At 60.4% G+C, this 112,813-nt stretch carries 108 protein-coding genes, 1 other RNA gene and 2 pseudogenes (2 of these 111 only partly in view); 63 read left to right on the top strand and 48 right to left on the bottom strand.

The annotated features are described in order from the left end of the window. Window positions 1-800, bottom strand: the 5' portion of a protein-coding gene (locus tag GQ39_RS24270; RefSeq protein ID WP_047535111.1) for a YicC/YloC family endoribonuclease. Its footprint begins 64 nt before the window's first position; 800 of the gene's 864 nt are visible here — the first part of the coding sequence; the start codon lies at window positions 798-800; its stop codon lies beyond the left edge, outside the window. A gap of 266 nt (window positions 801-1,066) precedes the next feature. Here GQ39_RS24270 and rph point away from each other — a divergent pair, with 266 nt between their 5' ends. From rph to gltS, 3 genes are all read left to right on the top strand, one after another. After that, a complete protein-coding gene (rph, locus tag GQ39_RS24265; protein WP_047535109.1) occupies window positions 1,067-1,789 on the top strand; it encodes a ribonuclease PH in 723 nt (240 codons plus the stop codon). 29 nt (window positions 1,790-1,818) lie between these two features. Beyond that, the gene (locus GQ39_RS24260; RefSeq protein ID WP_047535107.1) at window positions 1,819-2,187 is read left to right on the top strand and encodes a DUF4870 domain-containing protein; all 369 of its coding nucleotides are present in this window, start codon (window positions 1,819-1,821) and stop codon (window positions 2,185-2,187) included. 429 nt (window positions 2,188-2,616) lie between these two features. Then, window positions 2,617-3,822, top strand: coding sequence for a sodium/glutamate symporter (gene gltS / locus GQ39_RS24255; RefSeq protein WP_047535103.1), 1,206 nt, complete (start codon window positions 2,617-2,619; stop codon window positions 3,820-3,822). Between the two features lie 76 nt (window positions 3,823-3,898). Here the strand turns inward: gltS and GQ39_RS24250 are convergent, their stop codons facing one another. Beyond that, a complete protein-coding gene (locus GQ39_RS24250; protein WP_003176915.1) occupies window positions 3,899-4,678 on the bottom strand; it encodes an exodeoxyribonuclease III in 780 nt (259 codons plus the stop codon). A gap of 81 nt (window positions 4,679-4,759) precedes the next feature. Here GQ39_RS24250 and pyrE point away from each other — a divergent pair, with 81 nt between their 5' ends. Continuing rightward, entirely contained in the window at window positions 4,760-5,404 is a 645-nt protein-coding gene (gene pyrE / locus GQ39_RS24245) for an orotate phosphoribosyltransferase (RefSeq protein WP_047535097.1), read from the top strand. A gap of 179 nt (window positions 5,405-5,583) precedes the next feature. Here pyrE and argB read toward each other — a convergent pair whose 3' ends face one another. The 4 genes and pseudogenes from argB to coaBC form a co-directional block, all read right to left on the bottom strand. Continuing rightward, window positions 5,584-6,489 carry an acetylglutamate kinase gene (argB, locus tag GQ39_RS24240; protein ID WP_047535093.1) on the bottom strand — a complete coding sequence of 302 codons (906 nt, stop codon included), beginning with the start codon at window positions 6,487-6,489 and terminating at the stop codon, window positions 5,584-5,586. A gap of 24 nt (window positions 6,490-6,513) precedes the next feature. After that, window positions 6,514-7,917: pseudogene (locus GQ39_RS24235) on the bottom strand (phosphomannomutase/phosphoglucomutase); the annotation flags it as partial. Between the two features lie 231 nt (window positions 7,918-8,148). Next, a complete protein-coding gene (gene dut, locus GQ39_RS24230; protein ID WP_047535088.1) occupies window positions 8,149-8,604 on the bottom strand; it encodes a dUTP diphosphatase in 456 nt (151 codons plus the stop codon). 5 nt (window positions 8,605-8,609) lie between these two features. Then, complete coding sequence (coaBC, locus tag GQ39_RS24225) at window positions 8,610-9,818, bottom strand: bifunctional phosphopantothenoylcysteine decarboxylase/phosphopantothenate--cysteine ligase CoaBC (RefSeq protein ID WP_047535086.1); 1,209 nt, start codon at window positions 9,816-9,818, stop codon at window positions 8,610-8,612. Window positions 9,819-9,953: 135 nt separating this feature from the next. Here coaBC and radC point away from each other — a divergent pair, with 135 nt between their 5' ends. Continuing rightward, window positions 9,954-10,628 (top strand): RadC family protein, encoded by a 675-nt coding sequence (gene radC / locus GQ39_RS24220; protein WP_047535082.1) that lies wholly within the window; start codon window positions 9,954-9,956, stop codon window positions 10,626-10,628. Between the two features lie 107 nt (window positions 10,629-10,735). Here radC and GQ39_RS24215 read toward each other — a convergent pair whose 3' ends face one another. Then, on the bottom strand, window positions 10,736-12,319 hold the full coding sequence (locus tag GQ39_RS24215; RefSeq protein ID WP_047535079.1) for an ABC transporter substrate-binding protein: 1,584 nt from the start codon (window positions 12,317-12,319) through the stop codon (window positions 10,736-10,738). A 447-nt stretch (window positions 12,320-12,766) separates the two neighbouring features. Here GQ39_RS24215 and rpmB point away from each other — a divergent pair, with 447 nt between their 5' ends. Together rpmB and rpmG are read left to right on the top strand one after the other, a co-directional pair. After that, window positions 12,767-13,000, top strand: coding sequence for a 50S ribosomal protein L28 (gene rpmB, locus GQ39_RS24210; protein ID WP_034147715.1), 234 nt, complete (start codon window positions 12,767-12,769; stop codon window positions 12,998-13,000). An 11-nt stretch (window positions 13,001-13,011) separates the two neighbouring features. Further along, window positions 13,012-13,167, top strand: a complete 156-nt coding sequence (gene rpmG, locus GQ39_RS24205) for a 50S ribosomal protein L33 (RefSeq protein ID WP_007894709.1) — start codon at window positions 13,012-13,014, stop codon at window positions 13,165-13,167. Between the two features lie 201 nt (window positions 13,168-13,368). Here the strand turns inward: rpmG and GQ39_RS24200 are convergent, their stop codons facing one another. Further along, on the bottom strand, window positions 13,369-13,731 hold the full coding sequence (locus GQ39_RS24200) for a cupin domain-containing protein (protein WP_047535073.1): 363 nt from the start codon (window positions 13,729-13,731) through the stop codon (window positions 13,369-13,371). 222 nt (window positions 13,732-13,953) lie between these two features. Between GQ39_RS24200 and GQ39_RS24195 the strand changes: the two genes are divergently transcribed. Next, on the top strand, window positions 13,954-15,447 hold the full coding sequence (locus GQ39_RS24195) for an aldehyde dehydrogenase (RefSeq protein WP_047535070.1): 1,494 nt from the start codon (window positions 13,954-13,956) through the stop codon (window positions 15,445-15,447). 186 nt (window positions 15,448-15,633) lie between these two features. Continuing rightward, complete coding sequence (locus GQ39_RS24190) at window positions 15,634-16,779, top strand: MFS transporter (protein ID WP_047535068.1); 1,146 nt, start codon at window positions 15,634-15,636, stop codon at window positions 16,777-16,779. Between the two features lie 27 nt (window positions 16,780-16,806). On the opposite strand, the gene GQ39_RS24185 is transcribed toward GQ39_RS24190, so the two are convergent. Both GQ39_RS24185 and GQ39_RS24180 read right to left on the bottom strand, forming a co-directional pair. Beyond that, window positions 16,807-18,375 carry a phospholipase D family protein gene (locus GQ39_RS24185; protein ID WP_047535066.1) on the bottom strand — a complete coding sequence of 523 codons (1,569 nt, stop codon included), beginning with the start codon at window positions 18,373-18,375 and terminating at the stop codon, window positions 16,807-16,809. A 60-nt stretch (window positions 18,376-18,435) separates the two neighbouring features. After that, the gene (locus tag GQ39_RS24180; RefSeq protein ID WP_047535063.1) at window positions 18,436-19,869 is read right to left on the bottom strand and encodes an aminotransferase-like domain-containing protein; all 1,434 of its coding nucleotides are present in this window, start codon (window positions 19,867-19,869) and stop codon (window positions 18,436-18,438) included. 179 nt (window positions 19,870-20,048) lie between these two features. On the opposite strand from GQ39_RS24180, the gene GQ39_RS24175 reads away from it, so the two are divergent. Then, window positions 20,049-20,294 carry a DUF1127 domain-containing protein gene (locus GQ39_RS24175; RefSeq protein WP_047535061.1) on the top strand — a complete coding sequence of 82 codons (246 nt, stop codon included), beginning with the start codon at window positions 20,049-20,051 and terminating at the stop codon, window positions 20,292-20,294. Between the two features lie 101 nt (window positions 20,295-20,395). Here the strand turns inward: GQ39_RS24175 and GQ39_RS24170 are convergent, their stop codons facing one another. Beyond that, window positions 20,396-21,709 (bottom strand): NAD(P)/FAD-dependent oxidoreductase, encoded by a 1,314-nt coding sequence (locus tag GQ39_RS24170; RefSeq protein ID WP_047535060.1) that lies wholly within the window; start codon window positions 21,707-21,709, stop codon window positions 20,396-20,398. 147 nt (window positions 21,710-21,856) lie between these two features. Here GQ39_RS24170 and GQ39_RS24165 point away from each other — a divergent pair, with 147 nt between their 5' ends. Further along, window positions 21,857-22,210, top strand: a complete 354-nt coding sequence (locus GQ39_RS24165) for a YkgJ family cysteine cluster protein (protein ID WP_047535059.1) — start codon at window positions 21,857-21,859, stop codon at window positions 22,208-22,210. Window positions 22,211-22,350: 140 nt separating this feature from the next. Here GQ39_RS24165 and GQ39_RS24160 read toward each other — a convergent pair whose 3' ends face one another. After that, window positions 22,351-22,839 (bottom strand): Lrp/AsnC ligand binding domain-containing protein, encoded by a 489-nt coding sequence (locus GQ39_RS24160; protein WP_047535058.1) that lies wholly within the window; start codon window positions 22,837-22,839, stop codon window positions 22,351-22,353. Between the two features lie 156 nt (window positions 22,840-22,995). On the opposite strand from GQ39_RS24160, the gene dadA reads away from it, so the two are divergent. The 6 genes from dadA (at window position 22,996) to GQ39_RS24130 (ending at window position 29,157) form a co-directional block, all read left to right on the top strand. After that, window positions 22,996-24,300: a D-amino acid dehydrogenase gene (gene dadA, locus GQ39_RS24155; protein WP_047539144.1), complete on the top strand. Its 1,305-nt coding sequence runs from the start codon at window positions 22,996-22,998 to the stop codon at window positions 24,298-24,300. Next, window positions 24,272-24,625 carry a RidA family protein gene (locus GQ39_RS24150; protein ID WP_047535056.1) on the top strand — a complete coding sequence of 118 codons (354 nt, stop codon included), beginning with the start codon at window positions 24,272-24,274 and terminating at the stop codon, window positions 24,623-24,625. The genes dadA and GQ39_RS24150 overlap by 29 nt, the downstream gene beginning before the upstream one ends. Before the next feature lie 97 nt (window positions 24,626-24,722). Then, entirely contained in the window at window positions 24,723-25,796 is a 1,074-nt protein-coding gene (gene alr, locus GQ39_RS24145; protein ID WP_047535055.1) for an alanine racemase, read from the top strand. Between the two features lie 128 nt (window positions 25,797-25,924). After that, complete coding sequence (locus tag GQ39_RS24140) at window positions 25,925-26,473, top strand: cupin domain-containing protein (RefSeq protein ID WP_047535054.1); 549 nt, start codon at window positions 25,925-25,927, stop codon at window positions 26,471-26,473. 182 nt (window positions 26,474-26,655) lie between these two features. Further along, window positions 26,656-27,072 carry a c-type cytochrome gene (locus GQ39_RS24135; RefSeq protein WP_047535053.1) on the top strand — a complete coding sequence of 139 codons (417 nt, stop codon included), beginning with the start codon at window positions 26,656-26,658 and terminating at the stop codon, window positions 27,070-27,072. 162 nt (window positions 27,073-27,234) lie between these two features. Beyond that, window positions 27,235-29,157, top strand: a complete 1,923-nt coding sequence (locus GQ39_RS24130) for an acetyl-CoA hydrolase/transferase C-terminal domain-containing protein (RefSeq protein ID WP_047535052.1) — start codon at window positions 27,235-27,237, stop codon at window positions 29,155-29,157. A gap of 128 nt (window positions 29,158-29,285) precedes the next feature. On the opposite strand, the gene GQ39_RS24125 is transcribed toward GQ39_RS24130, so the two are convergent. Beyond that, window positions 29,286-29,858: a xanthine phosphoribosyltransferase gene (locus GQ39_RS24125; protein ID WP_047535050.1), complete on the bottom strand. Its 573-nt coding sequence runs from the start codon at window positions 29,856-29,858 to the stop codon at window positions 29,286-29,288. A 56-nt stretch (window positions 29,859-29,914) separates the two neighbouring features. Further along, window positions 29,915-31,924 carry a DNA helicase Rep gene (rep, locus tag GQ39_RS24120; protein ID WP_047535049.1) on the bottom strand — a complete coding sequence of 670 codons (2,010 nt, stop codon included), beginning with the start codon at window positions 31,922-31,924 and terminating at the stop codon, window positions 29,915-29,917. A gap of 264 nt (window positions 31,925-32,188) precedes the next feature. Between rep and GQ39_RS24115 the strand changes: the two genes are divergently transcribed. Beyond that, window positions 32,189-33,862 carry a putative bifunctional diguanylate cyclase/phosphodiesterase gene (locus GQ39_RS24115; protein WP_047535048.1) on the top strand — a complete coding sequence of 558 codons (1,674 nt, stop codon included), beginning with the start codon at window positions 32,189-32,191 and terminating at the stop codon, window positions 33,860-33,862. Between the two features lie 135 nt (window positions 33,863-33,997). Here GQ39_RS24115 and GQ39_RS24110 read toward each other — a convergent pair whose 3' ends face one another. Beyond that, window positions 33,998-35,395 (bottom strand): NorM family multidrug efflux MATE transporter, encoded by a 1,398-nt coding sequence (locus tag GQ39_RS24110; RefSeq protein ID WP_047539141.1) that lies wholly within the window; start codon window positions 35,393-35,395, stop codon window positions 33,998-34,000. Window positions 35,396-35,553: 158 nt separating this feature from the next. On the opposite strand from GQ39_RS24110, the gene GQ39_RS24105 reads away from it, so the two are divergent. Further along, window positions 35,554-36,474, top strand: a complete 921-nt coding sequence (locus tag GQ39_RS24105) for a LysR substrate-binding domain-containing protein (protein WP_047535047.1) — start codon at window positions 35,554-35,556, stop codon at window positions 36,472-36,474. A 185-nt stretch (window positions 36,475-36,659) separates the two neighbouring features. Next, entirely contained in the window at window positions 36,660-38,636 is a 1,977-nt protein-coding gene (locus GQ39_RS24100; RefSeq protein WP_047535045.1) for a methyl-accepting chemotaxis protein, read from the top strand. A 34-nt stretch (window positions 38,637-38,670) separates the two neighbouring features. Here GQ39_RS24100 and GQ39_RS24095 read toward each other — a convergent pair whose 3' ends face one another. From GQ39_RS24095 to GQ39_RS24085, 3 genes are all read right to left on the bottom strand, one after another. Then, complete coding sequence (locus GQ39_RS24095; RefSeq protein WP_047535043.1) at window positions 38,671-40,164, bottom strand: YifB family Mg chelatase-like AAA ATPase; 1,494 nt, start codon at window positions 40,162-40,164, stop codon at window positions 38,671-38,673. Between the two features lie 204 nt (window positions 40,165-40,368). After that, a complete protein-coding gene (locus tag GQ39_RS24090; RefSeq protein ID WP_047535040.1) occupies window positions 40,369-40,896 on the bottom strand; it encodes a BRO-N domain-containing protein in 528 nt (175 codons plus the stop codon). Between the two features lie 449 nt (window positions 40,897-41,345). Further along, window positions 41,346-41,606 (bottom strand): accessory factor UbiK family protein, encoded by a 261-nt coding sequence (locus GQ39_RS24085; RefSeq protein ID WP_047535037.1) that lies wholly within the window; start codon window positions 41,604-41,606, stop codon window positions 41,346-41,348. A 418-nt stretch (window positions 41,607-42,024) separates the two neighbouring features. Between GQ39_RS24085 and glnK the strand changes: the two genes are divergently transcribed. The 4 genes from glnK to sutA all read left to right on the top strand — a co-directional run bounded on the left by glnK (window position 42,025) and on the right by sutA (window position 44,802). Further along, entirely contained in the window at window positions 42,025-42,363 is a 339-nt protein-coding gene (glnK, locus tag GQ39_RS24080; protein WP_002555808.1) for a P-II family nitrogen regulator, read from the top strand. 35 nt (window positions 42,364-42,398) lie between these two features. After that, a complete protein-coding gene (locus GQ39_RS24075; RefSeq protein WP_047534956.1) occupies window positions 42,399-43,736 on the top strand; it encodes an ammonium transporter in 1,338 nt (445 codons plus the stop codon). Window positions 43,737-43,951: 215 nt separating this feature from the next. Further along, the gene (locus tag GQ39_RS24070; protein ID WP_047534955.1) at window positions 43,952-44,377 is read left to right on the top strand and encodes a secondary thiamine-phosphate synthase enzyme YjbQ; all 426 of its coding nucleotides are present in this window, start codon (window positions 43,952-43,954) and stop codon (window positions 44,375-44,377) included. 101 nt (window positions 44,378-44,478) lie between these two features. Then, window positions 44,479-44,802, top strand: coding sequence for a transcriptional regulator SutA (gene sutA, locus GQ39_RS24065; protein ID WP_007980816.1), 324 nt, complete (start codon window positions 44,479-44,481; stop codon window positions 44,800-44,802). Between the two features lie 179 nt (window positions 44,803-44,981). Here the strand turns inward: sutA and GQ39_RS24060 are convergent, their stop codons facing one another. From GQ39_RS24060 to lptM, 6 genes are read right to left on the bottom strand one after another with little or no spacing between them, the layout of a single operon-like run. Continuing rightward, window positions 44,982-45,689, bottom strand: coding sequence for an HAD family hydrolase (locus GQ39_RS24060; RefSeq protein ID WP_047534954.1), 708 nt, complete (start codon window positions 45,687-45,689; stop codon window positions 44,982-44,984). Further along, entirely contained in the window at window positions 45,686-46,585 is a 900-nt protein-coding gene (xerC, locus tag GQ39_RS24055; protein ID WP_047534953.1) for a tyrosine recombinase XerC, read from the bottom strand. Before xerC ends, GQ39_RS24060 begins: the two co-directional genes overlap by 4 nt. A 2-nt stretch (window positions 46,586-46,587) precedes the next feature. Beyond that, on the bottom strand, window positions 46,588-47,313 hold the full coding sequence (locus tag GQ39_RS24050; protein WP_047534951.1) for a DUF484 family protein: 726 nt from the start codon (window positions 47,311-47,313) through the stop codon (window positions 46,588-46,590). 13 nt (window positions 47,314-47,326) lie between these two features. Further along, window positions 47,327-48,157, bottom strand: coding sequence for a diaminopimelate epimerase (gene dapF / locus GQ39_RS24045; protein ID WP_047534948.1), 831 nt, complete (start codon window positions 48,155-48,157; stop codon window positions 47,327-47,329). A 4-nt stretch (window positions 48,158-48,161) separates the two neighbouring features. Next, window positions 48,162-49,409 (bottom strand): diaminopimelate decarboxylase, encoded by a 1,248-nt coding sequence (lysA, locus tag GQ39_RS24040; protein ID WP_047534945.1) that lies wholly within the window; start codon window positions 49,407-49,409, stop codon window positions 48,162-48,164. 9 nt (window positions 49,410-49,418) lie between these two features. Beyond that, entirely contained in the window at window positions 49,419-49,592 is a 174-nt protein-coding gene (lptM, locus tag GQ39_RS31825) for an LPS translocon maturation chaperone LptM (protein ID WP_047534942.1), read from the bottom strand. 301 nt (window positions 49,593-49,893) lie between these two features. Between lptM and cyaY the strand changes: the two genes are divergently transcribed. The 3 genes from cyaY to rnk all read left to right on the top strand — a co-directional run bounded on the left by cyaY (window position 49,894) and on the right by rnk (window position 51,074). Continuing rightward, the gene (cyaY, locus tag GQ39_RS24030; protein ID WP_047534939.1) at window positions 49,894-50,226 is read left to right on the top strand and encodes an iron donor protein CyaY; all 333 of its coding nucleotides are present in this window, start codon (window positions 49,894-49,896) and stop codon (window positions 50,224-50,226) included. A 4-nt stretch (window positions 50,227-50,230) separates the two neighbouring features. Then, a complete protein-coding gene (locus GQ39_RS31815) occupies window positions 50,231-50,446 on the top strand; it encodes a DUF1289 domain-containing protein (RefSeq protein ID WP_081997964.1) in 216 nt (71 codons plus the stop codon). Window positions 50,447-50,663: 217 nt separating this feature from the next. Then, entirely contained in the window at window positions 50,664-51,074 is a 411-nt protein-coding gene (rnk, locus tag GQ39_RS24025) for a nucleoside diphosphate kinase regulator (protein ID WP_047534936.1), read from the top strand. Window positions 51,075-51,081: 7 nt separating this feature from the next. On the opposite strand, the gene GQ39_RS24020 is transcribed toward rnk, so the two are convergent. The 3 genes from GQ39_RS24020 to GQ39_RS24010 form a co-directional block, all read right to left on the bottom strand. After that, window positions 51,082-53,928 (bottom strand): class I adenylate cyclase, encoded by a 2,847-nt coding sequence (locus GQ39_RS24020; RefSeq protein ID WP_047534933.1) that lies wholly within the window; start codon window positions 53,926-53,928, stop codon window positions 51,082-51,084. 192 nt (window positions 53,929-54,120) lie between these two features. Beyond that, window positions 54,121-54,366, bottom strand: coding sequence for a TIGR02647 family protein (locus GQ39_RS24015; RefSeq protein WP_047534928.1), 246 nt, complete (start codon window positions 54,364-54,366; stop codon window positions 54,121-54,123). A 244-nt stretch (window positions 54,367-54,610) separates the two neighbouring features. After that, window positions 54,611-54,895 (bottom strand): hypothetical protein, encoded by a 285-nt coding sequence (locus GQ39_RS24010; protein WP_047534926.1) that lies wholly within the window; start codon window positions 54,893-54,895, stop codon window positions 54,611-54,613. A 124-nt stretch (window positions 54,896-55,019) separates the two neighbouring features. On the opposite strand from GQ39_RS24010, the gene GQ39_RS24005 reads away from it, so the two are divergent. Continuing rightward, a complete protein-coding gene (locus GQ39_RS24005; RefSeq protein WP_047534923.1) occupies window positions 55,020-55,679 on the top strand; it encodes a glutathione S-transferase family protein in 660 nt (219 codons plus the stop codon). Window positions 55,680-55,806: 127 nt separating this feature from the next. Here GQ39_RS24005 and argH read toward each other — a convergent pair whose 3' ends face one another. Further along, window positions 55,807-57,201, bottom strand: coding sequence for an argininosuccinate lyase (argH, locus tag GQ39_RS24000; RefSeq protein WP_047534921.1), 1,395 nt, complete (start codon window positions 57,199-57,201; stop codon window positions 55,807-55,809). 343 nt (window positions 57,202-57,544) lie between these two features. On the opposite strand from argH, the pseudogene GQ39_RS33860 reads away from it, so the two are divergent. The 8 genes and pseudogenes from GQ39_RS33860 to GQ39_RS23965 form a co-directional block, all read left to right on the top strand. Further along, window positions 57,545-57,661 (top strand): annotated as a pseudogene (locus tag GQ39_RS33860) (sensor histidine kinase); the annotation flags it as partial. Beyond that, complete coding sequence (locus GQ39_RS23995) at window positions 57,658-58,404, top strand: LytR/AlgR family response regulator transcription factor (RefSeq protein WP_047534918.1); 747 nt, start codon at window positions 57,658-57,660, stop codon at window positions 58,402-58,404. The pseudogene GQ39_RS33860 and the gene GQ39_RS23995, both read left to right, overlap by 4 nt. Window positions 58,405-58,543: 139 nt before the next feature. Next, the gene (gene hemC / locus GQ39_RS23990; RefSeq protein WP_047534915.1) at window positions 58,544-59,485 is read left to right on the top strand and encodes a hydroxymethylbilane synthase; all 942 of its coding nucleotides are present in this window, start codon (window positions 58,544-58,546) and stop codon (window positions 59,483-59,485) included. Then, window positions 59,482-60,249: a uroporphyrinogen-III synthase gene (locus GQ39_RS23985; protein WP_047534913.1), complete on the top strand. Its 768-nt coding sequence runs from the start codon at window positions 59,482-59,484 to the stop codon at window positions 60,247-60,249. Before hemC ends, GQ39_RS23985 begins: the two co-directional genes overlap by 4 nt. Before the next feature lie 16 nt (window positions 60,250-60,265). Continuing rightward, window positions 60,266-61,408: a uroporphyrinogen-III C-methyltransferase gene (locus GQ39_RS23980; protein ID WP_047534911.1), complete on the top strand. Its 1,143-nt coding sequence runs from the start codon at window positions 60,266-60,268 to the stop codon at window positions 61,406-61,408. Then, window positions 61,405-62,643 carry a heme biosynthesis protein HemY gene (locus GQ39_RS23975; protein ID WP_047534908.1) on the top strand — a complete coding sequence of 413 codons (1,239 nt, stop codon included), beginning with the start codon at window positions 61,405-61,407 and terminating at the stop codon, window positions 62,641-62,643. The genes GQ39_RS23980 and GQ39_RS23975 overlap by 4 nt, the downstream gene beginning before the upstream one ends. Before the next feature lie 227 nt (window positions 62,644-62,870). Then, entirely contained in the window at window positions 62,871-63,422 is a 552-nt protein-coding gene (locus GQ39_RS23970) for a disulfide bond formation protein B (RefSeq protein ID WP_047534906.1), read from the top strand. 177 nt (window positions 63,423-63,599) lie between these two features. Next, the gene (locus tag GQ39_RS23965) at window positions 63,600-64,058 is read left to right on the top strand and encodes an Rsd/AlgQ family anti-sigma factor (protein ID WP_047534903.1); all 459 of its coding nucleotides are present in this window, start codon (window positions 63,600-63,602) and stop codon (window positions 64,056-64,058) included. A 60-nt stretch (window positions 64,059-64,118) separates the two neighbouring features. Here the strand turns inward: GQ39_RS23965 and GQ39_RS23960 are convergent, their stop codons facing one another. After that, window positions 64,119-64,784, bottom strand: coding sequence for an FKBP-type peptidyl-prolyl cis-trans isomerase (locus GQ39_RS23960; RefSeq protein WP_047534901.1), 666 nt, complete (start codon window positions 64,782-64,784; stop codon window positions 64,119-64,121). Between the two features lie 192 nt (window positions 64,785-64,976). Between GQ39_RS23960 and GQ39_RS23955 the strand changes: the two genes are divergently transcribed. Beyond that, window positions 64,977-66,071, top strand: a complete 1,095-nt coding sequence (locus tag GQ39_RS23955; protein ID WP_047534899.1) for an AlgP family protein — start codon at window positions 64,977-64,979, stop codon at window positions 66,069-66,071. Here the strand turns inward: GQ39_RS23955 and GQ39_RS23950 are convergent. Next, window positions 66,068-66,532 (bottom strand): TIGR02444 family protein, encoded by a 465-nt coding sequence (locus GQ39_RS23950; protein WP_047534897.1) that lies wholly within the window; start codon window positions 66,530-66,532, stop codon window positions 66,068-66,070. The two genes, GQ39_RS23955 and GQ39_RS23950, sit on opposite strands and share 4 nt — an antisense overlap. A gap of 50 nt (window positions 66,533-66,582) precedes the next feature. On the opposite strand from GQ39_RS23950, the gene GQ39_RS23945 reads away from it, so the two are divergent. The 5 genes from GQ39_RS23945 to GQ39_RS23925 all read left to right on the top strand — a co-directional run bounded on the left by GQ39_RS23945 (window position 66,583) and on the right by GQ39_RS23925 (window position 72,512). Further along, a complete protein-coding gene (locus GQ39_RS23945) occupies window positions 66,583-68,493 on the top strand; it encodes an ATP-binding cassette domain-containing protein (RefSeq protein WP_047534894.1) in 1,911 nt (636 codons plus the stop codon). After that, window positions 68,493-69,074 carry a mechanosensitive ion channel family protein gene (locus tag GQ39_RS23940; RefSeq protein WP_047534892.1) on the top strand — a complete coding sequence of 194 codons (582 nt, stop codon included), beginning with the start codon at window positions 68,493-68,495 and terminating at the stop codon, window positions 69,072-69,074. The genes GQ39_RS23945 and GQ39_RS23940 overlap by 1 nt, the downstream gene beginning before the upstream one ends. Window positions 69,075-69,189: 115 nt before the next feature. Continuing rightward, on the top strand, window positions 69,190-69,822 hold the full coding sequence (rhtB, locus tag GQ39_RS23935) for a homoserine/homoserine lactone efflux protein (protein WP_047534889.1): 633 nt from the start codon (window positions 69,190-69,192) through the stop codon (window positions 69,820-69,822). Between the two features lie 229 nt (window positions 69,823-70,051). Continuing rightward, window positions 70,052-71,950, top strand: a complete 1,899-nt coding sequence (locus GQ39_RS23930) for an FTR1 family protein (RefSeq protein ID WP_047534887.1) — start codon at window positions 70,052-70,054, stop codon at window positions 71,948-71,950. 106 nt (window positions 71,951-72,056) lie between these two features. Then, window positions 72,057-72,512, top strand: a complete 456-nt coding sequence (locus GQ39_RS23925; RefSeq protein ID WP_047534885.1) for a YaiI/YqxD family protein — start codon at window positions 72,057-72,059, stop codon at window positions 72,510-72,512. A gap of 51 nt (window positions 72,513-72,563) precedes the next feature. Here GQ39_RS23925 and elbB read toward each other — a convergent pair whose 3' ends face one another. Continuing rightward, on the bottom strand, window positions 72,564-73,232 hold the full coding sequence (gene elbB / locus GQ39_RS23920) for an isoprenoid biosynthesis glyoxalase ElbB (protein WP_047534882.1): 669 nt from the start codon (window positions 73,230-73,232) through the stop codon (window positions 72,564-72,566). A gap of 115 nt (window positions 73,233-73,347) precedes the next feature. On the opposite strand from elbB, the gene GQ39_RS23915 reads away from it, so the two are divergent. After that, window positions 73,348-74,583, top strand: coding sequence for a sterol desaturase family protein (locus GQ39_RS23915; protein WP_047534879.1), 1,236 nt, complete (start codon window positions 73,348-73,350; stop codon window positions 74,581-74,583). On the opposite strand, the gene GQ39_RS23910 is transcribed toward GQ39_RS23915, so the two are convergent. Beyond that, window positions 74,564-75,196 (bottom strand): DedA family protein, encoded by a 633-nt coding sequence (locus tag GQ39_RS23910; protein ID WP_047534876.1) that lies wholly within the window; start codon window positions 75,194-75,196, stop codon window positions 74,564-74,566. The genes GQ39_RS23915 and GQ39_RS23910 overlap by 20 nt on opposite strands. Before the next feature lie 205 nt (window positions 75,197-75,401). Between GQ39_RS23910 and hemB the strand changes: the two genes are divergently transcribed. Further along, a complete protein-coding gene (gene hemB, locus GQ39_RS23905) occupies window positions 75,402-76,415 on the top strand; it encodes a porphobilinogen synthase (RefSeq protein ID WP_047534874.1) in 1,014 nt (337 codons plus the stop codon). Between the two features lie 18 nt (window positions 76,416-76,433). Then, a complete protein-coding gene (ppk1, locus tag GQ39_RS23900; RefSeq protein WP_047534872.1) occupies window positions 76,434-78,656 on the top strand; it encodes a polyphosphate kinase 1 in 2,223 nt (740 codons plus the stop codon). A 136-nt stretch (window positions 78,657-78,792) separates the two neighbouring features. Here ppk1 and ppx read toward each other — a convergent pair whose 3' ends face one another. The 5 genes from ppx to GQ39_RS23875 form a co-directional block, all read right to left on the bottom strand. Beyond that, the gene (gene ppx, locus GQ39_RS23895) at window positions 78,793-80,295 is read right to left on the bottom strand and encodes an exopolyphosphatase (protein ID WP_047539137.1); all 1,503 of its coding nucleotides are present in this window, start codon (window positions 80,293-80,295) and stop codon (window positions 78,793-78,795) included. Between the two features lie 128 nt (window positions 80,296-80,423). Further along, entirely contained in the window at window positions 80,424-81,161 is a 738-nt protein-coding gene (locus GQ39_RS23890) for an amino acid ABC transporter ATP-binding protein (RefSeq protein ID WP_047534868.1), read from the bottom strand. Beyond that, window positions 81,148-81,798 (bottom strand): amino acid ABC transporter permease, encoded by a 651-nt coding sequence (locus GQ39_RS23885; protein WP_047534865.1) that lies wholly within the window; start codon window positions 81,796-81,798, stop codon window positions 81,148-81,150. Before GQ39_RS23885 ends, GQ39_RS23890 begins: the two co-directional genes overlap by 14 nt. Beyond that, on the bottom strand, window positions 81,795-82,475 hold the full coding sequence (locus GQ39_RS23880) for an amino acid ABC transporter permease (protein ID WP_047534862.1): 681 nt from the start codon (window positions 82,473-82,475) through the stop codon (window positions 81,795-81,797). The genes GQ39_RS23885 and GQ39_RS23880 overlap by 4 nt, the downstream gene beginning before the upstream one ends. 22 nt (window positions 82,476-82,497) lie before the next feature. Then, window positions 82,498-83,283, bottom strand: coding sequence for a transporter substrate-binding domain-containing protein (locus GQ39_RS23875; RefSeq protein WP_047534861.1), 786 nt, complete (start codon window positions 83,281-83,283; stop codon window positions 82,498-82,500). 256 nt (window positions 83,284-83,539) lie between these two features. Here GQ39_RS23875 and GQ39_RS23870 point away from each other — a divergent pair, with 256 nt between their 5' ends. From GQ39_RS23870 to GQ39_RS23850, 5 genes are all read left to right on the top strand, one after another. Further along, window positions 83,540-84,247 carry a FadR/GntR family transcriptional regulator gene (locus GQ39_RS23870; RefSeq protein WP_047534860.1) on the top strand — a complete coding sequence of 236 codons (708 nt, stop codon included), beginning with the start codon at window positions 83,540-83,542 and terminating at the stop codon, window positions 84,245-84,247. Between the two features lie 119 nt (window positions 84,248-84,366). Continuing rightward, on the top strand, window positions 84,367-84,696 hold the full coding sequence (gene trxA / locus GQ39_RS23865) for a thioredoxin TrxA (protein ID WP_003206727.1): 330 nt from the start codon (window positions 84,367-84,369) through the stop codon (window positions 84,694-84,696). Window positions 84,697-84,944: 248 nt separating this feature from the next. After that, on the top strand, window positions 84,945-86,204 hold the full coding sequence (gene rho / locus GQ39_RS23860; RefSeq protein ID WP_017845130.1) for a transcription termination factor Rho: 1,260 nt from the start codon (window positions 84,945-84,947) through the stop codon (window positions 86,202-86,204). Window positions 86,205-86,346: 142 nt separating this feature from the next. Then, window positions 86,347-87,813 (top strand): 4-hydroxy-3-polyprenylbenzoate decarboxylase, encoded by a 1,467-nt coding sequence (gene ubiD, locus GQ39_RS23855; RefSeq protein ID WP_047534836.1) that lies wholly within the window; start codon window positions 86,347-86,349, stop codon window positions 87,811-87,813. Continuing rightward, window positions 87,813-88,781, top strand: a complete 969-nt coding sequence (locus tag GQ39_RS23850; protein WP_047534833.1) for a CDP-6-deoxy-delta-3,4-glucoseen reductase — start codon at window positions 87,813-87,815, stop codon at window positions 88,779-88,781. Before ubiD ends, GQ39_RS23850 begins: the two co-directional genes overlap by 1 nt. Before the next feature lie 60 nt (window positions 88,782-88,841). Here the strand turns inward: GQ39_RS23850 and GQ39_RS23845 are convergent, their stop codons facing one another. Next, entirely contained in the window at window positions 88,842-89,318 is a 477-nt protein-coding gene (locus tag GQ39_RS23845; RefSeq protein ID WP_047534831.1) for a hypothetical protein, read from the bottom strand. A 350-nt stretch (window positions 89,319-89,668) separates the two neighbouring features. Between GQ39_RS23845 and GQ39_RS23840 the strand changes: the two genes are divergently transcribed. After that, a complete protein-coding gene (locus GQ39_RS23840; RefSeq protein ID WP_047534829.1) occupies window positions 89,669-90,337 on the top strand; it encodes a gamma-glutamylcyclotransferase in 669 nt (222 codons plus the stop codon). A gap of 112 nt (window positions 90,338-90,449) precedes the next feature. On the opposite strand, the gene GQ39_RS23835 is transcribed toward GQ39_RS23840, so the two are convergent. Continuing rightward, a complete protein-coding gene (locus GQ39_RS23835) occupies window positions 90,450-91,427 on the bottom strand; it encodes an NADPH:quinone oxidoreductase family protein (RefSeq protein WP_047534826.1) in 978 nt (325 codons plus the stop codon). 150 nt (window positions 91,428-91,577) lie between these two features. Here GQ39_RS23835 and GQ39_RS23830 point away from each other — a divergent pair, with 150 nt between their 5' ends. Continuing rightward, entirely contained in the window at window positions 91,578-91,985 is a 408-nt protein-coding gene (locus GQ39_RS23830) for a flagellar basal body-associated protein FliL (RefSeq protein WP_047534823.1), read from the top strand. Between the two features lie 88 nt (window positions 91,986-92,073). Here the strand turns inward: GQ39_RS23830 and GQ39_RS23825 are convergent, their stop codons facing one another. From GQ39_RS23825 to GQ39_RS23810, 4 genes are all read right to left on the bottom strand, one after another. Beyond that, on the bottom strand, window positions 92,074-93,192 hold the full coding sequence (locus GQ39_RS23825; RefSeq protein WP_047534820.1) for an ABC transporter permease: 1,119 nt from the start codon (window positions 93,190-93,192) through the stop codon (window positions 92,074-92,076). After that, the gene (gene rbbA, locus GQ39_RS23820; RefSeq protein ID WP_047534815.1) at window positions 93,192-95,915 is read right to left on the bottom strand and encodes a ribosome-associated ATPase/putative transporter RbbA; all 2,724 of its coding nucleotides are present in this window, start codon (window positions 95,913-95,915) and stop codon (window positions 93,192-93,194) included. Before rbbA ends, GQ39_RS23825 begins: the two co-directional genes overlap by 1 nt. Next, entirely contained in the window at window positions 95,912-96,877 is a 966-nt protein-coding gene (locus GQ39_RS23815) for an HlyD family secretion protein (RefSeq protein ID WP_047534812.1), read from the bottom strand. The genes rbbA and GQ39_RS23815 overlap by 4 nt, the downstream gene beginning before the upstream one ends. Before the next feature lie 133 nt (window positions 96,878-97,010). Next, entirely contained in the window at window positions 97,011-97,460 is a 450-nt protein-coding gene (locus GQ39_RS23810) for an EVE domain-containing protein (RefSeq protein WP_047534809.1), read from the bottom strand. A gap of 196 nt (window positions 97,461-97,656) precedes the next feature. Here GQ39_RS23810 and GQ39_RS33065 point away from each other — a divergent pair, with 196 nt between their 5' ends. After that, on the top strand, window positions 97,657-97,812 hold the full coding sequence (locus GQ39_RS33065; protein WP_090466451.1) for a hypothetical protein: 156 nt from the start codon (window positions 97,657-97,659) through the stop codon (window positions 97,810-97,812). Window positions 97,813-97,846: 34 nt separating this feature from the next. Here GQ39_RS33065 and GQ39_RS23805 read toward each other — a convergent pair whose 3' ends face one another. The 4 genes from GQ39_RS23805 to GQ39_RS23795 form a co-directional block, all read right to left on the bottom strand. Beyond that, window positions 97,847-98,452 carry a 5-formyltetrahydrofolate cyclo-ligase gene (locus tag GQ39_RS23805; protein WP_047539134.1) on the bottom strand — a complete coding sequence of 202 codons (606 nt, stop codon included), beginning with the start codon at window positions 98,450-98,452 and terminating at the stop codon, window positions 97,847-97,849. 86 nt (window positions 98,453-98,538) lie between these two features. Next, window positions 98,539-98,717: non-coding RNA, 6S RNA (ssrS, locus tag GQ39_RS31805), on the bottom strand. 30 nt (window positions 98,718-98,747) lie between these two features. Next, a complete protein-coding gene (locus tag GQ39_RS23800) occupies window positions 98,748-99,065 on the bottom strand; it encodes a cell division protein ZapA (RefSeq protein ID WP_007899404.1) in 318 nt (105 codons plus the stop codon). Then, on the bottom strand, window positions 99,062-99,271 hold the full coding sequence (locus tag GQ39_RS23795; protein WP_007982902.1) for a TIGR02449 family protein: 210 nt from the start codon (window positions 99,269-99,271) through the stop codon (window positions 99,062-99,064). The genes GQ39_RS23800 and GQ39_RS23795 overlap by 4 nt, the downstream gene beginning before the upstream one ends. Window positions 99,272-99,465: 194 nt before the next feature. Between GQ39_RS23795 and GQ39_RS23790 the strand changes: the two genes are divergently transcribed. From GQ39_RS23790 to gcvH, 9 genes are all read left to right on the top strand, one after another. Continuing rightward, window positions 99,466-100,026, top strand: coding sequence for a YecA/YgfB family protein (locus GQ39_RS23790; RefSeq protein ID WP_047534790.1), 561 nt, complete (start codon window positions 99,466-99,468; stop codon window positions 100,024-100,026). A gap of 26 nt (window positions 100,027-100,052) precedes the next feature. Continuing rightward, window positions 100,053-101,387, top strand: coding sequence for a Xaa-Pro aminopeptidase (gene pepP, locus GQ39_RS23785; protein WP_047534788.1), 1,335 nt, complete (start codon window positions 100,053-100,055; stop codon window positions 101,385-101,387). Continuing rightward, window positions 101,384-102,571 (top strand): 2-octaprenyl-6-methoxyphenyl hydroxylase, encoded by a 1,188-nt coding sequence (ubiH, locus tag GQ39_RS23780; RefSeq protein WP_047534786.1) that lies wholly within the window; start codon window positions 101,384-101,386, stop codon window positions 102,569-102,571. Before pepP ends, ubiH begins: the two co-directional genes overlap by 4 nt. Further along, on the top strand, window positions 102,564-103,049 hold the full coding sequence (locus GQ39_RS23775) for a DUF4442 domain-containing protein (protein ID WP_047534783.1): 486 nt from the start codon (window positions 102,564-102,566) through the stop codon (window positions 103,047-103,049). The genes ubiH and GQ39_RS23775 overlap by 8 nt, the downstream gene beginning before the upstream one ends. Window positions 103,050-103,058: 9 nt before the next feature. Then, the gene (locus tag GQ39_RS23770) at window positions 103,059-104,276 is read left to right on the top strand and encodes a 2-octaprenyl-3-methyl-6-methoxy-1,4-benzoquinol hydroxylase (RefSeq protein ID WP_177329367.1); all 1,218 of its coding nucleotides are present in this window, start codon (window positions 103,059-103,061) and stop codon (window positions 104,274-104,276) included. Window positions 104,277-104,452: 176 nt separating this feature from the next. Beyond that, the gene (locus GQ39_RS23765; protein ID WP_047534780.1) at window positions 104,453-105,457 is read left to right on the top strand and encodes an extracellular solute-binding protein; all 1,005 of its coding nucleotides are present in this window, start codon (window positions 104,453-104,455) and stop codon (window positions 105,455-105,457) included. Between the two features lie 196 nt (window positions 105,458-105,653). Next, window positions 105,654-107,270 (top strand): ABC transporter permease, encoded by a 1,617-nt coding sequence (locus GQ39_RS23760; protein ID WP_047534779.1) that lies wholly within the window; start codon window positions 105,654-105,656, stop codon window positions 107,268-107,270. Window positions 107,271-107,426: 156 nt separating this feature from the next. Beyond that, on the top strand, window positions 107,427-108,509 hold the full coding sequence (gene gcvT, locus GQ39_RS23755) for a glycine cleavage system aminomethyltransferase GcvT (RefSeq protein WP_047534777.1): 1,083 nt from the start codon (window positions 107,427-107,429) through the stop codon (window positions 108,507-108,509). Between the two features lie 47 nt (window positions 108,510-108,556). After that, on the top strand, window positions 108,557-108,940 hold the full coding sequence (gene gcvH, locus GQ39_RS23750) for a glycine cleavage system protein GcvH (RefSeq protein WP_047534776.1): 384 nt from the start codon (window positions 108,557-108,559) through the stop codon (window positions 108,938-108,940). A 46-nt stretch (window positions 108,941-108,986) separates the two neighbouring features. Here gcvH and GQ39_RS23745 read toward each other — a convergent pair whose 3' ends face one another. Continuing rightward, entirely contained in the window at window positions 108,987-110,126 is a 1,140-nt protein-coding gene (locus GQ39_RS23745; protein WP_047534775.1) for a DegT/DnrJ/EryC1/StrS family aminotransferase, read from the bottom strand. A gap of 154 nt (window positions 110,127-110,280) precedes the next feature. On the opposite strand from GQ39_RS23745, the gene gcvP reads away from it, so the two are divergent. Beyond that, a protein-coding gene (gcvP, locus tag GQ39_RS23740) for an aminomethyl-transferring glycine dehydrogenase (protein WP_047534774.1) crosses the window boundary here: on the top strand, window positions 110,281-112,813 show its 5' portion. The gene runs 341 nt beyond the window's last position; only the first 2,533 of its 2,874 coding nucleotides appear in the window; it begins with the start codon at window positions 110,281-110,283; its stop codon lies beyond the right edge, outside the window.

The following is a 112,813-nucleotide window of genomic DNA, read 5'->3' as shown; positions in this document are numbered from 1 at the left end:
TGGGTGCTGCGCGGGTCGAAGGCTTTGGAGCCCAGTGTGTTGGCTTCGCGGTTGAGTTCCTGCATCAGGAAATCCAGGCGCCGCCCGGCAGCGCCACCGGACTTGAGTACCCGGCGAACTTCGATGATGTGAGTGCTCAGGCGATCCAGTTCTTCGGCGACGTCGCTTTTTTGCGCGAGCATGACCATTTCCTGCTCCAGGCGCTGCGGGTCCATCTCGGCTTTCATGTCGGCGAAGCGGTCGAGGACTTTCTGGCGCTGGGTGGCGAGCATCTGCGGGACCAGTTCGCGCAAGGTCACCACGTCTTCTTCAATGGAGGTCAGGCGCTCGTTGATCAACCGCGCCAGCTCTGCGCCTTCGCGCTCGCGACCGGCCTTGAGTTCTTTCAGGCCCTGGTTGAACAGTGCGAGTGCTTCGGCGTTCAGCGCTTGCGGGTCGGTGGCATCGCCTACCAGTACGCCGGGCCAGGCCAGGACTTCGAGGGGGTTCAGCGCTGCCGGATTTTTGATCAGGCTGGCGATCGTCTCGGCGGCGGCGACCAATTGCGCGGCGCGCGCCTGATCGACTTGCAGCGGTTTGCCCGTGTTTTCTTCGGTGAAGCGCAGGGTGCATTCGAGCTTGCCTCGGGACACGCCCTGGCGCAGCGCTTCGCGAACGGCGCCTTCGAGGTCACGAAAAGACTCGGGCAGACGCAAATGGGGTTCCAGGTAGCGGCTGTTGACCGAGCGCAGTTCCCAGCTCAGGGTGCCCTGAACGCTGGCTTTCTCGACGCGGGCGAAGGCGGTCATGCTGTGCACCATGGAGGTACCTCGCAATGCAGATCGGCCGGAACAGCGATTCCGGTCATCCGATATCAATGAATTTAAGCCGACTGGCAGCAAAGGCGCAGGATTGTAGCGCAGTGGCGCGGATGCGCCCAAACACAGGCTGTCACAAATGGCTGCAACGCTCCGGCGATGGGCTGTTCAGAGCCTTCGGTCGTCGGAGGATTTTTTTAGAAGTGCCCAGCGGTGGCCGTCGGCTCTATAATGCTCCGCAGTTTTCCGTCCCCGTACAGGTATCCCTTATGAAACGTCCAAGTGGTCGCGCTGCCGATCAGCTCCGCTCGATCCGCATTACCCGCAACTACACCAAACACGCCGAGGGATCTGTACTGGTCGAGTTCGGTGATACCAAAGTCATCTGCACCGTCAGCGTGGAAAACGGCGTGCCGCGTTTTCTCAAAGGTCAGGGCCAAGGCTGGTTGACCGCCGAATACGGCATGCTGCCGCGTGCCACCGGCGAGCGTAACCAGCGTGAAGCGAGTCGCGGCAAGCAAGGCGGCCGTACCCTGGAAATCCAGCGCCTGATCGGTCGCTCCCTGCGTGCCGCGCTGGACATGTCCAAGCTGGGTGACGTCACCCTGTACGTCGACTGCGACGTGATCCAGGCCGACGGCGGCACCCGCACCGCGTCCATCACCGGCGCCATGGTTGCGCTGGTCGATGCCTTGAAAGTGATCAAGAAGCGCGGCGGCCTCAAAGGCGGCGACCCGCTCAAGCAAATGATCGGTGCCGTTTCGGTGGGTATGTATCAGGGCGAGCCAGTGCTTGACCTCGATTACCTGGAAGACTCGGCTGCCGAGACCGACCTGAACGTGGTGATGACCAGTACCGGTGGCTTCATCGAAGTCCAGGGCACTGCCGAAGGCGCGCCGTTCCAGCCTGAAGAGCTGAACGCCATGCTCGAGCTGGCGAAGAAAGGCATGAACGAAATCTTCGACCTGCAAAAGGCTGCGCTGGCCGACTAACCGGAATGATCCAAGGCAAGGAGGACGCCATGAGTGACGAACAGCAACTGCTTCCCACCCCGAGCAAAGAGGCTCGGCAGTGGGCGATGTTTTGTCACTTGTCCGCCTTGCTGGGGATCTGGATTCCGTTCGGTACGCTGATCGGGCCGTTGATTCTCTGGCAGATGAAGCGAGAGATGGACCCGTTTGTCGATGCGCAGGGAAAGGAAGCGCTGAATTTTCAGCTTACCGTTGCTATTGCATCCGCCATTTGCTTTCTGCTGATGGTAGTCATCATCGGGTTCTTCCTGTTTGGTCTGATCGCGATCGGTGCATTAGTGCTGACGATCATTGCTGGCGTGAAGGCCAATGAAGGGGTGCCTTATCGGTATCCGTTCACCTGGCGCCTGATCAAATAAGCAACCCGCCCCCTGCAGGCGCAAGTTGTTCTCCAGAAAAGTCGACTTTACTCGGTCGTCTTTCCCGATTTAAGTCAATGCACCAACTTCGGGGTCTTGGCTTTTCTAAATACAGCTGAATGTTTCAAGTTGTGTAACAGTTGCCATTACGGAATTCAGGCGCTGCAGACATTTTCTCACACACTTGTATGGATTCGTCTTACACGTTTAGTCACAACTGCAAGGCCTTAGCACGACCTGTCTGCTTGGCAATGGGGCTGCGTGGTTGATAAGGTTGCGCCAAGTAATATTCATCAAGAAATATTTCGATATATTCAAACCATTGACGGTACTTGAATCTCAATCAATCAGTGTTGATATATCAACCTGTTCAAGAGGCGAGTCCAGGTAAAAAGTTCGCCCCTGAATATATGTAAATGAATTATCACAATGCTTCAGCTCGATTTTTACGGAACACTCGTGGCTGCCTCCCTGGTGCTGTTACTGGGGCGCGGACTTGTCACGCGCGTTGGTTTTTTACGGACCTACAACATCCCTGAGCCTGTAGCAGGCGGTCTGCTGGTTGCTCTGGTTCTTCTGGCCTTGCGAAGCCTGGACATTGAAGTTCGATTTGATACCTCGCTGCAAACACCCTTGATGTTGGCGTTTTTTGCGACCATTGGCTTGAGTGCAGACTTCGCCAGCTTGAAGAAAGGCGGGCGCGTAGTGGGGGTTTTTCTACTGGCGGTCATCGGGCTTCTGGTGGTTCAGAATGCCATGGGCATCGGTCTCGCAACGGCGTTGGGGCTCGATCCGTTGATGGGCCTGTTGACAGGCTCCGTTACGCTGGCGGGTGGGCACGGTACAGGCGCTGCGTGGAGCGCGACGTTCAGTGAGAAGTATGGTCTGGCTTCTGCTTCCGAGCTTGCGATGGCTTCTGCAACGTTTGGCCTGGTGTTGGGCGGATTGATTGGTGGGCCGGTCGCTCGCCTGCTCATCAACCGTGTCCAGGTACCCGGTCTCGAGCAAGCGAAGCCAGGGATGCCAAAGGGCTTCGAGCAGCCGAACAAAGAGCGCTCGATCACGCCATTTTCGTTTATCGAGACGCTCGCCCTGATCGCGGTCAGCTTGCTGGTGGGTTCACTCCTGAACAGCCTGCTGAAAGACACGGCCTTCGAGCTGCCAACGTTCGTTTGTGTCTTGTTCGTGGGTGTGGTTTTACGCAACGGGCTTTCAGCGCTTGGCTTGTATCAGGTGTTTGAGCGTGAAGTTTCCGTGCTGGGTAATGTCAGCTTGTCGCTGTTTCTGGCGATTGCGCTGATGTCACTCAAGCTGTGGGACCTGGCCGCACTGGCTTTGCCCATTTTCATTATCCTGGCTGCGCAAACGCTGGTTATGGCGCTGTTTGCGATGTTCGTGACCTTCAGGGTCATGGGCGGCAATTACGATGCGGCAGTGCTGGCAGCAGGACACTGCGGGTTCGGGCTGGGCGCCACGCCAACGGCGATCGCTAACATGCAAGCGGTGACTCAGCGTTACGGTCCTTCGCAGATAGCATTTCTAGTGGTGCCGATGGTGGGAGCTTTCTTCATCGACATCATTAATGTGATCGTGATCAAGTCATACCTCGCGTTGCCGATCTTCGCCGCTGCCTGAAGAGCCGAACACCGCCGATGATCAAAAAAAATGCCCGTATCTTGCGATACGGGCATTTTTTCATTCGGTACAACGCTTAGATGGTCAGCGTCCAGTCGTAGTCCACGATCAGCGGCGCATGTTGCGAGAAGCGCGGTTGGCGCGGCAAGCGTGCACTGCGTACGAAGCGACGCAGGCCCGGGGTCAGCAGCTGATAGTCGAAACGCCAACCGAGGTTGAGCATTTCGGCTTGTTCGTTATCCGGCCACCAGCTGTACTGATCGCCTTCACGGCTGACTTCGCGCAGGGCATCGACATAGCCCATGTTGCCGACAATCTCGTCCATCCAGGCACGTTCAGGTGCCAGGAAGCCCGGGGATTGCTGGCTGTCGCGCCAGTTCTTGATATCCAGCTTCTGTTGCGCTACGTACAACGAGCCACAATAAATGTACTCGCGACGTTTGCGTCGCTGTTTATCGAGATAACGGGCGAAGTCGTCCATTAGCTTGAACTTTTGGTTCAAGTCTTCATCGCCGTTCTGCCCTGAAGGGAGCAGCAAGGTCGCGATGCTGACCTTGTCGAAATCGGCTTGCAGGTAGCGCCCGTAGCGGTCGGCCGTCTCGAAACCAAGACCGCTGATGACAGCCTTCGGTTGCAGCCGCGAATACAAAGCCACGCCACCTTGGGCGGGGACTTCGGCATCGCAGGCATAAAGGAAGTATCCATCCAGTTGGAAGGCTGGATCGTCCAGTTCAAAGGCGGAGGCGCGGGTGTCCTGCAGGCAGATGACGTCGGCATTCTGTGCTTGCAGCCAACTGAGCAAACCACGCTCGACTGCTGCCTGAATACCATTGACGTTCACACTGATGATCCGCATAAATGGCCCCAAAAATCGCGTGCGTGTATGATACACGGCGTCAAGCTAATTAGCTAAATCCGTGGTATTTGGGGTTTTTCCATGCAAGCGTATCAACGCGATTTCATTCGTTTTGCCATCGATCGCGGCGTTTTGCGCTTCGGTGAGTTCACCCTGAAGTCCGGGCGTACCAGTCCCTACTTCTTCAATGCGGGCCTGTTCAATACGGGTGCTGCCCTGGCGCAGCTGGGGCGTTTCTACGCCGCGGCCATCGCCGAGAGCGGTATTTCCTTCGACGTGCTGTTCGGTCCGGCCTACAAAGGCATCCCGTTGGCGGCGACCACCGCCGTGGCGTTGGCCGAGCACCACAACCGTGACCTGCCCTGGTGCTTCAACCGCAAGGAAGCCAAGGCCCACGGCGAAGGCGGCAGCCTGGTCGGCGCGCCATTGACCGGTAACGTACTGATCATTGACGACGTGATCACCGCTGGCACCGCCATCCGTGAAGTGATGCAGATCATCGCGTCTCAGGAAGGCGCCAAGGCCGCTGGCGTGTTGATTGCCCTGAACCGTCAGGAGCGTGGCAACGGCGAGCTGTCGGCGATTCAGGAAGTGGAGCGCGACTTCGGCATTCCGGTGATCAGCATCGTTTCGCTGAATCAGGTATTGGAATTCCTGGCCGACGATCCACAGCTCAAGCAGCACTTGCCGGCGGTAGAGGCTTACCGCGCCCAGTTCGGCGTTTAACTGCAATGCCCCTGTAGGAGCGAGCTTGCTCGCGATGCCCTTCAGGGCGCCGCTTTTCGCCAGACACCCCGCGTTATCGTTGACGTCTTTCGCGAGCAAGCTCGCTCCTACAGGGATTGTGGAATAAAAAAGACCCCGCTCAGCCAGGCTGAGCAGGGTCTTTTTATTTGCGCTATCGCTTAGTGACGCTTGCGATTGCTGATCAAGGTGCCCACACCGGTATCGGTGAAGATTTCCAGCAGGATCGCATTCGGCACGCGACCGTCGATGATCAGCGAGCTGCCGACGCCGCCCTGAACCGCTTCCAGTGCGCAACGGATCTTCGGCAACATGCCGCCGTAGATAGTGCCATCGGCGATCAGGTCGTCGACTTGCTGAGTGCTCAGGCCGGTCAGGACCTTACCCGACTTGTCCATCAGGCCGGCAATGTTGGTCAGCAGCATCAGTTTCTCGGCTTTCAGCGCTTCGGCGACTTTACCGGCCACCAGGTCAGCGTTGATGTTGTAAGACTCGCCGTTCTCACCGACGCCGATAGGCGCGATCACCGGAATGAAGTTGCCTTTGACCAGCAGGTTCAGTAGTTCGGTGTTGATCCCGACCACTTCGCCCACCTGGCCGATGTCGATGATTTCCGGTTGGGTCATCTCTGGCGTCTGGCGAGTGACGGTGAGCTTCTTCGCGCGGATCAGCCCGGCGTCTTTACCGGTCAGGCCGATGGCGCTGCCGCCATGGCGGTTGATCAGGTTGACGATGTCCTTGTTGACCTGGCCACCGAGAACCATTTCCACAACGTCCATGGTCGCAGCGTCGGTGACGCGCATGCCATCGACGAAATGGCTTTCGATCGACAGGCGCTTGAGCAAATCACCGATTTGCGGACCGCCGCCGTGAACGACCACCGGGTTGATGCCCACGGCTTTCATCAGCACGATGTCGCGGGCGAAGCCGGTTTTCAGCTCCTCGCTTTCCATCGCGTTGCCGCCGTATTTGATCACCAGCGTCTTGCCGACATAACGGCGAATGTAGGGCAGTGCTTCGGACAGGACCTTGGCGGTGTTGGCGGCGGCTTCGCGTTCGAGGGTCATTCAGGGCTCCGGTGCTTCAATAAATCAAAACGGTAGTTGGAGATCAGGTGCAACACGCTTCAGTTGGACTTTGAAGACGTCCTTGATGCGCTGCAATTCAGCCTCGTCATCGGCCTCGAAACGCAGCACCAGCACCGGTGTGGTGTTGGATGCGCGAACCAGGCCCCAGCCTTTGGCATAGTCGACTCGCACGCCGTCAATGGTGGTCAGGTCGGCGCCTGCGCCCCATTGCGCGTCGTGCAGTGCATCAATGATGCTGAATTTGCTCTCTTCGGTCACATGGATATTGATTTCCGGCGTAGAAATATCATTCGGGAAGGTCGCGAACAGCTCTTCGGCCGATGATTTTTCCTTGCTGAGGATCTCCAGTAGCCGTGCGGCGCTGTAAATGCCGTCGTCGAAACCGAACCAGCGCTCCTTGAAGAAGATGTGCCCGCTCATTTCGCCAGCCAGCAGGGCACCGGATTGTTTCATTTTCTTTTTGATCAGCGAGTGACCGGTCTTCCACATCAGCGGACGGCCGCCGTACTCCTTGATCAGCGGGATCAGGCGACGGGTGCATTTGACGTCGAAGATGATTTCCGCGTCCGGGTTGCGTGCCACTACGTCGCGGGCGAACAGCATCAGCAGGCGGTCCGGATAGACGATGCTGCCCGTGTTGGTCACGACGCCGACGCGATCGCCATCGCCGTCGAAGGCCAGGCCGATATCCGCGTTGGTTTCCTTGACCTTGGCGATCAGGTCAACGAGGTTTTCAGGTTTGCCCGGATCCGGGTGGTGGTTCGGGAAGTTGCCGTCGACTTCGCAGAACAACGGAATGACTTCGCAGTTCAACGCTTCGATCAATTGCGGAGCGATCACACCGGCCGCGCCATTGCCGCAGTCCACGACCACTTTCAGGCGACGGGCCAGTTTGACGTCCTGGACGATTTCGGTGGTGTAACGGTCGAGGATCTCGACTTTGGTGATGCTGCCCTTGCCGCTGCTCAGGTCGTTGTTTTTGAGGCGGTCGTGCAGGGCCTGGATCTGTTCGTTGGCCAAGGTATCGCCGGCGATGACAATCTTGAAACCGTTGTAGTTCGAAGGGTTGTGGCTGCCGGTAAGCATCACGCCGGATTTGCCGGCCAGGATATTGGCGGCGTAGTACAGCGCTGGCGTTGGCACCAGGCCGACATCGCTGACGTGGCAACCGCTTTCGGCCAGGCCTTGAATCAATTTTTCCACCAGCTCCGGGCCGGACAGGCGACCGTCACGGCCAACGGATACGTTGGGTTCGCCCTGCGCGAGGCTCTGTGCACCGATGGCGCGACCGAGCCAGTAGGCCGTTTCTGCGTTCAGAAATTCCGGGACGGTGCCGCGAATGTCATAGGCGCGGAAGATGCTGTCTGGGAACTTGGGGGCAATTTGGGCCGGGGTGCTCATCTGGGGAAACTCCATCTCGAATGTGGTTGGACCTGCCTGCGAGTGACTCGGCAGACTCAAACTGAAGGGTATGACGGCGTTTTCCACAGAGAGTTCGTGGTGCGAAAAGGCCATCTTGCCGAAGTCAGCGGCTAACGGGTTGGCCAATGCCTTGATTTTGGGCGGACAACCTTACTGTTGGGGCCGTTCGAAATCCGTGGCGAGAGCGCTTCCTCGCCACAGAGATCCTCTATCGGATCAATGGCTACCGGAATGACCGAAACCGCCAGTGCCGCGCTGGGTCTCGACGAACTCTTCGACCATCTCGAAATGTGCCTGCACCACCGGTACCAGCACCAGTTGCGCCAGACGCTCGCCCACCGCCATGGTGAAGTCGGTCTGGCCACGGTTCCAGCAAGAAACCATCAGCGGGCCCTGGTAATCAGAGTCGATCAGACCCACCAGGTTGCCCAGCACGATACCGTGCTTATGGCCCAGGCCGGAGCGCGGCAGGATCAGCGCGGCGAGGTTCGGATCGCCGATGTACACCGACAGGCCGGTAGGGATCAGCACGGTTTCACCCGGTTTGATCACGATGTCCTGTTCCAGCATGGCGCGCAGGTCGAGGCCGGCGGAGCCCGGTGTGGCGTATTGCGGCAACGGAAATTCGGTACCGATGCGGGGGTCGAGGATCTTGGCTTGCAAAGCGTGCATGTAAATTAAACCTGGTTCAGACGTTCGGCGATAAAAGTGATCAGCTGACGAGCAATCTTGCCCTTGCTGGTCTGGGCGAAAAGTGTGGCGTGAAGCTCGCGGTCGATCACACTGCAGGCGTTTTCTTCGCTGTTGAAGCCAATGCTCGGGTTGGCGACGTCGTTGGCGACGATCAAATCGAGGTTCTTGTCTTTCAACTTGCGGGCAGCGTAATCGAGCAGGTGTTCGGTTTCAGCGGCGAAACCGACACTGAACGGACGGTCGGGGCGTGTCGCGATGCTGGCCAGGATGTCCGGGTTGCGCACCATTTGCAGCAACAAGCCGTCGCCGTTCGTAGGATCTTTCTTAAGTTTTTGTGGCGCGACTACTTCCGGGCGGTAGTCCGCAACTGCGGCAGAGGCGATGAACAGGTCGCAGGGGATCGCAGCTTCGCAGGCGGCAAGCATGTCGCGGGCACTGACCACGTCGATGCGTGTGACACGGTCCGGGGTCGGCAAATGCACGGGGCCGGTGATCAGCGTCACCCGAGCGCCGGCTTCAACAGCTGCTTCAGCGAGGGCGAAACCCATTTTCCCGGAGCTGTGGTTGGTGATGTAGCGCACCGGGTCGATGTTTTCCTGGGTCGGGCCAGCGGTGATCAGCACGTGCTTGCCGGTCAGCGCCTGGCGCTGGAAGCAGTCGGCGGCGCACTGGGCCAGATCGGTGGCTTCGAGCATGCGGCCCAGGCCGACGTCGCCGCAGGCCTGGCTGCCAGAGGCTGGGCCAAAGACTTTCAGGTCGCGACTTTCGAGGGTTTGCAGGTTGGCCTGGGTCGCCGGATCGCGCCACATGGCCTGGTTCATCGCCGGGGCGACGGCGACGACCGCGTCGGTGGCCAGCACCAGCGTGGTCAGCAAGTCATCGGCAATGCCTTGGGCAAGACGAGCGATCAGGTCGGCGGTGGCCGGCGCGATCAACACCAGATCGGCCCATTTCGCCAGTTCGATGTGACCCATGGCGGCTTCGGCTGCCGGGTCCAGCAGATCCAGGTGAACCGGGTGCCCGGACAGGGCCTGCATGGTCAGCGGGGTGATGAACTCGGCGCCGCCACGGGTCATGACTACGCGCACTTCGGCGCCCTGGTCCATCAGGCGGCGAACCAGATCGGCGCTTTTATAGGCAGCGATACCGCCGCCGACGCCCAGAACGATGCGTTTCCGATACAGCCGCTGCATAGGTCTGCCTTTCAATTCGTTGGTGGCTGCTTGGCGATACCCCCTCCCCAGGGATGAATTCGCCAGCAAAAAAGATGGGCTACGATATCACAGCGACCGCTACGGAACAGCGGCGCCCACAGACAGGGAGGTGCTATGAGTATTCGCAATTGGCCGGCGGCGGAGCGGCCGCGGGAGAGATTACTGACACTGGGAGCCGCGAGTCTTTCAGACGCCGAGTTACTGGCGATATTTTTACGAACCGGCGTATCCGGCAAAAGCGCGGTGGATCTGGCGCGGCATCTGCTGGGCCAGTTTGGCAGTCTGCGCGCACTGCTCGAGGCCGATCAGGTCATGTTCAGCATGCATTTGGGGCTGGGCCCGGCAAAATTCGCTCAATTGCAGGCAGCCCAGGAAATGAGCCGGCGGCATTTGGCTGAACGGGCGCGCCAGAAACCGGCACTGGAAAACCCTCACGTGGTCCGTGAATACCTGAAATCGATGCTGCGTCACGAACCGCATGAAGTGTTCGGTTGCCTGTTTCTGGACTCAAAACATCAGGTACTGAGCTTCGAAACGCTGTTTCGCGGGTCCATCGACAATACGAGTGTGCATCCGCGGGAGGTGGTCAAGCGTGCGCTGGCTAACAATGCAGCAGCCTTGATCCTCTGCCACAACCACCCGTCAGGGAACTCCGACCCCAGTCAGGCTGATCGGGTGTTGACCAAGCGTTTGCAAAAGGCGCTGGAGTTGATCGATGTGCGGGTGCTGGATCATTTCATCATCGGCGACGGCGATCCGTTGTCCATGGCCGAGTATGGGTGGATGTGAGTAGTGCATCACGGCAGGAACGAACTTGCTCGCGATGAGCCCGTGAACGCCAGGGGGTATCAGGTTTCCCGCCTTATCGTTGACGATCATCGCGAGCAGGCTTGCTCCTACAGTTTGACCTTCGAATAGTCCTGACGCCCAAACGGGCTGACTGAATAACCCTCGACATTTTTGCGCGTCAGGGCGAAAGCCGTCGGATGAGCCAGCGGTAGCCATAGCGCCTGTTGCTGGATCTGCGCTTGCGCTTGTTCATAAAGCTTGGTGCGAACGCCTTGCTCGCCGGTGGTTTTGCCGGCACTGATCAGCTTGTCCAGATCCGCATTGCAATAACGTGCGAAGTTGGTGCCGGATTTGACTGCCGCGCAGGAAAACTGCGGCGTGAGGAAGTTGTCCGGGTCACCATTGTCGCCAGCCCATCCCATGAACAGCAGGTCATGCTCACCGGCCTTGGCGCGGCGGATCAGTTCGCCCCATTCGATCACGCGGATCTCGGCCTGAATGCCGATTTCCGCGAGGTCAGATTGCAGCAGCTGCGCGCCGAGGCTCGGGTTGGGGTTCAGCAGGCTGCCGGAAGGGCGGGTCCAGATGGTGGTCTGGAAGCCGTCCTTGAGCCCGGCCTTGGCCATCAAGGCCTTGGCTTTCTCGATGTCATGGGGGTAGCCCGGCAGGTTTTTCGCGTAGCTCCAGGTATTGGGTGGGTACGGGCCGTTGGCCGCTTCGGCGGTGTCCTCGAACACGGCTTTGATGTAGTTGGCCTTATCGAAGGCGAGGTTGATCGCCTGTCGCACTTCGGGCTTGTCCAGCGGTGGATGTTGGCTGTTGATGCCGACGAATGCGGTCATGAAGGCGTCAGTCTTTTCCACTTTCAGGGTCGGCTCTTTTAGCGCGGCCTGTACGTCCAGAGGTTTGGGCGACAGGGCGATCTGGCACTCGTTGCGGCGCAACTTCTGCAAGCGCACGTTCGCGTCCGGGGTGATGGCGAAGATCAGCGGGTCCACGGACGGTTTGCCGCCAAAGTAGTCCGGGTTGGCTTTGTAGCGAACCGAGGCATCCTTCTGGAAACGCGTGAAAACAAACGGGCCGGTGCCGATTGGCTGGCTGTTGAGCTTGTCCGTGGTGCCGGCCTTCAACAATTTGTCCGCGTATTCAGCCGAGTAGATCGAGGCGAAACCCATGCTCAGGGTCGCGAGGAAGGTCGAGTCCGGGTGGTCGAGGGTGAAGCGCACGGTCAGTGGGTCAAGGGCGTCGATTTTCTTGATCAGCGCTGGCAATTGCATCGATTGCGCATGGGGAAAACCGGTCTGGGCAACCTGGTGCCACGGGTTGGCGGGGTCAAGCATGCGGTCGAAGCTGAATTTGACGTCTTCGGCGGTCAACTCGCGCGTCGGGCTGAAATACTCGGTGCGATGGAATTTCACCTGCGGTCGCAGTTTGAAGACGTAGATCAGGCCATCGGGGCTGACTTCCCAGCTGTCCGCCAGGCTGGCGATCACTTTGCCGCTGGCGGTGTCGAAGTCCACCAGCCGATTCATCAGTACGTCGGCCGAGGCGTTGGTGGTGGTCAGCGAATTGTACTGCACCACGTCAAAGCCTTCCGGGCTGGCCTCGGTGCAGACGCTCAGGGCGGCGGCGAAGGCCTGTGGGCTCAGCAAAAACGGGGCGAGCAACAACGGTAGGGCAGCGAGGCGCATGGTCGGGTTCCTTTACAGATCGAAGGCCCATCTGCAAGTGCAGTCTGGAAAAGGCTTACCCTAGTGGGCTCGATTGCAAATGACTATCCCCTTTTTGATTTTGAGGAGACTATAGGCGACTGATTTTGCTGTGTGCCGGTTGGAAAAAACGCTGGGACGGCGTGTCGAGCGATTCTCTGCGACGAGCGGTCGAAGTCGACGATAGCCTTTATCCAAAGCGCCTGACGCTCGAAAAACAGGGTTTTTATCAACTCAATGTACAGCGAATGTTGTTGCTCTCTAGTCTTTCTGGTATAAAGCAGCGCTCTTTTCTAGGGGCCCGGTTCCTTCGTTTGTAGGTGTAGCCGGTAAGACCCTTAAAGAAACGCGGCGCCTGGCGCCAAATGACTGAGAGATTAAGCGGCCAACCCATGCCGGGTTGGGCATGTGGTTTTAGAGGGCTGAGGCATGTCTAGAGTCTGTCAAGTTACCGGTAAGGGTCCGGTGACTGGGAATAACATTTCCCACGCAAACAACAAAACCCGTCGTCGTTTCCTGCCGAACCTGCAGCATCACCGCTTCTGGGTTGAAGAAGAGAAACGTTTCGTGCGTCTGCGCGTATCTGCCAAAGGCATGCGTATCATCGACAAGCGTGGCATCACTGCCGTGCTGGCCGAAATCCGCAAAGCCGGCAAGATCTAAGGGAGCTAATCATGCGTGAATTGATTCGTTTGATTTCGAGCGCCGGTACTGGTCACTTCTACACTACCGACAAGAACAAGCGTACTACTCCGGACAAAATCGAGATCAAGAAATTTGATCCGGTTGTTCGCAAGCACGTGATCTACAAAGAAGGCAAAATCAAGTAATTGATTTTTCCCTCTTACGAAAAAGGCCCGTATCGCGAGATACGGGCCTTTTTTGTTGCTTGAGCTTTGTGATGTTTGTCAGGGCCTCATCGGCGTAGATTCGCCCGGAGCCAGCCCGCTTCCAGAGGTTTCGCAAACGACGCAGATCTCTATGGGAGCGTGGCTTGCCCGCGATGAGGGTGGTCCAGGCAATGAAAGTCTTCAGGCCTTCTGCTCAAACGCCACATAAATCTTGCGGCAAGGCTCCAGCACTTCCCAGGTGCCCCGGAAACCGGCCGGGATGACGAAGCGATCACCTGCGCGCACGGTTTTGCTGTTGCCATCGTTGTCGCGCAGGACGGAAACGCCCTGAACGATTTCGCAATATTCATGCTCGGTGAAGTTCACCAGCCACTGGCCGACTGCGCCTTCCCACACGCCGGCATTCAATTGGCCGCAAGGGCTGTTGTAGTGGTTGTAGACCACTTGCTCAGGATCACCCTTGAGCACCTTTGCCGGGTCTGGTCGATAGCGCTCGGGCTCGGTGGTGGCCTGGCCGAAGTCGACGATGTTCTGGATGCTCATTGTTGTATTCCTCCGTTATTGTTGGTATCGCCAAAGTCTATGTTTATTAAAATGAACATCGCAAGGTCGTTTACCGGCCTTGTGTCAAATATATTGAAACTTCCCCTGCCGCTGGTTTAGGGTGGCAGTTGCCTTGGGCCGAAAGCAGGCTGACCGGGCAGAATTCCTGACAGCGCCCGCGAAGAACGCGGGTGTCGTATTCAATAAGAGGAGGACACTCGTATGACCACCCTGACTCGTGCCGACTGGGAACAACGGGCTCGCGATCTGAAGATCGAAGGCCGCGCCTACATCAATGGCGAATACACCGATGCTGTCTCCGGCGAGACCTTCGAGTGCATCAGCCCGGTCGATGGCCGTCTGTTGGGCAAAGTCGCCAGCTGCGATGCCGCCGACGCCCAGCGCGCTGTTGAAAACGCCCGTGCCACCTTCAATTCCGGTGTCTGGTCGCGCCTGGCGCCGACCAAACGCAAAGCCACCATGATTCGTTTTGCCGGCCTGCTCAAACAGCACGCCGAAGAGCTGGCCCTGCTTGAAACCCTGGACATGGGCAAGCCGATCAGCGATTCCCTGTACATCGACGTTCCCGGCGCAGCGCAAGCCCTGAGCTGGAGCGGCGAAGCCATCGACAAGATCTACGACGAAGTCGCAGCTACCCCGCACGATCAACTGGGTCTGGTGACGCGCGAACCGGTCGGCGTTGTCAGCGCCATCGTGCCGTGGAACTTCCCATTGATGATGGCGTGCTGGAAGCTCGGCCCAGCGCTGTCCACCGGTAACTCGGTGATCCTCAAGCCATCGGAAAAATCGCCGCTGACCGCCATCCGCATCGCTGCTCTGGCAGTCGAAGCCGGGATTCCGAAAGGCGTGCTGAACGTCCTGCCGGGTTACGGTCATACCGTTGGCAAGGCCCTGGCCCTGCATAACGACGTCGACACCCTGGTGTTCACCGGTTCGACCAAGATCGCCAAGCAACTGCTGATCTACTCCGGCGAATCGAACATGAAGCGCGTCTGGCTCGAAGCCGGCGGCAAGAGCCCGAACATCGTGTTCGCCGACGCACCGAACCTGCAGGAGGCCGCTGAAGCTGCTGCGGGTGCTATCGCCTTCAACCAGGGCGAAGTCTGCACCGCCGGTTCGCGCCTGCTGGTGGAGCGTTCGATCAAGGACAAATTCCTGCCACTGGTGATCGAAGCCCTGAAAACCTGGAAGCCGGGCAACCCGCTGGATCCGGCGACCAACGTCGGCGCGCTGGTGGATACCCAGCAGATGAACACCGTGCTGTCCTACATCGAGTCCGGTCACACCGACGGCGCCAAACTGGTAGCCGGTGGTAAACGCATCCTCCAGGAAACCGGTGGCACCTACGTTGAACCGACGATTTTCGACGGCGTGAGCAACGCGATGAAAATTGCCCAGGAAGAAATCTTCGGGCCAGTGTTGTCGGTCATCACCTTCGACAGCGCCGAAGAAGCCGTCGCGATCGCCAACGACACCCCGTACGGTCTGGCCGCTGCAGTGTGGACTTCCGATATCTCCAAGGCGCACCTGACCGCCCGTGCACTGCGTGCCGGTAGCGTGTGGGTCAACCAGTACGATGGCGGCGACATGACTGCACCGTTCGGTGGCTTCAAGCAGTCCGGCAACGGTCGCGACAAGTCGCTGCACGCGTTCGACAAGTACACCGAGCTGAAGGCGACCTGGATCAAGTTGTAAGTCAGTAGGGGAGCCTGATCCAGGTCAGGCTTCCCAAACGACACAGATCCCTTGTGGGAGCGAGCCTGCTCGCGATAGCGGTGTGACAGTCGACGAACAAGTTGAATGTTGCTCCGTTAATCGCGAGCAAGCTCGCTCCCACAATGTTTTGTGCGGACCATAAAAATATCCACAGGAGCGTGGAACATGCGTTGGGCGACGTATTTCGCCGTGTTGGCGTCTGTCTTGAGTGTCGGCCTGGCCCTGGGTGTCAGCATGCCGCTGGTGTCGTTTCGCCTGGAAAGCTGGGGTTACGGCTCGTTCGCCATCGGTGTGATGGCGGCGATGCCGGCCATTGGCGTATTGGTCGGGGCGAAAATTTCCAGTCGTCTGGCGGCGCGCCTTGGTACGGCCAATTTGATGCGTCTATGCCTGTGGGCCGGAGCGGTTTCCATCGGCTTGCTGGCGCTGTTGCCGAGCTACCCGATCTGGCTGGCACTGCGGCTGATGATCGGGGTGATCCTGACGCTTGTATTCATCCTCGGTGAAAGCTGGATCAACCAACTGGTGGTCGAGCAATGGCGCGGGCGGTTGGTCGCGCTGTATGGCAGCAGTTATGCGCTGAGTCAGCTGGCCGGACCGGTGTTGCTGGGCTTTCTTGGCACCGAGCACGATTATGGTTTTTGGGTGGGTGTCAGCTTGCTGATGGCGGCACCGTTTCTATTGCTCGGTCGCAGCGGTGCGCCGAGCAGTGAGGCCGGTAGCGTGACCTTGAGAGATTTGCTTGAGTTCTGCAGGGGGCTGCCGGCGATTGCCTGGGCGGTGTCGCTGTTCGCTGCGTTCGAAGCGATGATCCTGACGCTGCTGCCGGTCTACTGCTTGCGCCAGGGGTTCACCACGGAAATCGCTCTGGCGATGGTCAGTACGGTGGTGGTGGGTGATGCCGTGCTGCAATTACCGATTGGCGCGTTGGCCGATCGCTTGTCGCGGCGCACCTTGTTTACCGGGTGCGCGGTGGTGCTGCTGGGGTCGAGTCTGGCCATTCCGTTGCTGATCGACACGCTGCTGATCTGGCCGTTGTGGGTGTTGTTTGGTGCCAGCGCGGGTGGGTTGTTCACCTTGTCGCTGATTCTGATCGGCGAACGTTATCGCGACGATGCGCTGGTCAGGGCCAATGCGCACATCGCGCAATTATGGGGCATCGGTTGCCTGATCGGGCCTTTGCTGGCCGGTGCCGGCAGCCAGTGGATCAGCGGGCACGCCTTGCCGTTGCTGATGGCGGCGGGGGCGTTGGGTGTGCTGATCGTGGTGTCGCGGCAAGGGGCATTTGGCTCGGTTGCCGAACCGGCCTGACACCTGTGGGAACGTGCTCCCACAGGGTCATAACATCCGTTCCAGGCCAACCGTATTACTGAACCAGGCATTGAAGTGCCGCCACCAACTGCCTGGCTCGCTGGTCAGGGTGTGCAGTTTGCCGTTGTCTTCGGTGACCCAGACGATCTGGCTTTTTTCCAGTTCCACTTTGTAGCTCAGGGGCGGTGCCATGCCTTGCAGCGCCAGTTCACGCGCGTGTGCCGCAAGCTCCGGGCTGTCCACCAGTACTCCGACTTCGGTGTTCCACAGCACCGAGCGCGGATCGAAATTGAACGAGCCGATGAAGGCTTTCTGCTGGTCGAAGATGATCGCCTTGCTATGCAGGCTGGAATCGGAGCCGCGATAGGATCGGCTGTTGAACAGGTTAGGGCCGCTGCCGCCGCCTTCGCCAGGCTGGCGGCGTAACTCGAACAGTTGCACGCCATGTTCCAGCAGCGCCTTGCGATACGGTGCATAACCGCCATGCACCGCCGGTACGTCCGTGGCCTCCAGGGAGTTGGTCAGCAGCCGCACTGAGACCCCGGCGTCGGCGCGCCCGGTCAGGTACACCAGCCCCGGCTGGCCCGGCACGAAATAGGCCGAGACCATGATCAACTCCTTGCTGACGCCATTGAGTTCGGGCGCCAATTGCGTGGTCAAGAGCAACTGAGGGTCTGGCTCGCCATCGGCCAGCACCTTGCTTGGCGCATCCCACAGCGCCTGGTTCCAGGCCCAGATCAGCTCTTTGCGCCAAATGTCCAGGCGCGGTTTGGTAGCGTACGTCATCAGGTGTTTGTAGAGCGCGTGGTTCTCTTTGCGTGTTTCCTCCAGGGATTCTTCGAGCCGGGTCCGGGTATTTTCCAGGTCCTTGGCGGTCGGTTTGCTGTATAGAAACCCATCGATCGGTTTGCTCAGGGCGCTGTTCCAGTACTGGTCGAAACTGTGTCCCAGCTGCTCGGCAACCGGGCCTGCGCCAAGCATGTCGATGTCGGTAAAGTTCAGGTTGGGCTCGGCATCGAAATACTCGTCCCCCAAATTGCGTCCACCAACGATGGCCATGCTGTTGTCGGCCAGCCACAGTTTGTTGTGCATGCGCCGGTGTTGCCGCGACAGGTTGAACAAGCGGCCCATGGCCCGCGTCACGCCGGTGCTGCGGCCCAGATTCAGCGGATTGAACACGCGAATCTGGATCTGCGGATGCGCCGCCATCGTGGCGATGATGAAGTCCAGGCCGTCGCTGGTGGTGTCGTCGATCAGGATGCGCACGCGCACGCCACGGTCAGCGGCCTTGAGCAGTTCATTCGCCAGCATTCGCGTACTGATGCCGTCGTGAATGATGTAGTACTGCAAATCGAGGCTGCGTTGCGCATTGCGGATCAGCTCGGCGCGCGCAGTGAAGGCCTCGGTACTGTCCGAGAGCAGGCGAAAACCGGACTGCCCTTGATGGGGCGTTGCCTGGGCCTGGACCGAGCGACCGAATGCCGAATCATTGGCTGGCAGCGCCTGGCTCGGTTCGCGCTGCGCGTCGAGACTGGCGCAGCCGCCGAGGAACGAGGCCAGTAACACAAGAGCAAGCAGAGGCTTTGTGACTCTCACGTGGGATCGTTCCGGTTGGCGGCGGGTATTGGCATATGGACGTTGGTATCCGCAGAAAGGTCAGTCGTTGAGCTCGCGGGTTTCGGCCAGCAACTGAATGGCCGCAGCGCCGACCTTGCGCACCGCGTCTTCGATCTGTGCTGTTGGTTTGGCAGCGTAGTTCATCCGCAGGCAATTGCGGTACTTGCCCGAGGCGGAAAAGATGCTGCCGACGGCAATCTGTACGCCCTGGTCGTGCAAGGCCCGATTCAGTTTCAGGGTGTCGAATCCTTCCGGCAATTCAACCCACAGCATGAAGCTGCCTTGTGGGCGACTGGCGCGCGTGCCCGCCGGGAAGTAGCGGGTGACCCAGTCGATCATGGCGTCGCGATTGCGCTGGTATTGCGTACGCATCCGCCGCAAATGGGGTTCGAAATGTCCACCTTTGAGGAATTCGGCAATGGCAATCTGTGGTTGTGGCGCGGTAGAGCCGGTGCTGATGTATTTCATGTGCAGCACCCGCTCCAGATAACGACCGGGCGCCACCCAGCCGATGCGCAGGCCGGGGGCCAGCGTTTTGGAAAATGAGCTGCACAGTAAGACACGGCCGTCCTCGTCGAAGGATTTGATCGTGCGAGGGCGCGGGTAGGTGTAGGAAAGTTCGCCATACACATCGTCCTCGATGATCGCCACGTCGAAACGCTGTGCGAGCGTCAAAAGCGCGCGTTTGCGCGACTCCGGCATGATGTAGCCCAGCGGGTTGTTGCAGTTGGGGGTCAACTGTATGGCCTTGATCGGCCATTGTTCCAATGCCAGTTCCAGCGCTTCCAGGCTGATGCCGGTAAGCGGGTCCGTGGGGATTTCCAGGGCTTTCATGCCCAGGCCCTTGAGGGTCTGCATGGCACCGTGAAAGCTCGGTGAGTCGACCGCCACGATGTCGCCCGGCTCGCAGATCGCCCGAATGCTGGTGGACAGCGCTTCATGGCATCCGGTGGTCACCACCAGGTCGCCGGGGCCCAGTTGGCAGCCGGAATCGAGCATCAGGCGTGCAATCTGTTCGCGCAGGCCGAGATTGCCGTGGATGTTGTCGTAATACAGGCCGGGCATGTCCTGCCGGCGGCTCAACTGCGCCAGGCCGCGCAATAGCGGTTTGAGGGTGGGCGTGGTGATGTCCGGCATGCCGCGACCCAGTTGCACCACATCCTTGCGCGGTACCGCGCGGATCAGCTCCAGCACCTGATCCCATTGCGAAATGTCCACAGGGCGTTGGGCCGGGCGACCGATCGCCGGCAGTTCCGGTAGCTCGCGACCGACTGGCACGAAGTACCCGGATTTGGGTTTTGGCGTGGCCAGCCCGCTGTCTTCCAGCATGCGATAGGCCTGCTGCACCGTGCTCAGGCTGACCCCATGTTCAACGCTCAGCGCCCGTACCGACGGCAGGCGGTCACCCGGGCGATAGAAGCCCTGTTCGATACGCGTGCCGAGTAATTCGGCGAGGTTCACATAAAGGGTCATGGCACTGCCTCGGTGCAGGGGATTCGGTCAACCAGTACAGATGTGGCAGAAATCGACAATTCAGTGCTTCGAACAGCAAATCTGTATGGGGATAATACATGGCTGTTGAATCTGTAATGGTTTTGCTTGCCCGCGCATCATGGAATCTCTGGCTACCCAAGTAAACAGGAGCGATGAAAATGAACGGCTTGAGCGATGTGCGGCTGACGTTACACAGTCAGGAACTGGTGGCAGGGCAGGGCAACGGTGCGCAGAGATCCGTCATGCGCAACGCACCGTCCGGCCTGAGTCGCTGGGATCTGTTCTGGCACCGTCTGCACACGCGCAAGGCGTTGCTGAGGCTGACGCCCGAGCAGCTCAAGGATATCGGGCTGACCCGTGAACAGGCGCGGGAGGAGGGGCTCAAGCCTTTCTGGCGGATCTGAGTGGCGGACCAATCGCGAGCAAGCTCGCTCCCACAGGGATGAGATGGACCCGTGGGGGCAAGCTTGCTCGCGATGTAGCAGGTAAGAGCGAAACCAATCCTTCAAACCCACTCTTTCAGTCGATGCCACAACATCCCCAGCGCCAACAATGGCGAGCGCAGATGCTTGCCGCCGGGGAAGGTGATGTGTGGCACCTTGGCGAACAGATCGAACCCACCGCTGTGCTGGCCACTGATGGCCTCGGCCAGTAACCTGCCCGCCAGGTGCGTGGCATTCACACCATGGCCGGAATAGGCCTGAGCGTAATACACGTTCGGCTGGTCGTTGAGTCGACCGATCTGAGGCAAGCGGTTGGCGCCGATGCCGATCATGCCTCCCCATTGATAATCGATCTTCACGCCGGCCAACTGCGGGAACACGTCCAGCATTTTTGGCCGCATATAGGCGGCGATGTCTTTCGGGTCGCGACCTGAGTAATGGCAGGCGCCGCCGAACAGCAAGCGTCGATCCGCCGAGAGCCGGTAATAATCCAGTGCCACCCGCTGATCACAGACCGCCATGTTTTGCGGCAGCAAAGCGTGTGCCTGTTCCTCGCTCAATGGTTCGGTGGCGATGATGTAACTGCCGGCGGGCAACACCTTGCCGCTGAGCTGCGGGTTGAGTTGATTGAGGTAAGCATTGCAGCCCAGTACCAGGGTCTTGGCGCGGACCGAGCCTTGGGCGGTATGAACCTTGATCTCGGGGCCGTAATCGATTCGGGTAACGGCGGACTGTTCGAATAGTTTGACGCCCAATCGTTGTGCGGCAGCCGCTTCGCCCAGTGCCAGGTTCAGCGGGTGCAGGTGCCCGGAACCCATGTCGACAAGACCGCCGACGTAGCGCTCGGAGCCCACCACCGTGTGCATCTCATGGGGTTGCAGCAGGCGGGTTTCGTAGCGATAACCGAGGCTGCGCAGTTCTTCGGCGTCTTCGGCGAAACCTTCGAGGTCGCGGGGCTTGTTGGCCAGGTCGCAGTAGCCCCAGGTCAAGTCGCAGGGGATCTGAAATCGCTCGATGCGCTGTCGGACGATTTCCACCGCTTCCAGGCCCATGAGTTTCATCTGACGCACACCGTCCGCACCGATCACGTTGGCGAACTGATCGAGGCCGTGCCCGACACCGCGAATCAACTGCCCGCCATTGCGTCCGCTGGCGCCCCAACCGATCTTGTGCGCTTCGAGCAACACCACGCTGAGGCCGCGTTCGGCCAGTTCAAGTGCCGTGTTCAATCCCGAGAACCCGCCGCCGACCACGCACACGTCGGCCAGCACTTCGCCCTTGAGCACCGGAAGCTGCGGCTGCGGCAAGCTGCTGGCCGCGTAGTAGGAGGCCGTATGCGGGTGGTTCGAGACAGGTTGCCGAGCACGAGCAGTCATCTGCGTGATCCTGATTCTTGTGTTTATAAAATTTGACGGAGCATAAGCCGGACCTTCGCAGACGGGCAACATTGGTCGGTTGCTGCTGTCTGGAAAAGGGCTTTTGCGTCAGAATCACGCTCTATTCCGATATCGGTCACCGCTTCGATGAGCTGCAACAGTCAGAAAATCCGCACGCTTCGCCAGCAGATTCCCTCGTTCGAGTGCGTCCCCGGCTGCCATGACTGCTGTGGTCCGGTGACGACCTCGCCGGAAGAAATGTCGCGCCTGCCGCGCAAGACCCGGGCCGAGCAGGACGCGGCGATGGAGGCACTCAACTGTGTGCACCTGGGACCGAACGGTTGCACGGTGTATGAAGAGCGGCCGCTGATCTGCCGGTTGTTCGGCACGACCAAGAGCTTGCCGTGCCCTAATGGCCGGGGACCGGTGGAGCTGATTCATCCGCGGGTGGAGAAGCAGGTGTTCGAGTACATGGCTTCGAATCGGCAGGTCCTCGTCTAAGGCAAGACCGAGTCGCCTGTAATCGCTAGCGGGCTAGCTCCCACACTGGATCTGTGTCATGCACAGAATGTGTGTCCGCTGAAGATCAATTGTGGGAGCTAGCCTGCTAGCGATGGGGCCAGACCGGACAACGCAGCGCTTCAATCCGCAATCGGCAAATTCAAGCTCTCTTTCACCTCTTCCATCACGATGTAACTCTTGGATTCGCGCACATGGGGCAGCTTGAGCAGGATGTCGCCCAGCAGCTTGCGGTACGAGGCCATTTCGGAGATCCGTGCCTTCACCAGATAGTCGAAATCCCCTGACACCAAATGGCACTCCAGCACGTGTGGCAGCTTCAGCACCGCGCGTCGGAACTCTTCGAAAGTGTCGCCGGATTTGTAGTCGAGACTGATTTCCACGAACACCAGAAGGCTGCCCTTGAGGTGCTGCGGATTGAGCCGCGCGTAGTAACCCATGATGATCCCTTCGCGTTCCAGGCGCCGCACCCGCTCTGTGCAGGGCGTGGTCGAGAGTCCGACCTTCTCCCCCAGCTCGGTGAAGGAGATACGCCCGTCCGCTTGCAGGATCCGCAGGATGTTGCGGTCGATCTTGTCCAGCTCTCGTTTGGTTTGAGTGTTGGTACGCATAGGGGATGCGCCTCCGTGAAAAGGGTTTTTGCCGAGAATTGTCGCCAAATATAAGCGCTTATATAGTGAAAATCACTGGCTATTCTTTTTTACACTGCGCCTATCTAAAGCTCTGAACAACAAACGTCAGCGGTTAGCCGCATGAGGGATATGAAAATGCGCGTCATGGTCTTGGGTAGCGGCGTCATCGGTACCACCAGTGCTTACTATCTGGCGCGTGCCGGGTTTGAAGTGGTGGTCGTCGACCGGCAGCCGGCTGCCGCGATGGAGACCAGTTTCGCCAACGCCGGCCAGGTTTCGCCGGGTTATGCCTCGCCGTGGGCCGCACCGGGCGTGCCGCTCAAAGCCATCAAGTGGCTGTTGCAGCGTCACGCGCCGCTGGCGATCAAGGCCACTGGCGACATCGACCAATACCTGTGGATGGCGCAGATGCTGCGCAACTGCACCGCCAGCCGTTACGCGGTGAACAAGGAGCGCATGGTCCGTCTGTCCGAGTACAGCCGTGACTGCCTCGACGAATTGCGCGCCGAAACCGGCATTGCCTACGAAGGCCGCAGCCTCGGCACGACTCAACTGTTCCGTACCCAGGCCCAGCTCGACGGCGCCGCGAAAGACATCGCTGTGTTGAAAGAATCCGGCGTGCCGTTCGAACTGCTCGATCGCGAAGGCATTGCCCGCGTCGAACCGGCCCTGGCCAGCGTCACCGATATCCTCGCCGGTGCCCTGCGCCTGCCGAACGACCAGACTGGCGACTGCCAGATGTTCACCACCAAGCTGGCCGAGATGGCCGCGAACCTCGGTGTGCAATTCCGTTTCGGTCAGGACATTCAGCGCCTCGACTTCGCCGGCGATCGCATCAACGGTGTATGGATCGACGGCAAACTGGAAACCGCGGACCGCTACGTCCTGGCACTCGGCAGCTACTCGCCGCAACTGCTCAAGCCATTGGGCATCAAGGCCCCGGTGTATCCGCTCAAGGGTTACTCCCTGACCGTGCCGATCACCAACCCGGCAATGGCCCCGACCTCGACCATTCTCGACGAGACCTACAAGGTCGCAATCACCCGTTTCGACAACCGCATCCGCGTCGGCGGCATGGCTGAAATCGCCGGTTTTGACCTGTCGCTGAACCCGCGTCGGCGCGAAACCCTGGAGATGATCGTCAACGACCTTTATCCTCAGGGCGGTAATCTGGCCGAGGCCAGCTTCTGGACCGGCCTGCGTCCGACCACTCCGGACGGCACGCCGATCGTTGGCGCCACACCGTTCAAGAATCTGTTCCTGAACACCGGTCACGGCACCTTGGGCTGGACCATGGCTTGTGGTTCCGGCCGCTTGCTGGCTGATCTGATGGCCAAGAAGAAGCCGCAGATCAGCGCCGAAGGCCTCGATATTTCCCGTTATGGCAACAAAACCCAGGAGTCCGCAAAGCATGTCAATCCAGCGCCAGCTCACCAATGAGCGCATGAGTCAGATCGTCACCCACAACGGCACGGTTTATCTGGCCGGGCAGGTTGGCGACGACATGAACGCCGGGATTGAACAGCAGACTCGTGAAGCCCTCGCCAACATCGAGCGTTTGCTCGATCTGGCCGGGACCGACAAAAACCGTCTGCTGTCGGTGACGATTTACCTGAAAGACATTGATGCACACTTCGAAGGCATGAACTCGGTCTGGGACCAGTGGTTGCCCAAAGGCGCCACACCGGCCCGTGCTACCGTCGAAGCGAAACTGTGCGAACCGGAAATCCTGGTGGAGCTGTCGGTTGTAGCCGCTCTGCCATAAGCAAGTCTGAAAGATCCCTCTCCCGGCGCTGCTGGCGGCTAATGTCATCAGCCAGCGCCGGTTTTTCTTCCAAACGACCGACCAGAAGTCTGCCGCCATGCGCCCTGCCCGTGCCCTGATCGACCTTCAAGCCCTGCGTCATAACTACCAAATCGCCCGTGAAGTTTCGGGTGCCAAGGCCCTCGCGGTCATCAAGGCCGACGCTTATGGCCATGGCGCGGTGCGTTGCGCCCAGGCGCTGGAAGCCGAGGCCGACGGTTTTGCCGTGGCCTGCATCGAAGAAGCCCTGGAACTGCGGGCCGCGGGCATTCGTGCGCCGGTGCTGTTGCTGGAAGGTTTTTTCGAAGCCGATGAACTGTCGCTGATCGTCGAGCATGACTTCTGGTGCGTGGTGCATTCGCTGTGGCAGCTCGAAGCGATCGAGAAGGCTGCATTGAGCAAACCGATTGTGGTCTGGCTCAAACTCGATTCGGGCATGCACCGGGTGGGCCTGCATCCGAAGGATTACCAGGCGGCCTATCAACGTCTGCTGGCCAGTGGCAAGGTCGCGAAGATCGTACTGATGAGCCACTTCGCCCGTGCAGATGAGTTGCACAGTCAAGCGAGCGCCGAGCAGGTCGCGGTGTTTGAAGCGGCGCGTCAGGGGTTGTCGGCCGAGGTCAGCCTGCGCAACTCGCCGGCGGTGCTCGGTTGGCCGCAGGTACCGAGCGATTGGGTGCGCCCGGGCATCATGCTCTACGGCGCCACGCCATTCGAAGAAGCCAATGCCCTGGCTGCACGCCTGCAACCGGTGATGACCCTCGAATCGAAAGTGATCTGCGTGCGTGAACTGCCGGCCGGCGAGCCGATTGGTTATGGCGCCAAATTCATCACCCAGAAACCGATGCGCGTTGGCGTGGTGGCCATGGGTTACGCCGATGGCTACCCGCGCCAGGCGCCGACCGGCACGCCAGTGTTGGTTGCCGGGCAACGTAGCCAGTTGATCGGTCGCGTGTCGATGGACATGCTGTGCATCGACCTGACCGATGTGCCGCAAGCGGGCCTGGGTTCTACCGTGGAGCTGTGGGGCAAGAACATTCTGGCCAGCGACGTGGCCATTGCGGCCGGGACAATTCCTTACCAGATCTTCTGTAACCTGCGCCGGGTGCCACTGCTCTATTCCGGGGCCTGAGGCCAGACAGGCCGGACCGGAAGTTGTCTCGCCGAACAGGATTCAGGTCAAAGTGTTGTAAATACTGAACGCTGTCGCCATGATAACGCTCATTATTCCAACAACCTGAATTCCTGGAGGCTCCAGCATTGGACGTCGGTGAGCGACTGCAATCAATCCGTAAGCTCAAAGGTCTTTCCCAGCGTGAGCTCGCCAAGCGCGCGGGCGTCACCAACAGCACCATTTCGATGATCGAGAAGAACAGCGTCAGCCCCTCGATCAGCTCGCTGCGCAAAGTGTTGGGCGGGATTCCCATGTCCATGGTCGAGTTCTTCTCGGAAGAAATCCTGCAGGAAAAACCGGCTCAGATCGTCTACAAAGCCAACGAGCTGATCGATATTTCCGATGGCGCAGTGACCATGAAACTGGTTGGCCGGGCACACCCGAGTCGGGCGATCACGTTCCTCACTGAAATCTACCCGCCAGGCGCCGATACCGGTGAAGAGATGCTCACCCATGAGGGCGAGGAAACCGGCATTTTGGTCGAGGGACGGCTGGAACTGGTAGTGGGACTCGAAACATTTGTGCTCGAGGCGGGCGATAGCTACTACTTTGAAAGTACCAAGCCGCATCGTTTCCGTAATCCGTTCGATACGCCGGCGCGACTAATCAGCGCAGCTACACCGGCGAACTTTTAAGGAAAGAGGCGCCCTGCCAGCATGGCCGAGGCCCCCGGGCGGTTTTACCGTTACGCAACAAGACCCCTTCGACTTTGGGGTTGTTTCAGTGTCGCGGGCTTACCGCTATACTTGCGCCCGCCTGCGAACCGTGGCCGTAGGCGTGACTAGCCACCATTGAGGGTGAACGCGTGAATCTAATTATGAAAATGCTGGCTGCACCAGCAACCGTATTGGCCCTCTGGGCTGTCAGCGCTCAAGCTGCGACCAACGACGATATTGCCAAGCGCCTTGAGCCAGTCGGCCAAGTGTGTGTTCAGGGTAAAGAGTGCAAAGGCATGGAAGTCGCCGCCTCTGCCGGCGGCGGTGGCGGTGCCAAGACGCCTGACGAAGTGATTGCAAAACATTGCAACGCTTGCCACGGCTCCGGCCTGCTGGGCGCACCGAAAATCGGTGATGCCGCTGCCTGGAAAGATCGTGCCGATCACCAGGGCGGCCTGGACGGCATCCTGGCCAAAGCCATTACCGGTATCAACTCGATGCCGCCTAAAGGCACTTGCGCCGATTGCTCCGACGCCGAGCTCAAAGGCGCGATCCAGAAGATGTCCGGCCTGAAGTAAGGCGCTGCATCTTTCGCAAAAAACCGTCTCCGGACGGTTTTTTTGTGCCCGCGGATCGCCGCTCGCTCCTACAGGGTTTTGTGTTGCTTGCAGGCTGTTCATTGCAACCAAGACCCGGCAAGCTCAGTCCAACCCCGCATCATGGAATGTCAGGAGGTTTGGATGGTTCAGCTGTGTTCTATCGAGCAAGCGGTTGATGACGTGTTGGCACGGTTGCCGGCGCATATTCACATGGGCCTGCCTTTGGGCCTGGGCAAGCCCAATCACTTCGTCAACGCGTTGTATCAACGTATCGCGCAATTGCCGCAGCGACGGCTGACGATCTACACCGCGCTGTGCCTGGGGCGCCCCGCGCTGGGTGACGGGTTGCAAAAGCGTTTCCTCGAACCCTTCACCGAACGGGTTTTCGGCGATTACCCGGAACTGGATTTCCTTGCCGACCTGCGTCGCGACAGCTTGCCGCGCAACATCCATATCCAGCAGTTTTTCATGCAGCCCGGCAGTCTGCTGCACAGTGAATCGGCCCAGCAGGATTACATCAGCAGCAACTACAGCCATGCCGCGCGGGATATCAACGCCGCCGGGTTGAACCTGGTTGCGCAGTTGGTGGCCAGTCATGCCGAGCATCCAGACCGCTTGAGCCTGAGCTGCAACCCGGACATCACCCTCGACCTGTTGCCAATGATCGCCAGGCGCCGGGCCGCCGGGGAGACGATCCTGATGCTTGGCCAGGTGCACAACGATTTGCCCTACATGCCCGGTGATGCCGAGGTCGGCATCGATACGTTTGATCTGCTGATCGACGAAAAGGACAACACCACGCTGTTCTCCACGCCGAACATGCCGGTGGGGTTCCAGGATCACTTCATCGGATTGCACGCCAGCACGCTGGTGCGCGATGGCGGCACCTTGCAGATCGGCATCGGCGCCATGGGCGATGCGCTGACTGCCGCGTTGCTGGCACGGCAGGCCGATAACAGCGGCTACAAGACCTTGTTGGCGGATCTGAATCTGAGCCAGTGGGCTCAATTGATCGACCGCGAAGGCGGCACCGAGCCGTTCGCCAAAGGTCTTTACGGTTGCAGCGAAATGTTCGTCAACGGCCTGCTGGTGCTGGCGGATGCCGGGATCGTACGGCGCAAGGTCTACCCGGATGTGCCGACCCAGCAACAGGCGAATGCCGGTACCCTGGACGAAGCGGCACAGACTGACGGCATTTCGGTGCATGGCGGCTTCTTTCTCGGGCCGCGCAGTTTCTATGAGCGCTTGCGCGAATGGCCGCAAGGCAAGCGGCTCGAATTCAACATGACCCGTATCAGCTACATCAACGAACTCTATGGCCAGGAAGAGTTGAAGCGCTTGCAGCGCCTCGATGCACGGTTCATCAACACCGCATTCACCATGACCTTGCTCGGCGCGGGCGTGGCGGATCAGCTTGAGGACGGACGCGTGCTCAGCGGGGTGGGCGGGCAGTACAACTTCGTAGCCCAGGGCCATGCGTTGCAGGGCGCACGCTCGGTGCTACTGCTGCGCAGCTGGCGCGAGTCGGGCGGCGACGTCAGTTCCAATATGGTTTGGGAGTATGGTCACTGCACGATACCGCGGCATTTGCGCGACATCGTGGTCACCGAGTACGGCATCGCCGATCTGCGGGGCAAGACCGATGCGGCAGTGATTGAGGCGTTGTTGAATATCAGCGACTCACGTTTCCAGCCGGGGCTGATCGAGCAGGCGCAGAAGGTCGGCAAATTGCCGAAGGATTTCCGTCTCGATCCGCGTTTCACCGACAACAGCCCGCAACGTCTGCAGGCGATTCAGGCGCGGCACCCGCACTTGTTTCCGGAGTATCCGTTGGGCTGCGATTTTACGGAAGTGGAGCGGGACTTGTTGCGGGCGCTGAATTGGCTCAAGAGCAAATTCAAGCTGAGCGAGATTCTGGAGTTGGGCAAGGCTGCGCTGGATGCGCCGGAGCCCGATGCGTTTCCTGAACACTTGGAACGCATGCAGCTGACCAACCCGGAAGGATTGAAAGAGGATTTGTATCAGCGATTGTTGCTCGCGGGCCTTAAGGCCACCGCACAATAACGCCCACCGCAAAACCGACTGTGGGAGCCAGCCTGCTGGCGATTGCTATCTGTCAGTCATGAAGGTTTCGACTCACACGGCGCCATCGCCAGCAGGCTGGCTCCCACAGGTATTGCAGTGTTCGGGCGTTACTCGATGAAGGTCACGACGCCGCCGGCCAGCGACTGCACGCGAGCCAGGGACTCGACGCGATAGCCCTGCGCATCCAGCTCCGCACGACCGCCCTGGAACGACTTCTCGATCACGATCCCCAAACCAGCCACGGTGGCGCCGGCCTGCTTGATGATCGAAATCAGTGCCTGGGACGCCTTACCGTTGGCCAGGAAGTCGTCGATGATCAGTACGCGGTCGCTGCTGGTCAGGTGGCGCGGGGAGATCGCGACGGTGCTCTCGGTCTGCTTGGTGAACGAGTAGACGGTCGCCGACAGCAGGTTTTCGGTCAGGGTCAGGGACTGGTGCTTGCGGGCGAAAATCACCGGTACGCCAAGGTTCAGGCCCGTCATGATCGCCGGGGCGATGCCCGAGGCTTCGATGGTGACGATCTTGGTGATGCCCGAGTCCTTGAACAGCAAGGCGAACTCGTCGCCGATCAGCTTCATCAGGGCAGGGTCGATCTGGTGGTTCAGAAAGGCATCGACCTTCAGGACCTGGTCGGAAAGCACGATGCCTTGTTCGCGAATTTTCTGGTGCAGTGCTTCCATGAAGCTGTCCTCTTTTGGCGTCTTTTGCGCCGAAGGTCTAGTAAAAGTGGTCAATTCTAGCGCTTTAACATCGCGCGTATATCCGCCAATGCGCTATTGCCGCGAACGGCTTTGACTTCGGTCGGGGTGTCGTCGTTGCCTTCCCAGGCCAGGTCGTCCGGCGGCAGTTCATCGAGGAAGCGACTCGGTGCGCAGTCGATGATCTCGCCGTATTGCTTGCGCTTGGCGGCAAAGGTGAAGGCCAGGGTCTGACGCGCGCGGGTGATCCCGACGTAGGCAAGTCGGCGTTCTTCTTCGATGGTGTCGGCTTCGATGCTGGAGCGGTGCGGGAGGATTTCCTCTTCCATGCCCATGATGAACACGTAAGGGAATTCCAGGCCCTTGGAGGCGTGCAGGGTCATCATCTGCACACCTTCGGCACCGTCTTCCTCTTCCTGTTGACGCTCCAGCATGTCGCGCAGCACCAGTTTGCCGATGGCGTCTTCGACGGTCATTTCGCCGTCTTCGTCTTTTTCCAGGGTGTTCTTCAGTGCCTCGATGAGGAACCAGACGTTACCCATGCGGTAGTCGGCGGCCTTGTCGCTGGAGCTGTTGGTACGCAGCCAGTTCTCGTAGTCGATGTCCATGACCATGCTGCGCAGGGCCGAGATCGGGTCTTCGCCGGCGCATTGTTCGCGCACCTTGTCCATGAAGCGCTTGAAGCGCGACAGGCGATCGGTGAAGCGTGAATCCAGGTGCTCGCCCAGGCCGATTTCGTCGGTGGCGGCGTACATCGAGATTTTTCGCTCGGTGGCGTAGTTGCCCAGCTTCTCCAGCGTCGTCGAACCGATTTCACGGCGCGGGACGTTGATCACCCGCAGGAAGGCGTTGTCGTCGTCCGGGTTCACGATCAGGCGGAAGTAGGCCATCAGGTCTTTCACTTCCTGGCGTCCGAAAAAGCTGTTGCCGCCGGACAGGCGATACGGCACCTGGTGGTGCTGCAATTTCAGCTCGATCAGCTTGGCCTGGTAGTTACCGCGATACAGGATGGCGAAATCGCTGTAAGGGCGATCGGTGCGCAAGTGCAGGCTGAGGATTTCCACGGCCACGCGCTCGGCTTCGGCGTCTTCGTTGCGGCAGCGGATCACGCGGATCTCGTCGCCGTGGCCCATTTCACTCCACAGCTGCTTTTCGAATTCGTGGGGGTTGTTCGAAATCAGCACGTTGGCGCAGCGCAGGATGCGGCTGGTGGAGCGATAGTTCTGCTCCAGCATCACCACTTTCAACGACGGGTAGTCGTCCTTGAGCAGCATCAGGTTTTCCGGGCGCGCGCCGCGCCAGGCATAGATCGACTGGTCGTCGTCGCCCACCACGGTGAACTGGTTACGTTTGCCGATGAGCATTTTCACCAGCAGGTACTGGCTGGCGTTGGTGTCCTGGTATTCGTCCACCAGCAGGTAGCGCACCTTGTTCTGCCACTTTTCCAGGATGTCGGCGTGTTCTTCGAACAGCTTCACCGGCAGCAGGATCAAGTCGTCGAAGTCCACCGCGTTGAACGCCTTGAGCGTGCGCTGGTAGTGGGTGTAGACGATGGCAGCCGTCTGTTCCTTGGGGTTGCGTGCGTTTTCCAGGGCCTGGGGCGGCAGGATCAGGTCGTTCTTCCAGGCGCCGATCATGTTCTTGATCTCGTCGACGCCGTCGTCGCCCGAGTATTCCTTCTGCATGATGTCGGTCATCAGGGCCTTGACGTCGGCCTCGTCGAAAATCGAGAAGCCCGGCTTATAGCCCAGCCGCGCGTGCTCCTTGCGGATGATGTTCAGGCCCAGGTTGTGGAAGGTACAGACCGTCAAGCCGCGGCCTTCACCGGCGCGCAGCAGCGTGCCGACCCGTTCCTTCATCTCGCGCGCCGCCTTGTTGGTAAAGGTCATGGCGACGATGTACTGGGCGCGGATGCCACAGTTCTGGATCAAATGTGCGATCTTGCGCGTGATCACGCTGGTCTTGCCGGAGCCAGCGCCGGCGAGCACCAAAAGAGGGCCGCCGACGTAGCTCACGGCTTCTTGCTGCCGGGGATTGAGTCGGGACATACGTAAATTCAGGAGTCAGTACGAAATGGGCCGGCATTTTAACAGGCTCAGCGATTTGTGCTGCTCTGTCCGACTTGTGACGTACAACGCGATCTCTATTTGCCGGTTTTGTTACTTTCACGCAGGATGCGCGACCAAATTGCGTCTACTGTTCGTAATTCCGGATACAAAGGCTTCGTTTTGATAACTGATGTCATTGGTCATTGGTTATCGGCACGGCATAATGCCCACCGCCTACATATTTGCAGAGTCTAGGGAGCTAGCTTGTCTACGCCTGTCGAACCCTTGCGTTTGCTGCTACTGGCCGAAGAGCCAGCGTGGGCAGCGTTGTTGCGCGAGTGTCTGGCTCCGATGGGGAGCTCGGCCGTGCTCATCAGCGCGCCGAGTTGGGAGTCGGTCAGCAGTCTGTTCGATGACAACCGCAGTGCGGTGTTGTTGACCGTCCCGGCTCTTCAGCCGGCGCCTGGCCGTTGCTGTCTGCCGACGGTGTTGCTGCTTGAACATGAACCGCTGACTCCACCCGACGGTGTGAGTGACTGGCTGGTACGCGAGCATCTCGACCCGAGCATGCTGCGCCGGTGCCTGCGGCATGTGCGTGAGCGTGGCGTGCTGGAAACCACCCTGCAACGACTCGCCGAGCAAGACCCGCTCACCGGCATTGCCAATCGCCAGGGCTTCCAGACCTTGCTGACGGCGCGATTGGCCGAAAACGAGGGGCGAGGCCTGGCGCTGGGTCACCTGGACCTCGATAACTTCCGTCATGCCAACGACGCCCTCGGCCATCAGGCCGGTGACCGGTTGATCCTGCAAGTGGTCGCGCGGCTCAAAAGCCAGCTTGAGGCCGGCGATCAACTGGCACGGCTGGGCAGCGATGAATTCGCGTTGCTGATCGACACCCGCCGCGCGCCTCAACGCGCGGAATGGATGGCCGAGCGCATCACCGAAGCGCTGGCCGAGCCGTATTGGGTCGATGGTGAGAGCCTGCTGATCGGTTCCAGCCTGGGCATTGCCCACGCCCGGGCCCAGGCCGGTGCCGATCCGTTGATGTGGCATGCGCACATCGCCATGCAACAGGCCAAGAGCACTCAGGGCTGTACCTTCCATATCTTCAACGAACGCATCAACCGCAATGCCCGCAGCATCGCCGATCTCGAAAGCGAACTGCGCCGGGCATTGCGCCGCGATGAGCTGGAACTGCATTACCAGCCACGCCTGAACCTTGAGGACGGGCAAATCGTCGGACTCGAGGCGTTGGTGCGCTGGCGCCACGGCGAGCGTGGCTTGCTGCCACCGAGCGAGTTCGTGCCGCTGGCCGAGCAAAGCGGTCTGATCGTGCCGCTGGGGTACTGGGTCATTTCCCGGGCCTTGCGCGACATGCAGGCATTGCTCGAGCTCGGGATACCGCCATTACACATGGCGATCAACCTGTCATTCCGACAGTTTCAAGACAGTCAGTTGCTCTCGACCCTGAGCCGGCTGATTGCTGAACGTGGCGTCGAGGCGCAATGGCTGGAGTTCGAATTGACCGAAACCGCGGTCATGCGCCGCAGCGATCTGGTGAAGCAGACCATGGATGCCCTCGGGCGCCTTGGGGTGCGCTTCTCCCTCGACGACTTCGGCACCGGGTTTTCCTCGTTCGTACACCTCAATAGCCTGCCGATCACCTTGCTGAAGATCGACAAGAGTTTTGTCGGCGGCATGGAGCAACGGGAAGAGAATCGCAAACTGGTCCACGCGATGATCAACCTGGCGCACAACCTCAACCTCGAAGTCGTCGCCGAAGGGGTGGAGACGTCGGAGCAACTGGACTTGTTGCGCGGGTTTGAGTGCGATCAGGTACAGGGTTATCTGATCAGCAAGCCCTTGGCCTTGGCGGATTTGGTGGAGTACCTGACGTTTGACTCCAGTCAGAAGGCGCCGCTGGAAATCGTCAGCTGACCGCGAATAATCGGCTGCCACGGAGCCCTGTAGGAGCGAGCTTGCTCGCGATGATCGACAACGATAACGCTGGTTCGCAGGTGCACCGCGGCGTTCTCAGGTTTATCGCGAGCAAGCTCGCTCCTACAAGGGATCTCAGTCGGTCTGAGCAACCCCGAAGCGCTGCTCTGATGGTGTGTCCCGCCGAATCATGCGCTTCATCTTCCACTCGAACGCCAGTGTCAGGCTCACCGCCGAACACGCCAGGCCCAGCGCCAGGCCCCACCAGACGCCCGTCGGCCCCCATTGCAAGTCGAACGCCATCCACCAGGCGGCTGGCGCGCCGATTAGCCAATAGCAAGCCAGACCAACCAGGAACGTGGTCTTGGCGTCCTTGAGGCCACGAATGCAGCCCATGGCGATGGTTTGCGTCCCGTCGAACAGCTCGAACCACGCCGCCACCGCCAACAGGCTCACCGCCAGGTGGATGACGTCGCGAAACGCCGGGTCGTTGTGGTCAAGAAACAGCCCCACCAACTGGTTCGGCAACAGCCAGAACACCATCGCAAAACACAGCATCGCCGCGGCACCGAAAGCGAGGCCGACCCGGCCAGCCAGTCGTGCATCGGGCAGTTGCCCGGCGCCGTAGTGCTGGCCGATGCGCATGGTGATCGCGTAGGAAATCCCCGCCGGCACCATGAACGCCACCGAAACGATCTGCAGTGCGATCTGGTGTGCTGCCAATGGCGTGCTGCCCATGGTGCCCATGCACAGCGCCGCGAAGGCAAACAACCCGACCTCCACTGCGTAGGTGCCGCCAATCGGCAGGCCCAGACGCCACAGCTCTTTCAGGTACGGCCGGTTGAGCCGCAGCAGGCCATGACGTAGCGGATAGGCGTCGTAAGCCGGATGCCGACGAATGTGCAGCGCCAATGCCAGGGCCATGAGGTTGGCGACAATCGCCGTGACCAGGCCAATACCCATCAGCCCCAGTTTCGGCAGGCCGAACATGCCGGTAATCAGGGCGTAGTTGAGCAGGAAGTTCGCCACCGTACCGCCCAGGCTGATCACCATCACTGGCGTGGCCCGGCCGATGGCGCTGGTGAAACCACGCAGGGCCATGAAGCTCAGGTAGCCGGGCAGGGCGAATGGCAGAAAGATCAGAAACTGACCCGCCGACTGGACGTTGATCTCAGCCTGGCCGAACAGCAGCAGCACCGGTTTCAGATTCCACAGCAGCAAACCGGCGACCAGCGCCATCAGCCACGCCAGCCACAATCCGGCCTGGGTCAACCGGGTCGCGCCGAGGATATCGCCGGCACCCTGACGGATCGCCACCAGGGTGCCGACCGCAGCAATGACGCCGATGCAAAAAATCGACACGAACGAATAGGTCGCCGCGCCGAGTCCACCACCGGCCAATGCCTCGGGACTCAGGCGCGCCATCATCAAGGTGTCGGTGAGGACCATCAACATGTGCGCCAACTGCGAGGCAATCAACGGCCCCGCCAGCCGCAGGATGGCCCAGAGTTCAATACGCGCTGGATGCTGCATGGTCATCACGCTCGTTTATCAAAGAGGACAGGAAAGCGTCGATTCTCGACGCTCTGCACGGATTACACAAAGGGATAAAAAGGATGGGTGGCATGATTAAAACTCATGCTGGAGAGTTTCTGCTAGGGTGGCCTAATCCCGCTGTAGGAGCTTTCCCAATGTCACGTCGCCTTCCTCCCTTGTATGCCTTGCGCGCATTCGAAGCTGCGGCGCGGCACAGTTCGTTCACGCGAGCGGCTGAAGAACTGTCGATCACCCAGAGTGCGGTCAGCCGGCACATTCGTACGCTCGAAGAGCACTTTGCCTGCCGCCTGTTTCATCGCAGTGGTCGCCATCTGCAACTGACCGAATCGGCTCGCTTGCTGTTGCCGGGCATCCGCGAGGGGTTCACCGCACTGGAGCGTGCCTGTAACACCCTGCGCGCCGAGGACGACATCCTGCGCATGAAAGCCCCGTCGACCCTGACCATGCGCTGGTTGCTGGCGCGCCTGAGTCGCTTCCGCCATTTGCAACCGGGCAACGAGGTGCAATTGACCAGCGCCTGGATGGATATCGATTCGGTGGATTTCAACGACGAGCCATTCGACTGTGCCGTGTTGCTGAGCAACGGGCACTTCCCGCCGGATTGGGAGGCGAGTGACCTGTTTCCCGAGGAACTGATCCCGGTGGGCGCGCCCAACCTGCCGAGCGATCAGCCCTGGGACGCGGTGCGCCTGGCGAACACCGAGTTGCTGCACCCGACACCGGACCGGCGCGACTGGCGTAACTGGCTGGAGCGCATGGGCCTGGCCGATCAAGTGTCACTCAAGGGGGGGCAGGTGTTCGATACGCTGGAACTGGGCATGATCGCGGCCGCCCGCGGCTACGGCGTGTCCATGGGGGATCTGCTGATGGTGGCGGAGGATGTGGCGCAGGGACGCTTGAGCCTGCCATGGCCGACGGCGGTCGCCAGCGGCGAGCGTTATTACCTGGTCTGGCCGAAAACCCGTCCCGGTGGCGAGCGCATGCGTCGGCTCAGCGATTTCCTGCAAAGTGAAGTCCGGGCCATGGAATTGCCGGAAGTCGAGCACTTGAGCTGAAACGATAGAGCCGCCGCAATGGCGGCCTTAAGCAATATCCCGGTTTTTTACTCAAGTATTCCCTCCCTCCGCCGAAAATCTGCAAGTGGGACCTTCGTGCAGGTTCGACGCTTTCCCCATTATCAGAAATTTTGCTGAGTGTGCGTTGCGATCAGGATGATCCGGGCGCTCGGCCAGGAGCCGTCATGCCTCAACCTCGTGCCCGGATCGCCTCGCAGTTGGGTCTTGCGCTCGCTGTGATTCTGGTGACTGTCATCAGCGCAAGTACCTTGTTCGCCCTGCGTTCGCTGAACACCGCCAACCTGGCCACCCGCGAAGAGCATCTGGCGAGCGAAGCCCGGTTATTGGCCGATCAGTTGAGCACCTTCCACGGTACATTGCGTGAAAGCACCCAGCGCCTGGCGGGCCTGTTCGAAAAGCGTTTCAGTGCTGGCTTGAGCGTGCACCCTGATGAGCCGGTAACGGTTGCGGGCACGCAGACCCCGGGGCTGCATCTGGGCAGCGAAGTGCTGAACAACAACTTCAAGGAAGTGGATGAGTTCAAGCAGATGACCGCTGGCGTGGCGACAGTGTTCGTGCGCAGCGGCGAAGACTTTATCCGGGTCAGTACATCCCTGAGCAAACAGGACGGCAGCCGGGCCATCGGCACCCTGCTTGATCATGCTCACCCGGCCTACGCACGCCTGATCGCGGGGCAGGGCTATGTCGGGCGTGCGTTGCTGTTCGATCGCTCCTACATGACGCAATACACCCCGGTACGGGACAGCACGGGCAAGGTGATTGCCGTGCTGTTCGTGGGCTTCGATTACACCGACGCGCAGAACGCGCAGTTCGAAAACCTCAAGCGTTTCCGCATCGGCCAGACCGGTTCACTGGCACTGTTGGACGAGCAGAACAAATGGCTGGTACCGATTGCCGGTGTGCAAGCGCTGGATCAGGCCGTGCCGGCCGTCGTGGCGCTGGTCAAGACGCCGGGCAAAGGCCGGTTCTGGAGCGACAAGTCCGAAGACTTCTACAGCATCGCCGTGCCGTTTGAAGGCGGGCCGTGGTCGGTGGTGGCGAGCATGCCGAAAACCGAAATCAGCGCCGTGACCTGGAGCGTCGGTATCCAGTTGGCTATTGGCAGTCTGTTGGCGATGTTGCTGGCGGTTGGCGCGGCGGTGTGGCTGTTGCGCAGCAAACTGGCGCCGCTGGGGGATCTGGTGCGTCAGGCCGAAGCCTTGGGCGCCGGTGATTTGAGCGTGCGTCTAAGCGTGTCGAGCAACGATGAAATCGGCCAGTTGGCTCGTGCGTTTAACCAAATGAGTCAAGCGTTGTCGACCATGGTCGAGCACATTCGCAACGCCTCGATGGAGGTCAACAGCCGCGCCCAGGCCTTGTCCGGTTTGTCTGGCGGTGCCTATGAAGGGATGGAGCAGCAATCGGGCGAGATCACCAGCATGGCCGGGGCCGTGGAAGAGTTCAGCGCCACCTCCCTGAACATTGCCGACAACATGGGCAGCACCCAGCGCCTGGCCCAGGAAAACGCCCAGCAAACCCGGATCGGTCGCACGTCGATGGACGAAGCTTCCTCGTCCCTGGAGCACATCGCCGGTGCACTGAACAGCACCGCGACGGTAATCAACACCTTGGGCCAGCGCTCCCAGGAAATCGGCGGCATCGTTGGCGTCATCACCTCGATCGCCGAACAAACCAACTTGTTGGCGCTTAATGCTGCGATCGAAGCGGCGCGTGCCGGTGAGCAGGGGCGTGGCTTTGCCGTGGTGGCCGATGAGGTGCGCAACCTGGCTTCGCGCACCCGTCAGGCCACGGACGAGATTTCCGTGATGATCCAGAGCATCCAGCAGGAAACGGGCAACGCCATCAGCACCATGGAGCAGGGTAATGTGCTGATGCAGGAAGGCTTGTCGCGCAATGCCAATGTCGCCTCCGCACTGGCGCGTATCGACGAGCAAAGCCGTTCGGCTGGCCAGCAATTCGCCGCGATCACCACGGCGACCCAGGAGCAGAGCAGCACCGCGACCTTGCTCAGCAGCAACTTGCAAAGCATTGCCCTGGCGAATAGCGAGCAGCGTGAAGTGGTGTCGAACCTGGCGGTCACTGCCAAAGAGCTGGAAAAGCTGGCGGCAGACTTGCGTGCCGAGGTTGACCGGTTTCGTTGAGGTGCTTTTGAAATAGTCGATGCGGCGTCGGCACTTATTGCGTCGCCGGCCGATACTGCAATGCTTCCGCCAGATGCTCACGCCTGATCCTGTCGACCTGCTCCAGATCTGCCAAGGTTCGCGCCACCTTCAGCAGCCGATGCGCCGAGCGCAGCGACAGGGTCAGCCTTTCACAGGCCGTTTCCAGCCAGGTCTCATCGACTGTGGATAACGTGCAGTGCCGGCGCAGCCCCGGCAAATCGAGAAAGGCGTTGGCGCACCCTTGACGCTTTTGTTGTCGTTCACGGGCTTTAGCGACCAGCTCCGCCGCGCTGGCGCTGTCCTCTCCGGGTTTCACCGTCGGGTTCAGCGCCGTGGCCTCCCGCGCAACCGTCAGGTGCAAATCGATCCGATCCAGCAAGGGCCCGGACAGTTTGTTGCGATAGCGCTGAACCATGTCCGGCGTGCAGGAGCAGCGGCCAGTGGGTTCGCCAAGATATCCACAGGGGCACGGATTCATTGCCGCCACCAGCTGAAAACGTGCCGGGAATCGCACGCGATCCTTCGCCCGGGAAATCACGATATGGCCCGACTCCAGAGGCTCCCTCAAAACCTCCAGTACTTTGCGGTCGAACTCCGGAAGCTCATCGAGAAATAAAACACCGTGGTGGGCGAGGGTAATTTCACCAGGCTGCGGTTTCGAGCCGCCACCGACCAGCGCCGGGCCTGAAGCCGAGTGGTGCGGTTGTCGGAAGGGGCGCTGCGGCCAATGACTCAACGGGACGCAACTGGTGACTGACTGAATCGCCGCCACTTCCAGTGCTTCGCACTCGGCCAGGGGCGGCAACAGCCCTGGCAGGCGACTCGCCAGAAGCGTCTTGCCCGTTCCCGGAGGTCCGCTGAACAGCAGGTTATGCGCGCCGGCTGCAGCAATCAGCAACGCCCGTTTGGCGGCTTGCTGGCCCTGCACTTCGTTCAGGTCGGGGTAGGGTTTGCTGGCGTGGATCAATCCATCGGAGACATAGGGTTCTACCGGCGTGTGTCCATTGAAATGCGCCACGGCCTGCAGCAGATGATCCACTGCAATCACCTTCAACCCCGACGCCAGGCACGCCTCCTCGGCATTCGCGCTCGGCACCATCAACGAACGCCCGGCCTTGCGCGCGGCCAGTGCCGCCGGCAACACGCCCCGCACCGCACGCACTGCGCCTGACAGGGCCAGCTCACCCAGACATTCCACGTCATCGAGCGTCAACGTCGGCACCTGCACGCTGGCCGAAAGAATCCCCAGGGCAATCGCCAGATCGAACCGTCCGCCATCCTTGGGCAAATCCGCCGGTGCCAGATTCAAGGTGATGCGCCGCGCCGGAAACTGCAGCCCCGAATTGATGATCGCACTGCGCACCCGATCCTTGCTCTCCTTCACGGCCGCCTCAGGCAGGCCGACCATGGTCAGCGACGGCAAGCCATTGGCCAGATGGACTTCGACGGTGACGGCGGGGGCATCCACGCCAATCTGGGCGCGGCTGTGGACGATGGAGAGGGACATGGTCGTTCCTTGAGTTGTACGGGGGCCGCTTCCTGCGGGTTTTTGAAGGGTAGTTGTGGGAAGGCGTTTCGGTGTGATGACCCGGGCAACAAACTTTCGCAGGATGTTGCGCACCCGACAGCCACCCCTGTGGCGAGGGAGCACGCTCCCTCGCCACAGGTTCTCTAGCATTCGGCTATTTCTGCGTCATGTTGATAGTGGGGCTCAACGCAGTTGCAGCACCCGCGAAGCGCGTCTCCACCACGAGTCGCCCAGCGCACGTTGTGGTCCTTCTTGGTCGGGCAGCATCTGCGGCACATCCTGCAACCGAATCCAGGGCTGGTTGTTCCAGTGCAGCAAGCTCAACGACATTTGCGGCCAGTTGAGCAGGCTCAGTTGTGGACGTTCGGTTGTGGTGGGGTGTTGGGCGTCTCGTAGGGCAGGGACGACTTCGTGGGTGAGCCATTCACGCAAGGCTCGGTATTCGGGGCAGTAGTGGTAGACGAGTATGGCGTATACGCCGGATTCGCTGATCAGCAGGGTGTCTTCGATTCGGCCGTAGATCAGGATTTTGGTGGTTTGGTATTGGTCGGGATCGAGTTTTCGGAGTTGGCGGTCGTTGAGGTAGATGCGTAGTAATCGGCCCAGGTCGCGGGCGCTGAACCAGGGTTGGTTTTGCAGGAGTAGGGCGTGCAGGTGGAGTTTGTGGCGGGTGAAGACGTGGGGGATCAAACAAGTGTCGTTTTGATTCATTGATACAGCTCCTTTTGCTTAAGGGCTGCCGGAAATTGTCGCCAAACAATTGGGTGGCAGTTGTACGCGGGTTGGCGAACCGGAGCAAAAGGAACCCGGCAGACCCAAGGGTCTCCCACGCACAACCGCCATGACTCGATGTGGCAGTTAAACCTGCCATCGGATGGACGTCGTGTTCCTTAAGCTTTCCAGGTCGCCAAACCCAAAGCTGAACATTCAGCTGGGGATGAGCTTAGAAACTGGAGGCTTTGCGACGCAATCGGACGGCGGTGAGATTTCTGTAGGACGTTGCCGAGAGGGTGGCGGGGCTGTGGATCAAAAGATCTCAGCCTGTGGCGAATCCTGCAGGGTGGTCTGCCCAGCGTGGGAAGGCCGGTAGACCGAGGCGACCCCATTCGCGGGCAAGCCCGCTCCCACCGGGGATCGCATTTCACAGGGTAATAGCGGTGTTACTCGGCAGGTGGATTCAGTTTCGCTTCCAGTTCCGCGACCTTCGTCTCAAGTGCCTCCAACCGTGCCCGCGTCCGCGCCAGCACGACCATCTGGCTATCAAACTCTTCCCGGCTCACCAGATCCAGTTTGCTGAAGCCGCTTTGCAGCAGGGCCTTGAACTGGCTTTCGATTTCGCTTTTCGGCAATGGGGTGTCGCCGCTGAAGAGACGGGAGGCGGTGCCCGTCAGGGCGTCGAGGAAGTCTTTGGGCGCGAGCATGGGAAAGGTCCTGATAACAATGGCCGGCAGTGTATCACGCAGTGTCTATAGTCATTTCGCGGGCAAAGGATGCACGCTTTTCGCGCATGGGGACGGACGGCATCGCACCGTTGTTGTGCGTAACGCGTGCGGTGTTGTTGCGAAGTCGCTGCCATCTGCTGGTAAAGGCTTGAAAACAGTACGTTTTGTGGAGATGGCAAGCTTTCTGCTTAGACGGTAGTGACCCATGCACTGATGCAGTCGCTGTGACGAATGCAGTGCGCCAAGCGGAGCACGGGAAGTGTTTCGTGAGGAGCGGGTAGCTGGCGTCGGACGGGCAAGTAAGGTCGACGATGCGTTACAAAGCCAGGCACTGCGCTTAGACTTGAGACGGGTTTGTTTTCCTGGGGCAAGTCCACCAATTCGGGAGAGAGTTTTCATGAAGCTAGTCACTGCCATCATCAAGCCGTTCAAGTTGGACGATGTGCGCGAGTCGTTGTCCGAGATCGGCGTGCAGGGCATTACCGTCACTGAAGTCAAAGGCTTCGGTCGGCAGAAGGGTCACACCGAGCTGTATCGTGGCGCGGAGTATGTGGTCGATTTCCTGCCAAAGGTGAAGATTGATGTCGCCATTGACGACAAGGATCTCGACCGGGTTATCGAGGCGATAACCAAGGCCGCCAACACCGGCAAGATCGGTGACGGCAAGATCTTCGTGGTCAATCTGGAACAGGCGATTCGCATCCGTACCGGCGAAACCGATACCGACGCAATCTAAGCCGCCACAAACCCAACGCCCCAGGAGAAAACAATATGACTCTGCGTAAATTCGCAGGGCTAGGAGCCCTGTTGTCCATCGTAATGCCCGGCCTGGCCATGGCGGCAGATCCGGTGGCGACTCCAGTCCTCAACTCCGGCGATACCGCCTGGATGTTGACCTCGACAGCCCTCGTGCTGTTCATGACCATTCCCGGCCTCGCGCTGTTCTACGGCGGCATGGTTCGGTCGAAAAACATTCTTTCCGTGATGATGCAGTGCTTCGCCATTACCGGTCTGATCAGCGTCCTGTGGGTCATTTATGGCTACAGCATCGCGTTCGACACCACCGGCATGGAACAAGGCGTCATCAACTTCAACTCGTTCTTTGGCGGCATGGGCAAGGCGTTCCTCGCCGGCATCACCCCTGCCAGCCTGACCGGCCCTGCGGCTCTGTTCCCTGAGGCGGTGTTCGTCACCTTCCAGATGACCTTCGCCATCATCACCCCGGCGCTGATCGTCGGTGCCTTCGCCGAGCGGATGAAGTTCTCCGCGATGCTGGTTTTCATGGGCGTCTGGTTCACGCTGGTCTACGCGCCGATCGCGCACATGGTCTGGTCCGGCAACGGCGGCCTGCTGTGGGACTGGGGCGTGCTGGACTTCGCTGGTGGCACCGTGGTGCACATCAACGCCGGTGTGGCCGGTCTGATTGCCTGCCTGGTGCTGGGCAAGCGTAAAGGCTTCCCGACCACCCCAATGGCGCCGCACAACCTTGGCTATACCCTGATGGGTGCGGCGATGCTGTGGGTCGGCTGGTTCGGTTTCAACGCCGGTTCCGCCGCGGCGGCCAACGGTACTGCCGGCATGGCGATGCTGGTGACCCAGATCGCAACCGCCGCTGCTGCATTGGGCTGGATGTTCGCCGAGTGGATCACCCACGGCAAACCAAGCGCACTGGGCATCGCTTCGGGTGTGGTTGCAGGTCTGGTGGCCATCACTCCGGCGGCCGGCACCGTAGGCCCTATGGGCGCTCTGGTGATCGGCCTGGCAGCAGGCGTGGTGTGCTTCTTCTGCGCCACGACCCTGAAACGCAAACTCGGCTATGACGATTCCCTGGACGCCTTCGGCGTGCACGGTATCGGCGGTATCCTCGGTGCAATTCTGACCGGTGTTTTCGCTGCACCGTCCCTGGGTGGCTTCGGTACCGTCACCGACATCGCCGCACAAGTCTGGATTCAATGCAAAGGCGTGGGCTTCACGGTGATCTACACCGCGATCGTCACCTTCATCATTCTCAAGGTACTGGATGCCGTCATGGGTCTGCGTGTCACCGAGGAAGAAGAAGCCGTCGGTATCGATCTGGCGCTTCACAACGAACGCGGCTACAACTTGTAAGCACGCGCATGAGAAAACTTGCCCGGCTTGCCGGGCATTTTTTTGTCCGGATTTTGTCGTTAAGGGAAGCGCTGAAAGGTTTTTTCTGACAGCTTTTGCACTGTTTGCGACGCGGGTTTTTGTGCCGCCGATGGCTTACAGGATTGAAGGAATATTAGGGCCTTTGTTTTTTCCCAGAGCGCGCTAGAATGCGCCCCGAACGTGCGGAGAACTGTATGTGGCAACAGACTCTGATTACTCTGCGGGCGAGGCCCCGGGGCTTTCATCTGGTAACGGACGAGTTACTCGCCGGCTTGCCTGAACTCAGGGCGTGCCGGGTTGGTCTGCTGCATTTGTGGCTACAGCATACCTCGGCGTCGTTGACCATCAACGAGAACGCCGATCCGGCGGTACGTCGCGACTTCGAACGGTTTTTCAATCGTCTGATCCCACAAGGAGCAGACGGCTATGAGCATAACGACGAAGGCCTGGACGACCTCCCGGCGCACTTCAAGGCCAGTGTGCTTGGCTGTCAGCTCAGTCTGCCGATATCGGCAGGCCGATTGGCGTTAGGGACCTGGCAAGGCGTTTATCTGGGCGAGCACCGTGATCACGGCGGTGCTCGTAAAGTCCTCGCCACCGTGCACGGTGAAGGGGCATAACCGCTGGTCACCAGCGGCTGTTGATTTTTTTCCGGCAGCCTTCGACAGAGGGCAAAGCTGGGCTATAACTAATCTGCTTTTCGCAAGTCATGAGGTAGAACATGAGCGACGATGATCTGGAAAACGACGACCTCGAAGTAGGCGACGACGACGAAACCGAAGAAGGTCTGGAAGCGGCGGCGGAAGATGTCGCTGAAGATGACGGCGGTGATGCGCCGGTTCCGACCGCCAAAGGCAAAGCCAAGGCAGCGGTATCGGTCGATGAGTTGCCAAGTGTCGAAGCCAAGAACAAGGAACGCGACGCCCTGGCCAAGGCCATGGAAGAGTTCCTGGCTCGTGGCGGCAAGGTGCAGGAAGTGGAGGCCAATGTGGTCGCCGATCCTCCCAAGAAGCCTGATAACAAGTACGGCAGCCGGCCTATCTAAGCCTGATTCCTTGCTTGCTGAAAAAGCCCGCCGTCGCTGCGGGCTTTTTCATGCCTGAAACAAAAAAGATGAAAACGGTGGTGATCCCTGTAGGCGCGAGCTTGCTCGCGATGGCGGAGTGTCAGGCAACCTTATTTTGAATGTTGCGCCCTCATCGCAAGCTCGCACAGGTTTTCTTGTCAGTTCGAGGTCTTGTTCCAACTCGCCAGCAACGCCGGCAACTCGGTCAGGCTGCGAATCTCGGCATCCGGCAACCGGTCGGCTTCCCAGTCCTTGCCGGCCGGGTTGAACCAGATCGCCCGCAGCCCCGCTTGCTGGGCACCGGCAATGTCATCGCCTGGGTGGTCACCGATATGCACCGCGGTCTCGGCAGTGGCGCCACCACGCTGCAGCGCCTCATGGAACAATCGAGAGTCAGGTTTGGCGATGCCGATGTCTTCGGCGCATAACGCGAACTTGAAATAATCCGCCAGCCCCAGGCGCCGCACATCGGCATTGCCGTTGGTCACCACGCCGAGGGTGTAATGGTTGGCCAGCACTTCCAGGGTCGGTTGCACTTCGGGGAAGATTTCCAGCTGATGCCGGGCGTGCAGAAACACCTCGAAACTCTGATCGGCCAGGTCGGACGCTTCCGTATGGGCGTAGCCGGCTTCTTCCAGCGCCTGGAACAGCACCCGGCGGCGCAGGGCGCTGATGCGGTGCTTGAGGTTAGGTTCGATGCTCAGGATGCGTTCGCGAATGGCCCACAAGTGTTCCACCGGTACCGCGCCCAGATTCGGTGCGTGTTCAGCCAGCCATTCACGCAATATGGCTTCGGCGCTGACGATCACCGGAGCGGTGTCCCAGAGGGTGTCGTCGAGGTCGAAGGTGATCAGTTGGAGAGTCATGAATCATCGCCTTTAATGCGTTTGGCCCGTGGATGAGCACTGTCGTAGACCGTGGCCAGGTGCTGGAAGTCCAGGTGGGTATAAATCTGCGTGGTCTTGATGTCCGAATGGCCGAGCAGTTCCTGCACCGCCCGCAGGTCCTGGGAGGACTCCAGCAAGTGGCTGGCGAAGGAGTGGCGCAACATGTGCGGGTGCAGGTTTTGCCCGAGCTCCCGTTCGCCAGCGGCTTTTACCCGTAGCTGAATCGCCCGTGGGCCCAGTCGCCGGCCTTGCTGGCTGACAAACACCGCGTCGTCCACCGGATTGGCCAATGCCCGTAACGGCAACCAGAGCTCCAATGCCTCGCGCGCCATTTTGCCCACCGGCAACAGGCGGGTTTTGCTGCCCTTGCCGAGCACCTGGATCATGCCATCCGCCAAATCAAGCTGATCGAGATTCAGTCCGGTCAGCTCCGACAGGCGCAATCCGGAAGAGTAGAACAGCTCAAGTATCGCCTGATCGCGGCGTGCCAGAAAATCATCCTCCACACCCCCTTCAAGCAATTGCAGCGCGCGGTCAGTGTCGAGGGTTTTCGGCAGGCGGCGTTCGCCCTTGGGCGGCGCCAGGCCGTTGGCCGGGTCGTGGTCGCACAGGCCTTCGCGGTTCAGGTAGTGATAGAGGCCACGTACCGCCGACAAGAGCCGCGCCAGGCTGCGGGAAGACTGGCCCTGGGCATGCAGGCGAGCGATCAGGCTACGCAGACGCTGGATGTCCAGCGCCGCCCAGCTGCCAATGTTCTGTTTGACGCACCAGCCCAGCACCTTGTCGAGGTCGCGACGATAGGCCGAAAGCGTGTGCGGCGACACCTGTCGCTCACTGCGCAGGTGTTCGCAATAAGCGTCCAGTTGCCGTTCCATGTTCAGCGTACCGAGCGCAGGGAGTTGTTGACCCGTGGCAGCACGCGGCCCAAGACTTCGGCGATGTAACTCAGGAACAGGGTGCCCACCGAGCTTTTGTAATGCTGCGGATCACGGCTGGCGATGGCCAGGATGCCGTGGATGCCCTGATGGCTGATGGCGACGACGGCGGTGGAACCGATCTGCTTGCGCTGCTCTTCGCCGAACAGGAAGTCCAGCTCGTGCTCGCGCAGGCTGCCGCTGACGCTTTTGTCTTCCTGCAACAAGCCGCCAATGGCCACTTGTGCCTCGGCATGAGTCACCCAGCGGCCGACCGGCATGGCGTTGTCGCCAAGCAGGATGAGGCTGACAAAGGGCACCTGGAAGTCCTGGCGCAGGCTGTCTTCGACAGACATCACCACGTCTTCCAGGCTGGCGGCATCCATCAGCGCGAGGATCAGGCGGCGGGTCTTGTCGAACAACCGGTCGTTGTCGCGGGCCACGTCCATCAAGTGCGAGAGACGGTGCCGCAACTCGATGTTGCGGTCACGCAGGAGGGTCATCTGGCGCTCGACCAGCGAAACGGTGTCGCCGCGTCGGTGGGGAATGCGCAAGGCCGGCAGCAGTTCTTCATGCTGGACGAAGAAGTCCGGATGAGCCTCCAGGTACGCGGCAATTGCCGCCGCCTCCAGGCTCTCGGACGGGGATTCGTCGGACTGTCGGGCGGGTACCTGAGGCTTATCGGTCATGGCTTTGGCTCACTCAAAGACGCACTTGTCCTTCATATACACGTACTGCCGGGCCGGTCATCAAGACCGGGTGGCCAGGGCCTGCCCATTCAATGGACAGGCGCCCGCCAGGCAGGTCGATCAATAGCGGCGAATCCATCCACCCCTGGCTGATCGCGGCCACTGCGGCGGCGCAGGCGCCGGTACCGCAGGCCTGGGTTTCCCCGGCGCCACGCTCCCAGACACGCAGCTGCGCGCGGCCCCGGTCGATGACCTGGAGAAAACCGACATTGACCCGTGCCGGAAAGCGCGGGTGATGTTCAATTTTCGGCCCCAATTCATGGACCGGTGCGTTGTTGATATCGCTGACCCGCAGAACCGCATGGGGATTGCCCATGGACACGGCGGCCAGTTCTACCGGGGTGCCATCGACGTCGACCTGATAGCTCAGGGCCTGCTCGGGTGCCTGGAACGGGATGTCGGCGGGCACCAGGCGCGGGGCGCCCATGTTCACGCCAATCTGCCCGTCGCTGCGCACGTCCAGCTCGATGATGCCACTTTTGGTTTCGACACGGATCTGCCGTTTTGCGGTCAGGCGCTTGTCGAGCACGAAGCGGGCGAAACAGCGCGCACCATTGCCGCACTGTTCCACTTCAGAGCCGTCGGAGTTGAAGATCCGATAACGGAAGTCCACGTCCGGGTTGCTTGGCGCTTCGACGATCAGCAGCTGGTCGAAACCGATACCGGTGTGTCGGTCACCCCAAAGCTTGGCGTGCTTGGGCAGAATATGCGCGTGCTGGCTGACCAGGTCGAGGACCATGAAGTCGTTGCCCAGGCCGTGCATTTTGGTAAAACGCAGCAGCATGGTTTTACTCCGGCAGCAGGCTTTCGCCAGCAAACAACTCGGCTACCGTTTCACGGCGACGCACTTCAAACGCCTGATCACCGTCCACCAACACTTCAGCGGCACGGCCACGGGTGTTGTAGTTGGAGCTCATGACAAACCCGTAGGCGCCAGCCGAATGCACAGCCAGCAGATCGCCTTCTTCCAGGGCCAATTGACGATCCTTGGCCAGGAAGTCGCCGGTCTCGCAGATCGGGCCGACGATGTCGTAGGCGCGACCGGCCGTGTTGCGCGGGCGCACGGCTGTCACGTCCATCCAGGCCTGATACAGCGCCGGGCGGATCAGGTCGTTCATGGCCGCATCGACGATGGCGAAATCCTTGTGTTCGGTGTGCTTGAGGTACTCGACCTGCGTCAGCAGCACGCCGGCATTGGCCACGATGAAACGGCCCGGTTCGAACACCAGCGCCAGGTCGCGACCGTCAAGGCGTTCACGCACGGCCTTGATGTAGTCGGCAGCCAATGGCGGCTCTTCATCGCGATAACGCACGCCCAGGCCGCCACCGAGATCGATGTGGCGCAGGTAAATGCCGCAATCGCCGAGGCGGTCGACCAGGCCCAGCAGGCGGTCGAGGGCGTCGATGAAGGGCGGCAGGGTGGTCAGTTGCGAGCCGATATGGCAGTCGACGCCGACCACTTCCAGGTTTGGCAGCTGCGCGGCGCGCACATACACGTCTTCGGCGTCGGCAATGGCGATGCCGAACTTGTTCTCTTTGAGACCGGTGGAAATGTACGGGTGAGTGCCGGCATCGACATCCGGATTCACGCGCAGCGAAATCGGCGCACGAACACCCAGTTCGGCGGCCACCACTTGCAGGCGTTCCAGCTCGTCGGTGGACTCGACGTTGAAGCAGTGCACGCCGACTTCCAGGGCACGACGCATGTCGTCACGGGTCTTGCCGACACCGGAGAACACGATCTTGTCGGCGCTGCCGCCGGCAGCCAGTACGCGTTCCAGCTCGCCACGGGAAACGATGTCGAAACCGGCGCCCAGACGCGCCAGGACATTCAGTACACCCAGGTTGGAGTTGGCCTTGACCGCGAAGCAGACCAGGTGTGGCATGCCCGCCAGTGCATCGGCGTAGGCCAGGTACTGGGCTTCGATGTGGGCACGGGAGTAAACGTAAGTCGGTGTACCAAAGCGTTCGGCGATAGCAGACAGGGCAACACCTTCCGCGAACAGTTCACCGTCACGGTAGTTAAAAGCGTCCATGAGGTTCCCTTATTGGTAGACGTCGTGCTTGTGCGCCTTGGAGGCAGGCTTTTGCGAGGACTGGGCCTGTGCTGCAGGGTCCTGGTCTTCGTCGGGCAGGTACAGCGGGCCTTTTTGACCGCAGGCCGACACAAGGCAGGCAACCGCGAGGAGCGCAGCAAGGGAAGAGATCAGGCGCTTCATGGCGAAATCCTTGAAAATGCATTAATTGCGCCGGAGTATACCGGCCGCCCGGCGGCTTGCCTATGCGACGGGGCTCCCGTCCGGCGGGCCTCGGCTCGATGCCGTCGGTATCATGCAATCCTTGCGGGAGTGAGCCTGCTGGCGATAGCGGTGTTTCTGTTGACCATAATGTGGCAGCGTCATCGCGAGCAGGCTCGCTCCCATAGATTGGGGTTGCCGGGTGTTATTCTTTGCAATCGAGAGGCCTCGGTCGTATCTTGCGGCGCTTGAGCCTGATCAGACACTTTTTGAGGTTGCCGTAATGAGTTTGTCCGAAGCGCGTTTCCATGACCTGGTCGATGCCACCCAACAAACGTTGGAGGACATCTTTGACGACAGCGACCTGGATATCGATCTGGAAAGCTCGGCCGGTGTGCTCACCGTCAAGTTCGTGAACGGAACTCAGTTGATCTTCAGTCGACAAGAACCGTTGCGGCAGTTGTGGCTCGCAGCGGTGTCCGGTGGCTTCCACTTCGATTACGACGAAGAGAGCGATCGCTGGATGTGCGACAAGAGCGAAGAGCAACTGGGCGAGATGCTCGAGCGCATCGTCAAGGCCCAGGCTGACGTCGAACTCGATTTCGAAGGTCTGTAATACCGTGACACAGTCTGCGCCGGTACGTCCGCCCAAGCCGCTCTACAGCAATATCAGCCCGGCGGTGCCATCGCCGTGCAGTGGCGTGTGCCGGCTGGATGAGCAGAAAGTCTGCCTCGGCTGTTTCCGCCACGTCGAAGACATCCGCGAATGGCGCTCGGCGGATGACGAGCGGCGCCGGGTGATTTGCGAACAGGCTCTGAAACGCCGGTCTCTATAGGCGCTGGCCTGACAGCGATGGCGGTCGTGCCCCTTCAGATCTTATCGCCGGCAAGCCGGCGCTTGCAGGGTTGCGCGCTGTCCGGTTCTGGCTTGTATATTTTTTGAGCTGTGTTAGTGTCCGGGTACGCCTCAACTCATCGAGGCTTGTGAAAACCCCGCCTGTTTCTGGCGGGGTTTTGCTTTTTTCGTGCAGAAGAAAGGAGTCTGCCCTGATCATGACCGCACCTTCCATCACCCTTACCCGTCTGGACGTACAGCGTCTGGAGCGTCTGATCGACAGCCTGGATGACACGCTGCCGGGCGTTATCGCGCTGCAAACCGAGCTGGATCGCGCCGATACATTGGTCAGTCACGAAGAAGTGCCGGCCGATGTCGTGACCATGAATTCCCGCGTGCACTGCCGTGAAGAGAGCAGTGGCAAGGATTATCACCTGACCCTGGTTTATCCGAAGGATGCCAACGCCGACGAAGGCCGGATTTCCATCCTGGCGCCCGTGGGCAGTGCGCTGCTCGGCCTCAAGGTTGGTCAGCACATCGATTGGCCAGCGCCGGGTGGCAAGACCCTGAAACTGACCCTGCTGGAAGTCGAATCGCAGCCAGCCAATGGCGGCGCCTTCCCTGAGTGACAACCTGTCAGGCCTGTTCGAGCGCCTCGTTCAGTGCGTGCTCCAGGTCGGCCTTGTAACGTAGATACATATTGCTTGAACTCTGCCCATCACCGAGCAGGCCTGTCAGGTCAAGGTCGGTGATGTAGCAGCGATAGCGCTCGGTTTCGCTGCGCTGTTCGATGATTTCCCGGGCGACCACGCTGAACAGTTGGTCGCCATGCTCCAGCTCTGAAAACTCCCGCTGATTGCAATACAACGTGACCTGGACCTTGCCCGGTACCGCTTTGCCGACGATCGCCTGTACGTCATAGAACGGTTTGTTGGCGGCGGTTTGCGGTGCCGGTCGGGGTTCGACCCTGCGCGCCCGCCCCGCACCGGAAGGCAGCAGCCGGTAATACAGGGTGTCCAGGCTCGGGGGGTGGGCCGCGTCCATCGGTAGCAAGGTGTCGCGCCGGTACAGGATCGACTGGAGGAACCGTTGCAGCGGCATCAGGAGGCTTTGTTCGTCGTGCCACGGCAAGCGCTGGTGCCACAAGGCATTGAATTCATCGAGTACGTACAGATCGGCCTGGTCTTCGTTGACCCGGTAGAACACCTGGATGCAGTCGGGCTGCCCCATGGGCAAGAGCAGCGCCAGGTTGTGGTCTTCCAGGGCCTTGTGATCGAGGTGCAGCGGGCTGTAGCTGGCCAGGTCTTCGCTCAGGTAATCGAACAGCGCAGGCAATGAGGCCAGGGCGACGTGATTGACTTGGCCGGGTATCAGCTCAAGTACGTGGTATTGCTGCTGGACCTGAATCATGTAGCGGTAATTGAGGTTGCTAAGCAGCAGGTTCTGCGCCGTGTCGAGGATTTCTTCGACGCGCTGGGCGATGAATTGCGCGCGGTTGTGGCAGAAGCACTGTACTCGCAACCGGGGCTGCTGCGGTCCGTTGGGCAGATTGTTGAGGTAGTCGCGCAGGCAGTCGAGCAGGGCGTGAGGTCCGTCGAAGCGATTGACCAGGACTTCGTTCCAGCTATTGAGCGTGACTTGATCCAGGGTCAGCACCAGGTTTTCCCTGACGCCGGCATAGCTCAGGGAGTCGGTGCGCTCGGTGGTCATCAGGATGTTCAGGTCGCGATGGTGCTTGAGCGGGTCGACGCCGACGTTCACCAGGATCAGCACCTCGCTGGGCACGCTGGCGCGCAGCAACGGTTCTTCGGCGACGGTCTGTAGCGGCAGGCGAATGCTCTGTTGCAGACTGCCCAGCAGGTTGAACAGTTCGAACTCGCTCAGGTCGCTGCTTCCGGGATGCAGGGCCAGACGGGTGCTGCTGTCGATCACGCCGTTGCGGTGGCACCAGGTCAGCAGTTCAAGCAATTGACGGCTGCGCTTGATCGGGGCGAAGTGTTCCCACTCAAGGGCGGCCAGGCTGCCGTTATACAAACCCCACTGGCTTGGCTCCGACCCCTTTTTGCTCGATGCGTACACCAGCGTCAGGGTGTCTTCAGCCAGGTCAGGCGCGATGCCCGGGTTGATGAATTCGACCTTGCCTGCCTTGCGCTCGAAGGCGGCATACAGACGTCGGCCCAGCACGCTGAGATCGCGTTTGTTGATCAGGCTGGCGGTTTGGTCGTTACGGGCAAATTGGGTCAGGAAGCGGTAGCTGTAGTTCAGCTCGTTGATCAGTGCCCGGCGCTCCGAGTCGACCTGGCGGACTTTCCACTGACTGCGGCTGTCGAGCAGCGCCAATTGCCGTGGGTCCCATTGCCATTCGTGGGCCAGCCGTTCCAGCAGCGAACGTTGCCAGCCCTGGGTTCGACCGCTGCTGCCGGTGAGTTTGCGATTGACCTTCAGGTACAGCGCGCGACGCACCACTTCCAGGCGCTCGGGCTCGTTGCGGGCGATAAGGTATTCCTCGATGCGCCGATAAACCACGACGTACGGGTCCAGCTCATCGAGGTCGAGCCGATTGGCGAACACGGCCTGCTTGAAGCGCAGGCTCAGGCACTGGACCCTGGGGTGTTCGCTGGCGTAAACCTCAGTCAGCAGCAGCTTGAGCACCGATTTGTAGGGCGACTCGATGCCCTTGAACAGTTGCCAGAGTCCGGCACCGATAAATTCGCCGGGCGGAATATAGGCCAGGTGCCCCAGGTCGAGGGTTTCGTCTGCGCGGATGAAGCGTTTGGAAATCAGCGTGTGGGTATAGCGGTCGTAACCCGCCTCTTCATAGACCGGTACCAGCCACCAGATCGGTGTGCGTCCGGCCAGCCAGATCGCGGTGCGGTAAAACTCGTCCAGCAGCAAGTAGTGTTGGGTGGTGCCACAGTCTTCCGAACTCAATTGGGTATCGCGCTCGCCGCGTACGAAGCGAACCGGGTCGATCAGGAAAAAGTGTGCTTCGGCCCCCTGGCTGTCGGCCCAGGCTTCCAGCAATTGGCATTTCTTGCGCAGCTCGGCGAGTTCTTGCTCGTTCAAATCCGGACTGTGACAGACCCACACGTCCATATCGCTCTGATCGGCCTGAGCCAGCGTGCCGAGGCTGCCCATCAGGAACAGGCCGTGAATCGGGCGCGGCGGATTGCTACCGTGGCGCGGCTTATAGGAAAACGAGCGGGTCAGGCGTTGAGCTTCGGCCAGGGCATTGGCATCCGGCTCGAAATTCGACAGCCCGGCCGGTGTGCTGCCGGAAACGTAACCCGGCAACAGCGGATGATTGACGTGAAAAAACAGCGGAAGAAGGTTGAGCACCCCTTGCTGGCGGGTCGACAACCCCTCCATGGCGCGAGCCATGCGGCCCTCATTGAGCTTCAGAAACCGCGCGCGCAGTTGGCTGAGAACCTTGCGGTCGATTCCCTCGTCCAGATCGGGGCGGATTTCATGGGTACGGGTCATGTCAGCTCAAACCGGCTCACAGGGTTCGGATGTGGGGCTCTCGGGATGAGGGGCAGTTTAGCGCCTCGGCCCCAGGGCGTTTAAGCTGATTTTGTATTTCTGGCGTCAGATTTTTATCGCGTGGCGACGGCCGGGAAAAGTTTGCCCGCGGAAATCCCGTGGTGGAGGTTTCCGTGGGCGATACGGTGTAATTCAGGCTGTTTCCCGGACGCGCAGGATGGTCAGAACGGTTTGTATGTTTTGCGCGGCATCACGACCCAGGCTGGTCAGGTAACCGCCATCGGGTTGGTCGATCAGTTCTTTTTCAAACAGGCGTCGGGCAGCGGCAATGGCTTTGGGGGCAGCGGTTTGATGAATTTTCAAACCTTCCTGGGAACTGTCCAGGTTGAAGAGTGCGAGGATTTCCAGTTCGGCAACCAGCTCAGGGGTAAGCGACATAAGGACTCCAGACTTTCTAGGAATTAGACGACAGCGCCCCTAAGGTGATCCCACTCGTGCGGCATGTCCAGCCCTCGCGACAGGGTTTTTTCATCATGGTGAGCATTCCCCGTTTTCAGTGGCTTGCAGGAGCGGGCTTGCTCAGGGCGGCGTTCCGACGATGGTCGTCAACGATGACGCTGGAAACCTGACGCCCGCGGTGCTCTCGGGTTTTTCGCGAGCTCGCTCCTGCAGGGGGAAGGGGTTATTTCTTTTCCGGGGGCAACTCGGGCAGCGCGCGCAGTGCCGCTTCGTACCATTCGGTGTTGAACGCGCGGTCTTCTTCGAGGATTGCGTCGATTTCCACGGCCAAAACATGAGCCATCAGGTTGAGAATTTCTTCCTTCTCGTAACCCACCAGCGTCAGCTTGTTGAAGGTCGCCTTGGCTGCCGGCGGATTATCGCTTTCGATCTGGTTTTCGATGGCTTCGATCAGGGTGTTTTCGGTGAATTCTTCTTCGTCGCTATCGATGTCTGTTGGCTCGCTCATAGCAGGCTCCTCAAGTTAAGGCGGCCAGTTTACCCGCATTCAGCCGCGTGATGCTGCTGGCGAGAAAGCCACGAGCGATCTATAAACACGCACTGCCCACCCCGCACGGCCTGGAGGCTCTGTGATGATCAAGCTTTATGGATTTTCCGTCAGCAACTACTACAACATGGTCAAACTGGCGTTGCTGGAAAAAGGCCTGGCGTTCGAAGAACTGCCGTTTTACGGCGGCACCAGCCCTGAGGCGCTGGCCATCAGTCCGCGCGGCAAGGTGCCGGTGTTGCAAGTCGAGCAGGGCTTCATTAACGAAACCGCCGTGATTCTCGAATACATCGAGCAGAGCCAGCAAGGCAGGCCCCTGCTGCCGAGCGGTCCATTCGAGCGCGCACAAGTGTTGGCGCTGGCCAAGGAAATCGAGTTGTACATCGAACTGCCGGCGCGCGCCTGTTTTGCCGAAGCGTTTTTCGGCATGACCGTGCCCGACGCAATCAAGGAAAAGACCAAAGCCGAGTTGCTGCTGGGAATGGCGGCCCTGGGCCGGCACGGCAAATTCGCCCCTTATGTAGCGGGCGACAGCTTGAGCGTGGCGGATTTGTATTTCCTGTACAGCGTGCCGCTGGCGTGTGGCGTGGCGCACAAACTGTTCGGGATTGATCTGTTGGCTGAAGTGCCGCAGGCCAAGGCGCTGCTGGAGCGTCTGGAGCAGAATCCGAATGTGCAACGGATCGCGGCGGACAAGGACGCGGCGATGCCAGCGTTTATGGCGATGGTCGCGTCCAGGAAGTAGTTTTGTAGCGCTCTTACGATCGCATCGCGAGCAGGCTCGCTCCCACAGGAGGTATGCGGCAGACACAAATTTTGTGTCTGCCGCCGATCAATGTGGGAGCGAGCCTGCTCGCGATGCTTTTGGCGATTTAGCGGCTGGCGAGCAACGCCTGGCCGCGAACCACGGCTGCCTTCACCTGCGCCGGTGCTGTGCCGCCGATGTGATTACGGGCGTTGACCGAGCCTTCCAGGGTCAGTACGGCGAATACGTCCTGATCGATCTGGTCGCTGAACTTGCGCAGTTCTTCCAGGCTCATTTCCGCCAGGTCCTTGCCGCTTTCCACGCCGTATTTCACCGCATGGCCAACGATTTCATGGCAGTCACGGAACGGCAGGCCACGACGTACCAGGTAATCGGCCAGGTCGGTGGCGGTGGAGAAACCACGCAATGCCGCTTCGCGCATCATCGCGTGCTTGGGTTTGATCGCCGGAATCATGTCGGCGAAAGCCCGCAGCGAGTCGCGCAGGGTGTCGGCGGCGTCGAACAGCGGTTCCTTGTCTTCCTGGTTGTCCTTGTTGTAGGCCAGGGGCTGGCCCTTCATCAAGGTCAGCAGGCCCATCAATGCACCGAAGACGCGGCCGCTCTTGCCACGCACCAGTTCCGGCACGTCCGGGTTTTTCTTTTGCGGCATGATCGAACTGCCGGTGCAGAAACGGTCTGGCAGATCGATGAACTGGAATTGTGCACTGGTCCACAGCACCAGTTCTTCGGAGAAGCGCGACAGGTGCATCATCGCGATGCTGGCGGCCGAGCAGAATTCGATAGCGAAGTCACGATCGGACACGTTGTCCAGCGAGTTGCCGCCCACCGCGTCGAAACCCAGCAATTGGGCAGTGTATTCACGGTCGATCGGGTACGTCGTGCCGGCCAGCGCGGCGCTGCCCAACGGCATGCGGTTGGTACGCTTGCGGCAGTCGACCAGACGCTCGTAATCGCGGCTGAGCATTTCGAACCAGGCCAGCATGTGGTGCCCGAAGGTGACGGGCTGTGCGGTTTGCAGGTGGGTGAAGCCGGGCATGATGCTGCCCGCTTCGCGCTCGGCCTGTTCCAGCAAGCCTTTTTGCAGGCGGGTGATTTCGCCCAGAATCAGGTCGATTTCGTCACGCAGCCACAGGCGGATGTCGGTGGCAACCTGATCGTTACGGCTGCGTCCGGTGTGCAGCTTTTTGCCGGTCACGCCGATGCGGTCGGTCAGGCGCGCCTCGATGTTCATGTGCACGTCTTCGAGGTCGATGCGCCAGTCGAACTGGCCGGCCTCGATTTCACCCTGGATGGTCTTCAATCCATCGATGATGCTGTCGCGCTCGGCATCGGTGAGCACGCCGACCTTGGCCAGCATGGTGGCGTGGGCGATCGAGCCCATGATGTCGTGGCGATACAGGCGCTGGTCGAAGGTGACGGAGGCGGTGAAGCGGGCGACGAAGGCGTCGACGGGTTCACTGAAGCGGCCGCCCCAGGACTGATTGGTCTTGTCAGTGCTCATGAATTCGCTCGTATCGGCTGAAGAAAGATGGCGTTGAAAGCTGGCGCGGATAATAACAGGGTTGCCATTGCTGTCGCTGACACTGGTCGCCTGGTTTTTTTCATGGCCCGCGCTTGTCCGGGGCAAGTCTTGTGCGATTCACTCAACGATATTTTTCATTTGAGCTCTATCGTCTCGGCAACCGTCTACAGTTGGACAGTAGGGTTAGTGCACTTCTCGGTGCGCAAGTGGACTATATGAAGAAGGGGTGTTCAGATTGCGTATCGGCAAACCCTGTGGCGCTGTGTCGCCAATGCGAGCCTGGGCCGCCAATTGCCCGGCGGATGAAAATTTAGCCGTCGGTCTCGCGGCACTTTTTGACGCTCGCGCTAGTCTTAGCGTGGATCGCGGTGACGGACGTCACTTACCCTGTCTACGCTATCCTTGTGCGAGACTCACGCAGGAATCCAGCGCAATATGAATGTCCTGATCGTTGATGACGACCCCCTAGCCCGCGAGCGCCTGAGCCGAATGGTTGGCGAACTCGAGGGATACAGTGTCCTGGAGCCCAGCGCCACGAACGGCGAAGAGGCGTTGGCACTGATCGACAGCCACAAGCCGGATATCGTGCTGCTCGATATCCGCATGCCAGGCCTTGATGGCCTGCAAGTGGCCGCGCGATTGTGCGAACGCGAAACCCCGCCCGCCGTGGTGTTTTGCACAGGGCCCGATGAATTTGCCGTGGAAGCCTTACAGGCCAGCGCCGTAGGCTATCTGGTGAAACCTGTGCGAACCGAACATTTACATGACGCCTTAAAGAAAGCCGAGCGACCCAATCGTGTTCAACTCGCGGCCCTGACCCGCCCGGCCGCCGAAAGTGGCAATGGTCCACGTAGCCACATCAGCGCCCGAACCCGAAAGGGGATCGAGCTGATCCCGCTGAATCAGGTGGTCTACTTCATTGCCGATCACAAGTACGTGACCTTGCGCCACGAGAGCGGCGAAGTGCTGTTGGATGAACCGCTCAAGGCCCTCGAGGACGAGTTCGGTGACCGCTTTGTGCGGATCCACCGTAACGCACTGGTCGCTCGCGATCGCATCGAACGGCTGCAACGAACGCCACTCGGGCATTTCCAGCTGTTCCTCAAAGGCCTGAACGGTGACGCTTTGATCGTCAGTCGGCGCCACGTGGCGGGCGTGCGGAAGATGATGCAACAGCTTTAATTCGCTGGTTGCAGGCGAATTTCCACACCCGATTGCCGGACATCCGGGGCCAGGGAGGCCGAGTAGTTTCTGATACAAGTCAAAGTGGATTTGGCTGAGCTGTTATTATCCGCCGTATCTTTTCAGTACGGATTGATCCATGTCCTCTCGCCAGATCCGCATCGCCACCCGCAAAAGTGCTCTCGCCCTGTGGCAGGCCGAATATGTCAAAGCCCGTCTGGAAGAGGCCCATCCCGGTCTGCTCGTGACGTTGGTCCCCATGGTCAGCCGTGGTGACAAGCTGCTTGATTCGCCACTGTCGAAAATCGGCGGCAAGGGCCTGTTCGTCAAGGAGCTGGAAACCGCGTTGCTGGAAAACGAAGCCGACATCGCCGTGCACTCCATGAAAGACGTGCCGATGGACTTCCCCGAAGGTCTCGGCCTGTTCTGTATCTGCGAGCGTGAAGACCCGCGCGATGCATTCGTCTCCAATACCTATGCCAGCCTGGACGAGTTGCCTGAAGGCAGTATCGTCGGCACGTCGAGCCTGCGCCGTCAGGCCCAATTGCTGACCCGTCGACCTGATCTGGAAATCCGCTTCCTGCGTGGCAACGTCAACACTCGCCTGGCCAAGCTTGATGCCGGTGAATACGACGCCATCATCCTTGCATCCGCCGGTTTGATTCGCTTGGGCTTTGAAGATCGCATTACGTCGGCCATCAGTGTCGACGACAGTCTGCCTGCTGGCGGACAGGGCGCCGTGGGCATCGAATGCCGCAGTGCAGACAGTGAAATTCACGCATTGCTGGCGCCGCTGCATCACCAGGACACCGCCACCCGCGTCACCGCCGAACGTTCCCTCAACAAACACCTCAATGGTGGCTGCCAGGTGCCGATTGCCTGCTACGCCGTGCTTGAAGGCGAGCAGATCTGGTTGCGTGGCCTGGTGGGCGATCCGAATGGCGGTCTGCTGCTCAGTGCTGAAGCCCGCGCGCCGCGAGGCGAGGCCGAGGCCCTGGGTGTGCAAGTGGCCGAAGACCTGTTGAGTCAGGGCGCCAACGAGATTCTCAAAGCGGTCTATGGCGAGGCAGGTCACGAGTGACGGGCTGGCGCCTGCTGTTGACGCGTCCGGCGGATGAGTCGGCGGCGCTGAGCAGTCTCCTGGCCGATCAGGGGATTTTCAGCAGCAGCTTGCCGCTTTTGGACATAGCGCCGATCCCCGCCTCTGACACAATGCGCCAGGTGATCCAGGAACTGGATCGCTACAGCGCTGTGATCGTGGTCAGCAAGCCCGCTGCTCGAATCGGCATCGAGTTGATCGACCGGTTTTGCTCGCCCTTGCCGCGCGTGAAATGGTTCAGCGTCGGCGCGGCGACGGCACAGATTCTTGCCGATCGTGGCCTGGATGTGAGCTGCCCGGCGCAGGGCGATGACAGTGAAGCCTTGCTTGAACTTGAGGCATTGCGCGAGGCTATCGCCGGGCCTGAACCGCGCGTGCTGATCATGCGCGGGGAGGGTGGTCGCGAGTTACTGGCAGAGCGCCTGCGCGAGCGAGGTGCTAGTGTCGAGTATCTGGAACTGTACCGTCGCGAACTGCCGCACTACCTGCCGGCCACGTTGCCACGGCAGATCGAAGCGGAACGCCTGAACGGGCTGGTGGTCAGCAGTGGACAGGGTTTTGAGCACCTGCATCAATTGGCTGGCGATGCCTGGCCACGGTTGGCGCGGTTGCCGTTGTTTGTACCAAGCCCCAGGGTTGCCGAGCTGGCACATGCCGCCGGGGCCCTGGCAGTTGTGGATTGTCGCGGCGCCAGTGCCGCGGCTTTGCTGACGGCGTTACGGGAGCACCCCGTGCCCGTTCTCTAATGCAAAGGATGGATACGTGAGCGAAACAGCCTTGCCTAAAGATGACGTCCGGCCAGTGCTCGATGCACCGGTTGAAACACCACCACCTGCGGCAGAGCAGCGCCGAGGCAATGGGCTGGCGATTGTCGCGCTGTTGTTGGGCGCTGCCGGTATCGCAGTGGGTGGTTGGGGAGTCTGGCAGGTGCGTCACCTGCAATCGACTAACCAACAACAGCTGAGTCAGGTGCAGGCGTTGAGTGATGAGGCGCAAAGCCTGAAGCTCAATGAACAGCGCCTGAGCGCGCGCCTGGAACAAATGCCAGGCGCCGATGTGCTGGAGGAGCGCAGTCGCCTGGTGATTCAGCTGCAGGGTGATCAGCAGCGCCTGAACCAGCGTCTGGAAACCGTTCTCGGTGCCAGCCGCAAGGATTGGCGCCTGGCCGAGGCCGAACACTTGCTGCGTCTGGCCAGTTTGCGATTGTCTGCCTTGCAGGACATCAGCAGCGCCCAGGCCCTGGTGCAGGGCGCCGATGAAATTCTGCGCGAACAAAATGATCCCGGAGCCTTCGCCGCCCGCGAGCAAGTGGCCAAAACCCTGGTGGCTTTGCGCAGCACCGAGCAACCGGATCGCACGGGGTTGTTCTTGCGGCTGGGGGCTTTGCGTGAGCAGGTGATCGGCCTGACCGAACTGGCGCCCGAGTACAAGGATCGTGGCGAATCGTTGCTGGGCCTGACCGCCGATGGCGACGGCGCCAGCCGTTGGGCCCAGTGGTGGGATCAGATTTCTCGCTACATCCGCATCGATTTCAACGCCGATAAAAACGTCCGCCCGCTACTGGCCGGGCAGAGCCTGAGCCAGGTGCGACTGGCCCTGAGCCTGACGCTCGAGCAAGCGCAATGGGCCGCACTCAATGGTCAGGCTGCGGTTTACAGCCAGGCACTGGACGAAGCGCGCGATGTGCTCAAGGGCAACTTCAACCCGGACAATCCGCAGAGCAAAGTGATGCTTGAGCAGGTGGCCGAGTTGAGCAAGCAGCCCGTCACCGTGGTCACCCCGGACCTGACCGGCACACTGAGTGCGGTTCAGGCTTATCTGGAACGACGTAACGTGAACGCCGAAGACTCGGTCAAGCCAATGGCCAAACCTGCCGCGAACACCGCGCAGGAGGCCACACCATGAAGCGCCTGTATGTGATCGTGTTTCTGGTCATCGCTGCCACGGCGGCGCTAGGCTTGGCGATTGCCGAGCACTCGGGCTACGTGCTGATCGCTTACAAGACGTTCAGATACGAATCGAGCCTCTGGGCAACGCTGGCTTTGGTGGCCGTCCTTTGGCTACTGTTCTGGGGCATCAAGGCGTTGATCGAGTTGGTAACGACTTCCAGTGGCGTGGTCAACCCGTGGTCACGGCGCAATCGCAGTCGTCGGGTGCAGGTCGCCATCGAGCATGGTCAACTGGATCTGGCGGAAGGTCGCTGGGCCAGCGCGCAGCGTCATCTGGCCCGGGCGGCGGAAGCCGAGCGCCAGCCGCTGCTGTACTACCTCGGCGCTGCCCGAGCCGCGAACGAACAAGGTCATTACGAGGAAAGCGACAACCTGCTGGAGCGTGCGTTGGAGCGTCAGCCCCAGGCCGAGCTGGCAATCGCCTTGAGCCACGCACAATTACAGACCGATCGCGGCGACACCGAAGGCGCCCTCGCGACCCTGCAAGCGATGCACGAGCGCCACCCTCATAACGTGCAGACCCTGCGCCAGTTGCAGCGCTTGTATCAGCAGCGAGGCGATTGGTCGGCCCTGATTCGTCTGCTGCCGGAGTTGCGCAAGGACAAGGTCCTGCCAGCCGCTGAGTTGGCCGAACTTGAGCGTCGCGCCTGGGGCAAGAACCTGTCTCTGGCGGCGCATCAGGAAGCAGACGGAACCGTCGGCTTGCAAACGCTCAACCGCGCCTGGCAGCAGTTGAATTCGGCCCAGCGTCAAGAGCCGCAACTGGTGCTGGCCTATGCCGAGCAATTGCGCCAGCTGGGTGCTCAGGTCGAAGCTGAAGAGGTGCTGCGCACGGCACTCAAGCGCAGCTTTGACAGTCACCTGGCTCGGCTCTACGGATTGGTTCGCGGTGGTGATCCGGCGCGTCAACTGCAATTCGCCGAGGGCTTGCTCAAGGATCAACCGGCCGACCCGAGCCTATTGCTGACCCTGGGTCGCCTGTGCCTGCAAAGCAGCCTGTGGGGCAAGGCGCGGGATTATCTGGAAAGCAGTCTGCGCGTGCAGCGCAACCCGGAAGCCTGCGCCGAACTGGCTCGGCTGCTGGCGCAGATGGGTGATACCGAGCGCAGTAATCAACTGTTCCAGGAAGGTCTGGGCTTGCTGGATGAGCGTTTGTTGGCAGCACCGCTGCCGTTGCCGGCTCACGCTTGACCGTGAGTGAAGGGTCGCCCGAAGGGCGATCCGATGGCGAAAACTTTGTCGGAATTTTACTTTCGTGATGCGTCTTCAGCAGAATCCTACAAGGGGCTACACCTGATCCTCTGGCCTCTGTCGGGAATTCCCTACACTTGCGCTGAAGTGTCCCTGCCGACCTGTCTTGAAAGGCCGTTGCGCTTTCCTCTACCGTAGCTGTCGGTCCTTACTGTTACGGAAAAGCCATGCCTCTGGCCTGCTCACGCTCCCTGTTTTTCCTGGTTTTCATTGCGGGCGCCCTGGTTCTGGGTGTGTCGTACTATCTGGAGTATGCAGTCGGCCTCCAACCTTGTGGTTTGTGCCTGTTGCAACGAGGTTGCCTGGCACTGCTGACGGGTGTCTGTCTGATGGCTTCGGTGCAGGGACCCGGTCGCTTCGGGACTGTCCTGTATTGGCTGTTCGGTGTGCTTTTCAGCCTGGCCGGAACGGTCATCGCGTGGCGGCAGGTGTTGCTGCAAAGCGATCCGGCAAATCAGTTGTCGACTTGCGCGCCCAATCTGAGTGATCTGTTCGCCGGTTCGCCCTGGATGTGCGTCGTGCGGCAGATGTTCAAAGGCACCATCGACTGCGCTCAGATCTCCTGGACCCTGTTTGACTTGAGCATCCCGGAGTGGAGCCTGCTGTTCTTTATCTCGATGATGACCCTGGGGATTTATCAGCTGTTGCGTCAAGCCTGGGTCGCCTTGCGGCGACCACTTAGCGGCGAGTCGTCGCACCGGGCGCTTGTAGGTGATTAAACACTTGTATGAACTTTATCGGCTGCGTACCTTGAAGCCACAGACGTGCGGGCATAATCTGGCCGGCACGTGTCATTGGAATTATGTTGCTCGATGACGCTCTGCCTGGCCGATTCTTGACCTTCAAGAGTATGACGGGTGTAGGGCAGCATGACCCACAAGGGAAGAGAGATCGCCATGCTCGAAAGTTGTCAGAATGCTCAAGAACGTTGGGGTGGAGTACATCTGCTGATCGATCGTTGGTTGCAGGAACGTCACGAACTGGTTCATGCCTATGACACTCTCGGTGCCAAGCCAGAGGCTCTGGGTGAAAACCGCAAACCTTTGCAGGAATTCTGTGGTGTCCTGGTTGATTACGTGTCCGCCGGGCATTTCGAAATCTACGAACAGCTGACCGGTGAAGCCAAGGCTTTCAATGACAAGCGTGGTCTGGAGTTGGCAGAAACCCTCTACCCGCGCATCGACGTCATCACCGAAAAACTGCTCGCGTTCAATGACCTGTGCGATGCAGGCAAGTGCGTGGCAGAGAAATTCAAGGAACTGGGTGGTCTGTTGCACGAGCGCTTCGAGCTGGAGGATTGCCTGATCGAGGTTCTGCACACCGCTCACAAGGCAGAAGATTCGGTTCAGGCCTGAATTCACTCTTCGCAATACTGAAAACGGTGCGCCTTGCGCACCGTTTTTCGTTTCCGCCATTCAGCCAGTGGCGCCGCGCAATTCGACTTCGAACACCAGCGGTGTAAACGGCGCGATCAAGTCTCCGGCACCATCGGCGCCATAGGCTTGCGCCGATGGAATCACCAGGCGCCATTTCGCGCCGACCGGCATTTGCTGCAGTGCGCTGCGCCATCCGCTGATCACGCTATCGAGACTGAACCATTGCGGCTGACTGTTCTGGTCGAACACCGTGCCGTCGGGAAGGCGACCGACATACAGCACCTGGACCTTGCCGTTTGGCCCGGCCTTGGCACCCGTACCAGGCGCCAGTTCTGTCAGCAGTATTCCATCCGCCAGTTCACGAACACCGGGCCTGGCTTTTTCATCGGCGAGAAAACGCTGTTCTTTTTGCAGCGCCAATTCGCTTTGCGGCTCAGGTGTTTGCATGGCGACGCGGGCTTCGTGCTCGTTGAGGATCTGTTCGATCTGCTCGTCTTTCAACGCCAGTGGCTTGCCTTGATAGGCTTGCTGCAAACCTTCGACGAGCGCCTGAAGTTGAAGATCGGGAACCTCCTGGCGCAGGCGTTCACCGAGGCTCGCACCCAGGCTGTAAGCGAGGTCGTGAGCGTCATTTTCCGGCGTTTTTTCTGCAGCGTGGGCCGCGGAAAAAATCACGCACAGCGATAAAAAAAAGTAGCGCGACATGGGCACTCTCCAGCCTGAGATGCGGGCGATTATGCCAGTGAGAATGCGTTCAACGGTGAACTGCTTTTACACAAGCGCAGAACATTTTCGATTCGTTGCAACGCAACGCTTTGGATACTGTCAAGATGCCCTAGCGGCGGTAGCAGCAGAGGTCTAGTATGAGCCGCACCCACGTCAGCCAGGAGGTAAACCATGTCGGCCACCAAGAAGCCTGTAAATACCCCGTTGCACTTACTTCAACAACTCTCGGGCAGCTTGCTCGAGCACTTAGAAACCGCTTGTTCCGAAGCGCTGGCTGATGCTGAAAAACTGCTCGCCAAGCTGGAAAAGCAGCGCGGAAAAGCGCAGGAAAAATTGCACAAATCCCGCACCAAGTTGCAGGACGCTGCATCGGCCGGCAAGGCCAAGGCTCAAGCCAAAGCCAAGGATGCAGTGAAGGAACTCGAGGAGCTGCTGGATGCCCTCAAGGATCGTCAGTCGGACACTCGCGGCTATATCCTGCAGCTCAAGCGCGACGCTCAAGAAAGCCTGAAACTGGCCCAGGGCGTTGGTCGCGTTCAAGAGGCTGTCGGCAAGGCATTGTCCCTGCGTGCGGCCAAGCCTGCTGCGGCCCCTGCGAAGAAAACCGCTGCCAAACCGGTTGCTGCAAAAGCACCGGCCAAGCCTGCCGCCAAACCGGTTGCCAAGGCACCGGTGAAAGCCGCAGCCAAGCCCGCTGCAAAACCTGCGGCGAAAAAACCTGTCGCGGCCAGCGCTGCGAAACCGGCGGCTAAAACGACGGCTGCGAAACCGGCCGCTGCCAAACCGGTTGCTGCAAAAACAGCCGCTGCCAAACCGGCCGTAGCGAAAACCGCTGCTGCGAAACCAGCGGCCAAACCGGCAGCAAAAACGACCGCTAAACCTGCGGCCAAACCAGCCGCCAAAACTGCAGCGGCCAAGCCTGCTGCCAAGCCGGCCGCCGCTAAAACCGCGGCCAAGCCAGCGGCTAAACCTGCTGCAAAAACGACGGCTAAACCAGCCGCCAAACCTGCTGCGGCGAAACCTGCCGCTGCTGCCAAGCCAGTCGCAGCCAAGCCTGCTGCAAAACCTGCGGCCAAACCCGCTGCTAAACCCGCCGTGAAAAAACCGGTTGCCGCCAAGCCGGCCACCGCGCCAGTTGCCAAGCCAGCCGTCCCGGCTGCGGCGGCAGCACCTGCTTCGGTCGCCACCCCCTCGACAGCCGTGTCTGCTCCAACGCCGGCCGCTGTTCCGAGCGCAGCCACCACCAACCCAACCAGCGCTTCCTAAGTGCCGGATACCGCGACGCGCAGCTGACGCAGTGCGTCGCGGTCCAGGTGAGCGGCGCCTGCCGCTACACCTTCCAGCCAGGCCGAGAGATCGGTCCCTTTCTCTTGTGGCCAACCTTGGGCCGATCGCTCCAGTCGTAGCAACAGATGTCGCTCGGCTTCCAGCTCCAGGGTCTTCACCTGTTCGCGCAGCCCATGCAGGTCGGCGTCCAGCATGGCGATGGTTTTCCATTGCGTGCGCAATGCCCGTAGCGGTTGCACCACATCGTTGTCCCACGGCTCAGCCACACTGCGAAGTTGCTGCAGGCGCTGCTCATTGCAGGCCACTCCCCGCTGTCCCAGCCATGCCGCACACAGCAGCAGGCACACGTTGACGCCCGCCGACTGCAATTGCAGGCACGCCTGTTCAACGCCCGGGCGGGCATAAGTGCTCAAGGAAAAGCTCCACAGGTCAGAGGACATAGTGCTACTCGCGCCAGTTGCGAGCGAAGCTGGTAGACTCCGCCGCCATTATGATTCGACTTCAGAACCTGACTTTACAGCGTGGCCCGCAACGTCTGCTAGAAGACGCCGAGTTGACGCTGCACGCCGGCCAGAAAGCCGGCCTTATCGGTGCCAACGGCGCCGGCAAATCGAGCCTGTTCGCCTTGCTTCGGGGTGAACTGCACCCGGATTCGGGTGACTGCTTCCTGCCGGCCGACTGGCGTATCGCCCACATGCGCCAGGAGGTCGACACCCTCGAACGCCTGGCGGTCGACTACGTGCTCGATGGCGACCTGCGCCTGCGCCAGGTGCAACGCGACCTGGCGGCGGCCGAAGCGGCCCATGACGGTGCCGCTCAGGCCCGTCTGCACTCGGAACTCGACAGCGCCGACGGTTACACCGCCGATGCCCGTGCCCGCAAGCTGCTGGCGGGCCTTGGGTTCACCAATGACCAGATGGATCGTCAGGTCGGAGATTTCTCCGGTGGCTGGCGGATGCGTCTGAACCTGGCGCAGGCCTTGATGTGCCCCTCGGACCTGTTGCTGCTTGATGAACCGACCAACCACTTGGACCTCGATGCCATCATTTGGCTGGAAGAGTGGCTCAAAAGTTATCCCGGCACCTTGATGCTGATCTCCCACGACCGGGATTTCCTCGATGCCGTGGTCGATCACGTGGCTCACGTCGATCAGCGCAAGATCACGCTCTATCGCGGGGGCTACAGTGCCTTCGAACGCGCCCGCGCCGAACGCCTGGCCCAGCAACAACAGGCTTACGAGAAGCAGCAGGTGCAGCGTGCGCACATGGAAAGCTACATCGCCCGCTTCAAGGCCCAGGCCACCAAGGCCCGCCAGGCCCAGAGCCGGATCAAGGCATTGGAGCGGATGGAAGAGTTGACCGCGGCCCACGTCGACTCACCGTTCGACTTCGTGTTCCGCGAATCGCAGAAAATCTCCAGCCCGCTGATTGACCTGTCCGATGCCCGTCTGGGTTACGGCGAGAAAACCGTGCTGGAGAAGGTCAAGCTGCAATTGACCCCCGGCGCGCGGATCGGCCTGCTTGGTCCTAACGGCGCGGGCAAGTCGACCCTGATCAAGAACCTTGCGGGTGAACTCACGCCGCTGGCCGGTCGCTTGACCCGTGGCGAGAACACGGTTGTCGGCTACTTCGCCCAGCATCAGCTTGACTCCCTGGACTCCAAGGCCAGCCCGCTGTTGCACTTGCAGCGCCTGGCACCGACCGAGCGCGAGCAGACACTGCGTGACTTCCTCGGTGGCTTCGACTTCCGGGGCGCTCGGATCGATGAGCCCGTGCTGAATTTCTCCGGTGGCGAGAAGGCGCGTCTGGCGTTGGCGCTGATCGCCTGGGACCGGCCGAACCTGTTGCTGCTCGACGAACCGACCAACCACCTGGACCTGGAAATGCGCCTGGCGTTGACCATGGCCCTGCAGGAATTCAGTGGCGCGGTGCTGGTGGTCTCCCACGATCGTCATTTGCTCAAAAGCACCACCGACAATTTCTATCTGGTAGCCGATGGCAAGGTCGAAGAATTCGACGGCGACCTGGAGGACTACACCCGCTGGCTGGTGGAGTACCGCCAGCGAAATGCCCCGGTCAGCACCGCGCCGGTCAACCCGGACAAGACCGACAAGAAAGCCCAGCGTCAGGCCGCAGCTGCCTTGCGTCAGCAACTGGCACCGCACAAGCGCGAGGCTGACAAGCTCGAAGCCGAGTTGGGCAAGCTTCACGAGAAACTGGCGAAGATCGATGCCAGCCTCGGCGACAGCGACATCTACGAACCGGCGCGCAAGAACGAATTGCGTGATCTGCTGGCCGAACAGGCCAAGCTGAAGGTCCGTGAGGCGGAGCTGGAAGAGGCCTGGATGGAAGCGTTGGAGCTGTTGGAAAGCATGCAGGCGGAGCTGGAGGCGCTGTCCTGATGGACGCCTTCAAGCTGCCGTTGCCAGCGGTGTGGGTCGAGCCGATCTGGCTCGGCGTGCAAATCCTGCTGATCCTGCTGGCCGGCTACCTCGCCCAGCGCTTCGTTGCCAAGGGCCTGACCCGTCTCGGTGAACGCTACCCGTTTCCGCCACAGTTGCTGATGCCCCTGCGCGGAGGCCTGCGTTGGCTGATCATGGGCAGCGCCCTGATTTTCGTGCTGGAGCGCCTCGGGGTTTCGGCCACGGTGCTCTGGACGGCGCTGTCGGGTTTTGTCGCGGTCGCTGCAGTCGCGTTTTTCGCCATGTGGAGCGTGCTCTCCAACTTGCTCTGCGCGATTCTGATCTTCACAGTCGGCCCGTTTCGGCTGGGCGATGTGGTCGAGTTGGTGGATACCACCGACAAGCCCGGCGTCAAAGGTCGGGTCGTAGCGATCAATTTGCTTTACACCACGTTGGTCGAAGCCGAAGAGCTCGGAACCGGTAGCGCCATGGTGCAAGTGCCGAACAGTTTGTTCTTTCAGCGCTCGGTTCGACGCTGGCGCGGCAGTGATGTCTTTCCTTCAAGCGGTTTCGAAAAGTAGCCGGCACGCCGGCCACGCGGGTCGGTGGTCGTCATGTCCTACAAAAAATCGGTAGTCATCGGCCCAAAGCCGCATTAGCTTAGACGTCTGTCACGAGTCTGAGTCGAGGTGTGCGATGGAGCTTCAAACATGGCTGGCTTTTTTTGCCGCCTGCTGGGTGATCAGTCTTTCTCCGGGGGCTGGCGCCATTGCGTCGATGTCCAGCGGTCTGCAATACGGTTTCTGGCGTGGGTACTGGAATGCGCTAGGCCTGCAATTGGGGCTGGCGCTGCAGATTGCGATTGTCGGCGCCGGTGTGGGCGCGATTCTTACGGCATCGGCGACCGCGTTCTACGCAATCAAATGGTTCGGTGTGGCCTATCTGGTTTATCTCGCCATCAAGCAATGGCGCGCGTTGCCCAGCGACATGAGCGATAACGCCGCCGTGCGCCCGATTGGCAAACCGCTGGTGCTGATATTCCGTGGTTTCCTGGTCAACATCAGCAACCCCAAGGCGCTGGTGTTCATGCTGGCGGTGTTGCCACAATTCATCGATCCCCACGCGCCGCTGCTGGCTCAGTACCTGATCATTGGTGTGACCATGATCTGCGTCGACCTGATCGTCATGGCCGGTTACACCGGGTTGGCGTCCAGGGTGCTGCGCCTGTTGCGCACGCCCAAGCAGCAAAAACGCATGAACCGCACCTTTGCCGGGCTGTTCATTGGTGCCGCTGCCTTCATGGCGACTCTGCGCAAAGCCGCCGTTTAAACCCACGCTGACAAAAAAGGCGACCTTTTCAGGTCGCCTTTTTTATTGTCGCAAGGGCGGGATCAGCGCATCCGATGGGCTTGGCGCCCCTTGCCGAGAGGGTGGCAGGCGGTCGATACGGGCGCTGGCCCCTTGTTTCGCTCTGACGCCAGCAGAGCAGACAAAGCTTGAGCGAAAGTCATTGAGAGTGAACAATATATTACTTCGTGTTTCCAATTGAGATTCATTCATGATTGCCCCGTCCCGTTTCCTGGCCTGGCTCTTCGTACCGTTGTTGGCCTTATGCAGCTCCAACCTGCTGGCCGACACGGTGGAAGGTGCGCCGCAAGCGCTGCACCTGCTCGACTACATCGGCGCGGATTACCCGGCAACGGTGCGGGCAGGCAAGGTCATTGACGAATCTGAATACCGCGAACAGCTCGAATTCACCGGGGTGTTGCAAGGGTTGGTCGCCGCCATGCCGGGCAAGCCGGAAAAAGCCGGGCTGGAGCAGGGCATCAGTGCGCTGCATGCGGCGATCACGGCGCGTCAGGACGGCGCGGAGGTCGCCCGTCAGGCCCGGCAACTGGGCGCGAAACTGGCTGTAGCCTACGAGGTCAGCCAGGCGCCGGTCATTACCCCCGACCCGACTCGCGGCGCGCCACTGTACGCCCAGCATTGTTCGGTGTGCCACGGTGATGCAGGCGCTGGCGATGGCCCTGCGGGTGTCGGCCTGACCCCGCCACCGGCCAATCTGCGCGATGCTGCGCGCCTGGATCAACTGAGCCTCTACGGGATCTACAGCACCCTGGGGCTCGGCGTCGAAGGCACCGACATGCCGGCCTTCGCCGATCAACTGGACGATCGCCAGCGTTGGGATCTGGCCACTTATATCGCCGGCTTCAGCGCCGATCCGGCGAGCGCCAGCGGCGACAAGACTTACAACATTGCCGATCTGGCCCGTCAGACGCCGGCTGAAGTACAGGCTGCCGACGGCCTGCAAGCGGCCGCTACCTTCCGGGCCCAGCGGGCGCAACCCCCGCAGGTCAAGCGCGGCCCGGCGCAGTTGCTTGATTACACCGCCGCCACGCTGGACAAGAGCATCGCGGCCTATCGCGCCGGCGAACACGATCAGGCCTATGACTTGTCGGTGGCGGCGTATCTGGAAGGTTTCGAGCTGGTCGAAAGCTCGCTGGATAACGTCGACGCCAACGTGCGCAAAGACACTGAGAAATCGCTGATGGCTTACCGTCAGTCGTTGCAGGATGGCTTGCCGGTCGAACAGGTCGAGCAGCGCCTGGAAGCCGCCAAGGCCAAGTTGAAAGTGTCCGCCGGCTTGTTGGGCGGCGATGGTTTGAGTTGGTCCCTGAGCTTCATTTCCGGCCTGTTGATTCTGCTGCGCGAAGGTCTGGAAGCCATTCTGGTACTGGCGGCGATCCTCGCCTTCTTGCGTAATACCGGCCAGCAGTCGGCGGTGCGCAGCGTCAACGTCGGTTGGGGCCTGGCGTTGCTGGCCGGTCTGGGGACATGGGCGCTGGCGGCGTATGTGATCGATGTCAGCGGCTCCCAGCGCGAACTGCTGGAAGGCGCGACGGCGCTGTTTGCCAGTGTCATGGTGCTGTGGCTCGGCGTGTGGATGCACGACCGTCGTCATGCCGCGGCCTGGCAGGATTACATCAAGAGCAGCCTGGTGGGCGGTGGCGGGCGATTCGGCTTTGCGATCCTGGCGTTTTTCTCGGTGTATCGCGAATTGTTCGAAGTGATCCTGTTCTACGAAACCCTGTGGCTGCAGGCCGGCCCGGCCGGTCACGACGCCGTGCTGGCCGGTGGGGCGACGGCGCTGGTGCTGTTGGTCGGCCTGGCATGGGTCATCCTGCGTGGTTCAGCGAAACTGCCGCTGGCGCTGTTCTTCAGCATCAACGCCGCTCTGCTGTGCGCGCTGTCAGTGGTGTTCGCCGGGCATGGCGTTAAGGCGCTGCAGGAAGCCGGGATTTTCGGTACACGGCCGGTCCCGTTCTTTGAATTCGACTGGCTAGGGATTCATGCCGATGCGTATTCGCTGAGTGCTCAGGCGGTGGCGATTGTTGCGATCACCGTGTTGTATGGTCGAAGCTGGCTGGCTGAGAAGCGCCGGGTAACTGTTTCTTAGAGCATTCGCTTCGCTCACATTCGCGAGCAGGCTCGCTCCCACAGGATTAGCGCTAACCTTGTGGGAGCGAGCCTGCTCGCGATGCTTTTCGGAAGAGGAAAAACTGATGCGTGTCTGGATCGATGCCGACGCTTGCCCTCGGGCGGCCAAGGACCTGGTGGTGAAGTTCGCCCTGAAGCGCCGGTTCGAAGTGGTGCTGGTGGCCGGGCAGCCGCAGATCAAGCCGGGCCTGACGCTGGTAAAGCTGATCGTGGTGCCGAGCGGTCCGGATGCGGCCGATGATTACCTGGTAGAACACGCCGTGCCTGGGGAGCTGGTGATCTGCAGCGATGTGCCGCTGGCCGACCGCCTGGTGAAGAAAGGCGTTTCGGCGCTGGACCCGCGAGGCAAGGAGTTCGATGCGCAGAACATGGGTGACCGGCTGGCAGTGCGTAACCTGTTCACCGATCTGCGAGAGCAGGGGCAGATGAGCGGCGGCCCGGCACCGTTTGGCGAGCGGGAAAAGCAGGCGTTTGCCAATGCGCTGGATCGGATATTGACCCGGTTATCACGCAACGCCTGAGTCGGACGAAAAACCCTGTGGGAGCAAGCTCGCTCCCACATTGAAAGGGTGTCAGGCCTCGTTTTCGTGGGTCAGCTCAAGTACGCGGTCGACCAGTTTGTTGATGCCGGAGGCCGCTTCGCTGATCGACTGCGCCAGCATGTACGCCGGGGTAGTCACCAGTTTGCGTGCCTTGTCTTCGACGATTTCGCTGACCGCGCAGTCTTTGTGGGTCGCGCCCATCTTGTTCAGGGCGGCAGCGGTGTCGGCGTCGTTGCCGATGGTGCAGATCACGCCCGGCCCGTAGATTTTCGCCGCCAGGGCCGGCGAGATGCAGATCAGACCGACCGGTTTGCCGGCCTCGGCAAAGGCTTCGGTCAGGGCCAGTACGTCCGGTTGCACGGTGCAGCCGGTGCCTTCGACGGCAAAGTTGGAGAGATTCTTGGCCGAACCGAAACCGCCGGGAACGATCAAGGCATCGAAGTCTTCGGCGTTGGCTTCGCGGATGTCCTTGACCTCGCCACGGGCGATGCGCGCCGACTCCACCAGCACGTTGCGCGACTCGGGCATTTCTTCGCCGGTCAGGTGGTTGATCACATGCAGCTGCGCGATGTCCGGGGCAAAGCACTGCACTTGCGCGCCACGCTGGTCCAGGCGCAGCAAGGTAATCACGCTTTCGTAGATCTCTGCGCCGTCGTACACGCCACAACCGGAAAGGATCACTGCAACTTTTTTGCTCATAAGCTTTTCTCCAGATTCATGGCGTTAAATGTCCACTAATTTGTCACTCGTTGCCATAGGGTTAAATCGCGGCTACACATAGGATCTGTCCCCAGGATTCCGATCAGGGCGCGTCATGGACTTCATTCTGTATGCGGTGCCATTTTTCTTTGTGCTGATTGCCGTCGAGCTGCTGGCCGACCGTTGGCGCGGGGTGAGCAACTATCGGGTGGCGGACGCGATCAACAGCATCAGCACCGGCGTGCTGTCGACCACCACCGGCCTGCTGACCAAGGGCGTGGGACTGGTCACCTATGCGTTTGCCCTCAAGCATCTGGCGCTGTTCGAGCTTTCGGCCGACAGCGTTTGGGTCTGGGTTTTCGCCTTCGTCCTTTACGACTTCTGCTACTACTGGCTGCATCGAATGGGCCATGAACGCAACATCCTCTGGGCCGCGCATTCGGTGCATCACCAGAGCGAGGACTACAACCTCTCCACCGCCCTGCGTCAGACCAGCACCGGGTTCCTGCTGAGCTGGATCTTCTACCTGCCCATGGCGGTGGTTGGCGTGCCGCTTTTGGTATTCGTCAGCGTCGCCGCGCTGAACCTGCTGTACCAGTTCTGGGTGCATACCCGGCACATTCCCAAGCTCGGCTGGTTCGAGTGGTTCTTTGTCACGCCGTCCAATCATCGGGCTCACCATGCACAGAACGCTCTCTACATGGATCGCAACTATGGCGGGGTGTTCATTATTTGGGACCGTCTGTTCGGCTCGTTCCAGGAGGAGGACGACAACGAACCGGTGATTTTCGGCGTGACCACGCCGCTGGCGAGCTGGAATCCGATCTGGGCGAACGTGCAGTTCTATGCGCAGTTGTGGGCGGATGCGCGGCGCGCCGAAAGCACCTGGGACAAATTGCGGATCTGGTTCATGCGCACCGGTTGGCGGCCGGCGGATGTGGCGGCCAAATACCCGATGAACAAACCGGACCTGAGCCAGTTCCGCAAATTCGAGGTGCCGCTGGACGGACGTCAGCAACTCTACGTCTTGCTGCAGTTCTGCGTGTACATCGCGTTGGGCAGCTACTTGATGAATCTGGAGCCGAGCCTGCCGACCGCTGCCCTGATCCTGGGCTGGAGTGCAGTGGCGTTGGGGCTGTTTGTGCTGGGGGTGGCCCTGGAGAATCGCCCGTGGGCGTTGAAGCTGGAGTTGTTGCGACTGGCGTCGAATGTGCCGCTGGTATGGCTGGCGCCACTGGTGGGGCTGTGGCCGGCCAGCGCGGTGGGCTGGGTCGGCCTGGCCAGTTACAGCCTGCTCAGCGGTATCGGTCTCTACTGCTGCAGAAACCGCTTCACTCGGTTGGCGTCTTAGCGTTTTCGATTTTGGCCTGCTCTGCCTTCAAGGCTTGCTCGTCGGCATAAATCTGCCGGGCCAGGCGGGCATTCTTGAAGCGTCGGCGCAGCCACAAGACCAGGCCCAGCACCAGCAGGGCGCCGAGGACCCATAGCTCGTACTTCTTGATGCTGCCGAGCATGCCTTCGAGCACCGCGCCGAAGTGATACGCGGCAGCGGCCAGTGCGGCCGCCCAGACCGCCGCGCCTATGCCGTTGAGCAGCAGGTATCGCCCCGGTGGATAGCCCGAAAGACCGATGGCCACGGGCATTACCGTGCGCAACCCATAGACGAAGCGGAAGCTCAGCACCCAAATGTCCGGGTGTTTGCGGATGTGTTCCAGCGCCCGGTCACCCATCAGTTGCCAGCGAGGTTTGCGCGCAAGCAACTTGCGGCCATGCTTTCGCCCCATGAAGTACCACAGCTGATCGCCGGCATAACTGCCGAAGAACGCCACGACCACCACCAGGTTGATATCCATGTATCCACGGAACGCGAGGAAGCCTGCGAGCACCAGAATGGTTTCGCCTTCGAAGAACGTGCCGAGAAACAAGGCAAAATAGCCAAAGTCATGCAGAAATTGTTGGAGCATTGTCTGGGTGCTGGCGAAATGAACGCGCAGCCTAACCCTTCGTACACATTCAGGAAAGTGTCGAAATGTGTCTCGACGTGAACATTTCCTACAAGGACAATGGAATGCGGCTACATGTCGCAGCGTGCACATAACTGTCACGCGATCGTCATAATGGCCGCTTATAACTGTCACGCTCGCACGCCAGCGGGCTCAGGAGTCTGCCGTGAGCTTTACCCCCGCCAACCGTTTGTTCCCTGCAACCCGCCTGCGCCGCAACCGCCGTGATGAATTTTCGCGTCGTCTGGTTCGTGAAAACGTGTTGACCGTCGATGATCTGATTCTGCCGGTATTTGTGCTGGACGGTGAAAACCGTCGCGAAGCGGTCGCCTCGATGCCGGGCGTCGAACGCCTGACCATCGATCTGTTGCTGGAAGAGGCGGCCAAATGGGTCGAGCTGGGGATTCCGGCGCTGGCGCTGTTCCCGGTAACGCCGCCGGAACTCAAGTCGCTGGACGCCGCCGAAGCCTGGAACCCCAACGGTATCGCCCAGCGTGCCACCCGCGCCTTGCGTGCGCAGTTTCCTGAGCTGGGCGTGATCACCGACGTCGCGCTGGACCCGTTCACCACCCATGGCCAGGACGGCATTCTCGACGAAGAAGGTTATGTACAGAACGACATCACCGTCGACGCACTGGTCAAGCAAGCCCTGTCCCATGCCGAAGCCGGCGCTCAGGTGGTGGCCCCGTCGGACATGATGGACGGCCGCATCCAGGCCATTCGCGAGGCTCTGGAACTGGCCGATCATGTCAATGTGCGGATCATGGCCTATTCGGCGAAGTACGCCAGTGCCTATTACGGACCGTTCCGCGATGCCGTCGGGTCGGCGCTGAACCTGGGCAAGGCCAACAAAGCCTCCTATCAGATGGACCCGGCCAACAGCAACGAAGCCCTGCACGAAGTGGCGGCTGACTTGTCAGAAGGCGCAGACATGGTCATGGTCAAGCCTGGCATGCCCTATCTGGACATCCTCTGCCGGGTCAAGGAAGAATTCAAAGTGCCGACTTTTGTTTATCAAGTCAGCGGCGAGTACGCCATGCACATGGCAGCGATCCAGAATGGCTGGTTGAGCGAAGGGGTGATCCTCGAATCCCTGACCGCCTTTAAACGTGCCGGCGCTGATGGCATCCTGACGTACTTTGCCGTTCGCGCAGCTCAATTGTTACGAGAGCAAAAATAGCCCTCCCAGGAACATGTGATGAATACCGAAGGACTGACTGAAGTTGCCGTAAAAGACGCTCAACCCGTGGTGGAGCAAATCGCCGAAACCCCGCCGGAATTGGAGCCTGCTCCGCCTGTGGTGGTCGCCGAAACCGTTGTGGCAGCGCCAGCGATTGTCATTCCAGGCCTGGATGACAGCAGCCTGTACATCCACCGCGAGCTGTCGCAACTGCAATTCAACATCCGCGTGCTGGAACAGGCGCTGGATGAGTCCTACCCGTTGCTGGAGCGGTTGAAGTTTCTGCTGATCTTCTCCAGCAACCTGGACGAGTTCTTCGAAATTCGCGTGGCCGGCCTGAAGAAGCAGATCACCTTCGCCCGTGAACAGGCCGGTGCCGACGGTCTGCAACCCCATCAGGCCCTGGCCCGCATCAGTGAGCTGGTGCACGGTCACGTTGACCGTCAGTACGCGATCCTCAACGACATTCTGTTGCCGGAACTGGAAAAGCATCAGGTCCGCTTCATTCGTCGCCGGCACTGGACGACCAAGCTCAAGACCTGGGTTCGCCGCTATTTCCGCGACGAGATCGCCCCGATCATCACCCCGATCGGCCTCGACCCGACGCACCCGTTCCCGTTACTGGTCAACAAGAGCCTGAACTTCATTGTCGAGCTCGAAGGCGTCGACGCCTTCGGTCGCGATTCCGGCCTGGCGATCATCCCGGCCCCGCGCCTGCTGCCACGGATCATCAAGGTGCCGGAAGAAGTCGGCGGCTCCGGCGACAACTATGTGTTCCTGTCGTCGATGATCCACGCTCACGCCGATGACCTGTTCCAGGGCATGAAGGTCAAGGGCTGCTATCAGTTCCGCCTGACCCGTAACGCCGACCTGGCGCTGGACTCCGAGGATGTCGAGGACTTGGCCCGTGCCCTGCGTGGCGAACTGTTCTCCCGTCGCTACGGTGATGCGGTGCGTCTGGAAGTGGCCGATACCTGCCCGAAACACCTGTCCGACTACCTGCTCAAGCAGTTCAACCTGAGCGAGACCGAGCTGTACCAGGTCAATGGCCCGGTGAACCTGACGCGACTGTTCAGCATCACCGGCCTGGACAGCCAGCGCGAGCTGCAATACCTGCCGTTCACGCCGCAGATCCCGAAACTGCTGCAGAACAGCGAAAACATCTTCAGCGTGATCAGCAAGCAGGACATCCTGTTGCTGCACCCATTCGAGTCGTTCACCCCGGTGGTCGACCTGCTGCGTCAGGCGGCAAAAGACCCGCACGTTCTGGCCGTACGGCAGACCCTGTACCGCTCTGGCGCCAACTCGGAAATCGTCGACGCGCTGGTGGATGCCGCGCGTAACGGCAAGGAAGTCACCGCCGTCATTGAATTGCGCGCGCGGTTCGACGAAGAGTCCAACCTGCAGCTGGCCAGCCGTCTGCAAGCGGCGGGGGCGGTGGTGATCTACGGCGTGGTCGGCTTCAAGACCCACGCCAAGATGATGCTGATCCTGCGTCGCGAGGCCGGTGAAATCGTGCGTTACGCACACTTGGGCACGGGTAACTACCACGCCGGTAACGCCCGCCTGTACACCGACTACAGCCTGCTGACCTCCGACGATGCCTTGTGTGAAGACGTCGGCAAGCTGTTCAGCCAGTTAATCGGTATGGGTAAGACGTTGCGCATGAAGAAGCTGCTGCATGCGCCGTTCACCCTGAAGAAGGGCATGCTCGACATGATTGCCCGCGAAACCCAGTTCGCCCTCGACGGCAAACCGGCGCACATCATCGCCAAGTTCAACTCGCTGACCGATCCGAAGATCATCCGCGCGTTGTACAAGGCCAGTCAGTCAGGCGTGCGCATCGATCTGGTGGTGCGTGGCATGTGCTGCCTGCGGCCGGGCATCGCCGGGGTTTCGCACAACATTCACGTGCGCTCGATCATCGGCCGTTTCCTGGAACACACGCGGGTCTTCTATTTCCTCAACGGCGGTGAAGAGCAAATGTTCCTCTCCAGTGCCGACTGGATGGAGCGCAACCTCGACAAGCGCGTCGAGACTTGCTTCCCGGTAGAAGGCAAGAAGCTGATCATGCGGGTCAAGAAAGAGCTGGAGCTTTATCTCACCGATAACACCCACAGCTGGAGCCTGCAGTCGGACGGTCGTTACATCCGTAACACGCCAACCGGCAACCAGAACCCGCGCAGCGCCCAGGCGACGTTGCTGGAGCGTTTGGGCAGCCCGATCCTGGCCGTCCGTTAACGCGGATCAGGTGGACAAAAAAGGGCGATCCAACTGGATCGCCCTTTTTCATGTGCACTGTGAACGATTATGCGTGCTGCCTGGATAAACGTGTTGCCCTCAGGTTTTTCGCGAGCAAGCTCGCTCCTACAGGGCTCTAGCGGACGCTGAGGACGATGTCGACCCGGGTCAGCCATTCCGCTTCGATGGCGAAATCGGCCTGGGTCAGTTGGTTTTCGTCCAGCCAGTTTTCCGGGAACACCACTTCCAGGCTGTTGCCATTGGCATTCAGTTCCACCTGAGGCATTTGCTGGGTGCCGCGGATGTGATGGAACAGGATCGCGAAGCGCAGCAGCACGCACAGGCGAATCAGCTTGATGCCGTCATCGCCGAAATCGGCAAACTTGTCCTTGGGAATGTTGCGTCGGTGGCCGCGCACCAGCAGCGCGAGCATCAATTGGTCTTCGCGGGAGAAGCCGGCCAGGTCCGAGTGTTCGATCAGGTAGGCGCCATGCTTGTGGTACTGGTAGTGGGCGATGTCCAGACCCACTTCATGGACCTTGGCGGCCCAGCCGAGCAGTTCGCGCCAGACACCGTCTTCCAGATCCCAATCCTTGGCCACCTGATCGAACGCATGCAGGGCCTTGCGCTCGACCCGCACCGCTTGTTCCAGATCGACGTGGTAGCGCTCCATCAGCGAGGTAAGGGTGCGCTCGCGCACGTCTTCGTGATGATGGCGACCCAGCAGGTCGTAGAGCACGCCTTCACGCAGCGCGCCTTCACAATGGTCCATGCGTTGCAGTTCGAGGGCGTCGAAAATGGCTTCGAGAATCGCCAGGCCGGCCGGGAAAATGGCGCGACGGTCCGGTTTGATGCCTTCGAAGTCGATTTTATCGACGTCGCCGAGCTTGATCAGTTTGCGCTTGAGCCAGGCCAGGCCCTCGGCGTTCACTTCCCCCGTGCCGTGACCGCCCGCCTTCAGCGCCAGGCCGATGGCGCGGATGGTGCCCGAGGAGCCGATGGCTTCATCCCAGGTCAGGCGATGCAGGGCGTGTTCGATGCTCATGATCTCCAGCCGCGCCGCCGTGTACGCCTGGGCGTAGCGGGCCGGGGTGATCTTGCCGTCCTTGAAGTAGCGCTGGGTGAAGCTGACGCAGCCCATCTGCAGGCTTTCGCGCAGCAGGGGTTCGAAACGCTGGCCGATGATGAACTCGGTACTGCCGCCGCCGATGTCGGCCACGAGGCGTTTGCCCGGGGTGTCGGCGAGGGTGTGGGAGACGCCCAGATAGATCAGGCGCGCTTCTTCACGGCCGGAAATGACTTCCACCGGATGGCCGAGTATCTTTTCGGCGCGGTGGATGAATTCAGCCCGGTTGCGGGCTTCGCGCAGGGCGTTGGTGCCAACAATGCGCACGGCGCCCAGTGGCATACCGTTTATCAGTTGGGCGAAGCGTTTCAGGCAATCGAGTCCGCGCTGCATCGATTCTTCGCTGAGCTTGCGCTCCTCGTCGATGCCGGCCGCCAGCTGAACCTTCTCCCCGAGACGTTCGAGAATGCGGATCTCGCCGTTCTGGGCCTTGGCCACGACCATGTGAAAGCTGTTGGAGCCCAGGTCGATTGCGGCGATCAAGGACAGATTCTTGGCTTGGGATTGCGGCATGGTCAGGCTCTCGGTCGATAACCCTGCCATCGTGCCACGATCAAAGGCTGCCGCCAACGCGCAGTGATCAAAGCGTTGATCCTGCGCATACCTGTGGCGAAGGGGTAGGCCCCCTCGCCACAGATAGTTCAACCAGCCGCTTCCACCGTCCCGATGAAATTCGCCAGCTCCGCCGTCTGCGGATTGGCGAACAGCACTTTCGGATCCCCCACTTCATGCACCTTGCCCTGATGCATGAACACCAACTTATCCCCAACCTCCCGGGCAAAGCGCATTTCGTGGGTGACCATGATCAGCGTCATGCCCTCCCTGGCCAGTTGCCGGACCACGCTGAGCACTTCGTTGACCAGCTCCGGGTCCAGCGCCGAGGTGATTTCATCGCACAGCAGTACTTTCGGTGACATCGCCAGCGCACGGGCAATCGCCACGCGTTGTTGCTGCCCACCGGACAGTCGATCAGGGAAGGCATCGAATTTCTCTCCCAGCCCGACGCGTTCCAGCATCTGCCGCGCCAGCTCGGCGGCCTTGGCTTTCGGCACTTTCTGCACCACTTGCGGCGCGAGCATCACGTTTTCGCCCACCGTCAGGTGCGGGAACAGGTTGAACTGCTGGAACACCATGCCGACTTTTTGCCGCAGGCTGCGCAGGTCCGCGCGGGCGGCGTCGAGGTATTCGCCGTCGACTTCGATGACGCCGTCGTTGATCGATTCCAGACCGTTCAGGGTGCGCAGCAGGGTCGATTTACCCGAGCCGCTGCGCCCGATGATTGCCACCACCTGGCCTTCCTCGACACTCAGGTCGATGCCTTTGAGCACATGGTGATCGCCGTAATATTTATGCAGGGCGGAAATTCTAAGCAGAGGCATGCAGTCTCCTTTCCAGGTAGCGCGCACTGAGGGACAAGGGGTAGCAGAGCAAGAAGTAGCCGAGGGCGACGAGGCCGTAGACCATGAACGGTTCGAAGGTGGCGTTGGCGAGCATGCCGCCGGTTTTGGTCAGCTCGGTGAAGCCGATGATCGAGGTCACGGCGGTGCCTTTGACCACCTGCACCGAGAAGCCCACGGTCGGCGCCACGGCGATGCGCAGTGCCTGCGGCAGGATGACGTAGCGCAACTGTTCAAGCCGGCTCAGCGCCAGGCTGGACGAGGCTTCCCACTGGCCGTTGGGGATGGACTCGACGCAACCACGCCAGATCTCCGCCAGATAAGCGCTGGTGAACAGGGTCAAGGCTAGCGCTGCTGCCGCCCACGGCGAAATCTCCACCCCGGCCAACGCGACGCCGAAGAACACCAGAAACAGCTGCATCAGCAGCGGCGTGCCCTGGAACAGTTCGATGTAGGTGCGGGCGAAATTGCGTGGCAGGGGATTGTCCGAGATGCGCATCACCATGATCAGCAGCCCGATCAAGCCGCCACCGATGAACGCCACCAGTGATAGCGCCAGCGTCCATTGCAGGCCTGTGAGCAGATTGCGCACGATGTCCAGGAAGGTGAAATCGCTCATCGGCTGCTCCTTGCGCTGTTTCTTGCGACAAACCGATGACCGATCCAGTTGAGCAACTGGCGGATCAGCAGGGCCATGCACAGGTAGATCAGCGTGGTCAGGGCGTAGGTTTCAAAGGCGCGGAAGTTGCGCGACTGAATAAAGTTGGCGGCGAAGCTCAGCTCTTCGGTAGCGATCTGCGAACACACCGCCGAACCGAGCATGACGATGATGATCTGGCTGCTCAGGGCCGGCCAGACCTTGCTCAGCGCCGGCAACAGCACCACGTGACGGAACGCTTCGAAGCGCGTCATCGCCAATGCCGCCGCGGCTTCCAGTTGACCCCGTGGAATCGCCTGAATGCCGGCGCGGATGATCTCGGTGGAGTACGCGCCCAGGTTGATCACCATCGCCAGCACCGCGGCCTGCCATTCGGAAATCTGCAGGCCCAGCGACGGCAGGCCGAAGAAGATGAAAAACAGCTGCACCAGGAATGGCGTGTTGCGGATCAACTCGACATAGACGCCGAAAATCCCGGCGAACGGGCGGATGTTCCACGCCCGCACCAACGCGCCCACGATGCCGATACTCACCCCGAGCACCGCGCCGATGGCCGTCAGCTCAAGGGTGAACAGCGCACCGCGCAGCAGCAGATCGGTGTTTTGCACCACCGGCAGGAAATCGAACTGATAAGCCATATAGGGGCTCCTGCACGCAGAGTCAGAGGTCGGCCGGCAGCGGTTCTTTCAGCCAGGTCAGGGCGTTTTTCTCCAGGGCGCCATCGCCCTTGGCGGTGACGAGGATCTGGTTGACCTTGTCCAGCAGTGCCGGCTCGTTCTTGTTCACGCCGACATAGACCGGCGAATCCTTGAGCTTCACTTTCAACGCCGGCACGCGTTTCGGGCTTTTCTCGCTGATCGCCACCATCACCACGTTGCCGCTGGCGATCAGGTCGACCTGACCGGCCAGGTAAGCGGCGATGGTCGAGTTGTTGTCCTCGAAACGCTTGATGGTCACGCCTTCGGGGGCGACCTTGGTCAGTTCGATGTCTTCGATGGCGCCACGGGTGACGCTGATGGTTTTGCCCTTGAGATCGTCCAGGCTCTTGACGTTGGCGTCTGGCGGGCCGAACACGGCCAGGTAGAACGGCGCGTAGGCCCGGGAGAAGTCGATGACTTTTTCACGTTCGGGATTCTTGCCGAGGCTGGAGATCACCAGGTCAACCTTGCCGGTGGTCAGGAACGGGATCCGGTTGGTGCTGTTGACCGGCGTCAGCTCGAGTTTGACCTTGAGCTGGTCGGCCAGCAGCTTCGCGGTGTCGATGTCGAGGCCCCGTGGCTTCATGTCCGGGCCGACTGAGCCGAAGGGCGGAAAGTCCTGAGGCACGGCGACTTTGAGGACGCCACGCTTGAGCACATCTTCCAGGCCGTCGGCGTGGGCGGGTGCCTGGCTCAGCATCAGGCTGGCAAACAGGGCAGCGAGTAGGGCGCTGTAACGCTGGATCATGGCAAATCTCCGAATCGGCTAGGAGTAATTTCTGCGATTCGACAGAGCACGGGGCATGCCAATATAGGGTTTTCCGGCTGCCAGGCCGCGGTTTTACTGGTGTGGCAAGGTCTTACTGGTCTGAACAGTCAGGTGTTGTTTCGCACCTCGATGGCGCATCTGTGAAAATCGCCGAACCCCCATGGGGCACGACTTGCCGGACGCCGTGAATAGCTTTACAACTACCCGCACATTGGCCTGGTTCGTCTGGAAAACCATGAATTCGATCTCCCGCGCCGTACCTGAAGTGGCGCTGCAAGCCATCCGCAAACTGATCACCGAACAGGGTTTCGGCCCGGGCGATGCCTTGCCCTCGCAACGGGACCTGGCGGTGCAATTGGGGGTCAGTCGGGCGTCTTTGCGCGAAGCGTTATCGTCGCTCAGTGCGCTGGGGGTCATCAGCATCCAGCCGGGTAAAGGCGTGTTCGTGCAGTCGCCCGTGGAACTGCCGCGAGGCGAGGGCGCGCCGAGCTGGCCGTTCGCGGCCCAGGCTTCGCCGCTGGATATCTTTCAATTGCGCTATGCGCTGGAGGGGTTCGCTGCGGGGCTGGCTGCCGTGACCTTGAGCACCGATGAGCTTGATGTGCTGGAAGATAATGTCGCCGCCATGCGCAACGAACTGAAGGCCGGGGACTTTGAGGCCGCGGCGCGCCTGGACTTCGAATTCCATCGGCGCATTCTGCTCGCCAGCGGCAACCAGGCGATGCTGAGCATCCTGACCGCCAGTGCCGACATCTTCCTGGAAAGCCAGAAACTACCGTTCATCCGGGCCGAGCGGGCCATGGAGACCTGGCAGGAGCACCGTAAAATCCTTCGTGCGCTGGCCCGGCGGGCCTCGGGCGCCGCCCAGAAAGCCATGCATGAGCATGTGCGCAATGCCGCCCTGCGCACTGGAATCGCTTTCGTCGCTCCCGCCATGACGTGACTTGGGCTATACCCAAACTCATGTATCACCATAGCGAGACTCAATCATCTGCGGCTTCCTGAACACGGGAAGGGCGGCTATGATGGGCCACGTTTTTGCTTACAACCCCGGAGAATTCCATGAGCAGCGATCTTATCAAACACGTTAGCGACGCTAGCTTCGAGGCCGACGTACTCAAGGCTGAAGGCGCTGTACTGGTCGATTACTGGGCTGAATGGTGTGGCCCTTGCAAAATGATCGCTCCTGTTCTGGACGAAATTGCCGAGACTTACAAAGGCAAGCTGACCGTTGCCAAACTGAACATCGACGAAAACCAGGAAACCCCGGCCAAGCATGGCGTGCGTGGCATTCCGACCCTGATGCTGTTCAAGAACGGCAACGTTGAAGCGACCAAGGTCGGCGCGCTGTCGAAGTCGCAGTTGGCGGCCTTCCTCGACGCCAACATCTAAGCGTCGATGTCGTGTTATTGAAAAAGGCCCCGCAAATTGCGGGGCCTTTTTCGTTGCTGAGGGCTAGACGCTCCGAAACTCAGGTGTTACATTCGGCCCCGCACTGGTTTCTCCAGTGCCCCCTGCTAGCCGTCGCCGACGCTCTCCTTTTCGAATAAGTACGCGATCCTGTCGCCTTCTCTGCGGCGCGGCCTCATTAAGCCAAAAGCTTAATTTCCCCCCTCCATAAATGATTACGTCATTCCTATATGAATCTGACTGAACTCAAGCAAAAGCCGATTACCGAACTGCTCGAATTGGCCGAACAGATGGGCATAGAAAATATGGCCCGTTCGCGCAAGCAGGACGTGATTTTCTCCCTGCTGAAAAAGCACGCGAAAAGCGGCGAGGAAATCTCCGGTGATGGCGTGCTGGAGATTCTCCAGGACGGCTTCGGCTTTCTCCGCTCTGCAGACGCCTCTTATCTCGCCGGCCCAGACGATATCTACGTCTCGCCGAGCCAGATCCGTCGCTTCAACTTGCGCACCGGTGACACCATCGTTGGCAAGATCCGTCCTCCGAAGGAAGGCGAGCGTTATTTCGCGCTGCTCAAGGTCGATACGATCAACTTCGACCGTCCGGAAAACGCGAAAAACAAGATTCTCTTCGAGAACCTGACCCCGCTGTTCCCGACCGTGCGCATGAAGATGGAAGCCGGTAACGGTTCCACCGAAGACTTGACCGGTCGTGTCATCGACCTGTGCGCCCCGATCGGCAAAGGCCAGCGCGGTCTGATCGTTGCACCGCCGAAAGCCGGTAAGACGATCATGCTGCAGAACATCGCCGCCAACATCGCGCGCAACAATCCTGAAGTTCATCTGATCGTGTTGCTGATCGACGAACGTCCGGAAGAAGTCACCGAAATGCAGCGCACCGTGCGCGGCGAAGTGGTTGCCTCGACGTTCGACGAGCCGCCAACCCGCCACGTGCAGGTTGCCGAGATGGTGATCGAGAAGGCCAAGCGCCTGGTCGAGCACAAGAAAGACGTGGTGATCCTGCTCGACTCCATCACCCGTCTGGCCCGTGCCTACAACACCGTGATCCCGAGCTCCGGCAAGGTGCTGACCGGTGGTGTCGATGCCCACGCCCTGGAGAAACCGAAACGTTTCTTCGGTGCCGCACGGAACATCGAAGAAGGCGGCTCGCTGACCATTATCGCCACCGCACTGGTTGAAACCGGTTCGAAGATGGACGAAGTGATCTACGAGGAATTCAAAGGCACCGGCAACATGGAACTGCCTCTGGATCGCCGTATCGCCGAAAAACGCGTCTTCCCGGCGATCAACATCAACCGTTCCGGCACCCGCCGCGAAGAGTTGCTGACCGCAGACGACGAGTTGCAGCGCATGTGGATCCTGCGCAAGCTGCTGCACCCGATGGACGAAGTGGCTGCCATCGAGTTCCTGATCGACAAGCTGAAAACGACCAAGACCAACGATGAGTTCTTCTTGTCGATGAAGCGCAAGTAAGTCGGTCAGGTCTGCAGAAGCCGGGGAAACCCGGCTTTTTGCTATCTGATTTTTGATCAAACGCCAGTTCGTGGTTCTGAACCGAAGGGTTCGGCGCTAAACTGCCAGCCCCCGAACGCCACGGCCAAAACGAGGCTCACGCATGCAGTATCGCGACTTGCGCGACTTTATCAGCGGCCTGGAACAGCGCGGAGAACTCAAGCGCATCCAGGTTCCGGTGTCCCCTGTGCTGGAAATGACCGAGGTCTGTGACCGTACGCTACGTGCCAAGGGCCCGGCACTGTTATTCGAAAAACCAACCGGTTACGACATTCCAGTGCTCGGCAACCTGTTCGGGACGCCTGAGCGCGTCGCACTGGGCATGGGCGCGGAAGCGGTCAGCGAGCTGCGCGAAATCGGCAAGCTTCTGGCGTTCCTCAAGGAGCCCGAGCCGCCGAAGGGGCTGAAAGATGCCTGGTCCAAGCTGCCGATCTTCCGCAAGATCATCTCGATGGCGCCCAAGGTCGTCAAAGATGCCATTTGCCAGGAAGTGGTCATTGAAGGCGACGATGTCGATCTTGCCATGTTGCCGGTACAGACCTGTTGGCCTGGCGACGTTGCCCCGCTGATCACCTGGGGCCTGACCGTCACCAAGGGCCCGAACAAGGATCGCCAGAACCTCGGTATCTATCGCCAGCAAGTGATTGGCCGCAACAAGGTCATCATGCGTTGGTTGAGCCATCGTGGTGGCGCGCTGGATTACCGTGAATGGTGCGAGAAGCATCCGGGCCGGCCGTTCCCGGTAGCTGTGGCCCTGGGCGCCGATCCCGCGACCATTCTCGGCGCCGTGACCCCGGTGCCCGATAGCCTCTCCGAGTACGCCTTCGCCGGCCTGCTGCGCGGCAACCGAACCGAACTGGTGAAGTGCCGTGGCAACGACCTGCAAGTACCGGCCACGGCTGAAATCATCCTTGAAGGCGTGATCCATCCAGGCGAAATGGCGGACGAAGGTCCGTATGGCGACCACACCGGCTACTACAACGAAGTCGACAGCTTCCCGGTGTTCACGGTCGAGCGCATTACCCACCGCGTCAAGCCGATTTACCACAGCACCTACACCGGGCGTCCACCAGATGAGCCGGCGATCCTCGGGGTGGCGCTGAACGAAGTATTCGTGCCGATCCTGCAGAAGCAGTTCCCGGAGATCACCGATTTCTACCTGCCGCCTGAAGGTTGCTCGTATCGCATGGCCGTCGTGACCATGAAGAAGTCGTATCCGGGCCACGCCAAGCGGGTAATGCTCGGCGTCTGGTCGTTTTTGCGACAGTTCATGTACACCAAGTTCGTTATCGTCACTGACGACGATATCAACGCACGGGACTGGAACGACGTGATCTGGGCCATCACCACGCGCATGGACCCCAAGCGCGACACGGTGATGATCGAAAACACGCCGATCGACTACCTCGACTTCGCCTCTCCGGTGTCCGGTCTGGGCTCGAAGATGGGACTCGATGCCACGCATAAGTGGCCGGGCGAAACGACGCGGGAGTGGGGTCGGGTCATCGTCAAGGACGAAGCCGTGACCAAACGGATCGATGCCATCTGGAATCAGTTAGGAATAGATTGATGCGTGTAACTTTGCAGCCCTCCGGAGCAGTGCTGGATATTCTGCCCGGCGAGCGGATTCTCGATGGCGCACGCCGTCTGGGTTATGAATGCCCGCAAAGCTGTCGTAACGGTAATTGCCACGTGTGTGCCGCGCTGCTGGTGGAAGGGCGTGTCGAACAGGACGGCGGTGTGCGCGACCATGGCGAGTTCTACACTTGCATAGCAGAGCCGCTGGAAGACTGCATCGTGCTGTGGGATGGCGTGCTCGCGCTGGGAGAATTGCCGGTGCGCAGTCTTTCGTGTCAGGTCATCAGTTGTACCGACGTCGGCGGTGATACCTGGCGGGTCCGACTGCGGGCCCCGGCCGGCAAGCCGCCGCGCTATCATGCGGGCCAGTACCTGATGATTCATCGGGACAACGGCGAAAAGTCGTCCTTTTCCCTGGCCTCGGCCCCTTCCTCCGGGCGTGATCTGGAAATCCACGTGCTGGCGCGTGAAGCCAGTGCGCTAAACCTGATCAAGCAACTGCAACGCGACGCGATGGTGCGGATCGACATGCCGTTCGGCGACACGCACCTGGCCGAGTTGCCGGACGGCCCATTGGTATTGATTGCCGCAGGCACCGGCATGGGCCAGGTCCACGGCCTGATCGAACATTGTCGCGCCACCGGCTTCAAGCATCCTGTGCATTTGTATTGGGGGGTGCGTCGTCCCGAAGACTTTTATCAAATCGAGCATTGGGACGAATGGCTGAAGTTGCCCAACCTGTTCCTGCATAAAGTCGTTAGCGATCAATGCGGATGGCAGGGGCGCTGCGGCATGTTGCATGAAGCCGTCTGCGAAGACTTTCCCGATCTCAAGGCGCTGCACGTGTACGCCAGTGGCTCGCCGGCGATGGTCTACGGCACGCTGGATGCGCTGGTCGAGGCCGGGATGGACGCTCATCAGATGCGCGCCGACGTATTTGCGTACGCGCCGCGATCTTGATCCGCGCTCTTGAGCCGCGATCTTGATCCGCGATTTTGATCGCCGCCCGGCAAGCCTTTTCTAGAAGCGTATGCCCGTCGTCACCATGGCCGCGTTGGCGCCGAGGAACACCAACTCGGCGGCCAGCGGGCCGTAGTGCGCGCCAATGGATGGAATGATCACCGGCGCAATGCCGAAGTGGTTGAGCGGAATCTTGTCCTTGTACTGGCCGCTGTAGCCCTGGAGCAGCCCGGCGGTCACTTTCAGATACACCGGATACTCGGTGCTCTCATAGCGTTTACCGGCATAGGCATAGTTGGAGCGCTGGCGGAACGAGTTGCGAAAAGTTGCCCCGCCAAATACCCAGCCAGACGCTTGATTACGTTCAATGCCAATCAGGTCCTGATTGTTATTGTGGTCGGGATCAGGCGAGTAATGTTTGGTGTAGACGCTGGTCTGCGCATACCAGAAGCCTTTGTCTTGTTGTGCGTCATCCGTCGCCATTACATGGCTGGCCTGGACCATCAACAATACGGCGAAAAGCCCCGACTTTCTCATCATCCAGCCTCTGTTAAACGGTATGGCTTACGCCTGAGGAGGCGTTATACGTGGGCGTCCGGCAACGGGGAAGGCAGAAAATCCGAGAGTTTAGTAGGAAATTTCCTGCGCGTTATGAACGTGCCCTGAACAGATCGAAGGCTTATGCATATGTCTTTCAGGTATTTAAGTCATTCTGAAAATAGTATTAGGCTATATAAAACGGGATGGCTGCGGTGATTGCCGATATTTAGTGGTATCACGAGTGTCATACATCTCTTAGCACTTTTCGTTTTACGGTTACTGCTATATGTTCTATGAAACGAAATTTGCTACATCTTGTAATACTTGTGGGGCCGAACACTTCCGCCATGACAGCCATTGAATCGACTCTTCTGAATCTGGCTTACCCTCCGCGGCTCGATCTGGGGCCGCAGCTCACTCACGAACAATTGCTCAGCTCGATGCAGTCGACCATGGCACGCCACAAGGGCGGCCCGGTCTGGTTGTTCGCGTATGGGTCACTGATCTGGCGTCCCGAATGCACGGCGGTTGAGCGGGTTCGCGGGCGGGTGCACGGCTACCATCGCGGCTTGTACCTGTGGTCCCACGAACATCGCGGCACGCCGGAAATGCCTGGGCTGGTGTTTGGCCTGGATCGTGGCGGCTCTTGCAGTGGCTTTGCCTACCGACTGCCGGAAGAGCAATTGGAGGCCTCGCTGTATGCGCTCTGGAAAAGGGAAATGCCTTTTCCGTCCTATCGTCCGCACTGGCTCAACTGCCGCCTTGAAGACGGCAGCCAGGTTCAGGCGTTGGGATTTGTCCTGGAGCGTCACCTGCCCAGTTATGCCGGTAACTTGCCGGATCACGTGCTCAGTCATGTGTTCGAAAACGCGTGCGGGCGCTACGGCACCACTCGCGATTATGTCGAGCAGACCGCCCACGCCCTGCGCAGCCATGCCATGCCCGATCGGAATCTGGAAGCGCGACTCAAGCGCTGCAAGGCAAAGTCTGATCAGGCGGATGCACCGCCGATGTGAGCGGGCGCAGGAAACATTACCTGCACACCCGCTTCGTTGCTTTAGAGCTACGAGTGAATAGGCCAGAACAACCTCGTCAGTTGTTCTGGCCTTTTTTGTGTCCGGTGAAGGCTCAGCGAACCTGCACCACCACTTTCCCGACCGCCTTGCGCTGGCCGAGGTCATTGATGGCCTGTGCGGCGTTGCTCAGCGGGTAGACCTGCGATACCAGTGGCTTCAACTTGCCTTCGGCAAACCAGCCGAACAATTGCTGGAAGTTCGCCGCATTGTCCTGTGGCTGACGCTGGGCAAATGAGCCCCAGAACACGCCGACCACGGCGGCACCTTTAAGCAGGGCAAGGTTTACCGGCAGTTCGGGGATGCGTCCGCTGGCGAAGCCCACCACCAGCAGGCGACCATTCCAGGCGATGGTGCGGATGGCCTGGTCGAACAGGTCGCCGCCCACCGGATCGTAGATCACGTCGGCGCCCTGGCCATCGGTCAGGCGTTTGATTTCGTCCTTGAGGCTGGTTTCGCTGTAGTTGATCAGTTCATCGGCACCGGCGGCCTTGGCCACGGCGAGTTTTTCGGCGCTGCTGGCGGCGGCGATGACCCGGGCGCCCATGGCTTTGCCGATTTCCACGGCGGCCAGACCGACACCGCCGGAGGCGCCGAGTACCAGCAAGGTTTCACCCGGTTGCAGGTTGCCCCGTTGCTTGAGCGCATGCATCGAGGTGCCGTAGGTCATGCTGAAGGCGGCGGCGGTGTTGAAGTCCATGGAAGGCGGGATGGGCAGCACGTTGTAGCCCGGCACCGCGACCTGTTCGGCGAAGCTGCCCCAACCGGTCAGGGCCATGACCCGGTCACCGACCTTCAGGTGGCTGATCTTTTCGCCCACCGCGCTCACCACGCCAGATGCCTCGCCCCCTGGGGAAAACGGGAAGGGCGGTTTGAACTGGTATTTGCCCTCGATGATCAGCGTGTCCGGGAAATTCACCCCGGCGGCGTGCACGTCCAGCAGGATTTCGTTCTTCTTCGCGACAGGACTGGCGACGTCTTCCAGCACCAGCGATTCGGCAGGGCCGAAGGCTTTGCACAGCACGGCTTTCATCAGGGCTATTCCTTTGGGAGTGATGGCCGATAAGTGTAGGTGTGTGAGTCGAGGGGTCAACAAGCATGCCCGGCCCTGATAGTCAGCCATAAGCTTGTGCTTGAGCGGCGGGTCGTTATGCTAGGCCGCAAACCGGATAAGGAGTGAATTGTGAAAGCGTGGATCGTGTTGATGCTGGCCCTGTCTCTGCCTGTGGCAGCGGTGGCCGAAGAGGCAAAAGAAGGTGAGGCTCCGAAGGTCAACTACATCACCCTCAGCCCGCCGTTCGTGGGCAACTATGGGTTGGACGGTACGCCGAAGCTCAAGGTCTACAAGGCCGACGTGGCATTGCGCGTGACCGGTGACGAGGCCACCAAAGCGGTGAAAGCCAATGAACCGCTGATCCGCAATCAACTGGTGGCGCTGTTCGCCCAGCAGACCACCGAGACGATGAATAACGTCGAAGCCAAGGAAAAATTGCGTCAGGAAGCCCTGAAGCAAACCCAGCAGGTCATGACTGACGAAACCGGCAAACCGGTGGTCGAGGATCTGTTGTTCAACAACCTGATCATCCAGTAACGCCGGATCTACAGGCGCTGGGTTACTGGTGATCGCGCCTTCGGGTGCGCGATCACCAGCCAGCCATGGGGCTGGCAGGAGCATCGTTTCAGGACGCCAGGCTCTTTCGAAACCGCATCAGCGCGATCGCAAAGAACAGCAGGCCGATGGCGGTGAGCGCGAGCAAGTCCGGCCACACCACGCTCAGCCCCGCATCGCGAAACAGGATCGCGGCGCTAAGGCTGACGAAGTGTGTCGACGGCGAACCCTGCATCACCCACTGCAACCACTGCGGCATGCTGTCGAGCGGCGTACTGCCGCCGGACAGCAGCAGCATGGGAATGATGACCGGAATGGCCAGCAGACCGAACTGCGGTGTCGAGCGGGCCAGGGTCGCGAGAAAAATCCCCAGTGCCGTACTGGCGAACAGATAAACGGCCGTCACCATCAAAAACAGGCTCATGGAACCGGCCAGCGGTACGCCGAGCGCGCCTTTGACGATCACTTCCAGTGAAATCCAGGTGCACACCACGACGACGAGCATGTTGCTCCAGATTTTCGCCAGCATGATCTCCAGCGCCGTCAGCGGCAGCACCAGTAAATGGTCGAGGGTGCCGTGTTCGCGCTCACGCAGCAGAGCTGTGCCGGTGAGGATGATGGCGAGGATGGTGATGTTGTTGACGATCTGAATCACGGCCAGGAACCAGCCACCTTCCAGATTCGTATTGAACAGCGAACGGGTGGTCAGCAGGATGGGGGTCTGGCTGGCGGGATCGCTCTGACCACTGTAGGTGACCAATTCACGCTGGAATATCCGCCCGATGTAACCGGCCCCCATGAACGCCTGGCTCATGGCCGTGGCATCGACGTTCACTTGCACCGCAGGCTGGCGACCGGCCAGCAAATCGGTCTGAAAATTCGCCGGCACGTTGATCACAAAGGTGTACCGGCCACTGTCCAGGACTTGATCGAGTTGCCCATAAGGCAGCGCTACAGGGTGCTGAAACTCTGGTGGTTGCAGGGCCTGGGCCAGTTGTCGTGACAGGTGGCTGTGATCTTCGTCCACCATCGCCACGCTGGCGTTGTGCACGCCGATCACCGAGCCGGCCGCCGGCATATAGATCGCCACGGTGAAGGCGTAGAACAGAAAGACCAGCAACACGCTGTCGTGCCGCAGGCTGGTCAGCTCCTTGATGCCCAGACGCAAGATGTGAGCGAGCTTGTGCATCAGGCCTCCTGCTTTTTCAGCATGATCAGGCTCAGCCCGGTGAACCCGAGAAAGAACCCGAACAGCGCCAGGCATTGCGGCCACAGCTGCCGCAGGTCCAGCGCTTTGGTAAACGTGCCGACGGTGATATCGAGGAAATAACCGGCCGGAAACAATATCCCCATCACCGCCGCCGCACCCTCAAGGGAGGAGCGCGGCACGATCAGCCCGGAGAACTGTATGGTCGGCAGACTGGTGATGATCATGGTGCCGAGGATCGCGGCGATCTGGGTGCGGGTGAATGCCGAGATCAACAGGCCCATGCTGGTCGTCGCCAGTACATACAGCAGTCCGCCGAAGGCCAGGGTGAGCCCGCTGCCCTTGAAGGGGACGCCGAACAGCCAGCGGTTCATCGCCGTCAGCACGGCCAGATTGATCAGGCTGATCGCCAGATACGGCGCCTGTTTGCCCAGCAGGAACTCCAGTCGGGTCAGTGGCGTGGCGTAAAAGTTGGTAATCGATCCCAGTTCTTTCTCCCGCACGATCCCCAGGGCCGTCAGCATGGCCGGGATGAACGCGAGGATCAGCGCCATCACCCCGGGGCCGATGGCGTTGACGCTGACCACGTCCTGGTTGTAGCGGAATCGGGTTTCCAGTTTGGCCGCTGCGGGGGCATTCCGTGCGCGACTGCTCTGTTCGGCCAGTCGTTCCAGGACTGACTGGTGCACCGCTTCCACGTAGTTACGGCTGGTCTCGGCACGAAACGGCATGCCGCCATCCAGCCAGGCTGCTACGACGGGCTGACGTCCGGCGTACAGGTCGCGACCAAAACCCGGCGGGATCTCCAGCGCGAGTTTGATTTCCGAGCGTTGAAGGCGTCGGTGCAGTTCTTTCGTGTCGTGGATGGGGGATTGTTCGGCAAAGTAGCGAGAGCTGCGAAACGCCTCCAGATAGGTGCGACTTTGCGGCGTCTGGTCTTGATCGAATACGGCGAACGCGAGTTTTTCCACGTCCAGCGAAATGCCATAGCCGAAGATCACCATCATGAAAATGGCCCCGAGCATGGCAAAGGCCATTCGCACTTTGTCGCGCAGCAACTCCTTGCCTTCGCGGGTGGCCACGGCCACCAGGCGCCCGACACTGAAACTGCGCTCCTTCATCGGCTTGGCCGGTGTGACAGGTGCAGGGTCCGGGGCGGGCGGAGCCGGTGTTTCGGGCGCTCCCTGAGCCTGTTCCAGGCAGGTCACAAACGCCGCTTCCAGCGTTTCGCCGTTGAACTGTTGTTGCAGCGCTGCCGGGGTGTCGCAGGCCAGCACCTTGCCAGCGTGCATCAGCGAAATGCGGTCACAGCGCTGGGCCTCGTTCATGAAGTGGGTAGAGAGGAAAATCGTCACGCCTTGTTCGCGCGACAGTTCGATCAGCAGTCGCCAAAAGTCGTCCCGCGCCGCCGGGTCGACGCCGGAAGTGGGTTCGTCGAGGATCAGGACTTCCGGACGATGCAGCACCGCGACGGCCAGCGACAGCCGTTGGCGCAAGCCCAAAGGCAAAGCGCCGGATTGTTGGTCGGCCACGCCGCCCAGGTTGAAGCGCTGGATCAGTTCGTCGATGCGCTGGACGCTATCGGCCTTGGGCAAATCGAACAGGCGGGCGTGCAAGTCGAGGTTTTGTCGCACGCTGAGCTCGCCATACAGCGAGAAGCTCTGGGACATGAAGCCGACCCGTTTTCGCGTGGCCAGATCCTTGGCGTTCACCGGATTACCCAGCAACGTGGCGCTGCCTTCGCTGGCCGGCATCAGTCCGGTGAGGACTTTCATGGTGGTGGTTTTGCCGCAGCCGTTGGAGCCGAGGAAACCGAAAATTTCGCCGCGACCGATGGCGAAGCTGACTTTGTCCACGGCGGTAAAATCGCCGAAGCGCAGGGTCAGGTCGTGGGCCTCGATGGCAATGTCGGTGGTGGAGCCGGGCCGGGGGGGAATCACCAGTGGCTGGTTGTCGTGGCCACTGTCGCCCTGGAAATGGGTGAACGCCTCGTCGAGTTTGCCGCCGGGCGTGACGGCCGCCAATTCGCTGCTCAGGCCCGTCGCGATCAAACGACCGCCGTCGAGCATCAGGCAATGTTCGAATTGCTCGGCCTCTTCCATGTACGCGGTAGCCACCAGCAGTGTCAGTTGCGGGCGTTGACGCCGTACATCGTCCACCAGTTCCCAGAAGCGCCGCCGGGACAAGGGATCGACGCCTGTGGTCGGTTCGTCGAGGATCAGCAGGTCCGGCTCGTGGATCAGCGCGCAGCAGAGGCCAAGCTTTTGCTTCATGCCGCCAGACAGTTTGCCGGCCGGGCGATCGGCGAAGCGCAACAGATCGGTGGCCAACAGCAAGCTGTGCCTGCGCTGGTCGCATTCGGCTTTTGACAGGCCGAACAGCGTGGCGAAAAATTGAATGTTCTCGCTGATCGACAGCTCGGGGTACAGGTTGCCGCCCAGGCCTTGAGGCATGAAGGCGATACGCGGGTAGAGGCTATTGCGATGGCGACGATCCTGGATCGAGCCGCCGAGCACCTCCAATTGCCCTTGTTGCAGGGTTTTAACGCCCGCGATCAAACCCAGCAAACTCGACTTGCCTGCACCGTCCGGTCCGATCAGGCCGCAGCGTGTGCCGGTCGGCAGACTGAAGCTGATGTCGGTCAGGGCCTGCTGTTTGCCATACAGGTGGTTGATGCCGGTGGCTTGCAGCGCCAGGCCGTTCATTGCAGTTTGGCCGGCCAGTCAATCGGTGCGGTGCGCACATAACCGGCACCGGGCATGCCCGGCTTGGCCTGGGGCAGGGCGCCTGGATCGGTCAGGCGCAGTTTGACGCGGAACACCAGTTTTTGCCGTTCGTCACGGGTTTCGACTTCCTTGGGAGTGAATTGCGACTTGGCGGCGACGAAATTGATTTTGGCCGGCAGCGGGCGGTCGGGCAGGGCATCGAGCAGGATTCGCGCATCATCGCCAACCGCCAGGCGTCCGGTAACGGAGGCAGGAAGGTAGAGGTTCATGTACTGGTCGCTGGGGTCTATCAGCAACAGCACGCGCCCGCCGGCACCCAGTACCTCGCCGGGTTCGGCCATGCGCAACTGGACTACCCCGTCAATGGGCGCGCGCAGGCTGGCGTCATCAATTTCGCTGGTCAACATCGCCACTTGGGCCTGGGCCGCACCAATCGTCGCCCCGACCGCCGAGACCTGGGCTCTGGACGCGGCGACTGCAGCGACGCCGGTGTCCAGGCGCGCCTGTTGTTGATCGACGATCTGGCCACTCACGAAACCGTGTTTGATCAATTCCTGAGAGCGCTTGAGTTCCTGTTGAGCCAGCAGTTGTTCGCTCTGGCGCAGTTGCACGTTGGCCTGGGCGGCGGAAAGGTTTTCCCGGGCACGCAACACCTCGGCTTCAGCCTGGTTGCGCTGTGCTTCGAGGGTGCGGGTATCCATGCGGGCCAACAGTTGGCCCTTGGTGACCTTGTCGCCTTCATCGACGAGCACCTCTGCCAGTCGTCCGGGTGTCTTGCTGGCGATCTGTACTTCGGTGGCTTCGAGGCGGCCATTGCCGACGTACAAGCCTTCAGGCAACCGATCATGCATTGACTTCCAGTAACCGAAGCCTCCGGCGGCCATCAGCAAAACCATCAACGAGCTGGCGAAGAAAATCGAAGAGCGACTGTGTGTAGACATGCGGGCATCCTGCGACTGTTGCGTCCTAGTCTGACTGATCGAGCACCGAGGCGATTTGATACCCGTCAACTGAGGGACAAGACTAATCTGATTGGCCAGGCAAATGGGGGGCGATCGGCGCTTTCTGCTTTATTTAACGTAAATCGAGCACTGCCGCCCATTGCTCGGCAGTCACCGGCATCACTGATAACCGACTGCCTTTCTGCACGAGTGGCAGTTGCGCCAATGCGCTTTGCTGTTTCAGGTAATCGAGCTTCAACACCCTGGAGAACGTCTCGACATGGGCGACATCGATTGCGCTCCAGGCGTTTTTCTCCGCGGTTGCCTTTGGATCGTAATAATGACTTTCAGGCTCCAGTGCCGTGGGGTCCGGATACGCCGCTTCGACAATCTTGCCAATCCCGGCAATCCCCGGCTCGGGGCAGCTGGAATGGTAGAAGAAGAACTCGTCCCCCACTGCCATGGCCCGCAGGAAATTACGCGCCTGATAATTGCGAACCCCGTCCCAGCGAGCTTTGCCGAGCTTCTCCAGACCTTTGATCGAGAGTTCGTCTGGCTCGGATTTCATCAGCCAATAGGCCATGTTTTTTGCTCCTTGCGAGGTGAGTGGACAGGTGGTCCGGCCATTTTATGACAAACCGACAGTCGGTTGACGTCAGCGTTTGCGTGCCGGTTCACGTTGTCGCAAAATGCCGGCCTTTAAAGCTTGACGCTGCTGCACGGCCAACAAACGGAAACCGCTGCTGTCATCGTGTTGATGTGCCTTTGGGGGGCAATCGATGAAACGCAAACCGGATTTACTATGGATTTTGGTTATTTTGTTCGGCCTTGGGGTCGTGACCACCGGCTATGCCCAAAGCCTGTGGACCAACAAGACCGATGCACCGGTCGAGGTCGCACCGTTGCAACAACAGTCGACCGCTTTCAAACGCTGAACCTGTCTTTCGACGCCGCTGATCCCGGTGGCGTCTAGCCTGCGTAATACCAGGCCTTGTCCGTCACCGTTCCCTGCAACGGCACATCCCAGCTCGCCTGAGCCAAGCGCTCGACCTTCTGACATTCGTGGGCCAGTCCCAGTAGCGTCGGCTTGCGCCAGTCATGACGGCGGGCCAGATAAGCCAGGCTGCGATCATAGAAGCCGCCGCCCATGCCCAGGCGTCCGCCAACATCGTCAAACCCCACCAACGGCAGCAGCACCAGGTCCAGCGCCCAGACTTTGCGTTGTCGGGCGAGGTTATGCCTGGGTTCGAGAATCCGGAAGCGATTGGGTTTGAGTTTTTCGCCGGGGCGAATGCGCTGGAACACCATTTTGGTTCGCGGCCAGGCGCTGAGCACCGGCAGATAGGTGGCCTTGCCCCGACGCTGGGCGGCACGCAGCAGCAGGCGCGGATCGATTTCACCGTCGGTGGGCAGGTATAGAGAGATGTGTCTGGCGCGGCGAAACAGCGGTTGCTGGGCCAATTGCTTGTACAGCCCGCGAGCGGCCTGGCGCTGCTGACTGGCTGTCAGTGCGCGGCGGGCCTTGCGCAGCATGCGTCGAAGTTGCGGGCGGGGAAGCAGCGCAGGTTCGGTCATGGATTCGGGCTTCAGCAGATCGGATACGTGAAGCGTACCCGTAAAAACGCCGATGCCGGTATTAAAACCGGCATCGGACTGCAATCAGGCTCCCCGGGTGAACCGCTGTCGACTTAGCCCTTGAACCCGAAAGTTCAAGGTGGAAGATGCAGTAGGCTTTAAGGCTTTCCGTCTAGCGGACATGCACACCAGCCCAACGTGCAACCTCCAGGGTATAGCAAATCGGCTCAGGGACATCGCCAACTGGCAAGCACCCCAGGGAGTGTTGGGAGTATACCGCAAGCGTTGGCGCGAATCAGCCTTTGGTGACGTCCGGATCGGTCGACAGCACCAAATCGACACGATCGAGCAGGTCTCGCACCTGTTCGCGGGTCGAGCCGCTGGCCTGAACATCCGGGCGTTCTTCCTTGTGCAGCAGGTCGTGTGTGATGTTCAACGCGGCCATGACGGCAATGCGATCGGCGCCGATGACTTTGCCGCTGCTGCGGATTTCACGCATCTTGCCGTCCAGGTAGCGAGCGGCGCTCACCAGGTTGCTGCGTTCTTCCTGGGGGCAGATGATCGAATATTCTTTATCGAGGATCTGCACGGTGACGCTATTGCTTGAACTCATGAGTCTTGCTCCAGGGCCTTGAGGCGCGAAATCATCGATTCGACCTTACGCCGGGCGATTTCGTTTTTTTCAATGAGGTGAGCGCGTTCCTCGCGCCAGGTCTTTTCCTGAGCTAGTAAGAGTCCGTTTTGGCTCTTTAGTTGCTCGACGCGGGTAATCAGCAGTTCGAGTCTGGCCATCAGCGCTTGCAGGTCGGTGTCTTCCATTGTCTTCACTGTCTGATGGGGGGCGAGCTGTAAGGAGCGAGCTTGCTCGCGATGGTCGCCAACGTTACCGCTGGGTCCCTGACACCCTATGGCGTTCTCGGGATCATCGCGAGCAAGCTCGCTCCTACAGAGGAGTCGATGTAGGATACAAGGCCTTCATTCTAGACATAGCGCCGTCTGGCGCCTAGCTACCCATGCCCATTCAGAATTCCCCGTACCAAGCCTTCGCCACCCTGCTGACATCCAGCGGTCATAACGTCTCGCCTGCCGAATTGCACGGCCTGCTGCTCGGCCGCAGTTGCGCCGGTGCCGGTTTTGATGTCGAAGGCTGGCTGATCGATGCCGCCGAGCTGCTGGAAACCGAGCCACAGGACAACGTCCGCAATGCCTTGATCGGCCTGCAAGAGATGGTCAAGGGCGAACTCACCGGCGACGACGTGACCGTCGTTCTGCTGCTGCCAACCGATGAGACCCCGCTTACCGAACGTGCCGCGGCACTGGGTCAGTGGTGTCAGGGTTTCCTCAGCGGTTTCGGCCTGAACTGCCGCGACAGCAGCATGCTGAGCACTGAGGCGACCGAGGTGCTGCAGGATCTGGCGGCGATTTCCCAAGTGCAGGATGCTCTGGAAGAATCCGACGACGGTGAAAGCGACTACATGGAAGTCATGGAGTACCTGCGCGTCGCGCCGCTGCTGCTGTTTTCCGAAACAAGGAAGCCGGACGCGCCTGCTGCCGCCAAACCGTCGCTGCACTGATCAACGCCAGGGAACGCCATCTGCCCATGATCCATATCCCGAAATCGGAATACAGCCGTCGCCGCAAGGCCTTGATGGCGCAGATGGAACCCAACAGCATCGCCATCCTGCCCGCCGCCGCAGTGGCCATCCGCAACCGCGATGTCGAGCACGTTTACCGTCAGGACAGCGATTTCCAGTACCTGAGCGGTTTTCCCGAACCTCAGGCCGTGCTGGTGTTGATGCCGGGGCGATTGCACGGTGAGTACATCCTGTTCTGCCGCGAACGCAACGCCGAGCGCGAGTTGTGGGACGGCCTGCGTGCCGGGCAGGAAGGCGCGATTCGCGACTTCGGCGCCGACGACGCCTTTCCGATCACTGACATCGACGACATCCTGCCAGGCCTGATCGAGGGTCGTGACCGGGTGTATTCGGCCATGGGCAGCAACCCGGAATTCGACCGGCATCTGATGGAGTGGATCAACGTGATTCGCTCCAAAGCCAATCTTGGCGCCCAGCCACCGAACGAATACGTTGCCCTGGATCATTTGCTTCACGACATGCGCCTGTATAAATCAGCGGCAGAAGTGAAAGTGATGCGCGAAGCTGCGCGGATTTCCGCCCAGGCCCACGTGCGTGCGATGCAGGCCAGCCGTGCCGGGTTGCACGAATTCAGCCTGGAAGCCGAGCTTGATTACGAATTCCGCAAGGGCGGGGCGAAGATGCCGGCCTACGGTTCGATCGTTGCGGCGGGGCGCAACAGTTGCATCCTGCATTACCAACAGAATGACGCGGTGCTCAAGGACGGCGATCTGGTGTTGATCGACGCCGGGTGCGAAATTGACTGCTACGCCAGCGATATCACGCGCACCTGGCCGGTCAACGGCAAGTATTCCGCGGAACAGAAGGCCATTTACGAATTGGTGCTGGCGGCGCAGGAAGCGGCGTTTGCCGAGATCGCCCCGAACAAGCACTGGAATCAGGCCCACGAGGCCACGGTCCGGGTGATTACTGCCGGTCTGGTCGAGTTGGGGCTGCTGCAGGGCGATGTCGACGAACTGATTGCCAGCGAAGCCTACAAGGCGTTTTACATGCACCGTGCCGGGCACTGGCTGGGCATGGATGTGCATGACGTCGGCGAATACAAAGTCGGCGGCGAATGGCGCGTGCTGGAGGTCGGCATGGCGCTGACCGTGGAACCGGGGATTTACATCGCCCCGGATAACCAGAGCGTGGCAAAGAAATGGCGTGGCATTGGCGTGCGCATCGAGGACGACGTGGTGGTGACCAGAAGCGGCTGTGAAATCCTGACCAAAGGCGTGCCGAAAACGGTCGCCGAGATCGAGGCCCTGATGGCCGAAGCACGGACACAAGCGGCATGAGTCGAGTCAACCTGGCGATTATCGGTGGTGGCCTGGTCGGCGCCAGCCTGGCGTTGGCCTTGCAGGCCGGGGCCAAGGCCCGTGGCTGGAAGATCCTGTTGATCGAGCCTTTCGCTCCCGGTCACACCTGGCAACCCAGCTACGACGCGCGCTCCACGGCGTTGTCCTTTGGTGCCCGGCAGATTTATCTGCGTTTGGGCGTGTGGCAGGAGATTTCCCGCCGCGCCGAGCCGATCAAACAGATTCACGTCTCCGACCGTGGGCGCTTTTCCACGGCGCGGCTGTCGGCGATGGAAGAGGGCGTTCCCGCGCTGGGTTACGTGGTGGAAAACGCCTGGCTCGGGCAATGCCTGTGGCAAGGCCTGGACACTGACGTGGTCAGTTGGCGCTGCCCGGCGGAAGTCACGCGCATGGAGCCGCTGACCGATGGCTATCGCCTGACCCTCAATGACGAAACCACTCTGGAGTGCGACCTGGCTGTGCTCGCTGACGGCGGCCGCTCCGGCCTGCGCGAGCAGTTGGGCATCGGCGTCAAGAAACGCCCGTACAACCAGAGTGCGCTGATCGCCAACATTACGCCGAGCGAAGCCCATAACGGCATGGCATTCGAGCGCTTCACCGACGATGGACCGATGGCGTTGCTGCCGCTGCAGGATAACCGTTGTGCGCTGGTCTGGACTCGCCAGGGCATGGACGCGCAAAGGCTGGCCGCCCTCGATGAACGCAGTTTTCTCAGTGAATTGCAGGGTGTGTTCGGCTATCGCCTCGGCACCCTGAAGCAGGTCGGCGCCCGGCATCTGTATCCGCTGTCGCTGGTGGAGGCCGAAGAGCAGGTGCGCCCGCATCTGGCGATTCTCGGCAACGCCGCTCACAGCCTGCATCCGATTGCCGGCCAGGGTTTCAACCTGTCTCTGCGCGATGCCCAGGCGTTGGCCGATGCGTTGCTCGCCAGCGAACAGGTGCTGGGGGATTTCGCGACCTTGCAGGCCTACCGCGAACGCCAGCGCCTGGATCAGAACCTCACCGTGGGCTTCTCCGATCAGGTCACGCGCTTGTTCGGCAGCACTCAGCCGTTGGTTTCCATGGGCCGTAACCTGGGCCTGCTGGGCCTCGATCTGTTGCCACCGGCCAAGCGCTGGTTCGCCCGGCAGGCCATGGGCCTGGGTACGCGTCCCGATGTTTAAGTGGCTGACCCAACAATTCGGCAAGGCGCGGCTGATGCGCTGGTTCATGGGCCTCTATCCGCCGTACCTCGGTGCCGGGGTTCGAGTGCGGCACATCAGCGATGACTTTCGCGACATCCAGGTGTCCATGGGGTTGAGCTGGTACAACCGCAATTACGTCGGCACCCAGTTCGGTGGCAGCCTGTATTCGATGGTCGACCCATTCTTCATGTTGATGCTCATGGAAAACCTCGGGCGCGACTACATCGTCTGGGACAAGGCCGCCGACATCGATTTCATCGCGCCGGGCAAAGGCACGGTGTATGCCCGTTTCAACATCGACGACACCTTGCTCGACGAGATCCGTCGGCAGACCGCGGGTGGCGAAAAGTACCTGCCGCAATTGCAGGTCGATATTCACGACGGTGCTGGCCATCTGGTGGCGCGCGTCGGAAAAACCCTTTACGTGCGGCTCAAGCCGCAAGCGAGACAGGCTTAAAGCATGGAAATGCGCGCAGATCTGCTGATTGTCGGAGCCGGAATGGTCGGCAGCGCCCTGGCGCTGGCGTTGCAGGACAGCGGGCTGGAAGTCCTGTTGCTGGACGGCAGTCCTTTGAGTGTCAAACCCTTTGACGTCCAGGCACCGTTCGAACCGCGAGTCAGTGCCTTGTCTGCCGCCAGTCAGCGGATTCTCGAGCGGCTGGGTGTGTGGGACGGCATCGTCAGTCGCCGCAGCAGTCCTTATAGCGACATGCAGGTCTGGGATGGCAGTGGCACCGGGCAAATCCACTTCTCGGCCGCCAGCGTGCATGCCGAGGTACTGGGCCATATCGTCGAGAACCGCGTGGTTCAGGACGCCTTGCTCGAACGTTTGCACGACTGCGACCTGGGCATGCTGGCTAACGCTCGTCTGGAACAAATGCGCCGCTCTGGCGACGACTGGCTGCTAACCCTGGCCGATGGCCGTACCCTGCGCGCGCCCTTGGTGATCGCGGCGGATGGCGCCAATTCGGCGGTGCGGCGCCTGACCGGTGTCGCGACGCGCGAGTGGGATTATATGCACCATGCGATCGTCACCAGTGTGCGCAGCTCAAAACCTCATCAAACGACCGCCTGGCAGCGCTTTACCGACAATGGCCCGTTGGCGTTCCTGCCGCTGGAACGGGACGGTCAGCAGGATTGGTGTTCGATCGTCTGGTCGACCACGCCGAGCGAAGCCGAACAGCTGATGGCGCTGGATGACGAAGGCTTTTGTCGCGCGCTGGAGCGGGCCTTTGAGGGCCGGCTCGGCACCGTGCTCAGCGCCGACCCGCGCCTGTGCGTACCCCTGCGTCAGCGCCATGCCAAGCGATACGTCGCTGAGGGCCTGGCGTTGATCGGCGACGCGGCCCATACCATTCACCCGTTGGCCGGGCAGGGCGTGAACCTCGGGTTTCTCGATGCCGCCGTGCTGGCCGAAGTGCTGCTGCAAGCGTCGAGCCGGGGTGAGCGCCTGGCGGATGTGAAAGTGCTGAGTCGTTACGAGCGCCGGCGAATGCCTCACAACCTGGCGCTGATGGCGGCGATGGAAGGGTTTGAGCGCTTGTTCCAGGCCGATCCGTTGCCTGTGCGCTGGTTGCGTAATGCCGGGTTGAAAATGGTCGAGCAGATGCCCGAGGCCAAGGCGTTGTTCGTGCGCGAGGCCCTTGGTTTGACCGGGGACTTGCCGGCGCTGGCCAAGGCCTGAGATTTTTACCGAGGCTAATGGCCCCATCGCGAGCAAGCTCGCGATGGGGCCAGAACATCCACCGTGGATTTCCTGCGGTGCAACATCTGGTAACTCCTCCGCAAACTGTTCGATTGAGAAGCTAAATGTGAGTCCTTATCATTTGGCCTCACTTTTTCAATCGAGAGACTGCTCCCATGTTGGCACCAAAGCGTCTATTGACCGCACTGGCCCTGACCCTGATAGGCAGCACCGCCGCCCAGGCTGCCGACGAGGTAGTGGTCTACTCCTCGCGTATCGATGAGCTGATCAAACCGGTGTTCGATGCCTACACCGCGAAAACCGGGGTCAAGGTGAAGTTCATCACCGACAAGGAAGCACCGCTGATGCAGCGGATCAAGGCCGAGGGCGAGAACGCCACCGCCGACCTGCTGCTGACCGTCGACGCCGGCAACCTCTGGCAAGCCGAGCAGATGGGCATCCTCCAGCCGTTCACCTCGAAAACCATCGATGCCAACATCCCGCCTCAGTACCGCGCATCGTCACACGCCTGGACCGGCCTGAGCCTGCGGGCGCGGACCATCGCCTATTCCACCGAGCGTGTGAAACCGGGTGAATTGACCACCTACGAAGCCCTGGCCGACAAGAACTGGGAAGGTCGCCTGTGCCTGCGCACGGCGAAGAAGGTCTACAACCAGTCCCTGACCGCCACCCTGATCGAAGTGCACGGCGCCGAGAAAACCGAGAAGATCCTCAAGGGCTGGGTCAACAACCTGTCCACCGACGTGTTCTCCGACGATGTCGCGGTGCTGGAGGCCATCAACGCCGGTCAGTGCGACGTCGGCATCGTCAATACCTACTACTACGGACGTCTGCACAAACAGAAACCTGATCTGCCGGTAAAACTGTTCTGGCCGAACCAGGCGGATCGAGGCGTGCACGTCAATCTGTCCGGCATCGGTCTGACCAGGCATGCCCCGCATCCGGAAGCCGCCAAGGCGCTGGTGGAGTGGATGACCACGCCTGAGGCACAGAAAATCTTCGCCGACGTCAACCAGGAGTTTCCGGCAAACCCCGCCGTACAGCCATCGGCTGAAGTCGCTGCTTGGGGTCAGTTCGTGGCCGATACCTTGCCGGTGGAAGTCGCCGGCAAGCGTCAGGCCGAAGCGATTCGCATGATGGATCGCGCTGGCTGGAACTGAGTTGTGGCGAGAGAGCATGCTCCCGCTGGGCTGCGAAGCAGCCCTGATGGCGCCAGACGGATCATGATCAAGATGATCTGATAACCTTTGCGGCCGCTACGCCCGGGCGCTGATCGGCCGGCGAGAGCAAGCTTCCTCGCCACACATTGGCGCCACTGTCGAATGACGGTGGCTCCCATCATTCTAGAGATCTTCCTTGGCCCATCCCGCCCAACGCCGCTGGTACCCGCTGGTCTTCGCCATTGCTGCGCTGGTCCTGCTGCCCCTGAGCGTTTTGCTGCTTTCCTGGCAAACCATCGACCAGCAGATCTGGTCCCACCTGTGGGACACGCAGATGTCACGCTTGCTGGGCAACACGGTGACGCTGGTGCTTGGCGTCGGTATCGGCGTCACGTTGTTGGGCGTGAGCCTGGCCTGGCTCACCAGCCTCTGCGAATTCCCCGGCCGGCGTTGGCTGGATTGGGCACTGATGCTGCCATTTGCGATTCCGGCCTATGTGCTGGCGTTCGTTTTCGTCGGGCTGCTGGATTTCGCCGGCCCCGTGCAAACCCTGCTGCGCGAGTGGTTCGGAACGGGCATGCGCTTGCCTCGGGTGCGTTCCACGGGCGGGGTGATTCTGGTTTTGGTGCTGGTCTTTTATCCCTACGTTTATCTGCTGGCACGTACGGCGTTCCTGGCTCAGGGCAAGGGCTTGATGGAAGCGGCACGCGTCCTCGGGCAATCGCCCTGGCAGGCATTCTGGCGGGTGGCGTTGCCCATGGCGCGACCTGCCATCGGCGCGGGTGTGGCGTTGGCACTGATGGAAACCCTGGCGGATTTCGGCGCGGTGTCAGTGTTCAACTTCGACACCTTCACCACGGCGATCTACAAGACCTGGTACGGGTTTTTCAGCCTCTCCACCGCCACGCAACTGGCCAGCCTGTTGCTGTTGGTGGTCATGGTGGTGCTGTACGGCGAGCGTCGCGCGCGGGGCGCCAACCGGGCGAGCAATGAACGGCCACGAGTCAAGGCCTTGTATCACCTGCGAGGTTTCAAAGCGCTGCTGGCCATGAGTTGGTGTGGGCTGGTCTTTGCCTGTGCCTTCGTCATTCCGATGCTGCAATTGCTGGTGTGGTTCTGGCAGCGTGGGCGCTTCGATCTGGATGAGCGGTACGCCGGGCTGATCGTCCACACCTTGTACCTGGGCGCCATGGCAGCGCTGATCACGGTCAGTGTCGCTCTGGTGTTGGCATTCGCCCGGCGCCTGGCGCCCACCCAAGGGATCCGTGCCGGGGTCAGTCTGGCCAACCTGGGCTACGCCTTGCCCGGTTCGGTGCTGGCGGTGTCGATCATGCTGGCGTTCAGTTACCTGGACCGCGAGCTGGTGATTCCGCTGTCCGCATGGCTGGGCGGGGCCGGCAAGCCGCTGCTGCTGGGCAGTCTGTCGGCGTTGTTGCTGGCGTATCTGGTGCGCTTCATTGCCGTGGCCTATGGGCCGCTGGAAAGCAGTCTGGCGCGTATACGGCCTTCTTTGCCCGAAGCGGCACGTAGCCTTGGCGTCAGTGGGCCACGACTGTTTTTCAAGGTGTATCTGCCGTTGCTGCTGCCCGGCTCGTTGAGCGCGGCACTGCTGGTCTTTGTCGACGTGCTCAAGGAAATGCCCGCGACCCTGCTGATGCGCCCGTTTGGCTGGGATACGCTGGCGGTACGGATCTTTGAAATGACCAGCGAGGGTGAGTGGGCGAGGGCATCTTTACCGGCGTTGACCCTGGTATTGGTAGGGCTGCTACCGGTCATCGGATTGATACGACGTTCGGCACATCGAAACAGCTAGGTGTCAGTCCTACACCTTGCAGCTACAATGCGCGGCATTCGGTGCGGTCCGTCTGACAGACAAGGTAGTGAAAATCGGCTGGAAGCCTTTTGTTTCAAGGCTTTCACTCAAATAGACACTCAACCGCGCCTTCGCCACGCCCGGAAGGAGAAACCCATGGGACAGCGTACGCCTCTGTATGACCTTCATCTCGCTCTCGGCGCGAAGATGGTCGATTTTGGCGGTTGGGATATGCCTCTGCATTATGGATCGCAGGTCGAGGAACACCACCAGGTGCGCCGCGATTGCGGTGTGTTCGATGTATCCCACATGACCGTGATCGATGTCGGCGGCTCCCAGGCCAAGGCCTGGCTTCAGCATTTGCTGACCAATGACGTCGAACGTTTGCACAGCGCGGGCCGTGCCTTGTACAGCGCCATGCTCAACGAGCAAGGTGGCATCGTCGACGACATGATCGTGTATCGCCTCGACGACGGTTATCGCCTGGTGGTCAATGCCTCTACCCGCAATCAGGATCTGGCGTGGATGCAGGCCCATCTCGACGGCTTCGATGTAAAGCTCAGCGAACGTTCCGAAATGGCGATGCTGGCCATTCAAGGTCCCCACGCCAGGCACAAAGTGGCCGAGCTGGTGACCCAGTCCCGTGGCAACCTCATCCAGCTACTCAAACCCTTCGAAGGGCACCCCGACGGTGACTGGTTCATCGCGCGCACCGGTTATACCGGTGAAGACGGCCTGGAGATCATCTTGCCAGCCAATCAGGCGCCAGGATTCTTCAATGATCTGGTCGGCGCGGGCATTTCCCCGATTGGCCTTGGCGCTCGGGATACCTTGCGGGTCGAGGCCGGGATGAATCTTTACGGGCAGGACATCGATCTGGTGGTTTCGCCGCTGACGTCCAACATGGCCTGGAGCATCGCCTGGGAACCGGCCAGTCGCCAATTCATCGGTCGCACGGCTTTGGAAGCCGAGCAGAGCGGCGGCATACAGCACAAACTGGTCGGTCTGGTGCTTGAGGAGCGCGGGGTTTTACGCGCTCATCAAGTCGTCCGTATCGCCGATGTTGGCGAAGGGGAGATCACCAGTGGTAGTTTCTCTCCTACGCTTAGCAAGTCGATTGCACTGGCGCGCGTGCCGATGGCAACTGCCGACCGCGCAGAAGTGGAAATCCGTGGCAAGTGGTACCCGGTCCGAGTGGTCAAACCGACCTTCGTACGCCATGGCAAAACCTTGATTTAACCTATTCTGGCGGCATCGACCGCTGACAATTCCTGAGGATACAGAACATGAGCGATATCCCTGCCGACCTGCGTTTTGCCGAAAGTCACGAATGGGCACGCCTGGAAGCCGATGGCACCGTCACCGTGGGCATCAGCGATCACGCGCAGGAAGCGCTGGGTGATGTGGTGTTCGTTGAGCTGACCGAAGTCGGAAAAGTCTTTGCTGCCGGTGATCAATCCGGTGTGGTGGAATCGGTAAAAGCCGCGTCCGACATCTACTCCCCGGTTGCCGGTGAAGTGATCGCGATCAACGAAGAGCTGAGCGCCTCGCCAGAGCTGCTGAACTCCGACCCGTACGGCGCATGGATCTTCAAACTCAAGCCAGGCAACGCCGCTGACCTGGACAAGCTGCTCGACGCAGCGGGCTACAAGGCCGCCATCGGCGAGTAAGGTGCACCCCGCAGGAGCCGGCAACCCGGCTCCTGCGGGGGTGGACTCAAGGCTTGAGCACGGCTTTGACCGCTGCCACCGAGCGTTCGACGTCCGCTTTGGTCATCGCCGTAAACATCGGCAGCGAGACAATCAAGCGTCCCACCCGTTCGGCTGTCGGGAACATCCCCTCCTTGAAACCGCGCTCGCGGTAAAGACTCAGCAAGTGAATCGGCGGGTAGTGATAGCCGATACCGATACCCAATGCCTGCATCTGTTCCATGAAAGTGGCTCGGGCCGGTTTGCCATCCTGGCGTTCAGGCAATACCAGCTGGAACAAATGCCAGTTACTGTTCTCGAAGTCCGCCGGAGGGAGTTGTGCCCCGTACTGCGCTTCAAAATCTTCGCCAAAGCAACTGAAGTAGTGTTTGGCCAGTTCGCGCCGATGCGCGGTGATCGCTTCGAGATGGGCGAATTGCCCCAAGCCAATGGCCGCTGCGACATCGGTCATGTTGAACTTGCCGCCCAGCACATCGACATCCAGGCCATCAAAGCCGCTGCGCGTAACGCCCTGCAAGCGGTATTTTTCTGCCAGCTTCACTTCTTCGGCATTGTTCAGCACCAGGCAGCCGCCCTCCGACGAGGTGACGTTCTTGTTTGCCTGAAAGCTGAAGGAAACGAAGTCGCCGGTCGCGCCGATGCGCTGGCCTTTCCAGCTTGAGCCCAACGCTTGCGCCGCGTCTTCGATGATCCGCAGGCCATGCTTGTGTGCCAGGGCGTACAGGCGAGTCATGTCCACGGGCAAGCCAGCCAAATACACCGGGATGATGGCTTTGGTGCGTGGGGTGATCGCGGCTTCCACCTGATCCAGATCGATATTGCGGGTCACCGGGTCGATATCGGCGAACACCGGTGTGGCGCCGACTTCCAGAATGACGTTGGCGGTGGCGACCCAGGAAATCGGGGTGGTGATCACTTCGTCACCCGCTCCGATGCCGGCGATGCGCAAGGCGATTTCCATGGTGCAGGTGCCGGAGTTGAACGTGCGCACCGGGCGTCCGCCAAAGTACTCCGACAGTTGCGCTTCAAAGGCCTGAACCTTGGGGCCGCTGGTAATCCAGCCCGAACGCAGGACCTCACCGACGGCCGCGATGGTGGCTTCGTCGATAGTGGGTTTGGAGAAGGGCAGGAAAGGCAGTTGGCTCATAAAAACAGGGACCTCATCAGCGGATATTGGGTACGCGACGAGCATGATGATCCGTAATGCCCGGCGGCGCCATGCTCTCCGTGTTGGCGCTGGCTGCTATGCTGGTTTGACCGTGTTGCATCGACGCTGAGCGCCAGTCCAGAGAGAGCCCGTCATGTCCCAGTTGCCGTCCCTGAGTCAGTTACGCGATCCCAATGCCTTCCTTCGCCGTCACCTCGGGCCGGATGCCGCCGAGCAACAGGCGATGCTCGACAGCCTCGGCCTCGGCAGTCGGGTCGAGTTGATCGAGCAAACGGTGCCGCCGGGTATTCGCCTGAACCGGATGCTCGACCTGCCGCCTGCCCTCGATGAAGAGGCCGCGCTGGCCAAGCTGCGGGGCTACGCTGAGCAGAACCAGGTCTGGACCAGCCTGATCGGCATGGGCTATCACGGCACGCTCACACCCACCGTCATTCTGCGCAACGTGCTGGAAAATCCCGGCTGGTACACCGCGTACACGCCTTATCAGCCGGAAATTGCCCAGGGACGTCTCGAAGCGTTGTTGAATTTCCAGCAACTGACCATCGACCTCACGGGCCTTGAGCTGGCCAATGCCTCGTTACTCGACGAAGCCACGGCGGCAGCGGAAGCCATGGCCTTGGCCAAACGGGTGGCCAAGTCCAAGAGCAATGTGTTCTTCGTCGACGAAAACTGTCATCCGCAGACCATTTCCGTGGTGCAGACCCGCGCCGAAGGTTTTGGATTCGAGCTGGTCATCGGCCCTGTGGATAACTTGCAGCAGCACCACGTGTTCGGTGCGCTGTTGCAATATCCCGATACTCACGGCGAGATTCGCGATCTGCGACCCTTGATTGATCACCTGCATGCCCAGCACGCATTGGCGTGTGTTGCTGCCGATCTGTTGAGTCTGTTGTTGCTGACCCCGCCGGGGGAGCTGGGCGCGGACGTGGTGTTCGGCTCATCCCAGCGTTTCGGCGTGCCCATGGGCTACGGCGGGCCTCACGCCGCTTTTTTTGCCAGCCGCGACGAATACAAACGTGCGATACCCGGGCGGATCATCGGTGTGTCGAAGGACGCGCGTGGCAACGTGGCCCTGCGCATGGCGCTGCAGACCCGTGAGCAACATATCCGCCGGGAGAAGGCCAACTCGAACATCTGTACGGCCCAGGTGCTGCTGGCCAATATCGCCAGTTTCTACGCGGTCTATCATGGCCCTGAAGGGCTGAAGCGGATTGCCCAGCGCGTGCACCGCCTGACCTGCATCCTCGCCGCCGGCCTTGAGCGCAAGGGCCTGACCCGGGTCAATCAGCACTTCTTCGACACCCTGACCCTGGACGTCGGCGGCACCCAGACTGCAATCATCGAAAGCGCCCAGGCTGCGCAGATCAATGTGCGCATTCTGGGGCGCGGGCGATTGGGCCTAAGCCTGGACGAAACCTCTGACGAAGCCACGGTGGCGAAACTGTTCGATGTGTTCCTGGGCGTCGACCATGGGTTCAACATCGAAGAACTGGACGCCGAAACCCTGAGCCCCGGCATTCCGGGGGCGCTGGCGCGCACCTCGCCTTATCTGCGCCATCCGGTATTCAACGCCCATCACAGCGAAACCGAGATGCTGCGCTACCTCAAGCAGCTGGAAAACAAAGACCTGGCGCTCAATCAATCGATGATCCCGTTGGGCTCCTGCACCATGAAACTCAATGCCACCAGCGAGATGATCCCGATTACCTGGCCGCAATTCGCCAATCTGCATCCGTTCGCACCGAAAGAGCAGGCAGCCGGTTATGCGCTGATGATCGAAGAACTGGAGCGTTGGCTGTGCGCGATCACCGGTTTCGATGCGATCTGCATGCAACCCAACTCCGGTGCACAGGGCGAGTACGCCGGGTTGCTGGCCATCCGCAAATACCACGAGAGCCGGCATCAGGGGGCTCGGGACATCTGCCTGATTCCGTCTTCCGCTCATGGCACCAACCCGGCTTCGGCGCAGATGGCCGGGATGCGTGTGGTCATTGTCGAGTGCGACGAGGCGGGCAACGTTGATCTGGATGACTTGAAAGACAAAGCGGCGCAGGCCGGGGACAAACTTGCCTGCCTGATGGCGACTTATCCTTCGACCCATGGTGTGTACGAGGAAGGCATCAGCGAGATCTGTGAAGTGATCCACAGCCATGGCGGCCAGGTCTACATGGACGGCGCCAACCTCAATGCCCAGGTCGGGCTGGCCCGTCCGGCGGACATTGGTGCGGATGTGTCACACATGAACCTGCACAAAACCTTCTGCATTCCCCACGGCGGCGGCGGGCCCGGCATGGGGCCGATTGGCGTGCGCGCGCATCTGGCACCCTTTGTGGCCAATCACCCGGTGGTGCCGATCGACGGGCCGCTGCCGCAGAACGGTGCCGTCAGTGCCGCACCTTGGGGCAGCGCGAGCATTCTGCCGATCAGCTGGATGTACATCGCCATGATGGGGCCGCAACTGGCGGACGCCAGTGAAGTGGCGATCCTCGCCGCGAATTACCTGGCGCAACACCTGTCCGGGGCGTTCCCGGTGCTCTACACCGGGCGCAACGAGCGGGTGGCCCACGAATGCATTCTTGACCTGCGCCCCCTCAAGGCGCTGACCGGTATCAGCGAAGAGGACGTGGCCAAGCGCCTGATGGACTATGGCTTCCATGCGCCGACCA

This window comes from Pseudomonas sp. 11/12A, assembly GCF_000800055.1.
Lineage (GTDB): Bacteria > Pseudomonadota > Gammaproteobacteria > Pseudomonadales > Pseudomonadaceae > Aquipseudomonas > Aquipseudomonas mohnii.
The sequence above is the reverse complement of the archived record's forward strand: the minus strand, read 5'-3'. Positions and strand labels throughout refer to the sequence as shown.

Coding starts and splice junctions, on each gene's coding strand:
- rph (WP_047535109.1), top strand. CDS start 1,067: ATGAAACGTCCAAGTGGTCGCGCTGCCGATCAGCTCCGCTCGATCCGC.
- GQ39_RS24260 (WP_047535107.1), top strand. CDS start 1,819: ATGAGTGACGAACAGCAACTGCTTCCCACCCCGAGCAAAGAGGCTCGG.
- gltS (WP_047535103.1), top strand. CDS start 2,617: ATGCTTCAGCTCGATTTTTACGGAACACTCGTGGCTGCCTCCCTGGTG.
- GQ39_RS24250 (WP_003176915.1), bottom strand. CDS start 4,678: ATGCGGATCATCAGTGTGAACGTCAATGGTATTCAGGCAGCAGTCGAG.
- pyrE (WP_047535097.1), top strand. CDS start 4,760: ATGCAAGCGTATCAACGCGATTTCATTCGTTTTGCCATCGATCGCGGC.
- argB (WP_047535093.1), bottom strand. CDS start 6,489: ATGACCCTCGAACGCGAAGCCGCCGCCAACACCGCCAAGGTCCTGTCC.
- dut (WP_047535088.1), bottom strand. CDS start 8,604: ATGCACGCTTTGCAAGCCAAGATCCTCGACCCCCGCATCGGTACCGAA.
- coaBC (WP_047535086.1), bottom strand. CDS start 9,818: ATGCAGCGGCTGTATCGGAAACGCATCGTTCTGGGCGTCGGCGGCGGT.
- radC (WP_047535082.1), top strand. CDS start 9,954: ATGAGTATTCGCAATTGGCCGGCGGCGGAGCGGCCGCGGGAGAGATTA.
- GQ39_RS24215 (WP_047535079.1), bottom strand. CDS start 12,319: ATGCGCCTCGCTGCCCTACCGTTGTTGCTCGCCCCGTTTTTGCTGAGC.
- rpmB (WP_034147715.1), top strand. CDS start 12,767: ATGTCTAGAGTCTGTCAAGTTACCGGTAAGGGTCCGGTGACTGGGAAT.
- rpmG (WP_007894709.1), top strand. CDS start 13,012: ATGCGTGAATTGATTCGTTTGATTTCGAGCGCCGGTACTGGTCACTTC.
- GQ39_RS24200 (WP_047535073.1), bottom strand. CDS start 13,731: ATGAGCATCCAGAACATCGTCGACTTCGGCCAGGCCACCACCGAGCCC.
- GQ39_RS24195 (WP_047535070.1), top strand. CDS start 13,954: ATGACCACCCTGACTCGTGCCGACTGGGAACAACGGGCTCGCGATCTG.
- GQ39_RS24190 (WP_047535068.1), top strand. CDS start 15,634: ATGCGTTGGGCGACGTATTTCGCCGTGTTGGCGTCTGTCTTGAGTGTC.
- GQ39_RS24180 (WP_047535063.1), bottom strand. CDS start 19,869: ATGACCCTTTATGTGAACCTCGCCGAATTACTCGGCACGCGTATCGAA.
- GQ39_RS24175 (WP_047535061.1), top strand. CDS start 20,049: ATGAACGGCTTGAGCGATGTGCGGCTGACGTTACACAGTCAGGAACTG.
- GQ39_RS24170 (WP_047535060.1), bottom strand. CDS start 21,709: ATGACTGCTCGTGCTCGGCAACCTGTCTCGAACCACCCGCATACGGCC.
- GQ39_RS24165 (WP_047535059.1), top strand. CDS start 21,857: ATGAGCTGCAACAGTCAGAAAATCCGCACGCTTCGCCAGCAGATTCCC.
- GQ39_RS24160 (WP_047535058.1), bottom strand. CDS start 22,839: ATGCGTACCAACACTCAAACCAAACGAGAGCTGGACAAGATCGACCGC.
- dadA (WP_047539144.1), top strand. CDS start 22,996: ATGCGCGTCATGGTCTTGGGTAGCGGCGTCATCGGTACCACCAGTGCT.
- GQ39_RS24150 (WP_047535056.1), top strand. CDS start 24,272: ATGTCAATCCAGCGCCAGCTCACCAATGAGCGCATGAGTCAGATCGTC.
- alr (WP_047535055.1), top strand. CDS start 24,723: ATGCGCCCTGCCCGTGCCCTGATCGACCTTCAAGCCCTGCGTCATAAC.
- GQ39_RS24135 (WP_047535053.1), top strand. CDS start 26,656: ATGAAAATGCTGGCTGCACCAGCAACCGTATTGGCCCTCTGGGCTGTC.
- GQ39_RS24130 (WP_047535052.1), top strand. CDS start 27,235: ATGGTTCAGCTGTGTTCTATCGAGCAAGCGGTTGATGACGTGTTGGCA.
- GQ39_RS24125 (WP_047535050.1), bottom strand. CDS start 29,858: ATGGAAGCACTGCACCAGAAAATTCGCGAACAAGGCATCGTGCTTTCC.
- rep (WP_047535049.1), bottom strand. CDS start 31,924: ATGTCCCGACTCAATCCCCGGCAGCAAGAAGCCGTGAGCTACGTCGGC.
- GQ39_RS24110 (WP_047539141.1), bottom strand. CDS start 35,395: ATGCAGCATCCAGCGCGTATTGAACTCTGGGCCATCCTGCGGCTGGCG.
- GQ39_RS24105 (WP_047535047.1), top strand. CDS start 35,554: ATGTCACGTCGCCTTCCTCCCTTGTATGCCTTGCGCGCATTCGAAGCT.
- GQ39_RS24100 (WP_047535045.1), top strand. CDS start 36,660: ATGCCTCAACCTCGTGCCCGGATCGCCTCGCAGTTGGGTCTTGCGCTC.
- GQ39_RS24095 (WP_047535043.1), bottom strand. CDS start 40,164: ATGTCCCTCTCCATCGTCCACAGCCGCGCCCAGATTGGCGTGGATGCC.
- GQ39_RS24090 (WP_047535040.1), bottom strand. CDS start 40,896: ATGAATCAAAACGACACTTGTTTGATCCCCCACGTCTTCACCCGCCAC.
- GQ39_RS24085 (WP_047535037.1), bottom strand. CDS start 41,606: ATGCTCGCGCCCAAAGACTTCCTCGACGCCCTGACGGGCACCGCCTCC.
- glnK (WP_002555808.1), top strand. CDS start 42,025: ATGAAGCTAGTCACTGCCATCATCAAGCCGTTCAAGTTGGACGATGTG.
- GQ39_RS24075 (WP_047534956.1), top strand. CDS start 42,399: ATGACTCTGCGTAAATTCGCAGGGCTAGGAGCCCTGTTGTCCATCGTA.
- GQ39_RS24070 (WP_047534955.1), top strand. CDS start 43,952: ATGTGGCAACAGACTCTGATTACTCTGCGGGCGAGGCCCCGGGGCTTT.
- sutA (WP_007980816.1), top strand. CDS start 44,479: ATGAGCGACGATGATCTGGAAAACGACGACCTCGAAGTAGGCGACGAC.
- GQ39_RS24060 (WP_047534954.1), bottom strand. CDS start 45,689: ATGACTCTCCAACTGATCACCTTCGACCTCGACGACACCCTCTGGGAC.
- xerC (WP_047534953.1), bottom strand. CDS start 46,585: ATGGAACGGCAACTGGACGCTTATTGCGAACACCTGCGCAGTGAGCGA.
- GQ39_RS24050 (WP_047534951.1), bottom strand. CDS start 47,313: ATGACCGATAAGCCTCAGGTACCCGCCCGACAGTCCGACGAATCCCCG.
- dapF (WP_047534948.1), bottom strand. CDS start 48,157: ATGCTGCTGCGTTTTACCAAAATGCACGGCCTGGGCAACGACTTCATG.
- lysA (WP_047534945.1), bottom strand. CDS start 49,409: ATGGACGCTTTTAACTACCGTGACGGTGAACTGTTCGCGGAAGGTGTT.
- lptM (WP_047534942.1), bottom strand. CDS start 49,592: ATGAAGCGCCTGATCTCTTCCCTTGCTGCGCTCCTCGCGGTTGCCTGC.
- cyaY (WP_047534939.1), top strand. CDS start 49,894: ATGAGTTTGTCCGAAGCGCGTTTCCATGACCTGGTCGATGCCACCCAA.
- rnk (WP_047534936.1), top strand. CDS start 50,664: ATGACCGCACCTTCCATCACCCTTACCCGTCTGGACGTACAGCGTCTG.
- GQ39_RS24020 (WP_047534933.1), bottom strand. CDS start 53,928: ATGACCCGTACCCATGAAATCCGCCCCGATCTGGACGAGGGAATCGAC.
- GQ39_RS24015 (WP_047534928.1), bottom strand. CDS start 54,366: ATGTCGCTTACCCCTGAGCTGGTTGCCGAACTGGAAATCCTCGCACTC.
- GQ39_RS24010 (WP_047534926.1), bottom strand. CDS start 54,895: ATGAGCGAGCCAACAGACATCGATAGCGACGAAGAAGAATTCACCGAA.
- GQ39_RS24005 (WP_047534923.1), top strand. CDS start 55,020: ATGATCAAGCTTTATGGATTTTCCGTCAGCAACTACTACAACATGGTC.
- argH (WP_047534921.1), bottom strand. CDS start 57,201: ATGAGCACTGACAAGACCAATCAGTCCTGGGGCGGCCGCTTCAGTGAA.
- GQ39_RS23995 (WP_047534918.1), top strand. CDS start 57,658: ATGAATGTCCTGATCGTTGATGACGACCCCCTAGCCCGCGAGCGCCTG.
- hemC (WP_047534915.1), top strand. CDS start 58,544: ATGTCCTCTCGCCAGATCCGCATCGCCACCCGCAAAAGTGCTCTCGCC.
- GQ39_RS23975 (WP_047534908.1), top strand. CDS start 61,405: ATGAAGCGCCTGTATGTGATCGTGTTTCTGGTCATCGCTGCCACGGCG.
- GQ39_RS23970 (WP_047534906.1), top strand. CDS start 62,871: ATGCCTCTGGCCTGCTCACGCTCCCTGTTTTTCCTGGTTTTCATTGCG.
- GQ39_RS23965 (WP_047534903.1), top strand. CDS start 63,600: ATGCTCGAAAGTTGTCAGAATGCTCAAGAACGTTGGGGTGGAGTACAT.
- GQ39_RS23960 (WP_047534901.1), bottom strand. CDS start 64,784: ATGTCGCGCTACTTTTTTTTATCGCTGTGCGTGATTTTTTCCGCGGCC.
- GQ39_RS23955 (WP_047534899.1), top strand. CDS start 64,977: ATGTCGGCCACCAAGAAGCCTGTAAATACCCCGTTGCACTTACTTCAA.
- GQ39_RS23950 (WP_047534897.1), bottom strand. CDS start 66,532: ATGTCCTCTGACCTGTGGAGCTTTTCCTTGAGCACTTATGCCCGCCCG.
- GQ39_RS23945 (WP_047534894.1), top strand. CDS start 66,583: ATGATTCGACTTCAGAACCTGACTTTACAGCGTGGCCCGCAACGTCTG.
- GQ39_RS23940 (WP_047534892.1), top strand. CDS start 68,493: ATGGACGCCTTCAAGCTGCCGTTGCCAGCGGTGTGGGTCGAGCCGATC.
- rhtB (WP_047534889.1), top strand. CDS start 69,190: ATGGAGCTTCAAACATGGCTGGCTTTTTTTGCCGCCTGCTGGGTGATC.
- GQ39_RS23930 (WP_047534887.1), top strand. CDS start 70,052: ATGATTGCCCCGTCCCGTTTCCTGGCCTGGCTCTTCGTACCGTTGTTG.
- GQ39_RS23925 (WP_047534885.1), top strand. CDS start 72,057: ATGCGTGTCTGGATCGATGCCGACGCTTGCCCTCGGGCGGCCAAGGAC.
- elbB (WP_047534882.1), bottom strand. CDS start 73,232: ATGAGCAAAAAAGTTGCAGTGATCCTTTCCGGTTGTGGCGTGTACGAC.
- GQ39_RS23915 (WP_047534879.1), top strand. CDS start 73,348: ATGGACTTCATTCTGTATGCGGTGCCATTTTTCTTTGTGCTGATTGCC.
- GQ39_RS23910 (WP_047534876.1), bottom strand. CDS start 75,196: ATGCTCCAACAATTTCTGCATGACTTTGGCTATTTTGCCTTGTTTCTC.
- ppk1 (WP_047534872.1), top strand. CDS start 76,434: ATGAATACCGAAGGACTGACTGAAGTTGCCGTAAAAGACGCTCAACCC.
- ppx (WP_047539137.1), bottom strand. CDS start 80,295: ATGCCGCAATCCCAAGCCAAGAATCTGTCCTTGATCGCCGCAATCGAC.
- GQ39_RS23890 (WP_047534868.1), bottom strand. CDS start 81,161: ATGCCTCTGCTTAGAATTTCCGCCCTGCATAAATATTACGGCGATCAC.
- GQ39_RS23885 (WP_047534865.1), bottom strand. CDS start 81,798: ATGAGCGATTTCACCTTCCTGGACATCGTGCGCAATCTGCTCACAGGC.
- GQ39_RS23880 (WP_047534862.1), bottom strand. CDS start 82,475: ATGGCTTATCAGTTCGATTTCCTGCCGGTGGTGCAAAACACCGATCTG.
- GQ39_RS23875 (WP_047534861.1), bottom strand. CDS start 83,283: ATGATCCAGCGTTACAGCGCCCTACTCGCTGCCCTGTTTGCCAGCCTG.
- GQ39_RS23870 (WP_047534860.1), top strand. CDS start 83,540: ATGAATTCGATCTCCCGCGCCGTACCTGAAGTGGCGCTGCAAGCCATC.
- trxA (WP_003206727.1), top strand. CDS start 84,367: ATGAGCAGCGATCTTATCAAACACGTTAGCGACGCTAGCTTCGAGGCC.
- rho (WP_017845130.1), top strand. CDS start 84,945: ATGAATCTGACTGAACTCAAGCAAAAGCCGATTACCGAACTGCTCGAA.
- ubiD (WP_047534836.1), top strand. CDS start 86,347: ATGCAGTATCGCGACTTGCGCGACTTTATCAGCGGCCTGGAACAGCGC.
- GQ39_RS23850 (WP_047534833.1), top strand. CDS start 87,813: ATGCGTGTAACTTTGCAGCCCTCCGGAGCAGTGCTGGATATTCTGCCC.
- GQ39_RS23845 (WP_047534831.1), bottom strand. CDS start 89,318: ATGAGAAAGTCGGGGCTTTTCGCCGTATTGTTGATGGTCCAGGCCAGC.
- GQ39_RS23840 (WP_047534829.1), top strand. CDS start 89,669: ATGACAGCCATTGAATCGACTCTTCTGAATCTGGCTTACCCTCCGCGG.
- GQ39_RS23835 (WP_047534826.1), bottom strand. CDS start 91,427: ATGAAAGCCGTGCTGTGCAAAGCCTTCGGCCCTGCCGAATCGCTGGTG.
- GQ39_RS23825 (WP_047534820.1), bottom strand. CDS start 93,192: ATGCACAAGCTCGCTCACATCTTGCGTCTGGGCATCAAGGAGCTGACC.
- rbbA (WP_047534815.1), bottom strand. CDS start 95,915: ATGAACGGCCTGGCGCTGCAAGCCACCGGCATCAACCACCTGTATGGC.
- GQ39_RS23815 (WP_047534812.1), bottom strand. CDS start 96,877: ATGTCTACACACAGTCGCTCTTCGATTTTCTTCGCCAGCTCGTTGATG.
- GQ39_RS23810 (WP_047534809.1), bottom strand. CDS start 97,460: ATGGCCTATTGGCTGATGAAATCCGAGCCAGACGAACTCTCGATCAAA.
- GQ39_RS33065 (WP_090466451.1), top strand. CDS start 97,657: ATGAAACGCAAACCGGATTTACTATGGATTTTGGTTATTTTGTTCGGC.
- GQ39_RS23805 (WP_047539134.1), bottom strand. CDS start 98,452: ATGACCGAACCTGCGCTGCTTCCCCGCCCGCAACTTCGACGCATGCTG.
- GQ39_RS23800 (WP_007899404.1), bottom strand. CDS start 99,065: ATGAGTTCAAGCAATAGCGTCACCGTGCAGATCCTCGATAAAGAATAT.
- GQ39_RS23795 (WP_007982902.1), bottom strand. CDS start 99,271: ATGGAAGACACCGACCTGCAAGCGCTGATGGCCAGACTCGAACTGCTG.
- GQ39_RS23790 (WP_047534790.1), top strand. CDS start 99,466: ATGCCCATTCAGAATTCCCCGTACCAAGCCTTCGCCACCCTGCTGACA.
- pepP (WP_047534788.1), top strand. CDS start 100,053: ATGATCCATATCCCGAAATCGGAATACAGCCGTCGCCGCAAGGCCTTG.
- ubiH (WP_047534786.1), top strand. CDS start 101,384: ATGAGTCGAGTCAACCTGGCGATTATCGGTGGTGGCCTGGTCGGCGCC.
- GQ39_RS23775 (WP_047534783.1), top strand. CDS start 102,564: ATGTTTAAGTGGCTGACCCAACAATTCGGCAAGGCGCGGCTGATGCGC.
- GQ39_RS23770 (WP_177329367.1), top strand. CDS start 103,059: ATGCGCGCAGATCTGCTGATTGTCGGAGCCGGAATGGTCGGCAGCGCC.
- GQ39_RS23765 (WP_047534780.1), top strand. CDS start 104,453: ATGTTGGCACCAAAGCGTCTATTGACCGCACTGGCCCTGACCCTGATA.
- gcvT (WP_047534777.1), top strand. CDS start 107,427: ATGGGACAGCGTACGCCTCTGTATGACCTTCATCTCGCTCTCGGCGCG.
- gcvH (WP_047534776.1), top strand. CDS start 108,557: ATGAGCGATATCCCTGCCGACCTGCGTTTTGCCGAAAGTCACGAATGG.
- GQ39_RS23745 (WP_047534775.1), bottom strand. CDS start 110,126: ATGAGCCAACTGCCTTTCCTGCCCTTCTCCAAACCCACTATCGACGAA.